This is a genomic window from Marinobacter shunpengi (assembly GCF_045449695.1).
GTDB lineage: Bacteria > Pseudomonadota > Gammaproteobacteria > Pseudomonadales > Oleiphilaceae > Marinobacter.
On sequence record NZ_JBJJKZ010000015.1, the window covers coordinates 228,247 to 343,589 of the forward strand.

Below are 115,343 nucleotides of genomic sequence, written 5' to 3' on the forward strand. Positions count from 1 at the left end.
TTGGGCTGGTCCTGGCGACCCTGGGGTTTCTTACCCTGGCTGTCATCCTTGCCCTTACCGCCTTTGGGGCCTTGTCCGCCGCGGCGATCATCCGGTTTGCCACCGTCTTTCTGGGGCGCGCCTTTCCGGCTGCTGTCCCGGGACTGGGTATCCCGACCACCCTGCTGGTCCTGGCGGTTGTCACCGGAGCGACGGTTGCGGTTACGGTTACGATTCCGGTTGCGGCCGCCCCGGCTATCGTCATCCCGGTTCTGGGGCCCCTGGCTGCGACGATCACCGCCCTGGCGCTTGTCGCCTTCGCTACGGTCATCCCGGGCGACACGGGATTTGCGACGGTCCTGACGGCCCTGCTGGTTGCGGTTTCCGCCAGTACCCTGGGATCGCTCCTGGTCCTGTTCGACGCTTTCACCGCCAAAGAAGTTGGCGATCTTGCGGGAGAGCTTGCGGAACATGCCCTCGTCACCGGCGTCTTCGGTCTGGGTTTCCTGGGCCGCGGCAGGTTTGGGTGCCGGGGCCGCCGGGCGGATGGACTTCACTGCGGCTTCCTCGCGGGGAGGTGCTTCGCGGGACACCTGGGCGTCCACCTGCTCTTCCTCGCGGGCGCTGTATTCATCAGCTACATGATAGCTGGAGACCTTTTCTCCGGTTTCATCGTCGCGCAACCGGATAATCTCGAAGTGGGGTGTTTCCATGTGGGGGGTGGGAACCACAAGGATTTCCACCTTCTGCCTGGCTTCGATATCCGCCAGCTGCTTGCGCTTCTCGTTGAGCAGGAAGGTGGCCACGGACACCGGTACCACGGCGCGAACCTCGCCGGTCTTGTCCTTGGAGGCCTCCTCGAAGATCAGGCGCATGATGCTCAGCGCCAGGGATTCGATACCCCGGATGGTGCCCTGGCCGCTACAGCGGGGGCAGACTTCGCTGCGGGTCTCGCCCAGGGAGGGACGCAGCCGCTGGCGTGACATTTCCAGCAGGCCAAAGCGGGATATCTTGCCCACCTGGACCCGGGCGCGGTCCAGCTCAAGGGCCTGGCGCACGCGCTGTTCCACTTCCCGCTGGTTACGGGCCGGGGTCATGTCGATGAAGTCGATGACAATCAGCCCGCCCATGTCCCGCAGCCGGAGCTGGCGGGCGATTTCGTCCGCCGCTTCCAGGTTGGTCTGCAGGGCGGTTTCCTCAATATCCTGGCCCTTGGTGGCCCGGGAAGAGTTAATGTCGATGGAGACCAGGGCCTCGGTGGGATCGATCACGATGGAGCCACCGGAGGGCAGTTTCACCTCTCGCTGGAAGGCGGTCTCGATCTGGGCCTCGATCTGGTAGCGGCTGAACAAGGGAATCTCGTCCTCGTACAGCTTGATCTTGTTCTCGAAGGACGGCATCACCTGGCGCACGAAGCCGAGCACGTTCTCGTAGACGCCTGGGGAGTCAATCAGCACCTCGCCGATGTCCTGGCGGAGGTAGTCGCGCACGGCGCGGATGATAACGTTGCTTTCCTGGTGCAGCAGGCGGGGGGCTTTCTGGTCCTTGGCGGCGCCGGTAATGGCGTCCCAGGTGGCGATCAGGTAGTTCAGGTCCCACTGCAGTTCCTCGGCGCTGCGGCCAATGCCGGCGGTACGCACGATGATGCCCATGGACTTAGGCACTTCCACTTCGTTCAGGGCGTCCTTGAGCTGGGCGCGCTCTTCCCCTTCGATACGACGGGAGATGCCGCCGGCGCGGGGGTTGTTGGGCATCAGCACCAGGTAGCGGCCGGCCAGGGATATGAAGGTGGTGAGGGCTGCACCCTTGTTGCCGCGCTCTTCCTTGTCCACCTGGACAATGATTTCCTGTCCCTCGGAGACCACATCCTTGATGTTGATTTTGCCTTCGATCTGGCCGGGGGGCTTGCGGAAGTAATCCCGGGAGATTTCCTTGAGGGGAAGGAAGCCGTGGCGTTCGGCGCCGAAGTCCACGAAGGCGGCTTCCAGGCTGGGTTCGACTCGGGTGATGCGACCCTTGTAGATGTTGGCTTTTTTCTGCTCGCGGGTGGAGGATTCGATGTCCAGGTCAAACAGCTTCTGGCCATCGACCAGTGCTACGCGCAACTCTTCGGGGTGAGTTGCATTAATGAGCATTCTTTTCATGGAAAAGATGATTCCTGTCAATTAGTTAGACAGGAAACCGCGGGTATTCACGAAGCGCAACCGCGTATGGACGGGCAAGCCCCGGCCATCAGAATGGTCAGGCGGGAACGGTGAGCCGTTCGCCCTGTTCCGGTCCGAACCATACGCCGCCCGTGCCTGCTGGCAGGGAAGGGGTGTATGGAGTCAGTTTCTGTCGACGCATGCTACGTATCTTTCGGTTCACGCTGGTGCCTGGGTCTCATGTCATATTCGTCATCTGGACGGCCCGGCCCGGCGTGCTGGTGTAAATCTTCGCGTTTCCCGCAGGGTTCCCTGCGTGGTTACTGTCATGCCCGGTCTTCCATTGGCACCGTCGCTTATGGTGCTGGAACGGGTGGTCCGCCGATTTCCGGCTGACGCTCCCGGGCCTGGTATTACCAAGTTGCCCGCCCGGCTGATCATACAGGGCCGGTCGGGTTGCGGGTGTTCATGGCAGGTCGCCTGGTTAGCGGGCCTGCTGGCACCCGGATTTCTCTGTCTGCTTCTGCCGTGTTGGTTGCCCTGGCGAGTACCCGGTTGTCAGGGTATCGGGCATTCAAACTCCCGGTCAGTCTCTGTATACTTCAACCGCTCCGGCGGTCGGCATGTTGGCCGGGCCGTAGACAAACGGAAAAGCATGCCGGAATATAGCAGCAAAGCCCCGACTCATCAATCCCGCACCCTTCAGGAATCCATTCCCGATATGGCATCTCCCCAGCGCAGTCAATCCGCGAGGCCCCGGCGGCGCACCGGGTATGCCAGCGAATCCCGTAACGACACGGGCAAGCAGCCCACCGGCGTCCAGTGGATTACCGTGGAGCCGGACATGGCCGGCCAGCGACTGGACAACTTCCTGATGGCCCGCCTAAGGGGCATTCCCAGGGGGAAGATCTACCGGATCGTGCGCAAGGGTGAAGTACGGGTCAACAAGGGCCGGGTGAAGCCGGATACCCGCCTGCAGGCCGGCGATCAGGTGCGGATCCCGCCGGTGGTGAAGCCGCAGCGGCCGACCAGTTCCATCCCCGGGGACCGGGTGCAGGCGGTCATGGAAAACGCGGTGGTCTTCGAGAACGACGAATTGCTGGTGGTGAACAAGCCGTCCGGCATCGCTGTCCATGGTGGTAGCGGCCTCAGCTTTGGCCTGATCGAGGTGCTGCGGGCGGCACGCCCCGAAGCGCACTTCCTGGAGCTGGTGCATCGGCTTGATCGGGATACTTCCGGTCTGGTGATGGTGGCAAAGAAGCGATCGTCCCTGAAGTTCCTGCAGGATGAGCTCCGCCGCCGTGAAGTGCGCAAGCATTATCATGCCCTGGTCAGCGGGCACTGGCCGGAGGGGGTTACGGAGGTATCCGAGCCCCTGCTGCGCTATGAAATGCCCAATGGGGAGCGGCGCGTGCGTGTGGACGTGGAGGGCAAGCCCTCCCTGACCCGCTACCGGACACTGGAGGTATGGCAGGGTTATAGCCTGGTGGAGGCATCGCCGGTGACCGGGCGGACCCACCAGATACGGGTCCACTGTGCCAGTGCGGGTCATCCGATTGCCGGTGACGACAAGTATATGGATGCGGCCAGCCAGCGTGCCTTCCGGCGTGTCGGCGGGAACCGGCTGATGCTCCATGCCCGCGCGCTGGAATTCCGGCTGCCGGGCAGCGAACAGTGGCATCGCCTGGAGGCACCTTACGACGAGTCATTCGCCGCGGTTCTCGGCGGGCTGGATCGATAATGCAGTAACCCTGGGACGGAACAGGTATGACGTATAAGGTAGTGATTTTTGACTGGGACGGCACCCTGGTGGATTCCGTGGAGCACATTGCGGGCAGCCTCCACCAGGCCGCCGTTGAGTTGGGCTTCCCGGCCCGGGAGCGGGAGGCCTACCGGGATATTATTGGCCTCGGCATGACGGAGGCCCTGGAAGCACTGTACCCCGGTATTTCCCGGGACGAGATGCTGTCCATCCGGGAAGGCTATGCCCGGTATTTCTTCGCCCGGAAGACCCTGCCGCAGAACGTCTTCGATGGCATGGCCGATGTGGTTGCGGACCTGAAGCTGGACGGGCGCCAGGTGGCGGTGGCCACGGGCAAAAGCCGGCGGGGGCTGGACTCGGCACTGGTTTCCAGTGGTCTGGGACCGCATTTCGATATCACCCGCTGTGCCGATGAGACCCGCTCCAAGCCGGATCCGAAAATGCTGGTGGAGATCCTGGAGTATTTCGATATTGAGCCCGACGACGCGGTGATGATCGGCGATACCCGATATGATCTGGATATGGCGCGCCGTATCAGCATGCCGTCGATTGGTGTGGAGTGGGGTGTTCACAAACGCGATGAACTGGGCCGGTATGATCCGGTGTTCGTGGCGGGCAATGTACGCGAACTGCGCGAGGCGCTGAAGCTGGTCTGAGTCTGGATGGCGCCGGTTTACCCGGTACCTCAACAAAAAACGGAGAGGTAGTGCATGTCAGAATGGAATTCATCCGAGGGCTGGGGTGACGATCCGGTCCGCAAGGCGCCACGGTCGTCTGGGGTGACGGATTCGCAGGCCCTGGAAAAGCTTGTGGGCGCGCTGACGGCTGAGCAGCGCAGGAGCCGCCGCTGGGGTATCTTCTTCAAGATCCTGACGTTCCTCTATCTCTTCGCGTTGCTCTTCATGTTCCGGGCGCCGCTGACGGGCGGACTGGATACTGCGGGGGTGGAGGCCCACACCGCGGTGGTAGAGGTGAATGGCACCATCGCCTCGGATACCCATGCCAGTGCCGACAACCTGGTGGGGGCGCTGCGGCGGGCGTTTGAGGCGGAAAATGCCCGGGCCGTGGTGCTGCGCATCAACAGCCCTGGCGGCAGCCCGGTACAGGCGGGCTATGTCTATGATGAGATCGTCCGTCTGCGGGAAGAGCATCCGGACAGGAAGGTATACGCGGTTATCAGCGACATGGGCGCCTCCGGTGCCTATTACATCGCGGCGGCGGCGGACGAGATCTACGCCAACCGGGCCAGCCTGGTGGGTTCCATTGGCGTGGTGTCCGGAGGCTTTGGTTTTACCGGCCTGATGGACAAGGCCGGGGTTGAGAGGCGGCTCTATACCGCCGGGGAGAACAAGGCGTTCCTGGACCCGTTCTCACCGGAGGAGCCTGGTGAAGTGGCCTTCTGGCAGGATGTGCTGAAGAATACCCACGAGCAGTTTATCGAGTATGTCCGCAAGGGGCGTGGTGAGCGCCTGGCGAATGACGAGCGGTTGTTCAGTGGCCTGGTCTGGACCGGGGAGCAGGCCCTGGAGCTGGGGCTGGTGGATGGGCTCGGCAGCACCTCCTGGGTGGCCCGTGAGCTTGTGGGCGAGGAAGAGCTGGTGGACTACACCGTCCAGCCGTCGCCTTTCAAGCAGTTCACCGATGCGCTGGGTGTCTCCATTGTCAGTGCATTGCGCACCGAGCTGGCGGGCTCCCGCTTCGACCTTCGCTAGGTTTTGCTCGCCAGTGAGGGTTCTATGCAGGGCTTGCGCTCCCCAGGATATCCACGCCCCGCCGTTGCAACATGTCCGTCAGGGCAATCAGCGGCAGTCCGATCAGGGTGTTGGGATCCCGGCCTTCCAGGCGGCTGAACAGGACAATACCCAGGCCCTCCATGCGGAAGCTGCCGGCACACTGATAGGGCTGCTCGATCCGCAGGTAGCGTTCGATGGTGTCCCCGGGCAGCGACCGGAAATGGACCCGGAAGGTTTCCTCCAGGGTATCGGTGATGCCGGTGGCTGAATCGTGAAGCGCCAGACCGGTATGGAAGGTGACGGTCCGGCCGCTGCACAGGGCCAGTTGCTGGCAGGCCTTTTCATGGCTGCCGGGTTTGCCGAGGATGGCGCCGTCCAGGGTGGCCACCTGGTCGGAACCGATGATCAGATGCCCCGGGTACCGGTCACGGAGGGCTTCCGCCTTGCCGCGGGCCAGGCGTTCAACCAGGGTCGGAGCGGACTCCCCCGGCGCGGGTGTTTCGTCGATATCCGGGGAGGCGCACTCAAACGGTAACCCCAGCCTTGCCAGCAGATCCCGGCGCCAGGGTGAGGATGAGGCCAGCACCAGTGGCGGAGTGGTCGGCATAGTCGGACTCCTCTATAGTCGAGGTAGGCAACCATAGCGGGTTGTGACCGACGTCGTCCATATATATACGAAGTTGCCGCGGTCAGGGGAGGAAGTCTTTGACAGGGCGGCATCTCGCCCCTAAAATTGCGCGCCTATGTCAAACGCCGAATTGCCAAGGTCTGTTGACCCACACCGCATGGCGGAAACAGGTGCCGAGCTGGAGGGAACTATCCCCCTGGTGGAGCTGACCCGTTTCCGGGGTGCGGTTCTGGCCATTCCCGAGGGCGGTCATTGCCGGGTTCGGCTGGTATTCAGCGCTGACAGTGAGCGCCGGCGAGTTGTCCGGGGGGAACTGGAAGCGGATGTTGAGCTGGAGTGCCAGCGTTGCATGACGGGGATAAGCGCCCCGTTGCGCTCATCCTTCGAGCTGGGCCTGGTGACCAGCGATGAACAGGCCCGGCAGTTGCCGACGGAGCTGGAGCCCTTTGTCACCGATGGTGATGCGGCCGATCTCTGGACAATGGTGGAGGACGAGCTGTTGCTGGCGCTGCCGGCCTTTCCCCTGCACGAACGGGGAGACTGTCCGGCAACCTCGGAACTGGAGGCCCTGGAGCCCGGTTCCGAAGGTGACGAGGCCACCTCGGACTCCGGTGAACAGCGTGACAACCCTTTCAGTGTGCTGAAAGGGTTGAAGACAACCAAGCATTAGCAATATTCACGTGCTTACGGGCACATAGTAAACAGGTCAGGAGTACAGTCATGGCTGTCCAAAAAAATCGTAAAACCCGCTCCAAGCGCGGCATGCGTCGTTCCCACGATGCCCTGAGCAAACCGACCCTGTCGACCGACGCAACCACCGGTGAGGTTCATCGTCGTCACCACGTGTCTCCGGACGGCTTCTACCGCGGCAAGCAGGTCGTGGAAGCGTACGACGAGTAATTCCGTCGCGCCGACCCCGTTATGCTTCCGGGGCCGGACCCATACGCAGGCACAGGTGAGATAGTACGGTGACCTCGGTAACCCTTGCCATTGATGCCATGAGCGGTGATCGTGGTCCGGAAGTTGCTGTGGCGGCAGCCCTGGAAGCGGTCGACGACAATGAGGCCTTGACGCTGATCCTGGTGGGTAACCAGGGGCAGCTCAAGGCCTTGTTGCATCCAGGGCACCCAAGAATCCGTATCGAGCCCGCCACGGACGTGGTGCGTATGAATGAACGCCCGTCCCATGCCCTGCGACACAAGCAGAACGCCTCCATGGCGGTGGCTCTCAGGCTGGTCCGTGACGGCGAGGCAGAAGGATGTGTCAGCGCCGGTAACACCGGTGCACTGATGGCCTTTGGCCGCTCCATCCTAAAGATGTATCCCGGTATTGAACGACCCGCCATCACCAAGCTGATTCCCTCTCTGCGGGGGCAGTGCCAGGTGCTGGACCTGGGTGCCAATGTCGATGTCTCGGCTGAAAACCTCTACCAGTTTGCCCTGATGGGGTCGCTGATGGCGTCGGCGGTCAGCGCCATTCCCGAGCCCAGGGTTGCCCTGCTGAATGTGGGGGAAGAGGAGATCAAGGGCAACGAACAGGTCCGGCTTGCCTCCCATATGCTGGCGCAGTGTGAAACCCTGAACTATATCGGCTACGTTGAAGGTAGTGACCTGTTTCGGGATGTCGCGGATGTGGTTGTCTGTGACGGTTTTGTCGGCAATGTCGCCCTGAAGACCGGTGAGGGGGTTGCCGGCCTGCTCATCGAGTTGCTTGAGCAGGCGTTCACCCGCAACCTCTATGGTCGGGTGGTGGGGTTTATGGCGCGACCGATCATGGGGCGCCTGCTTCGCGATATGGATCCGACGCGGCATAATGGTGCCAGCATGCTCGGTTTGCAGGGTGTGGTGATCAAGAGCCACGGCAATGCCAATGAGCGGGCGATGAAGGCGGCTATCCGTCAGGCCGTCCGGGAGGTGGAGCTGGAAGTTCCCCGGCGCATCAACGAACGTCTGGACGATCTTGTCCTGTGATCTGGCGGTCACCGAAACAGGACGGGCTGTCCTGTACGGGGAGCTCTTCGTGGTCCTCACAGCGGTTTGCTTGTACTATTGGCTAATCCTACTGAACCACCAACCACGGTAAAATTTTCGTCATGAAAACAGCCTTTATATTTCCGGGACAAGGGTCTCAGTCAGTTGGTATGCTCAAGGCCGCTTCCGAAGCCTGGCCTGTGGTCGAGCAGACATTCTCCGAAGCGTCCAATGTGCTGGGCTATGATCTGTGGGAACTCTGCCAGAACGGACCGGCAGAGGAACTCAACCAGACTATGGTGACACAGCCGGCGCTACTGACCGCCAGTATTGCCCTCTGGCGGCAGTGGTTTATTGCCGGGGGCACAGAACCGCAGTACCTGGCCGGGCACAGTCTTGGTGAATACAGCGCCCTGGTGGCGGCCGAGAGCCTGGACTTTGCGGACGCCGTCCGTCTGGTGCAACTGCGGGGTGAGCTCATGCAGAGTGCGGTGCCGGCGGGCGAAGGCAGCATGGCCGCCATCCTCGGCCTGGAGGATGATCAGGTCATCTCCGCCTGTGAGGAAGCCGCCGGCAAAGAGGTGGTTTCGGCCGTTAACTTCAACGCGCCGGGCCAGGTCGTCATCGCCGGCAACAGCGCGGCGGTTGAGCGGGCCATTGAAATCTGCAAGGACAAGGGGGCCCGCAAGGCCATGCCGTTGCCCGTCAGTGTGCCGTCCCATTGTGCCCTGATGAAGGGGGCCGCTGACGAGCTGGCCAAGGCCCTGAACAATGTCAGTTTCGGTAATGCGTTGACCCCGGTGATACAGAATGTTTCCGCGGAGCATGTCCAGGACGCCGATCAGCTCAAGGCCAACCTGGTCCAGCAGCTCTATTCACCGGTGCGGTGGACCGATTCCATGAAGCTGCTGGTGGAAGAGGGTGTCGGTGTGATGGCCGAATGCGGTGCCGGCAAGGTCCTGGCGGGTCTGGGCAAGCGCATTGATCGCAGCCTGAAGGTGTTCAGCATTGAAACGCCGGAAGGCCTGGACGGTGCCCTTGAGGCATTCCGCAACGATTAAACCATACACAGGCGCCGTCTCCCTGGCGGCGTTTTCTACATTGATGGAAGGGAGCATTCCTCATGTCTCTTGATGGCAAGATTGCACTGGTTACCGGTGCCACGCGGGGCATTGGCCGGGCCATTGCTGACAGCCTCGGTAAACAGGGTGCCACGGTGGTGGGCACCGCGACATCCCAGGGTGGTGCGGACACGATTTCCGCCAACCTGAAGGAAGCCGGCATTGAAGGCTTTGGCATGGTGATGGATGTGTCTGACCCCGAGAGCATCGACGCCGGTCTGAAGAAAATGACGGCAGAGGTTGGCGCCCCTGTGATACTGGTCAATAACGCTGGTATCACCCGTGATAACCTTTTGCTGCGTCTGAAGGATGACGACTGGTCGGCGGTGATCGAAACCAACCTGTCCAGCGTCTATCGCCTGAGCAAGGCGGTGCTGCGGGGAATGGCAAAAGCCCGCTGGGGGCGGATCATCAATATCAGTTCGGTGGTTGCCGGTATGGGTAACCCCGGCCAGGGTAACTATTGCGCTGCCAAGGCTGGTGTTGAAGGTTTCACCCGCAGCCTGGCCAAGGAAATGTCCAACCGGGGCATTACCGCCAACTGTGTGGCACCCGGGTTTATCGATACCGATATGACCAAGGCCCTGGACGAAGGGCAGCGCAGTGCCATGCTGGAGAATATTCCGGCCGGTCGCCTGGGGCAGCCGGAGGAAGTGGCCGCCGTGGTGGCGTTCCTGGCATCCGATGCGGCCGGCTACGTGACCGGCGACACCATTAATGTCAACGGCGGCATGTACATGGGGTAGGGTCCCGGCCGGGAAAGCCGCTTTGGTTCTGGCCAAGCCCTTTATCTGAATAGGTTTTATCTTCGTCCCTGCTTGTCTGCAGGTGGGGTTTACCATAAACTGGCAATCTTTCATTGCCTGGTTGACAAAAAGTGAGGAAATTATGAGTACAGTTGAAGAGCGCGTTAAGAAGATTGTTTGTGAACAGCTGGGCGTCAAGGAGTCCGAAGTTCAGAACAGTTCTTCTTTTGTAGAGGACCTGGGCGCTGACTCACTGGACACTGTGGAGCTGGTCATGGCTCTCGAAGAGGAATTCGAGACCGAGATTCCCGATGAGGAAGCTGAAAAGCTGACCAGCGTTCAGGATGCGATTGACTACATCAACGCACACAGCTGATCGTCTGTAAGCCAGGCAAAAGCCGTCCTGTTGTCGCAGACAGGGCGGCTTTTTTGTGTCTCCGGGGGCACCTATGGTCAATATTCTCGTTTCCGGGAGCGGTGAACACGGGCCGGCCACCGTACCTGGTGATGACCGAGGGCTGGCCTACGGAGATGGCCTGTTTGAAACCATCCTGGTCCGTCATGGTCGCCCGGAGCTGGTGCAGGCGCACTGCCAGCGGATGCTGGGCGGCGCCTGTCGTCTGGGCATTCCCCTGGTCCAGGCAGACCTGGATCTGGCGCTGCAACAAGGGCAGACACTGATTGAGCGGACCAGGAAAACGGACCGCCAGGTTCTCAAGTTGTTGCTGACCCGGGGCAGTGGTGGTCGTGGTTATCGCCCGCCGGAGGCCGCTGAGCCCCGGCTTCTGATTTCCCTCCATGTCGCGCCGCCAGAGCCTCCCGGCGAGGGTGTGGCGGCATCCATATCCGACGTGCCACTGACCGTTAACCCGTTGCTGGCCGGACTCAAGACCCTCAACCGCCTGGAGCAGGTCCTGGCCAGTCGCGCCATGCCGGAAGGCTGTTACGAGGCGCTGATGAGGGGAGACCGGGGTGACCTGCGGGAAGGTACGCGGACGTCGCTGCTTTATCGCTGGCGGGGCGAATGGTGCACACCGCCCCGTGACCAGGTGGCGGTCAACAGCGTCATGCTGGCGCATGTTGCACAGGGGCTGGCGGTAAGCGGGCAGGGCGTACGGGAAGGGTTCCTGCAACCGGAGCAGTGTCACCAGGACGATTTCGGCGGTCTGCTGCTGCTGAACAGTGTGATCGGCGCGGTGCCGGTGCACACTCTGGCGGGCCGGCAGTTGCCTCTCCCGGACCACCTTGCGACAATCGTCAGCCTTGCCAGAAAACGTTGAGGAGTTACGTTGATCAAGTCGTTTGTTATTGCGGTTGTTGCGTCGGTACTAGTGACCGTGGCCGGTGCTGCCCTGTGGAGCTGGCAGGGTCTCAAAACCCTTGAGGTGGAAGCCAACCTGCAGGAATCCATGCTGTACCTGGTGCCCCGGGGCACGTCCTACAATGCGGTGGCCCACGACCTGGAGCAGAAGGGACTGGTGGACAAGGCCATCTGGCTGAAGCTGCTGGCACGGGTCGAGCCGGAAATGACCGCCATCCGGGCTGGTGAGTACGAGTTCCACCCCGGTATGACCCCCAGGAACATGATCGCCCTGATGGTTCGCGGAGATACCAAGGTGCGCACGGTCCAGTTTATCGAGGGCAAGCGCTTCCGGGACGCGAGGGCGGCCCTGGCCCGGGCGGAGCACCTGGAGCAGCTCACCGCCGACTGGTCAGCGGACAGGATCATGGCGGAACTGGGGGACGAGGGTGCGCACCCGGAAGGCCGGCTGTTCCCTGATACCTATGCCTACAGTCGCGGTGACAGTGATCTGGAGATTCTCCGCCGTGCCTATGAAAAAATGAACAACGTACTGGCCGAGGAGTGGGCCGGTCGGGCGGATGACCTGCCCTACGAAACACCCTATGAGGCGCTGATCATGGCCTCCATCATCGAGCGGGAAACCGGTGTGCCAGGGGAGCGGCGAGACATTGCCGGTGTCTTTGTCCGGCGCCTGGAGAGGGGCATGCGCCTGCAGACTGATCCCACCGTTATCTATGGTATGGGCGATGCCTACGAAGGACGTATCACCCGTCGGGACCTGCGTACCCACACCCCCTATAACACCTACCGTATCTCCGGCCTGCCACCGACCCCCATCGCCTTGCCAGGCCGGGCGGCGATCCATGCCGCCGTCCACCCCGCCGAGGGGGATACCTACTATTTCGTGGCCCGGGGGGATGGCAGTCACAAGTTCTCCCGTACCCTGGAGGATCACCGCCGGGCGGTTCGGGAATACCAGCTCAACCGTCGCGAGGACTACCGTTCCTGGCCGGCCCCGGACAATGGGGACGAGGGCACTGAATGAGCCGCGGGCAGTTCATCACGTTTGAGGGCACCGAGGGCGTCGGCAAGTCGACCCAGCTCGCCACGGCCAGGGAAGCCCTGGAAGCCGCCGGGAAGCCGGTGCTGGTCACCCGTGAGCCCGGCGGTACTCCCATGGCCGAGGCCATCCGGGAACTGCTGCTGACGCCCCGGGACGAAGCGGTCAACGACCTGACCGAACTGCTGCTGATGTTTGCCGCCCGGGCCCAGCATCTCCACAGTCTGATCATGCCCGCCCTTGAGCGGGGAACCTGGGTGCTGTGTGATCGGTTTACCGACGCCACCTACGCCTACCAGGGTGGTGGCCGAGGCGTGCCCCGTGAACAGATTGCCATCCTGGAACAACTGGTCCAGGGGGAACTGAGGCCGGATCATGTCGTGTTGCTGGATGCGCCGGTGGAAGTGGGAATGGCCCGCGCCCGCAGCCGTAGTGCGCCTGATCGTTTTGAACAGGAGAAAGCGGCCTTTTTCCAGCGGATCCGGGATTGTTACCTGGATCGGGCGGAACAACAGCCCCTGCGGTATCATGTGGTGAATGCCGCACAGCCCCTGGAAGAGGTCAGTCGACAGGTATCGACCCTGATATCCCGCCTGGTTGACTGATCCGCGCGGCCAACAATAGGGAGTGACGATGCTGTCCGCCCGACTCCAGACCCTGCCCGAGTTCACTCACCAGCACCGCCACGATCATCATCAGGCCGTGATCGGCGTGTACGGCGGCGCCGAGGTGAGCGTGGACGGTCGCGAAGGGCGGCTGGACACCTGGCGGGCCTGCCTGGTGCCGGCGGGGGTGCGCCACGAATTTTCCGGCGGACGTGAAAACCAGGTGCTGGTTATTAATGTGGACGCCTGGCATCCGCAACCCGAGGAACCCCACTACCAGGACTTCCTGGTGATCAGTCGGCTGTTCCAGAGGCCGGTGGTGGTGGGGCTGGATGTCCACCTGCAACAACTGGTGCAACTCTCGGCGGGGGAGATCCGTCGCTCAGCCGTAGAGCATGGTATCCGCGACCACCTGGCAACGGCGATCCTGCTGGCGCTGTCGGACCGGCTGGGCGAGGAGCGCAACAGGGTACCGCTGAGGCGCGCCGGTCTCGATCCGGAAACCCTGCGCCGCTATGTCCTGGAAAACCTGGGGCAGCGTATCACCGTCGAAGAACTAGCGGCACAGGCCTGCCTCAGCCCCAGCCGGTTCCATGAACTGTTCCGGGAGGCCATGGCCACCAGCCCCTACCGTTTCCTGCTCAATACCCGCCTGGACCAGGCCTGCCAGATGCTGAGAACCACCTCGCTGTCGGTAGCCGATATCAGTGCCCGCACCGGTTTTTCCAGTCAGTCGGCCTTTACCACAGCCTTGCGAAAACATCGCGGGCTTACCCCAACACAATTTCGTGAACGGCTCTGACGTCCGCTCAAATCCCTAAAGATCGTAATAATTTATAAACAGTCCGCAGGAATTTGAAAGTGGTCGGTCCTTACACGAGCTAGATTACAGGCGTGTTAATTTCACCTGTATTCGGAATGGGCTGATATGTTCCCTGCTTCCAATGTTCTGGGTCCCGCTTTCCAGGAACAGCCCCGTGGCTGGTTCTGGCAATCCATTGTGGACAACTACGCAGTGGATGAGTCCGGGTACCTGCGTGAGCTGATGAAGCTGGCGCGCAGTGATGCCGCGGAGAAAAAGGCTGTCACTCACCTGGCGACCGACCTGATCCGGGACGTGCGGGAGCAGGATGACACAGTCCATATGGTGGACGCCCTGCTGCAGGAGTACAGCCTGGATACCGAGGAAGGCATATTGCTCATGTGCCTGGCCGAGGCCCTCATGCGTATCCCGGATAAGCACACCGCCGACACCCTGATCCATGACAAGATCTCCACCGCCGACTGGCAGAAGCATGTTGGTCGCAGTGAATCCACCCTGGTGAATGCGTCCACCTGGGGGTTGTTGCTCACCGGTCGCGTGGTGAAGATGGACAGGCGCATTGACGGCTCACCCTCGAATATCTGGAAGCGGCTGGTAAAACGCAGCGGCGAGCCGGTTATCCGTAGTGCCATGTACCGGGCCATGGCCATCATGGGCAGGCAGTTCGTCCTGGGGCGTGATATTGACGAGGCCATGAAGAACGCCCGGGAGTGCCGGGACAAAGGCTACACCTATTCCTTCGACATGCTGGGCGAAGCGGCCATGACCCGGGAGGACGCGGCCGGCTACCTGGCGTCCTATCGGAATGCCATCGAAAGCGTTGGCAGCGACACCTATACCACCAATGGGGTTCCCCGCCCGTCCATTTCCATCAAGTTGTCTGCCCTCCATCCCCGGTATGAGGAATCCCAGGAAGCGCGGGTCATGACGGAACTCCACGACACGCTGGTGGACCTGCTGTCGCTGGCCAGGGAGCGGGATGTCGCCATTACCATCGACGCGGAGGAAATGGACCGGCTGGAACTGTCCCTCAAGCTCTTCGAGAAGGTATTCAGTGATCCGGTTGTCCGGGGCTGGGGCGGCTTCGGTATGGTGGTGCAGGCGTATTCCAAGCGGGCCCTGCCAGTGCTGTGCTGGCTCAACCGGCTGGCCAGGGACCTGGGGGATGAAATTCCCATCCGCCTGGTGAAAGGGGCCTACTGGGATACCGAGATCAAGCTCAGCCAGCAGATGGGTGCCGCAGGTTATCCGGTGTTTACCCGCAAGGAGGCCACGGATACCTCCTACCTGGCCTGCCTGAGGTTCCTGCTCAGTGACTACACCGACGGCCGCCTGTATCCACAACTGGCGTCCCACAATGCCCATACCGTGGCCTCGGCGCTCGCGATGGCCCGGAGGAAGGGCCGACGTTTCGAATTCCAGCGCCTCCACGGTATGGGCGATGCGCTCTACGGCACCCTCCTGTCGAATGAGAAGATTCCGGTACGGATTTATGCGCCGGTGGGGCCCCACAAGGACCTGCTCCCTTACCTGGTGCGGCGGCTACTGGAGAATGGTGCCAACTCCTCCTTTGTCCATCGCCTGGTGGATGCCCGTACCCCTATTGAAGACCTGGTGACCAATCCGGTGGATGAACTGGAGCGATACCAAAGCCTGTCCAATGACCGCATCGACCTGCCTGAAAAGCTCTATGGTATGGAGCGCCGCAATTCCCGCGGTTTGAACATCCAGGTGGCAATGGACCGTGAGCCCTTGCTGGCCACGCTGGCGCGCTGGTCGGACCATGAATGGCAGGCCGGCCCCGTAATTGCCGGTCGCCGTCGGGACGACGGCGAGAAAAACCCGGTCCATGCCCCCCATGACCACGGCAAGATGGTTGGTGAGGTGGTCTGGGCCAGCGATACCCATGCCCGCGAGGCGCTGGAGGCTGCCTGTGGCGGTTTCCCGGCCTGGAACGAGCGCCCGGTGGGGGAGCGGGCTGCGTGCCTGGAGCGCTTTGCCGACCTGCTGGAAAGGCACATGGAAGAGTTGATCGCACTCTGCTGCCGGGAGGCCGGCAAGACCCTGCAGGATGGAATTGACGAAGTGCGGGAAGCAGTGGATTTCTGCCGCTATTACGCGGTTCAGGGGCGTTACCGTTTCGAGCGGCCGATCGCACTGCCTGGGCCCACCGGCGAAAGCAATGAGCTGTACCTGGAGGGGCGGGGCGTTTTCCTGTGTATCAGCCCCTGGAATTTTCCGCTGGCCATCTACACTGGTCAGATGATGGCTGCCCTGGTGGCCGGCAATGCGGTGATCTCCAAACCGGCGGAGCAGACCAGCCTGATCGCTGCCAGGGCGTTCGAATTGATGTTGGAGGCTGGTTTCCCGGAAGGCGTGGTTCAGTTCCTCCCTGGTGACGGCGCCGGACTGGGACGGGTACTGGTACCCGACGAACGCATTGCCGGCGTGGCCTTCACCGGCTCCACGGACGTGGCCCATCTCCTGAACCGGCAACTGGCGGAACGCCCGGGGGCGATTGTGCCGCTGATTGCCGAAACAGGCGGCCAGAACGCCATGATCGTGGACTCCAGCGCCCTGCCGGAGCAGGTGGTGGCGGATGTGATCCAGTCTGCTTTCGCCAGCGCCGGCCAGCGCTGTTCGGCGTTGCGGGTGCTCTACCTGCAACGGGATGTGGCGGACCGGATGGAAGAACTGCTGGCGGGGGCCATGCAGGAACTGTCAGTGGGAGATCCGGCGTTGTATCGCACAGATATTGGTCCGGTGATCGACGGGGAGGCCCGTTCCGCTCTGGAGTCGCACCTGGAGGCACTGCGGACGTCCGGCGCACGTCACATTGCGCAGACGCCCCTGCCGGATCAATGCGCCAACGGCAGTTTTGTCGCGCCTACCGTGGTCGGGATCCGGGGCATCCATGAGCTGGACCGGGAGCATTTTGGCCCGATCCTTCACGTGGTCCGCTATGAGGCCGAACAGCTCGATGAGGTGATCGACGGCATCAACGCTTCCGGTTACGGCCTGACACTCGGCATCCACAGTCGCAGCGAGGCAACCGCCGCCTATATCGAGCGTCGGGTGAAGGTGGGTAACACCTATATTAACCGCAACCAGATTGGTGCGGTGGTGGGTGTGCAGCCGTTTGGCGGGCGCGGGTTGTCCGGAACCGGACCCAAGGCCGGTGGACCGCATTATGTCCTGCGCTTTGCCACGGAGCGGGTCAGGACCATCAACACCACCGCCGTGGGCGGCAACGCGTCGTTGTTGTCCCTGGGGGTGGAGAGGGTTGAACACTGAAAGGCCCGGTTGGCCAATCAACGGATAAACAGGGAGGGAAAAACAATGCGATAGCAGGCGGGATAAAAATAGCACGCTATCATTGATATACGGGAAAGCAATAAAACCGCAACGGGGATACCCGACGAGATAAAAAAATAAAGGGTGTGACTGCCGGTCCGCAGGACGGACAGGTGGGCGCCAAACGGTCGGACACGGTTCCGGCCCAATAAACTGGAGGATTTTCATGGCCATTGGCGTTTGGATAAGTCTATTTCTCTATTTCGGGCTGATGATTGCCATCGGCTTGTATGCGATGCGTACGTCCACGTCTTCCTCGGAAGACTACATGCTGGGCGGGCGGGCTCTCAGTCCCAAGGTCGCGGCCCTGTCCGCGGGCGCTTCCGATATGAGTGGGTGGTTGCTGCTGGGGCTGCCGGGGGCGCTGTATGTGTCCGGTCTGGCCAGCGCCTGGATTGGTATCGGCCTCTTCGTGGGAGCGTTCGTCAACTGGGTGGTGGTTGCTCCCAGGCTGCGCGAACAGACCGTTCACTATGGCAACAGCCTGACCATTCCCGCCTTCCTTTCCAACCGTTTTCCGACTATGGCGCTGCCACTGCGTACCATATCGGCGATCGTCATCGTGCTCTTCTTCGCGGTGTATACCGCTTCCGGCCTGGTTGCTGGCGGCAAGCTGTTTGAAAGTGCGTTTGCCGAAATCCTTAACGTGCCCGGGATGAGCGACTATGCGGTGGGTATCCTGATCACACTCGGTGTGGTTCTGGTCTACACCGTGGTGGGTGGCTTCCTGGCGGTGAGCATGACGGACTTTGTCCAGGGCTGCATCATGATGCTGGCGCTGATCATCATGCCGGCGGTGGTGCTCTTCGGCGAGGGCGGCGGTGGTTTCGCCCAGGCATCCCAAACCCTGAATGAGGTGGACCCGTCCCTGTTGTCGTGGACCGAGGGGCTGACGATCATCGGCTTCCTGTCCGCGGTTACCTGGGGGCTGGGCTATTTCGGCCAGCCACACATCATTGTCCGCTTCATGGCGGTACGCAGTGTGGAAGAGGTTCCAGTGGCCCGGAACATCGGCATGACCTGGATGGGCATTTCCCTGATCGGTGCCATTTCCCTGGGTATCTTCGGTCGCGCCTATGCCGTCCGTAATGGCCTGGATGTGGCGGATCCGGAGACGATCTTCATCATCCTGTCCGAGCTGCTGTTCCATCCGCTGATCACCGGTTTCCTCTACGCTGCGCTGCTGGCAGCGGTGATGAGTACCATTTCCAGTCAGCTGCTGGTGTCTTCGTCCTCCCTGACAGAGGACTTTTATCGCCTGTTCCTGCGCAAGGACGCAACCGACCGCGAATGCGTCAACGTTGGCCGGGTCTGCGTGGTACTGGTGGGTATCGTGGCTGCCTTCATTGCTTCCGATCCGGACTCGCAGGTGCTGGGGCTGGTCAGTAACGCCTGGGCAGGCTTCGGTTCCGCCTTCGGTCCGCTAATCATTCTGTCGCTGATGTGGAACCGGATGAACGGTGCCGGCGCAGTCGCCGGTCTGGTGGTCGGTGCGGCCACGGTGATCATCTGGATTTCCCTGGGCTGGAACGCCAGCTTCATGGGTGGTCCGGGCGTCTACGAGATCATCCCCGGCTTCATCGCCTCCTGGATTGCCATCGTGGTGGTCAGCCTGGCGACAGGTGACAAGGGCGAATTCCAGGCCATCAACCGATAACGAATCGAGTCACGTCAGTCCTTGGGGCCCTGCGGGGCCCCTTTTTTGTGCGGCGCACAAAAAACGCCAGCCCGGAGGCTGGCGTTTTTTCTTGACCCCGCGAGGCGGGGATCAGGCTCAGGCCACGTCTGCGGACTTCGCCTTCTCGGAGTACTCTTCCATCTGATCGAAATTCATGTAGCGGTAGATCTCCGACGACATGCTGTTCAGATCCTTGGCATACTCCATGTACTCGGCCGGTGACGGCAGCTTGCCCAGTACTGCGCCAACCGCTGCCAGTTCCGCGGAGGTCAGGTACACGTTGGCACCATCGCCCAGGCGGTTGGGGAAGTTACGGGTGGAGGTGGACAGGACGGTGGACTTGGCTTCCACCCGTGCCTGGTTACCCATGCACAGGGAGCAACCCGGCATCTCGGTGCGTACACCGGCGGTGCCGTAGGTGTTGAAGTAGCCTTCGTCCATCAGCTGCTGCTGGTCCATCTTGGTGGGCGGAGACATCCACAGGCGGGTCTTCAGCGGCTCCTTGTTCTGCTCCAGCAGCTTGCCGGCGGCGCGGAAGTGACCGATGTTGGTCATGCAGGAACCGATGAACACCTCGTCCACCTTGTCGCCAGCCACTTCGGACAGCACCTTGGCATCGTCCGGGTCGTTCGGGCAGCAGACGATAGGCTCCTTGATGTCGGCCAGGTCGATCTCGACCACATGGGCGTACTCCGCGTCCTTGTCGGCACGCATCAGGCTCGGGTTGTCCAGCCACTCTTCCATCTGCTTGGCGCGACGCTCCAGGGTGCGCGGATCGCCATAGCCTTCGGCAATCATCCAGCGCAGCATGGTGATGTTGGAGCGCAGGTACTCGGCCACGGACTCCTCGGACAGGTTGATGGTACAACCTGCGGCAGAGCGCTCGGCGGAAGCGTCAGACAGTTCGAACGCCTGCTCAACGGTCAGGTGTTCCAGGCCTTCGATTTCCAGGATGCGACCGGAGAATTCGTTGATCTTGCCCTTCTTCTCAACGGTCAGCAGGCCTTCCTTGATGCCATACAGCGGAATGGCGTGTACCAGGTCACGCAGGGTGATACCCGGCTGCATCTCGCCCTTGAAGCGAACCAGAACGGATTCCGGCATGTCCAGGGGCATAACGCCGGTGGCGGCGGCGAAGGCTACCAGACCGGAACCGGCCGGGAAGGAAATGCCCATGGGGAAGCGGGTGTGAGAGTCACCACCGGTACCCACGGTGTCCGGCAGCAGCATGCGGTTCAGCCAGGAGTGGATGATACCGTCACCCGGACGCAGGGAAACACCGCCACGGTTGCGGATAAAGTCTGGCAGGGTGTGCTGCATTTCCACGTCAATCGGCTTCGGATAGGCGGCGGTGTGACAGAAGGACTGCATCACCAGGTCGGCCTGGAAGCCCAGACACGCCAGGTCTTTCAGTTCGTCCCGTGTCATCGGGCCGGTAGTATCCTGGGAGCCGACGGTAGTCATGTGGGGCTCGCAGTAGGTGCCCGGGCGAACGCCTTGGCCTTCTTCCAGACCACAGGCCTTGCCGACCATTTTCTGGCCAAGCGTGAAGCCCTTGGTGCCTTCTTCCGGATCACTGGGCAGACGGAAGATGTCGGTGGGGCCCAGGCCCAGGGCCGCGCGAGCCTTGGTGGTCAGGCCACGGCCAATGATCAGCGGAATACGGCCGCCGGCCTGAACTTCGTCCAGGATCACGTCGGACTTGAAACCGAACTCGGAGATGGTCTCGCCAGCTTCGTTCAGGATCTTGCCGTCATAGGGGCGGATCTCGATCACGTCGCCCATGTTCAGGTCGTCAACCGGTGCCTCGAATACCAGGGCACCAGCGTCTTCCATGGTGTTGAAGAAGATCGGGGCAACCTTGTTGCCAATACAGACACCACCGGCGCGCTTGTTGGGCACACCGGGAATGTCGTCACCGAAGAACCACAGCACGGAGTTGGTGGCGGACTTGCGGGAGGAACCGGTACCGACCACGTCCCCCACGAAGGCAACCGGCAGGCCCTTGCTCTTGATATCGTCGATCTGCTGCATGGGACCGGTGACACCGGGCTCGTCCGGCTTCAGGCCATCGCGCTCCATCTTGTAGGCGGCGCGGGCGTGCAGGGGGATGTCCGGGCGGGACCAGGCATCCGGGGCCGGGGACAGGTCATCGGTGTTGGTCTCACCGGTCACCTTGAAAACGACCATCTTGGTGCTCTCGGGCACCTTCTTCTTGCTGGTGAACCACTCGGCGTTGGCCCAGGATTCGATCACCTCTTTGGCGACGGCATTGCCGGCGTCCATCTTGTCCTTCACATCGTTGAAGGCATCGAACATCAGCAGGGTTTTCTTGAGCTTCTCGCCAGCCAGCTTGGCCAGCTCGTCGTTGTCCAGCAGCTCGACCAGGGTGGCGATGTTATAGCCGCCCTGCATCATGCCCAGCAGCTCCACGGCCTTTTCCTTGTTCAGCAGCGGGCTGGTGGCTTCACCCTTGGCAATGGCGGACAGGAAACCGGCCTTCACGTAGGCCGCTTCGTCAACGCCCGGCGGGATACGGTTTTCCAGCAGGTAAACCAGGAACTCTTCCTCGCCCTTGGGCGGGTTCTTCAGGAGTTCCACCAGTTCAGCGGTCTGTTCCGCGTTCAGCGGCTTGGGGGGAATGCCCAGAGCTTCGCGCTCTGCAACGTGTTCACGGTATGCTTCTAACACGATATCGACCCTCATCAGTTGGGGAACCCGCGCGGGCCTTGTGAGCTGGCGGGCGTTGTGTTGTGTGGAAAAGGCCACGAATCGGCGCTGCATTCTATAGGAATCGGGCGTCAAAGTTAAGGTGCCGTTGGTCGTAACTGCCTGTCGCGGTGTATACTCCGCCCGCTTAACCCACCTCGAATGACCGGTATCCATGACTGATCTGACCGCCGCCATTGAAGAGATCCATGGCTTTCTACCATGCGCCACGCCCCGCCAGTGGATCGATAACGCCCTGGCCAATCCGGACCTGATGCTGATTGATCATGCCCACTGTGAGAAGAAGGCGGCGTCTACGGCGCTGAGCCTGATGTATCGGTATGTGGATAACACCGATCTGCTCAACAAGATGTCCCGTCTGGCGCGGGAGGAGTTGCGGCATTTCGAGCAGGTGCTGGCGATCATGAAGAAGCGGGGCATCCATTATGGCCATTTGTCCCCGGCCCGCTATGCTGCCGGTCTGCGGGAGCTGGTGCGGTCCGAGGACCCCGGACGCCTGGTGGATGTGCTGATCGTCGGTGCCATTATCGAGGCCCGCTCCTGCGAGCGCTTTGCGGCCCTGGCGCCGCACCTGGACGATACCCTGGCGGATTTCTACAACGGTCTGCTGAAGTCGGAGGCCCGCCATTACCGGGATTACCTGAAACTGGCGGAACAGGCCAATGGCGGGTCGGTGGATGAGCGGGTAGGGGAGTTCCTGGCGATCGAGAAACGATTGATTGAGGAGCCGGACAGTGAGTTCCGGTTTCATAGTGGGCCGATTTTCTAGCAAGCGTCCTGCACAGGGCTCGAGCTCGCAGGGTGAGGTTATTTTCCGGGACCGTCGAGCGCCAGGGACGGCGCTCGTCGAGCCCTACAGGGATGTACTTGCCGGGCGTGTCCCGGAAAAAGTGGCATCGCCCTGCGGGCTTTGCACTTAGCTGTAAGTCCTGGGTGCATTTTTTACTCGGTAGCCTGCAGATCCGGTGCAAGCAGAGCCATGCCGGTGAAATTTTTCCAGACACGCCCCGCAAGTACGTCCATGTAGGGCTCCGTCGCGTCATCCCTGGCGCTCCAGGGTCTGGAAAAATCTCCCCAACCTGTCTCTGGTCTGGCAGGGGAATTAACGCCTGGAGTGCGGAACTTCTTATAACTCCCGACAAAGCTCCATCCACCGATCAATTCCCGCACTGCGATACTTCTGCCGGTGCAGGATGAAATAGAACTGCCGGTCAAAGCGCCGGTGCGCCGCCGCCCTTAAAGGCACCAGGGAACCCCGGTTAAATGCATCCTGCAGGCAGACCCGGGACAGGCAGCCGATCCCAAGGTTGGCCTCCACCGCCCGCTTGATGGCCTCCGTGTGCTCCAGCTCCAGCAGGATATTCAGATCCGGCAGCAGGCCATGCATGCCCCGCTCAAACGTCTGACGGGTACCGGAGCCGGGTTCCCGGGCAATCCAGGTGGCGGATTTCAGGTCCTCGTCGTTGAGCCCCTGCTTGCTGGCAAGCGGATGCTGCGGTGAACAGAAAATCACCAGCTCATCGTTGCGCCAGGGGATCACCTCCAGTTCCGGGGCCTGCAATTCCCCCTCAATCAGACCGATATCCAGTTCGAAATCCATGACCCGCCTGGCGATGGAGCTGGTATTGGCCACCTCCAGCGACACCCGGGGTTTAGTGGGTGTGTCCATGTAGCGGGCCATCACGCCGACCGCAAGATAGTTGCCGATGGTCAGGGTCGCCCCCACCTTGAGGGCGCCTACCTCCGTGTGCTTGCTGAAGGCCTGCTCCAGCTCGTTGGCCTGGGCCAGCAGGCTTTCCACCTTGGGACGGTACAGGCGGCCCAGTTCGTTGAGTTGCAGCCGCTTGCCGACCCGGTCGAACAGTTTGATGTCGAACTGGTTCTCCAGCTCCTTCAGTGCACTGCTGGCGGCGGACTGGGACATCGCCAGCGACTCCGCCGCCCGGGTGATGTTCTGGTAGTGGGAGGCGGCCAGGAAAACCTCAAGTTGACGGAACGTGTACTTCATAATCGGTTTTCTCGAATAACGTTATGAAAATATCCCATTTCATCGATAGGTTACCTTTGACGTAAGATACACTCAATCGCATTTACCCAGTTTCGCAAGAAACCCAGAGATTCAGGTGGACTATCCATTATGAGCAAGATGAACGTAGAGACCGTAACCAGTGTCCGGCACTGGAACGATACCCTGTTCAGCTTTACCACCAGCCGCGATCCGGGCTTCCGGTTCAAGAACGGCCACTTCACCATGATTGGCCTGGAAACCGATGGCAAGCCGCTGATGCGCGCCTACAGCATCGCCAGTGCCAATTATGAGGAAGAGCTGGAATTCTTCTCCATCAAGGTACAGGACGGCCCGTTGACCTCCCGCCTGCAGAAGATCCAGGTGGGCGACGAGATCCTGGTGAGCCGCAAGCCCACCGGCACTCTGATTCTGGACAACCTGCTGCCGGGCAAGAACCTGTGGCTGATCAGCACCGGCACCGGTCTGGCGCCGTTCATGAGCATCATCAAGGACCCGGAAGTCTATGAGGCGTTCGACAAGGTGATCCTCACCCACGGTGTTCGCTATGCGTCCGAACTGGCGTACCAGGAAGAGATCGAAGGCCTGCCCAATAACGAGTACTTTGGTGAGATGGTGGACGGTAAGCTGCTGTACTATCCCACTGTTACCCGTGAGGATTTCCGCAACCAGGGCCGCCTGACCGATGCCATGCAGACCGGCAAGCTCACCAGTGACCTTGGTCTGCAGGACTTTGACCTTGAGAACGACCGTTTCATGGTCTGTGGCAGCCCGAGCATGCTCAAGGATACCTGCCGCATTCTGGATGATATGGGCTTCAAGGAGGCCCGCCAGGGCGACCTGGGTCACTACGTCATCGAGCGTGCGTTTGTAGAGCAGTAGGACTTTCAAAACCCCTCGCCTTGGACCCCGGCCCTGCCGGGGTTTTTTGTGGGCGTTCGGTCCGGCCAGACCTGTACAGATATTACGCTCTTGTGATGACCGGTGGCTTTGCTTAGTTTTACGACTGAATGGAGACAGGAAGTGCCATACACCATTGTCCAGACAGGGAGTCAACCATGCCTGACGCCATCCCACCCGATCGTTACCTGCTGATTATCGGCGCCATGAAGTGTGGTACTTCCTCCCTGTATGACTACCTCGCCGGTCATCCCCAGTTATGCCCGGCGCTGACCAAGGAACCCGAGTATTTTTCGTCCGGTCAACGCCATGGACTGGATGTCGATGACTACGAAAGCCTGTGGGATTTCGACAGCCGTGTTCACCGGTATGCCATGGAAGCGTCGACCGGATACACCAAGTTTCCGCAGGAGAGTGGGGTGCCGCAACGCATCCATGAATACGGGATCAGGCCGAAATTTGTCTATATCGTCCGTAATCCCCTGGACCGGATTGTCTCCCACTACAACTACATGCTCCGGGATGCGGATTTTGACCAACGGATCGTGGATGATCACCTGGTCAATACCTCCAGTTACTTCCTCCAGCTCAGCCAGTATCAGCGATGGTTTCCCGACAGGGATCTCCTGGTACTGGATTTCGACCGGCTCAAATCCGATCCGGGGGCAGTGATCGCCCAGGTGTGCCGGTTCCTGGGTGTGGATGACCGCTATCGTCCTGCCTCCTACCAGGTGGCCAATCGAACCGAGGTCCAGAGCACCCTGGAACGCTGGGTGAAGCACTCTCCGCTGGGCAGCCTGTCACACCATATTCCTGCACCGGTGCGGCGTTGCGGGCAACGTATCCTGGGTTCCGTCTCTCCCCGTCGCCTGCGCACGCTGTCGTCGTCGGAGCGGGCCTATGTCATCGAGAGGCTGACTCCCGACATGCAACAGTTCCAGCGGGCGTTCGGGTTTGATATAACCCGGTGGGGATTCCCCTCAATGTCGGTCACCGGTTCGGCTGGGGCCGCACCAGGGGTTGACCAGGCCGGTTCGGTGCCGCCCTGACATCCCCCGCGGTTCACCAGTCACTGACAGGAGTTGGCTTTTGCGCGCATTACTTCCATTGGTTCTGACGGCGTTGGTGACCGGTCTGACTTCCGTCACTGTCAGGGCGCAGTCCGACCTCAACCTGTCGCTGTCCGACCAGGCGTTCGAGTGGATTGCCGGCCAGATCTTCCTTAACGAATGCAATGCCCGTGAGGACTGCCTGGTGCACTGGAACCGGGGGGAAGCCTTCCCGTCCCTTGGCATCGGACATTTCATCTGGTATCCGATGGGGGTGGAGGGGCCGTTCCAGGAAAGCTTCCCCTCGCTGGTCGCCTTTGGCGTGCAGCAGGGCGTTGACGTGCCCGCCTGGCTGGTTTCCCAGGCCCCGTTGGGGGCACCATGGCCTGATCGTGATACCTTCCTGAAGGCGGTGGATTACGATCCGCGTGTCCGGGAGCTGCGGGAGTGGTTGGCTGGCCACCAGTCTTTTCAGGCCGCCTTCCTGGTATCCCGGGCCCGGGAAGCTCTGGAACAGGTGATTTCCGCTTCCGGCGATCCGGCCAGTACCCGCCGTAAACTCGATACCCTGGTCACCACGCCGGGGGGCGTCTATGCCCTGGTGGACTATGTCAATTTCAAGGGTGAGGGCCTCTCCAAATCGGAGCGGTATCAGGGGGTTGGCTGGGGGCTGCTGCAGGTGCTGGAAGCCATGCCCGATAACCTGGCAGACCGGGAAACCATGCTGGCGGAATTCAGGCAGGCGGCGGCCCGTGTCCTGACCCGGCGGGCCGGGTTGTCTGAGCGGGCCATCGAACGACAGCAATGGTTGCCCGGCTGGCTGAACCGGGTGGATACCTACCGGGAGCCGGGCAGCTCCGACCCTTGATTGATCGCTGACGGCAGATGCTCTGTCACCGCAGCCAACTGCGCAGCTTGACCGCCAGGCGCTCGGCGTCGGACAGTTGTCTGCGTTCAGCCAGTAGCCGGGCCAGTACATCCGGCCGGTCGGTGATGATGGCGTCTACCCCCATGTCGATCAGTCTCGCCATTTCTGACGGCTGGTTGACGGTCCAGGCATGCAGTTCGTAGTCCAGTTGCCTGGCCCGGGCCACGGCCGCGGCGGATATCCGGTTGTGGCGCAGACCCAGGATATCGAACTGCTCCTCGTGCAGGGGGCCGATGACGAACTGGGCCAGCAGTGCGGTTTGCAGGGACGGCTCCATCGCCCTGGCGTCGTTCAGTATGTGGCGCTCAGCGGCGGCGATAACGGTACCCTCAAGGGCATCCTCCCGGCGAAGTACCTGCACCACCTGTCGGGCCAGGTCGCGGCTGTTGTGGTCTGGCTTCAGGTCGAGGAACAGGTTGGCCCGGCCACGGGCCAGTTCGATCAGCTCTGTCAGCGTCAGCACCCGCTCACCGGCGTAGTCGGGTGAGAACCAGGCCCCCGCGTCCAGCGCGCGTATATCCTCCCACTGCAGTTCCGAAATGCGTTCAGGCCGCCCGTACAGGCGCTCCAGGTCGGCGTCATGCCAGAGGATCAGTTTGCCATCCGCAGTCATGCGGACGTCCACTTCCAACAGGTCGGCGCCGTCGGCAATGGCCCGTTCCAGGGCGCTGGCGGTGTTCTCGGGGGCGACAAACGCGTTACCCCGGTGGGCGGTGATGGTAACGTCATCGTGCTCGCCAAAGGCCCCCACGACGAGTACCGCCTGAACAATGACGACAGCCACCAGTACCGCTTCCAGCAGCCAGGCCCTGGCGTTGGTGTTCCGTGGCGGGGTGGGCACGTGGTGCTGGTGGGAGTGACCACTGGTGGACAGGTAGACCCGGTAGATCAGCAGACTGTATCCGGCGTACAGGACAAAGGCCACCGTAATCATCAGTAGGAGGTACAGGGCAACATAAGCTGCAATGGCGGGAATCAGGGCCCGAGGACTGGCGGGCATGAGGGCCAGGTAGGGAGCCCCCATAACCTGGAACAGGTACGTAAACAGCAACGGCAGTACGAGTAGCACGCCGCCGCCCATGGCCAGCGGCACCATCAACTGGCGTTTGCTGCCGTGGATGCGTCGGCTGCTGCTCAACAGGGCGTCCAGGGCGGTGACCCGTTCCAGCGTGGCGATGGGAACCGCCAGACTCCAGCGCAGGAACAGCCAGCCATTGCCGCACACCATGCCTATCAGCGCGGCCACGGCAACACCAAGGAACCACCAGAGCTCCACCGGCCGGGTGATGTTGATGAAATAGGCCTCGTACCCGGACAGCAGGGTCCACCATGCGACGGCGGTGACCAGCAGGAACGGCAGGGCGACCACCAGGTGCCCCATGACCTGGAGCAGGGTCAGCCAGAGCAGGCGACCGGATCGTCGGGCTACCAGCCAGAGGGCGGCGAGGGTCAGGCGATACTCGCCGGCCCTGTCCACTGAGGAGGCAATCACGGTCATGCCCGCCTGTTCCAGGGCCAGGGTGGTCATAACGGCGGTCAGGGTGACCACTATCCACACCAGGCCTCCGGCAGATAACAGGAAAGCCGCAATGTCGCCGGTGCTGATGGCACCCTGGCCGGTCACCGGCTCCAGGACGGAGAGCAGGGTGCCGATCGCCGGTGCTAGCACGGCCAGGGTGAAGCCGGTGAAGAACAGATGGTTCATCAACAGGCTGCGCCGGTGCCGTCGCAGGATGCCGAGTGCGTCAGAGATCAGTCTCATGGCCGGGTATCGTCGGGCGGATCAGTGGGAAGTTTGGCGGCCTCGTCGAACAGCCGGAGCCGTTGTTCCAGGGTCAGGAAGGGGGGCTGGTCCGAGGGTGACAGGGAGCCGAACAGGCGCCCTGGCGTGAACCGCCAGGTTTCGCAGCGCACCAGGCTTTCGGTACAGGCAAGCAACTGGCCGGATTCCTGCAGGAAGAACTTCATGCCGGTATAGGTATCCGCCAGCATCAGCTCCCGTTCCTCCAGCTTGTCCTGGCTCAGCAGGCTGCGGCCGGTCATGGGGGTGGTCGGTTCACCGGTGCCGGTCGCGTCCAGGATGGTCAGGGGGATATCCAGTTGTGCCACGATACGATCACGGTCGGCATAGTCCTGCAGTCGGTCGGGGTGGGGTGGTCGGATTGCCAGTACCCCGGTATTGCCGTCCAGGGGGAAGGCGGTTCGGTCCTGACGCACGAATCCGCCGGATTCGTCAGAGGTGAGCACGACCAGGGTGTTGTCCAGCACCCCGGACTGTTCCATGTCGTCCAGGAATCCGATCAGTACCCGCTCCATCACCAACATGGCATTGCGGCGGGCTTCCTGGGGGGTGGTTGGCAGTGGTGTGCTGTCCCCGTTATCGGCTGCGATTTCACCACCGGTATCAAACGGGTGGTGTGTGCCCACGTTCAGCAGGGTGACCAGCCACCGGGATTCGTTCTCGTCAAGTTTCCGGAGACGCCTTGCGATATCGGCAAAATAGACCGGGTCCGGTGGTCCCCAGCCTTCCTGTTCCCCGTCCCCGGTGGCGAAGACATCGGCACCGGTGACCCGGCTAAAGCCAGCGCGGGGCATGAAACGGTCCTTGCTCATGTATTCCAGTGGGGCGGCCTGCCAATAGGCGGTGATGTATCCCCGGGAGCGCAACATCTCGGGCATACAGACGGGAAAGGCTTTGGCGTCGGCCACGTCTGCCATTTTCGTGGACAGACGCTGGAAATCCGGATACCGGCCGCACAGGATGGCGAAGGTGCCCCGGTCCGTCTGCCGTTCCATACTGAGTGCGTTGCGGTACAGGCGGAAGCCCTTGTTGTTGAGGGCGTGCTCCAGCTTTTCCAGTGAAATGGCCGGCGTCAGGCCGTGGTACTCGCTGATGGACGGGAAATAGCCGGCCGACAGGCCTTCCACCATGATCAGCAGGACATTGGGAGGGTTGTCGACGTCCGGTTGCGCCATGTCGGCCTGGAAGTAGTCGTCGTCCTCGTCGATCGTGGCTTCCTTCGCCACCTCCTTGCCCACCTGTGAGCCGGCCGGTGCCAGGATGGCGCCCGGGATCTGGGCCAGCAGGCTGGCGACCGGATTGTTCCTTGCCGTGGTCAGGCTGTGGGAAGCAGCCAGGTAGATCAGGGTAGTGATGACGACCAGTAAGGCGGCAGAAGTGGCCTGGGGTGGCGGACTCGGCACCAGCCACCGGTAGGTCCGGACCAGCAGCCAGGCAAGACCGATGTAGACCGGTAACAACAGTAGCTGCGGGTTGAGCACCGAGGACACCAGGAAGACCGGATCGGCGCTTTTGCTGATCATGGCGAGGCGAGGGTAAGTGCCATGGGCTGCCAGGTGCATGGCCGATGCCATCAGCAGACAGCCGAGGCCGACCACCAGAACACACCTGAGCAGGGCGGTGCGGGCGAGCATCAGCAGCCCCGTGAGTATGGCCGCCCCGGCCATATCGCTCAGCAGCATGCGGCCTGCCTCGGGCAGCACACCACTATGGAGAAGAAGGCAGGCCCGAACCAGCAGCAGCCAGGTGAATGCCATCAGCAGTGTCATACCCAGGCGCTGATCCTGAAGGGCCCGGTAAACCGACATATCATACTCCCGCACGGGACACTAGGGGAGCCGCGAGGTCAGAGCGGCTGCTTCCTCAGGGCCGGCTCGTGGTCAGGGCTTACGTCCAGCCACCAGACGTTCTCCGCCCAATCGCCGAGTACGATCCGGGTTGCAGGCGCACCGTTGGCTTCGAGCTGGTGACTGGCCGGGCGGTGGGTATGGCCATGGATCATCCGCTGGACGCCGTGTTCCTCCATCTCCCGGACCACCTCCTCGGGTGTCACATCCATGATGTGCTCTGCCTTGCCCTGGTTCTTGGCCATGCTGATCTCACGGAGCTGGCGGGCCACCATCTGGCGGTCGGCCAGCGGTCGCTGCAGGAACATCTGTTGCCACTGGTCGTTACGCATGCTGGTGCGGAACTTCTGGTATTCCTCGTCGGCGGTACACAAGCTGTCCCCGTGCATCAGCAGGGTTGGGGTGCCGTACAGGTCCACCACGGTGGGGTCCGGCAGCAAGGTGGCGCCGCAACGCCGGCTGTAGTCCTCGCCGATCAGGAAGTCCCGGTTACCATGCATCAGGTACAGGGCGGTGCCGCTATCGCTGACCTCATGCAGCGCTTGCGCTACCTGGTTCTGCAGGGGCGTCTTTTCGTCATCGCCAATCCAGGCTTCGAAGAAATCCCCGAGGATATAGAGCGCGTCGATGCCCATGGCCTTATCCTTCAGGAAGGCCAGGAAGGCATCCGTGATATCGGGGCGGGCTTCCTCCAGGTGCAGGTCCGAGATAAAGCGGGTGATCACGCCTCGCCCCCGTCTTCGATGACCTCCGCCTTTTCGATGACCACATTCTCGCTGGGGACATCGTCATGGAACCCCTGGCTTTCAGTGCGCACGGCACGGATCCGGTTAACCGTGTCCATGCCATCCACCACTTTGCCGAAGACACAGTAGCCCCAGCCGTCGGCATTCTTGGCGGTGTGATCAAGGAAACCGTTGTTCTCCACATTGATAAAGAACTGTGCGGTGGCAGAATGCGGGTCCATGGTGCGGGCCATGGCTACGGTGCCCTGCATGTTGCTCAGGCCGTTGTCGGCCTCGTTCTGGATGGGGTCGCGGGTCTTGCGGGGTTGCATGTCCGGGGTGAATCCGCCGCCCTGGATCATGAAGTTGCTGATCACACGGTGGAAAATCAGTCCGTCATAGAAACCGTCGCGCACATACTGCTCGAAGTTTTTCGCGGTTTCCGGGGCTTTGTCGTGGTTGAGTTCCAGCGTGATGTCGCCGTGTGAGGTTTTCAGCAGAATCATCGGGGGTTTCCTGTCGTGAATTTTCAGTGTTCAATTCACGATATTGTACGCAAGAGTTGGCGGCCATGCATGAGTCCGGCCCGGTTTTATGCGTATAATAGGCGGTTTCAGATCCACTTCTTTTATTCCAGGACACTATGAGCGCCGAGTCAAAGAAAGCCCATAACTTTATCCAGAGCCTGATCGAAGACGCCGTTGCCAGCGGTGAGCACGCCGGCAAGGTGGTGACCCGGTTCCCGCCGGAGCCCAACGGCTACCTGCATATTGGTCATGCCAAGTCCATCTGCCTGAATTTCGGTATCGCCGAGACGTTCGGTGGTGAGTGCAACCTGCGATTCGACGATACCAACCCGGAGAAAGAAGAGCAGGAGTATATTGACTCCATCAAGCGGGACGTCCACTGGCTGGGCTACGAGTGGGCCGGGGATGTGCACTTTGCCTCCGACTACTTCGATGCCCTCTACGACTTCGCGGTGGAGCTGATCGAGAAGGGCAAGGCCTATGTCTGCGCTCTGACCGCCGAGGAAATGACCGAGTACCGTGGCACCCTGAAAGAACCGGGGCGCAACAGTCCCTATCGCGACCGGTCCGTGGAGGAGAACCTCAAGCTGTTCCGTGACATGCGGGACGGCAAGTTCGCCAATGGCGAGGTGGTACTGCGGGCGAAGATCGATATGGCCTCCCCCAATATCAATATGCGGGACCCGATCCTCTATCGGGTGCGGTATGCCGAGCACCACCAGACTGGCAACAAGTGGTGCATCTACCCGATGTACGACTTTACCCATCCGATTTCCGATGCCATGGAAGGGGTCACCCACTCCCTGTGCACCCTGGAGTTCGAGGACCATCGCCCGCTGTACGACTGGGTGATCGAGAACATCACGGCGCCGTGCCAGCCCCGGCAGATCGAATTTGCCCGGCTGAACCTCAACTACACGGTGACCAGCAAGCGCAAGCTCAAGCGGCTGGTGGACGAGGGGCACGTGGACGGCTGGGACGATCCCCGTATGCCCACCATTTCCGGCATGCGCCGTCGGGGGTTCACGCCGGCTTCCATCCGCAACTTCTGCGACATGATCGGCGTGAACAAGGCCGGTGGCACCGTCGACGTGGGCATGCTGGAGCATGCCATACGAGAGGACCTGAACACCCATGCGCCCCGGGCCATGTGTGTGATGCGGCCACTGAAGGTTACCCTGACCAACTATCCGGAAGACCGGGCCGAAACCCTGGAGCTGCCGGTGCACCCGCAGAATCCGGATATGGGCACCCGCCAGGTGCCCTGGACCCGGGAGCTGTATATTGACCGGGAGGACTTCGCGGAGGAGCCTCCCCGCAAGTGGAAGCGCCTGGCACCGGATCAGGCGGTACGGCTTCGTGGCGGCTATGTGATGACCTGTCGCGAGATCATCCGTAACGACAGTGGCGAGATCGTCGAACTCAGGTGCGAGTATGACCCCGGTACCCTGGGCGTGAATCCGGAGGGCTACAAGCCCAACGGCGTGATCCACTGGGTCTCCGCCACTGACAGTGTGGAAGCGGATATCAATGTCTATGACCGATTGTTCAACCATGAGAACCCGGACAGTGACAAGGCAACGGATTTTACCGACCATCTGAACCCGGAGTCCCTGGTGCGCCTGGAGAAGGTGAGGGCGGAGAAGAGCCTGGGCCAGCCCCGGGGCGATCTGCCTTACCAGTTCGAGCGGGAGGGGTACTTTTTCTTCGATGAAGAGGCCTCGGAATCTGGTCGGCTGGTGTTTAACCGTACTGTTACTCTCCGGGATTCCTGGGGGAAGGGTAAGGCGTAAAGCACAGAGGCTGGAGGAAGCCGGCGGGAAGGACCTTCCCGCCGGCTTCCTTTCCCCCATGCCCGAATGGCATGAGCCGCTTTTTTGTTAGGTCCTGCAGCCCCTATTCATTAATTGCATGATTCGGATGCCCAAAGCGTGATTAGAATCTACAACACCCTCAGCCAGCAAAAGGAAGACTTCCAGCCCATCCAGCCAGGCAAGGTGCGCATGTATGTGTGCGGCATGACGGTGTACGACTACTGTCACCTGGGGCATGCCCGGGTGCTGGTGGCCTTCGACGTGATTACCCGGTACCTGCGTCACCGTGGTTACGATGTGCACTACGTGCGCAATATCACCGATATCGATGACAAGATCCTGCGCCGGGCCGATGAGAATGGCGAAGCCTTTACCGATCTCACCGAACGCATGATTGAAGCCATGCACCAGGATGAGCGTCGGCTGGGCGTGCTGGCACCGGACGAGGAGCCCAAGGCTACGGACTTTATCGACGAGATCATTGCCATGATCCACGTGCTGGTCCACAAGGGCCATGCCTACGCGGCGGATAACGGCGATGTCTATTTCTCCGTCGACAGCTTCGATGGCTACGGCAAGCTCAGCAAGAAGAAGCTGGAAGACCTGCTTGCGGGCGCCCGGGTGGACGTGGAGCAAGCCAAGAAGAGTCCGGCGGACTTTGCCCTGTGGAAAGCCTCCAAGCCGGGTGAGGTGAGCTGGCCGTCACCCTGGGGTGATGGTCGCCCGGGGTGGCATATCGAATGCTCCGCCATGTCCACCAAATGCCTGGGGGATACCTTCGATATCCACGGCGGCGGGCCGGACCTGCTGTTTCCGCACCATGAGAACGAGATTGCCCAGTCCGAGTGTGCCACCGGGCATCATTTCGTGAATACCTGGATGCATGCCGGTGCTATCCGCGTGAACAAGGAGAAGATGTCCAAGTCCCTGGGTAACTTCTTCACTATCCGCGAGATTCTGGACAGCTATCCACCGGAAGTAGTGCGTTATTTCCTGGTATCCAGTCATTACCGGAGCCAGGTGGATTACTCCGAGGATAATCTGATCGAGGCTGGCCAGACGCTGGAGCGGCTATACCACGCCCTGCGGGGCGTAATTCCGGGCAAGGATGTGCCGGAGAGCGACTTTGACCGCCAGTTCCATGAGGTGATGGACGACGACTTCAATACCGCAGGCGCTATCAGCGTGCTTCACGGTGTTGCGGGAGCACTGAATCAGGCGCGGCGGGATGGCGATGAAGACCGTATCCGTGAGCTGGCGGCGGTGCTGGTCCGTCTTGGCAGTGTCCTGGGGCTGCTCCAGCAGGACCCGGAAGCCTTCTTCCAGGCGGGAGTGCCCGACGACCTGTCGGCGGAGCAGATTGAGGCGATGATCGAAGCCCGGGCCAATGCCCGAAAGGAGAAGAACTTCGCCGAAGCGGACCGTATCCGCGACGAGCTGCAGGACAAGGGCATTATTCTCGACGACAGCCGGGAAGGAACCACCTGGCGCCGGGGCTAAGGTGTGAAAGTGTGCCGGATATGGCGTAAACTATCGCGCCCCGAGGTATGAGCAAGAGGCAATACGTGGATGACGCAATCCGATTGTCTCTTAGGGAATACAGACAACACTGAGGCAGACAACGATGACAGAACGCGTGCAAGTCGGCGGCCTGCAGGTCGCGAAGAACCTGTTCGATTTCGTGAATAACGAAGCGATCCCGGGAACCGGCGTCGACGCTGACAAATTCTGGGCCGAATTTGACAAGATCGTCCACGAGCTGGCGCCCCGTAACAGGGAGCTGCTTGCCAAGCGCGACGATATCCAGGAAAAAATGGATGGCTGGTACCGTAACCACAAGGGGCAGCCCTTCAACATGGACGAGTACAAGTCTTTCCTGAAGGACATCGGCTACCTGGCGGACGAACCGGGCGAGTTCAGGATCTCCACCTCCAACGTGGACCCGGAAATCGCCACCATGGCCGGCCCGCAGCTCGTGGTGCCGGTAATGAACGGCCGCTTCGCCCTGAACGCCGCCAACGCCCGCTGGGGTAGTCTGTACGACGCCCTGTACGGTACCGACGTGATCTCCGAGGAAGGCGGTGCCCAGAAGGGCCCCGGCTACAACTCGGTGCGTGGTGCCAAGGTTATCGAGTTTGCCCGCAACCTGCTGGACGAGTCCGCGCCGCTGGCTTCCGGCAGCCACAAGGATGCCGCGAAGTATCTGGTGGAAGGCGGCAAGCTGGTGGTCAAGCTGCAGAGCGGTGAGTCCACCGGCCTGAAAGATGAGTCCGCCTTCGTCGGCTACACCGGTGCCGAGGGCGAGCCCACCGGCATCCTGCTGGTGAAGAATGGCATGCATTTCGAAATCCAGATCGATGCCAGCCACCCCATCGGCCAGGACGATGGCGCTCACGTCAAGGACGTGCTGATGGAGTCCGCCCTGACCACCATCATGGACTGCGAAGACTCGGTTGCCGCCGTTGATGCCGACGACAAGACCCTGGCCTACCGCAACTGGCTGGGCCTGATGAAGGGTGACCTGGAGGAAAGCTTCCAGAAGGGCGGCGAGATGATGACCCGTCGCATGCACGCGGACCGCACCTACACCGGCGCCGATGGCAGCGAGCTGAGCCTGAAGGGGCGCAGCCTGATGTTCGTGCGTAATGTGGGTCACCTGATGACCAACCCGGCCATCCTTCTGAAGGACGGCAACGAGGTGCCGGAAGGCCTGATGGACGGCCTGATCACATCACTGGTCGCCATCCATGACCTGAAGGGCAATGGCCCGCACCAGAACAGCACTACCGGCTCTGTCTACATTGTTAAGCCGAAGATGCACGGTCCCGAGGAAGTGGCCTTCACCAACGAGTTCTTCGGCAAGGTGGAAGATGCACTGGGTCTAGCCCGCTTTACCCTGAAGGTGGGCATCATGGACGAGGAGCGCCGCACCACGGTGAACCTGAAGTCCTGTATCCACGCTGCGAAAGAGCGCGCCGTGTTCATCAACACCGGCTTCCTGGACCGTACCGGTGACGAGATTCACACTTCCATGGAGAAGGGGCCGTTTATCCGCAAGGGGCCGATGAAGCAGGCCACCTGGATCCAGGCCTACGAGCAGTGGAACGTGGACATCGGTCTGGAAACCGGCTTCCGTGGTGTTGCCCAGATCGGCAAGGGCATGTGGGCCATGCCGGATCTGATGGCGGGCATGCTGGAGGCCAAGATCGGCCATCCCAAGGCCGGTGCCAATACGGCGTGGGTTCCGTCCCCGACCGCGGCCACCCTGCATGCCATCCATTACCATCAGGTGAATGTGGCTGACGTGCAGAAGCAGCTTGAGAGCCGCCAGCGTGCAGCCCTGGAAGACATTCTCACCGTACCGGTGATGGATGATCCCAAGTCCCTGTCCGAGGCGGAAATCCAGGAGGAGCTGGACAACAACGCCCAAGGTATCCTCGGCTATGTGGTGCGCTGGATCGATCAGGGTGTGGGCTGTTCCAAGGTGCCGGACATCAACGATGTGGGGCTGATGGAAGACCGGGCCACCCTGCGGATCGCCTCCCAGTTGCTGTGTAACTGGCTTTACCACGGCATCTGCAGCGAAGAGCAGATCGTCAGGACGCTTGAGCGTATGGCGGCGGTGGTGGATCGCCAGAATGAGGGGGATCCGGCCTACCGCAACATGGCGCCGAACTTTGATGACAGCATTGCCTTCCAGGCCGCCAAGGACCTGATCCTCAAGGGTCGCGAGCAGCCGAACGGCTACACCGAGCCGCTTCTGCACGCTTACCGCCTGAAGGCCAAGGAGAAGTTCGGGCAATAATCGCCTGAACGGATTCGAAAACCCCGCCCGGTTATGCCGCGCGGGGTTTTTCTGTTTCTGGGGGGGGGGAGCGAATCTTGGTGGTAAGGGTGGGATGGTCCACCGTTTTTGCCGGCCCGGACTATTCACTCGTCCTTGTGAAGGACATCCGCTGCATAAAGCGTGTTCTGGAGCAGCGTGGCAATGGTCATGGGACCGACGCCACCCGGAACCGGGGTAATGTAAGCGGCGCGTTCTGACGCAGCCTCAAAGTCCACGTCGCCGCGAAGTTTGCCATCTTCCATCCGGTTGATGCCCACATCGATCACCGTGGCGCCCGGCTTGATCCAATCCCCCTTGATCAGCCCTGGTTTGCCAGCGGCGGCAATCAGGATGTCGGCTTCACCGACAAATTTTTCCAGGTCTTTGGTAAACCGGTGGGTCACCGTGGTGGTGGCGCCCTTGAGCAGCAGTTCCATGGACATGGGGCGACCGACGATATTGGAGGCGCCCACGATCACTGCGTGCTGGCCCTTGTACGGGGTGTTGATAGAATCCAGCAGGGTGATGATGCCCCGGGGGGTGCAGGGGCGCATCGCAGGTTGTCGCTGGACCAGGCGGCCGATGTTGTAGGGGTGGAAGCCGTCCACGTCCTTGTCCGGGCGGATTCGCACCAGGATCGGGTCATCGTCCAGGTGATCCGGCAGGGGCAGTTGTACCAGGATGCCGTCCACATCCGGGTTCTCGTTGAGTTCGTCAACCAGTGCTTCCAGCGCTTCCTGCGATGTGTCGGCGGGCAGGTCGTAGGACAGGGAGTGGATGCCGGCCGCTTCGCAGGCCTTGCGCTTGTTGCCGACATAAACCTGGGAGGCGGGGTCGCTGCCGACCAGTACCACGGCCAGGCCCGGTGCCCGCAGGCCTTTCTGGCGTCGCGCCTCCACGCCGGCGGCTACCTGCTGGCGGATGCCCGCGGCGATCTCTTTTCCGTTAATGAGTTCTGCGGTCATGAAGTCGTCTTTCTGGTGGAGATTGGAAGCTGTGCATTCTCGCACGTAAGGGGGCTATCGCCAATTCCTCTTGCGTCCCGCGGGTAAAGGGGGAAAAATTGACGGGATGCAGGTTGACGCCCCCGGGTTCCGCCGGTAATATGCGCGCCAACTTTGCTGAGGCATCTGTTGTTCAGGTTTCGGGGTATAGCGCAGTCTGGTAGCGCGCCTGCTTTGGGAGCAGGATGTCGGGAGTTCGAATCTCTCTACCCCGACCAACCCCATACTGGATGTTCAGGTGGGCAGACGGTCAAGCGCCCGTAGCTCAGCTGGATAGAGCATCGGCCTTCTAAGCCGGTGGTCGCAGGTTCGAGTCCTGCCGGGCGCGCCATTCGCCGTTCAGGCAGACTCAGGCGGCAGCCAGAAGCAAGGTTACCGTTTTCCGGCCGGGCCGGTAAGCGATGTAAGAAATGATATGGTGGACGTAGCTCAGTTGGTAGAGCTCAGGATTGTGACTCCTGCGGTCGAGGGTTCGAACCCCTTCGTCCACCCCATTTCCCTCTTTTCCGATCCATCCCCCGGTTCAGTTCCTGACGACTGGTTCGCATGATCCTTTTCGTGGGCCCCGAGGCTGTTATAGGATGGATTTCAAAATATGCGAGAGTGGCGGAACTGGTAGACGCGCTGGATTTAGGTTCCAGTGGGGCAACCCGTGAGAGTTCGAGTCTCTCCTCTCGCACCACTTCTGTGAGCGACCGGCGAAGGCGGTTTGTCGATTATCTTCGGAAATCGGGTCACAAAACGGCTTTTCTTCCCTTTCTATGCCTGTATTCCTGCTTTTCAGGTGATTCTCTCCCCCGTCGGTTCCGTGATAGACTAGTCGTTTAACCAAACCCAAATCCACTTAACTGATTCGGTAATTTGAGGAACGTCCATGCAAGTGTCTGTTGAAACGACGTCTAACATCGAGCGTCGGATGACGATCGGTGTGCCCGCCCAGGAAATCGACCAGGCGGTTCAGAAGCGTCTTCAGGAAACCGCGCGCACCGTGCGCATGAACGGCTTCCGTCCGGGCAAGGTGCCCTTCAAGGTGGTCAAACGTCGTTTCGGTGACAGTGTTCGCCAGGAAGTGGTTGGCGAAGTCATGCGCGACAGCTATGTGAAGGCACTGGAAGAGAAGGACGTATCCCCGGCAGGCTGGCCCCGTTTCGAGCCCAAGACCGTGGAAGAAGGCAAGGACCTGGAGTTCGTGGCCATCTTCGAGGTTCTGCCGGAAATCGAGCTGGGCGACCTGAGCAAGATCAGCGTTGAGAAGATGGTGGCAGAAGTCACCGACAAGGATATCGACAAGATGATCGATAACCTGCGTCGTCAGCAGGCCACCATGAAGGAAGTCAAGCGCAAGTCCAAGAACAAGGACACTGTGACCATTGATTTCAAGGGCTATGTCGACGGCGAGGCCTTCGAAGGCGGCGAAGCCCAGGATCACCGCCTGGAGCTGGGCTCCGGCCAGATGATCCCTGGTTTCGAGAAGGGCATTGTGGGGGCCAAGACAGGTGAGGACATCGAGATCGAGGTGACCTTCCCGGAGGACTACCACAACGAAGACCTGAAGGGAAAGCCCGCCAAGTTCGAGATCAGCGTCAAGAAAGTGGAAGAGGCGCAGCTTCCGGAGCTGAATGAGGAGTTCTTCAAGCGCTTTGGTATTGAGGCCGACAGCGAAGAAACCTTCCGCGAGGAAGTGAAAAAGAACATGGAGCGGGAACTCAAGCAGGCGATGTCTGCCAAAGTGAAGAACGACGTGGTTGATGGCCTCCTGGAAAACACCGAGGTTGAGATTCCCGAGGCGCTGATTGATCAGGAAATTGATCGCCTGCGTAATGACGCCGTACAGCGTTTCGGTGGCCAGATGGATCCACAGCAGCTGCCCAAGGAAATCTTCCAGGATCAGGCCAGTCGTCGGGTGAAGACCGGTCTGCTGTTCCAGGAGATCGTCAAGGCCAACGATCTGAAGGCTGATGATGAGAAGGTGGACGAAAAGATCCGTGAGATCGCCTCCACCTACGAGCAGCCGGAAGAGGTGATTACCCACTTCAGCAGCAACCCGGACCAGAAGGCCCAGATCGAATCCGTGGTGCTGGAAGAGGCGGTGGTTGACTTTGTGCTTGATCAGGCCAAAGTTAAGGAAAAGAAAGCGAAATACGACGACGTCATCCAGGCGGCGCAGCAACAACAGGGGTAAGTGCCTGGCTGACCGCCCTGAGAAACAGCCGGTTTTACCGGCTGTTTCCTTGTTAACCGTTATTCAGTCCGAATCCGATAAGGAGTGCAGGCACACATGACCCAGAAACCTTTTGACGGTTCTTCCGTGGACACCAATGCCGCCTTGATCCCCATGGTGATCGAGCAGACCTCTCGCGGTGAGCGGTCTTTCGACATTTATTCACGGCTCCTGAAGGAGCGGGTCATCTTCATGGTCGGGCCGGTGGAAGATCACATGGCCAACCTGATCGTGGCGCAGATGCTGTTCCTCGAATCGGAGAACCCGGACAAGGACATTCACCTGTACATCAACAGCCCGGGCGGGTCCGTCACGGCGGGCATGTCCATCTATGACACCATGCAGTTTGTCAAGCCGGATGTGGCTACCCTGTGTGTCGGCCAGGCCGCCAGTATGGGAGCGTTCCTGCTGGCCGGTGGTGCCGAGGGCAAGCGAGCCTGTCTGCCCAATTCCCGGGTCATGATCCATCAGCCACTGGGGGGCTATCAGGGCCAGGCTACCGATATTGAGATCCATACCAAGGAAATTCTCAAGATTCGGGATACCCTGAACCGTATCCTCGCTGAACATACCGGGCAGGACCTGGAAACCATCGCCAAGGATACGGACCGTGACAACTTCATGGATCCGCAGCAGGCGAAGGAGTACGGGCTTATCGATACCGTACTTGATAAGCGCGTATCGAATAAATAATACTGACGGTAATCGACAGGATGTGTGGCCGCGTACTCTTCATTGAGGTGTCAGGGCGGTAGCGGTGCATGCCAGGCCACACATTGGCACCGGAAACCAGACCAGAGGTAATTCAATGGCAGATGAAAGAAACGGCAGGGGCGACGACAACGGTAAGTTGCTGTACTGCTCGTTTTGCGGAAAAAGCCAGCATGAAGTCCGTAAGCTCATTGCAGGGCCGTCGGTGTTCATCTGCGACGAGTGTGTCGACCTGTGCAACGATATTATCCGGGAGGAAATCCAGGAAAATGCACAGGAAGAGGCCAGCGACCGCCTGCCGACACCAAACGAGATTCGCAATACCCTGAACGAGTATGTGATTGGGCAGGACCGCGCCAAGGTGGTACTGGCGGTTGCGGTTTACAATCACTACAAGCGTCTGCGCTACGGCGAAGGCAAGGGTGATGTGGAACTGGGCAAGAGCAACATCCTGCTCATCGGTCCCACTGGTAGCGGTAAGACCCTGCTGGCTGAGACCCTGGCGCGGATGTTGAACGTGCCGTTCACCATCGCCGACGCCACCACGCTGACCGAGGCGGGTTATGTCGGTGAGGATGTCGAGAACATCATCCAGAAGCTGCTGCAGAAGTGCGACTACGATGTGGACAAGGCCCAGCGGGGCATTGTCTATATCGACGAGATCGACAAGATTTCCCGTAAGTCCGATAACCCCTCCATCACCCGTGACGTGTCCGGTGAGGGTGTGCAGCAGGCACTGCTCAAGCTGATCGAGGGCACGGTTGCCTCGGTGCCGCCCCAGGGTGGTCGCAAGCATCCTCAGCAGGAGTTCCTGCAGGTGGATACCGGCAACATGCTGTTTATCTGCGGCGGCGCCTTTGCGGGGCTGGACAAGGTGATCCGTGAGCGTACCGAGAAGAACAGCATCGGCTTTGCCGCTTCGGTGGCCAGCCAGGATGACACCAAGAAGACCGGTGACATTATCCGCAACGTTGAGACCGAGGACCTGGTCAAGTATGGCCTGATCCCGGAATTCGTTGGTCGTCTGCCGGTGGTGGCGACACTGACCGAGCTGGACGAAGAAGCCCTGGTACAGATCCTCACCGAGCCCAAGAACGCGCTGACCAAGCAGTACCAGAAGCTGTTCGATATGGAAGGCGTGGAGCTGGACTTCCGTGAGGACGCTCTGCGTGCCGTGGCCCGCAGGGCCATGGAACGCAAGACCGGTGCCCGTGGCCTTCGTTCCATCATGGAAGCCACACTGCTGGATACCATGTACCAGATCCCGTCAGAGCCGGACGTGACCAAGGTGGTGATCGACGAGAGCGTGATTGACGGGGACTCCGAGCCCTTCAAGATCTACGCCAGCAGCGATCACGCCAAGGCGGTTCCGGAAGACTGAGGGAACGACCACCGGCGCCAGCCGGACAACCAGAAAAAGGGCGGCAACGCCCTTTTTTTGTGCCTGTTCCAGCGACAGTGTGATGTGACGCCCTGTTACAGCCGGTAGCGGCTGGAAAGCGTCTGTAAAAACATTGCAATTGGGCAAACAACCCCAATGTTCGGTGGTATGCTGAAAGAAACATCGTCAGAGGATGCTTTATGACCCCGACTCCCGAAACCCGTACCGAATACCCGATGCTTCCCCTTCGGGACGTGGTTGTCTTCCCCCACATGGTCGTGCCGCTGTTTGTGGGGCGTGAAAAGTCCATCCAGGCCCTGGAAGTGGCCATGGAGGGCAGCAAGGAGATTCTGCTGGTGTCACAGCGGGATGCGGGTACGGATGATCCGGGCCCGTCCGACGTCTTCAACGTCGGTACGCTGGCCACTGTCCTGCAGATGCTCCGTCTGCCGGACGGCACCGTCAAGGTACTGGTGGAAGGTAACGCCCGCGCCAGCCTGGATGCGGTTGCCGAAGGTGACTACCTGACCGCCACCGCCGAGCTGCTGGAGCCGGATTCCCTCCCGGAACGGGAAGAGGAGGTTCTGGTCCGCACTCTGACGGAAGAATTCGAGAAGTACGTCAAGATGTCCCGCAAGGTGCCTTCCGAGGTCTCCAGCGCCCTGCAGGGCATCAACGAGGTGGAGCGCCTGGCGGATACCATGGCGGCACACCTCGAACTCAAGGTGCCGGAGAAACAGGAGTTGCTGGAGGCCCTGGATATCCGCAACCGCGTTGAGCTGTTGCTCGGCCGCCTGGACAGCGAGATCGATCTGATCGAGGTGGAGAAGCGCATTCGTGGCCGTGTCAAGAAACAGATGGAGAAGAGCCAGCGGGAGTATTACCTCAACGAGCAGATGAAGGCCATCCAGAAGGAGATGGGCTCCCTGGGCGAAGGCGGCGGCGATTTCGAAGAGCTGGAACAGAAGCTTGAAGAAGCCGGTCTGCCGGAAGAGGCACGCAAGAAGACCGAGGCCGAACTGAACAAGCTCAAGATGATGTCGCCCATGTCAGCCGAGGCGACCGTGGTGCGCGGTTACATCGACTGGATGCTGGCGCTGCCCTGGAAGAAGCGCAGCCGTGTCCGCCACGACATCGACAAGGCCCGCAAGATCCTCGACGAGGACCATTATGGCCTCGACGAGGTCAAGACCCGCATCCTGGAGTACCTGGCGGTACAGAGCCGGGTGAAGAAGGTGAAAGGGCCGGTGCTGTGCCTGGTGGGGCCGCCCGGGGTGGGCAAGACGTCCCTGGGGCAGTCCATCGCCCGGGCCACCAATCGCAAGTACACCCGCATGGCGCTGGGTGGCGTTCGGGACGAAGCCGAGATCCGTGGCCACCGCAAAACCTATATCGGCGCACTGCCGGGCAAACTGGTCCAGAAGCTCTCCAAGGTGGGTGTGAAGAACCCGCTGTTCCTGTTCGACGAGATCGACAAGATGGGCATGGATCACCGGGGCGACCCTGCGTCGGCACTGCTGGAGGTGTTGGATCCGGAGCAGAATCACACCTTCAACGACCACTACCTCGAAGTGGATTACGACCTGTCGGATGTGATGTTCGTGTGCACTTCCAACTCCATGAACATCCCGCCGGCGCTGCTGGACCGCATGGAGATCATCCGCATCCCCGGTTATACCGAGGATGAGAAGGTCAACATCGCGCTCAAGTACCTGCTGCCCAAGCAGCTCAAGGCCAATGGTCTGCGCAAGCAGGAACTGGTCATGCCCGAGCAGACCCTGCGGGATGTTATCCGCTATTACACCCGCGAGGCGGGCGTGAGGGGCCTTGAGCGGGAGATCGCCAAAATCTGCCGCAAAGTGGTCCGCGAGCATGTGGAAAAGGGCGAGAAGGCGGCCCTGGAGCTGTCTCCGGAGCTGCTGGAAGACTACTCCGGCGTTCGCAAGTTCAAGTACGGCCTGGCGGAAGAGAAGAACCAGGTGGGCTCCGTAACCGGCCTGGCCTGGACATCGGTGGGTGGCGAACTGCTGACCATCGAGACCGCGGTGACCTCCGGCAAGGGCCGGGTGGTGAAAACCGGTTCCCTGGGTGACGTGATGCAGGAGTCCATCCAGGCGGCCCTGACCGTGGTCCGCAGCCGCGCCCCCGGGCTTGGAATTCGTGACGACTTTCACGAAAAACAGGACCTGCATGTGCACGTACCTGAGGGTGCCACACCAAAAGATGGTCCCAGCGCCGGCATTGGCATGTGCACCGCATTGGTCTCTTCCCTGACCGGAATTCCGGTTCGCGCCGATGTCGCCATGACCGGTGAGATTACCCTCAGGGGCCGTGTGCTGGCCATCGGCGGGCTCAAGGAAAAGCTCCTTGCGGCGCACCGCGGGGGTATCAAGACGGTTATTATCCCTGATGAAAATGTAAGGGATCTCAAGGAGATACCGGATAATATCAAGGAGTCCCTCGAGATTCGTCCGGTGAAATGGATCGATGAGGTTCTGGACGTTGCCCTGGAATATACCCCGGAGCCGCTGACCAGTACGTCAACCTCTCAGACACAGGGAGCCGGCAGCCGTGACGACGACGGCGACGCGGGCGAAAGAATCAACACACATTAAAAGCTGCGTGCTTTGTTGACATGCCTGAGAGCCCGTTGGTATAACTGTTTCGCCGTGAAGCAGCCAATACCAAGGGCTCCCGCGCGATCAAAACCTATTCCGTGGACCGGTTAACAGCCGCAGGGAATAAAAAAAGTGAAGAATGGCATTCTCCGACCGCTTATGCGATAGTCGGGAACGTCTCAGAAAAATAAACAGACCGAGAACTTCCAACCTGAAATCGAAGGGGTTTAGTGTGAACAAGTCCGAACTTATCGATGCAATTGCAGAGTCCGCCGATATCTCCAAGGCCGCCGCTGGCCGTGCTCTGGACGCCATGACCGGCTCCATCACCGGCGCGCTGCAAAAAGGCGACCAGGTGACCCTGATCGGCTTTGGTACTTTCTCTGTAAAAGAGCGTGCCGCTCGCACTGGTCGTAACCCGCAGACTGGCGCCGAGATCAAGATCCCGGCCTCCAAGGTGCCCGGGTTCAAGGCAGGCAAGGCTCTGAAGGACGCCGTCAAGTAACGGACTCCTTCGGCAGGCGGTACTGGCATTTCCTGACCAGTGCCGCCCTGCTCGGATTCAAGGCGCATTCCATCAAGGGTGCGCCTTTTTACGTTCAGTCGGCCAGCAAAGTACCAGCCCCGCAGTGCCGGGCGTCCCGCTGACTGTTTTTCCAGAAGAACACTGAAAAGAGGCCTGACGCTGAACCTGATACCAGCAGGATGGTAGGGAAAGGTGCGAGCGATCCGGGAGGAACATGCTTCAAGATATTCGGGAAAATGCCCAGGGCACCATTGCCAAGATCATCATCGCCGTATTGATTGTGTCCCTGTCTATCTGGGGGATGGATGCCATTGTCGGCGGTTTCCGGGGGGAACCGGAGGTGGCGACGGTGAACGGCGAGGACATCACCGAACGTGAATACCAGCGGATGGTGCAGATTGCCAGCCAGCAGCAACTCAGGCAGATGGAGAATCCGGATCCGACGCTGCTGGACGAAGACCAGATCCGCAGGGACACACTGGACAGCATGATCCGGGCTGAAGTGCTGGCACAGGACGCCAGCGAACAGGGGCTGGCACTGAACAACGTCAGTGTCGACCAGCTTATTGTCGGCATGTCCCAGTTCCAGGTGGATGGCGAATTCAGTCAGGAGCGTTTTACATCATTCGTCCGCAACCTGGGAATGACGCCTACCGAATTCCGTGAAGTGCTGAAGCGTGACTATATCAGCAACCAGATCCGCACCGCAGTCGTTCGTGGCGGTATCTCGCCCGACGAATCGGCTCGCCGGTTGCTGGCACTCCAGAACCAGAGCCGTGACTTCAGACTGCTGCGCCTGTCAGGTGATTCCGTGGCCGATCAGGTGGAGGTCACCGAGGAAGACGTGGCCCAGTGGTACCAGGATAACCAGTCCCGCTTCATGCAGCCGGAATCCGTCGATGTGGAGTACCTGGTGCTCTCCATTGACGATGTACGGGACGGTATTGAAGTGTCCGAGGAGGAAGTCCGTCAGCGCTATGATCAGATGGCCGACCAGCTTACCCAGGAAGAGCGCCGGAGTGCCCATATCCTGATCGAGGACGGGGAAGACGCCCAGAAAACGATCGACACCATCCAGCAGCGCCTGGAAGAGGGCGCGGACTTCGCCGAGCTGGCCAGGGAGTTCTCCGATGATCCGCTGTCGGCGGAGCAGGGCGGTGACCTGGGGTACCTGATGGAGGGTGACCTTGGCGGTGCCTACGACGAGGCCCTGTTTTCTCTGGATGAGGGCGAGATCGCCGGCCCGGTGGAAGGCGAATATGGCACTCATTTCATCAAATTGCTGGATATCCGAAAGGGTGACGCACCGAGTTTCGAGGAGCAGGCGCCAGAGATCCGCTTGCAACTGGCCCAGCGCCAGGCCGGGGAGGAATTCTCACGTCAGCGTACGGAGCTGGCTGATATGGCCTTTTCCGGCGACGGCCTGGATTACCCGGCGGAGCAGTTCGACCTGGAGGTGCAGACCCGCTCCGGTGTTACCCGGGAGAGCAACGAGCCGCCCTTTGATCACGCCGGTCTGGTACGGCAACTGTTCTCCGGTGATGTACTGGAAGACGGCTTCAACACCGAGCTGATTGATGTCAGCCAGACTTCCGCTGTGGTGGCCCGGGTCACTGAGCATCATCCGGAAGAACCCAGGCCGCTGGCCGAGGTGTCCGACCAGATCCGTGAACGCCTCGAGCGGGAGCGTACCCTGGAGCTGCTCCGTGAGAAGGCTGATGAGCTTCTTGCCCAGTTGCGTGAGGGAGAGGTTTCCCCGGAAGGTGACGAATGGACCCGTCATGAGGGCGTCACCCGGGGGCAGAGCGACCTTGCCGGGCCGGTACAGGCTACCGTCTTCTCCCTGACCGCACCGGATGAGGACAGTTTCAGCTTTGGTACCGCTGAAACCGGGTCCGACCTGGCGGTGATCGCCCTGTCCGGCGTCACCGATGGTGAGGTGGACGAAGGCAGCGAGGAAGTCAGGAACATGAGCCTGTTCCTGGCCCAGCTCAATGGCCAGAGCGAATACCGGGCCTACGTGCAGACCCTGCGAGATAGGGCGGAAATTGAACGTCCCTGACGTTACAGGCCCGGCCCGGGTCGCCTGAGAAAAACAGCCCGCCCCCGGCATTACCCGGCGGCGGGTTTTTTTCTGCCCTGGTGTCATGTACGGGACACTAAACAAACCTGGAAATCCGGCACGAGGGTTGTCATGATTTTTGTATGATAATGACAAAACCATCGCCAGGAGTCTGTGCGGTAGAAATCGCGCCAGGCGAGATTGTCCCACTTTGAGGCCATTTTTACGGTCATTTTGGGCGCATAGTGGCTCTATGTAGCGAAAATGAGCGCTCAAAAGGGGCCAAAGTGGGGCGGTCGCAACGGTGCGACTTTCTACCGCGCAGACTCCCAGGGACCTGAGGAGGCACCAATATGGTTAGCCCGGACACTGCCTGTGACCTGATTCTGTTCGGGGCCATGGGAGATCTTGCCTCGAAGAAATTGTTCCCGGCCCTGTACCATCTCCACCGGGCCGAGTTGCTGGCACCCGGCACCCGGATACTGGCGCTGGCACGCCGGGGCTATTCCACTGCCGAGGCAAGACAGGTGATCCGGGAAAGACTGTCCCGGACACTGGGGTCTGACGAGCTGTCCCCTCCGACGATGGAAGCCTTCCTGGAGCGGGTGGAGTACGAGGACCTGGATTTCTCCAGTCGTGAGGGCTACCTGACGCTGGAACAGTGGCACGGCAGGGGGCCATCGGAGAACACCCTGATCCTGTACTACGCCACACCACCGGACCTTTATGCGACCATTACCGGGCACCTGGCCAGTGTCGGCTGCTGCGACGAGACAACCCGGGTAGTGGTGGAAAAGCCCATCGGCCACGATCTGGTTTCCTCCCGGGAACTCAACGACCAGCTGGCCGGTGTGTTCCGGGAAGAGAACATCTACCGGATCGATCATTACCTGGGCAAAGAAACGGTACAGAACCTGATTGCCCTGCGGTTTGCCAATAACCTGTTTGCCTCCCAGTGGGACCAGAACCACATCTCCCATGTGGAGATCACGGTGGCGGAGAGTGTTGGCATTGAAGGTCGCTGGTCCTACTTCGACAGTGCCGGGCAATTGCGGGATATGGTGCAGAGTCACCTGCTGCAACTGCTTTGCCTGCTGGCCATGGACCCGCCGTCGGACCTATCGTCGGACAGCATCCGGGATGAGAAGGTGAAGGTGCTCAAGGCCCTGGCGCCCCTGACCCAGGAGCGCATTCCTACCCACCTGGTGCGGGGGCAGTACACGGCGGGAACGGCGGACGGCAAACCGGTGCCTGGTTACCTGGAAGAGAAGGGAGCCGTGGGGCACAGCCATACCGAGACCTTCGTTGCCCTCAAGGTGGAGATCGAGAACTGGCGCTGGGCGGGTGTGCCATTCTATATCCGGACCGGCAAGCGGCTGCCGGAGAAACGGTCCGAGGTGATCGTGCACTTCAAGCCGGCGCCCCATTACATCTTCGACCCGGACCAGAAACACCTGGCCAATAACAAGCTGATTATCCGGCTGCAGCCGGACGAGGGCATGTCGCTGCAAATCCTCACCAAGGACCAGGGGCTCAGTCGTGGCATGCGACTGCGTCAGGGCCCTCTGGAGCTGACCTTTGCCGAGGCTTTCAATACCGACCGTATCCCGGATGCCTACGAACGTCTGCTGCTGGAAGCCATGAAAGGCAACCAGTATCTGTTCGTACGCAGGGACGAGGTGGAGTATGCCTGGCACTGGGTTGACCAGTTACTGGCCAACTGCGAGGAATGCGGCGCCCATCCAAAGCGCTACGCCGCCGGCACCTGGGGGCCGGTGGCCTCCATCGCGATGATCACCCGCGATGGCAGGAGCTGGTATGAAGACGTCTGAACAGCCGTTGTTAGCCGGTGTCTCCCTCCGGCCCTTTGCTGATCCGGAGGCACTGGCCGGCGAACTGGCGGAACAGGCGGCCAGTCGCCTGCGAGAGTCCATCAGGGAGCGTGGTGATGCGTTACTGGTGGTGTCCGGCGGGCGCACGCCGGCAGGGTTCCTGCAGGCGCTCTCAGGGCTGTTACTGCCCTGGGAACAGGTGACCATCGTGCCCTCAGATGAACGCTGGGTGGCCGTGGATAGCGATCAGCGCAACAGCCGTATGATACGGCAACACCTGCTCCAGGGGGCCGCCGCCAGTGCCCGCCTGATGGAACTGGTGGAGGACGGCGACGAGACGCCCGGCCAGTCGGCCAGGCAGGCCTCCGAACGGCTTGCCGGACTACACTGGCCCGCCGATGTGGTGGTTCTGGGCATGGGGGAGGACGGCCACACCGCCTCGCTGTTTCCCGATGCCCCGGAACTGTCCGCGGCCATGGCGGCGGATGCGCCACCGGTAGTGGCAATCACACCAGACTCCCAGTCCACGGTACGCTTGACCCTCAGCGCCCGGACACTGTCAGGAGCACTGATGACAGTGCTGCTGCTCCGGGGGGATGGCAAGAGGGCCGCCCTGGATGAGGCCATCGCCGAACCGTTCGCCATCGGGCCCATGCCCGTCCGTTATTTTTTCCATCAGCCTTTGTCCATTTTCTGGAGTCCCTGACTCTGGCAAGGAGGACCGTCATGCCTGGACTTTCGAAGGATCAGCAACAGCGCATACAGGCGGTGCTGGCAGCGGGACCGCTGGTGCCCGTGATCACCCTGCACCGGGAGGAGGACGCCATGCCTCTGGCGGAGGCGCTGGTGGAAGGGGGCATCCGGGTGCTGGAGATCACCCTCCGCACCCCCCAGGCCCTGCCAGCGATCGAGACCCTGAGCAAACAGCTGCCCGGGGACGTCCTGGTGGGGGCGGGTACCGTCACCGATCCCGCTGCCTATCGCCAGGCGGAGAGTGCCGGTGCCCGTTTCGTAGTCAGCCCCGGCATTACGCCGCGGCTACTGGACTACGGGCTGACTGCCAATGCCCCCCTGTTACCGGGCGTGGCCACGGTGTCGGAACTGATGCTGGGGTATGAGCTGGGATACCGTGCCTTCAAGTTCTTCCCGGCGGCGGTCGCCGGCGGGCTGGAGGGCCTGAAAGCGATGGCCGGGCCGTTCCCCGATGTTGTGTTCTGTCCCACCGGGGGGATTCGCCGGGACACCGCCCGGGACTATCTGGCGCTGGGCAACGTGGTGGCGGTGGGGGGCACCTGGCTGACGCCGGAGAAGCGGGTCAGCCAGGGTGACTGGCCGGGAATCACCCGGCTGGCCCGGGAGAGTCTGGCAAGCTGCCAGGGTTAACGGATATCGTCGCCCACCCGCAGGATCTTCATGGTGTTGGTGCCGCCCTGGGCATTGACGTAGTCGCCCTTGGTGACCACCACCAGATCCCCCGGCTTGACGATGCCCCGGTTCTGCAGCTCCCCGACCGCCAGGGCATTGGTCTGCTCCGGCGGGATTTCGGCGGAATCGAAGGGCACGGTCTGCACCCCCCGGTACAGGGCTACCCGGTGCTGGGTGGTGAAATGCCGGGAAAAGGCGAAGATGGGCAGTCCCGACTTGATACGGGACATCAGCAGCGGCGTGGCGCCGGTTTCCGTCAGGCAGATGATCGCGGTAACGCCCTGCAGGTGGTTGGCCGCGTACATGGCGGACAGGGCAATGGCCTCGTCCACCCGCTCCATGCTTTCGTGCATGCGGTGGCCGGACTGGTGCATGGACGGGTGACGTTCCGCGCCCTTGCAGATGCGGTCCATGGCTTCCACCGCCTGCACCGGGTAGTCGCCCACGGCAGTCTCGGCGGATAGCATGACGGCATCGGTGTAGTCCATCACCGCATTGGCCACGTCGGAGACTTCGGCCCGGGTCGGCATGGGGTTGTCGATCATCGACTCCATCATCTGGGTGGCGGTGATCACCACCCGGTCCAGCGCGCGGGCACGGGCAATGATGTGCTTCTGCACGGCCACCAGTTCGGCGTCGCCGATTTCCACGGCCAGGTCGCCACGGGCCACCATGACCGCGTCCGAGGCCAGGATGACGTCGTCCAGGGCCTGTGTGTCGTGGGCCAGCTCGGCACGTTCGATCTTGGCCACCAGGGCCGCGGACGAGCCGGCGTCCCGCAACAGTTGCCGGGCCGTGTGCATGTCATCGGCGGTGCGGACGAAGGACACCGCCACATAGTCCGCACCCAGTTCGGCGGCAGTGGTGATGTCCTCCCGGTCCTTGGTGGTCAGTGCGTCTGCGGACAGGCCGCCGCCGCGCTTGTTGAGGCCCTTGTTGTTGGACAGCGGGCCGCCGATCAGCACGGTGGAAGTGATACTGTGGTCGTCCACGGCGGTCACTTCCATCTCGATACGGCCATCGTCCAGCACCAGGATATCGCCGGGGCTGACATCCTGGATCAGTTGCTCGTAGTCGATGCCGACGCGCTGGCCGTCGCCGGCTTCCTTGTCCATGGCGGCGTCCAGGACGAAGGTCTCGCCGGCCCGCAGCGTCACCTTGTTGTCCCGGAACCGGGCGATCCGAAGCTTGGGTCCCTGCAGGTCTGCCAGGATGGCCACGAAGCGGCCGCAGTTGGCGGCGGCGTCCCGCACCCGGCGGGCACGCTCGCAGTGCTCACTGGCGCTGCCGTGGGAAAAGTTGAGCCGGGTGACATCCAGCCCGGCGCGGATAATGCGTTCAAGGGTTTCGGGGGCGTCGGTGGCGGGGCCGAGGGTGGCGACGATTTTGGTGCGCCTTAGCTGCTCTGGCATAGCGTATCGATTCCTTGTCTGGAGGCCTGCCTGACGGGGCGACCTGATGGCCCCGTCATGGTAGTGTCAAATTGTAACAGAATGGTGAAGGAGGGCGGCGATGCACCCCACCGTAAAGCAGGTAACGGACCGTATTGTCCGGCGTAGCCGTGACAGCCGGCAAGACTACCTTGGGCGTATGCAGGAACTGGGTCGGCAGTCGCCCCACCGGGCCACCCTGTCCTGCGGTAACCTGGCCCACGGTTTTGCCGCCTGCCAGCCCGGCGACAAGCAGACCCTGAAACTGATGAATCAGGCCAATGTGGCCATGGTGTCGGCCTACAACGACATGCTCTCGGCCCACCAGCCTTACGCCGGCTTCCCGGACGTGATCCGCGAGGCGGCCCATGGCATGGGCTCGGTGGCCCAGTTCGCCGGTGGCACCCCGGCCATGTGCGACGGCGTTACCCAGGGCCAGCCGGGCATGGAGCTGAGCCTGGTGTCCCGGGACGTGATCGCCATGAGTACCGCCGTGGCCCTCAGCCACAACATGTTCGACGCCACCCTGCTGCTGGGGATCTGCGACAAGATCGTGCCGGGGCTACTGATCGGGGCGCTGAGCTTTGGTTACCTGCCCACGGTGCTGGTGCCGGCCGGTCCCATGCCGTCCGGCCTGCCCAACAAGGAAAAGCAACGGGTCAGGCAACTGTACGCCGAGGGCAAGGTGGGGAAGGACGAGCTGCTGGAAGCCGAAAGCGAGTCCTACCACAGCCCCGGTACCTGCACCTTCTACGGCACCGCCAACAGCAACCAGCTGCTGGTGGAGGTGATGGGGCTGCACCTGCCCGGGGCAGCCTTCATCAACCCGGGCACGCCCTTGCGGGAGGCCCTCACCCGGGCCGCCACAGAGCAGGTGATCCGGCTGTCCCGACCCCATGGCGGTGAACTCGGCCTGGCCCATATGGTGTCCGAGAAGACCATCGTTAACGCCCTGGTCGCGCTGTTGGCCACTGGTGGCTCCACCAACCATACCCTGCACTGGGTGGCTATTGCCCGGGCCGCGGGCATCATTATCGACTGGGACGACTATGCCGAGCTGTCGGCGGTGACGCCCCTGCTCACACGCATCTACCCCAATGGCCAGGCGGACGTGAACCATTTCCACCAGGCCGGGGGCACGGCATTCCTGATCCGGGAGCTGCTGGACGCCGGTCTTCTGCACGAAGAGGTGGACACGGTGATGGGGCATGGCCTGAGGGCCTATACCGATATACCCACCCTGGAGGGCGGAAAACTGGTCTGGCACCCCGCGCCGGCGGCAACCCGCGACGCGGGCGTGCTGCGGCCGGTGTCGGAGCCCTTTGACGGGGAGGGCGGTCTCAAGGTCATGCAGGGCAACCTGGGCCGGGGGATTCTCAAGACCTCGGCGGTGGCCATCGAGCATCGGGTGGTGGAAGCCCCGGCCCTCGTGTTTGATGACCAGTCCGACGTGGCCGCCGCCTTTGACCGGGGGGAACTGGACCGGGATTTCGTGGCGGTGGTTCGCTGGCAGGGACCGGCCGCCAACGGCATGCCGGAGCTGCATAAACTGACACCCTACCTGGGCAGCCTGCAGGACCGGGGATTCAAGGTCGCCCTGGTGACCGACGGGCGCATGTCGGGTGCCAGTGGCAAGGTGCCGGCGGCCATTCACGTCTATCCGGAGGCAGCCAGGGGAGGCGCCCTGGCGAAGGTGCGGGATGGTGATATGATTCGTGTAGACGCCGTCCGGGGGGAATTGTCGGTGCAGGTATCCGGTGGCAATCTGGAAGACCGGGAACCGGCCAGTGCGGACCTTTCCGGCAATCAGTACGGGCTGGGCCGGGAACTGTTTGCCTGGTTCCGCCAGGGGGCGTCGGAGCCGGAGCAGGGGGCTACACTGTTCTTCCAGTCCCACGATTGATTCGAACAATAAAAAGGAGCACAACGGCCTATGAGCCAGTATCTGTTGGCGATCGACCAGGGAACCACCAGTTCCCGGGCCATCCTCTTCACCCGGGAAGGCCGGATCCACGCCGTGGAGCAGCAGGAATTTGAACAGATCTATCCCGACAGTGGCTGGGTAGAGCATGATCCCGAAGCCATCTGGGACACAGTCAGGTCCACCTGCCAGGCGGTACTGGACAATAACGGTGTGGAGGCCAGCCAGATCCTGGGGGTGGGCATCACCAACCAGCGGGAAACCACCATCATCTGGGATCGGCAGACCGGCAAGCCGGTGTACAACGCCATAGTCTGGCAGGACCGGCGCACCGCCGGGCTGTGCCAGCAACTCAAGGATGATGGCCATGAGCCGGGGGTGACCGAGCGTTCCGGGCTGCTCATCGATCCCTATTTCTCCGCCACCAAGATCCGCTGGATACTGGACAATGTGGAGGGGACCCGGGAGCGGGCGGAGAAGGGGGAACTGGCCTTTGGCACCATCGACACCTTCCTGCTGTGGCGGCTCACCGAAGGGCGCTCCTTCCTGACCGATGCTACCAATGCCTCCCGCACCATGCTGTTCAATATCCACGAACAGCGTTGGGACCCGGACCTGCTGGAGCTGTTTGGTATCCCGGAATCCCTGCTGCCGGAAGTGCGTGACTGTGCTTCGGATTTCGGGACCATCGCCAACGGTCTGCCGGCAGCGGGTGTCACTGTCGGTGGTGTGGCCGGGGACCAGCAGGCGGCTCTGTTCGGCCAGACCTGCTTCGCCGAGGGCACGGCCAAGAGTACCTATGGCACCGGATGTTTCCTGATTCTCAACACCGGGGAGCAGGCCCTGAAATCCGAACACCAGTTATTGACCACGGTGGGGTACCGTCTCAACGGCAAGACCACCTACGCCCTGGAGGGCAGTATCTTTATCGCCGGTGCCGCCATCCAGTGGCTGCGGGACGGTCTGAGCCTGATTCGCATGGCGGACGAGTGCGAGATGCTGGCGGAGCAGACACCAGTGGACCATGGCGTGTACCTGGTGCCCGCGTTTACCGGCCTGGGCGCGCCTCATTGGGATCCCAAGGCACGGGGAGCCATGTTTGGCCTGACCCGGGACACCGGTATCAAGGAGATTGTCACTGCTGGCCTGCAGTCCGTGTGTTATCAGACCAAGGATTTGCAGAAGGCCATGGAAGATGACGGCGTACGTCCGGTGGCCCTGAGGGTGGATGGTGGCATGGTGGTGAACAACTGGGTGCTGCAGTTTCTGGCGGACATCCTGGGGGCAACTGTGGACCGGCCGGAGGTGATAGAAACAACGGCTCTTGGCGCGGCCTTCCTGGCGGGGCTCCAGGTCGGGGTCTACGAGAGCCTGGAGGAGATCGAGAAGCTCTGGCGCTGTGAACGCCGGTTTGAACCGGCCATGTCCAAGGCGGACCGTGACCGGCTCTATGACGGATGGCTGGGAGCTGTGCGGCGGTTGCAGGCTGGCTGACAACCGCCGGTCTCGCTCCGTCAGCGGCTACTGCAGGGTCAGCGGAACGCCGGCTTCCCGGCGAACCGCCTGCCATTCCTCCAGGGTCCGGGCCGCCTCGGGGCCGGGCACCGTACCGAGGATTTCGTAGAAACCACTGTTGTATTCATCCGCAAGCACTTTCTCCCGGGACTGCATTCGCACCAGGTAGACGGACTGCACGTTCTGATGGTCGAAGGCCCGCCATTCCTGTTCATCCTTGAGCAGCGAGTACTTGTGCCCCTCCAGGGCCCGGATCACATCGGCGGTATTGGTGGTACCGGCCCGCTCCACTGCATCCTTGTACTGGTACACGATGCTGTAGGCGGAGGCCGCCGCGGACGATGGCCGCATGTTGTGCTGGCTGGAGAACGCCTCGACAAACTCGATGCCCCGCTCGTAACCCTTCTCATAAGGCAGGTTCCAGAACCAGGGGGCGGCACCGATAATACCTTCCATCAGCGAGGGTCCCAGTTGCAGTGCCGTACCCAGGCTGGTGTTGGGCCACACGATCTGCATTTTCTCTTTCAGGCCCATATCGTGGGAGATGTTCACCGCACGGACCATGTCGCCACCGCCGAGGATCAGCACCAGGACATCGGCACCACTGGCTTCCGCCTGTTCCAGGGCGGACTGGAAATCCCGTGAGGTGGCGTTGGGGAAGGGGGTACGGGTGACCGGATGACGTTCGGTATCCTCGGTGCCGGATGCCGCGCGCACTGAGTCCTCAACCGAGTAGCCCCAGGAATAGTCAGCGGTAATGAAGAAGTATTTCTTGTCCCGGAACTCTTCGGCCAGATACTTACCTATCGCGCTCGCTGTCATCCAGGCGTTGTAGGATTCGCGGAACATGTGGGTGTGGCCAGCAGTCCCGGTGGTGGCATTGGCGTAGGTCAGGGTGCCGAAGTAGATCCGGTCCTTTTCCTTGGCGGCACGGCCCGAGGCGATGGCAACCGCCGAGGACACCCCGCCGAACAGCATCTGGACATTCTCCTCGTCCACCATTTCACGGACGTTGGCGGCGCCCCGCTTGGGGTCCAGTTGGGTATTGCGGACCACCAGCTCCACCGGGCGACCAAGGATGCCGCCGGCCTCATTGATTTCGTCCACAGCCAGGAAGGCCCCCATCCGCTGCTGGAGGCCGAGATACTCATAGCGGCCACTGGCGGGGTAGTTGAGTCCGATTTTCAGTACCTCCTGTGCGCTGGTCAACGGACTGGTGAGCAGCAGCGCGAGTGCCATTACTACGTTTTTCTTCATGAACGATTCCATTTTCTGGGTTTATTGTAGGGTCAGGGGCATTCCCGCCTTGCGACGGTCTGCCTCCCACTCTTCCCGGGTGCGGACCGCCTCATTCCCCGGCAGGGTATGGACGATCTCGAAATAGTCACTGGAGTGCTCATCGGCCAGTACCTCCTCCCGGGGGCGAATCCGGACGACGTAGACGGACTGGACGTTCTGGTGATCAAAGGCCCGCCACTCCTGTTCATCCTTCAGGAAGGTGTAGCGGTGCCCCTCCAGCGCGCGGATGACATCGGCGGTATTGGTGGTACCGGCCCGCTCCACCGCATCCCTGTACTGGTAGACGATGCTGTAGGCAGAGGCAGCGGCGGAGGACGGACGCATCTCGTAGCGTTCGGAAAAGTCCTGTACGAACTTCTGGCCGCGCTCATAGCCGGCTTCCCTGGGCAGGTTCCATATCCAGGGTGCGGCGCCGATGACACCTTCCATGATGCTGGGGCCGACCTGGTTGGCCATGCTTAGGGTAATGTTGGGAACCACGATCTGCATCTTGTCGTGCAGGCCCATGGAATAGGCAATATTCACCGCCCTCACCATGTCATCACCGAACAGTACCATGGCGAGCACATCCGCATCGCTGGCGGCTGCCTGTTCCAGCGCCGCCTGGAAATCGCTGGTCAGGGCGTTGGGAAACGGTGTCCTGGTGCCGGGGTGTTCGCTGGTATCGCCGGTGTCGGTGAACTGCCGCAGGGATTCCTCCACCGACCAGCCCCAGGTGTAGTCAGCGGTGATATAGAAGAATTTTTTGTCCGAGTAGTTCTCGCTCAGGAAGCTGCCCAGGGCCTTGGCGGACATCCAGGCATTGAAGGGTTCCCGGAACATGTGGGTATGTCCAGCACTGCCGGTGGTGGCGTTGGAATAGGTGAGGGTGCCGAAGTAGATCCGGTCCCGTTCCTTTGCCGCCTTGCCGGAGGCTATGGCAACGGCGGAGGAGGAGCCGCCGAACAGCATCTCCACACCGTGATTATCGATCAGGTCGGCGGTGTTGGCGGCGCCACGCTCCGGATCCCCCCGGGTGTTACGGATTACCAGCTCCACCGGGCGACCAAGGATGCCGCCGGCCTCATTGATTTCCTCCACTGCCAGGAAGGCCCCCATACGCTGTTGCAGGCCCTGGTCCTGATAACGACCGGTCTGCGGGTAGTTGAATCCCAGTTTCAGGGGCTCCGCCAGTATGGGCGCGGACAGGACAATGAGCGATGAAAGGATGGCGAGGGAACAAATCCACCTGGGCATTCAAACATCTCCTGCGGGTAACCGCCGGGGCACCCTTATCTATCTGTTGTATTTGTGAAATATTGAAAAATGCATTGGCAAGGCCAAGTGTTGTCGCTGTTGCCTGAATTCGCAATGTGACCTTGGTGGAAAAATGTGGCAACCGGTAACAGGGTGTGACGATGCGTAACTGAGGGGCCGGCGCGTCGAACCGTGATCCGCCGATGGCCACCGCCGTAGTATAACGCACTGATTGTTTTTGGCTTCCCGGTTCTGAGCACGTCTAATTTTGACGGCTATCAATTGCTCAGCCATTCTTTGGGATACCCTGGCAGGATTCAATGTTCGAGCAGGAGGTGGCAAGCTGATGGCCAAGACCCGTAAAGAAGAACTCGAACGGCTCAAGCAGGAATTGACCCGTCGGCTGGAGCGGTACGAGGCTCACCAGCACCGCGACGAAGGCAAGCTGGAAGCGGATTTTTCCGAGCAGGCGGTACAGCGCCAGAACGATGAGGTGGTGGATCACCTGGAGCTGGAGGTACGGGAAGAACTCCGTCAGGTCATTCATGCCCTTGGCCGGCTGGAAGAGGGCGAAGGTGAACGGTGCGAACGTTGCGGTGACACGATCAACCCGGAACGCCTGAAAATCCTGCCGTGGGCGTCACTGTGTATCCGTTGCGCCGAAGACGAGGAGGAGTAGCGTCAGTCCTCCGGCCGCTCCAGGTCCACCCACTGTTGGGACAGCCAGTAGAAGCGCCCCTCGCCCGCCGGATAGGTACAGTTGTAGCGGAAGCGCCGGCTGTTGAAGGCCTCCGCCGCCTGTACCGTGACCTCCTGTCCCCGGGGCTCCAGTGCTAGCCGCCCGCGTCCTGAAGCGAAGCACGTAAGGGCCTCCGGATTCAACCGGTCCGGCAAGCGGAGGGTCAGGCGGGGCGGGTTGTCCGACACGATACCGTCCGGCAGCTCGGAGGCGTCCACCGGCAACGCCCGGCTGCGCAGCTTGTCATCGAGGCTGTCCATCTGCCCGTAAGCGGTTGCCATGGGAAACCGGGGCAGGCGGCTCGGGTCCGACGTGGGGCCGATGGCACCGGATTGCTGGCCGTAGCCGTACCAATCCCGTTCGTCCAGGAGTTGTTCCAGGCCAGCGTCGTATTCGCCGTAGGGGTAGGCGAACAGCGGCTCGTCCATACCCAGTCGCTCGTCCAGTAGCGTCTGGGCGTGGTCCAGGCTGGCGGTTACCTGCTGGTGCCAGGCATTGCGGGGCTCGTCGGGCTTTCGTGGCAGATGGGCATGGTCATGGCTGTGGTTGGCGATGGTTACATGGGAGAGTCCGGCGGCCTGTTCCAACTGTTGCCAGGTCATATGACCCGGGCTGCCCACGGCCTGGGTATTGACGAAAATGGTATACGGATAGCCGTACTCGTCCAGGATGGGGGCCGCCGTGGTCCAGACCGATTCGTAGGCGTCATCGAAGGTGATGGCCGCCTGCTGTTGTCCTTCCAGCCTGCCTGCGAGGGCCTCTTCGGTGCCGGACTTGAGGGGGACCACCTCAAGCCCCAGCTCCTGGATACGATGCAGTTGTTCACGGAAAAGGTCTACCTCGGTGCTGGTGCTGGCGGGCGTCCGGTCACTGATATGGTGGTACTGGAGCACCACCAGGTCCGCCCTCGCGGGCACGGCCGCAGTGGTGATCAACACAGCCAGGGTCAGGTATCGGTTCAGCATGGGGTGTCTCCGTGTCGGAAGTAGTGGCGCAGGATGGCGAAGGCCTCGTTGAGCTTCTGGACCTGTTCGGTCTCGCCACCCCGGTCCGGGTGGGCCTGCATCACGGCGCGGCGGAAGCGTTGCTTGACGGCGGTGAAATCCGCTGGCAGTGCCTCGAAGCCCAGTACCTCGGCGGCCCTGGCGGCGTCTCCCCGGCCCGGCGTGCCGTGGGATCGCCCTGCCCAGAAATCGTCCACCAGGCGCAGGATATCGTCCTCCGACATCTCGTACTGGTCCAGGTCCAGGTAGAAGGCCCTCAATGGGTCTGCCTGATCCGGCAGGCCGGTTCCGGCCACCACGTCGGCCTGCGTCAGGGAGATGGACAGGGGAGAGATGGTCACGGTTTCGCCCCGGGTCGCCAGTTCATCCCGCAGGCGGTAGAGCACATGGAATACCAGGAAGTGGACAGGATAGAGCGCCGCCGGGTTGGCGTAATCCACCGGCCCGATCAGTTCCCAGGGCGGCGACTGGAGCTGGCGGATGAGTTCCAGCTCCGACAGCCCGCCACGGGCCTGGCGCAGGCAGGCCTCCACCGCCGCGCCAAGCATCCGGACATGGCGTTCCAGCGCCTGTCGGGCCTGGGTGTGGGAGTCTGTGGGAACAGAGTGTAATTGGCTTTCCTGTGACTGGTTCATGGCATTATGGTAGGTCAGTAGCAACGCAATCCCAAGGGAACCGGACTATCGTGGCATTTACGGGGGGTGGATACCTGACGGGAGCAGCCCGCCTCCGGTATAATCGCCGCCTGTTTATTCACCATCTTTCCACCATGGCCACAGGTTGATTATGTCTGATGTGATGACGCCGGAAGCGGTATCCGATACACCGGCCAGCGAAGCCGAACGCAAGCGCAAGCTGGAGACGAACAAGCTCCAGAAGCGGTTGCGGCGGGAAACCGGGCAGGCCATCCAGGATTTCCGGATGATCGAATCCGGTGACCGGGTCATGGTGTGCCTGTCCGGGGGCAAGGATTCCTACACCATGCTGGATATCCTGATGAACCTGCAGAAGAGTGCCCCGGTGCCCTTCGAGCTGATTGCCGTCAACCTGGACCAGAAGCAGCCGGGCTTTCCCGAGCACGTGTTGCCTGAGTACCTGTCCGCCCTGGGGATCGAGTACCACATCATTGAGAAGGACACCTACAGCATCGTCAAGGAGAAGGTGCCTGAGGGTAAGACCACCTGCGGCCTGTGCTCGCGCCTGCGACGGGGTATCCTCTATAACTTCGCCGAGGAACAGGGCATCACCAAGATTGCCCTGGGCCACCACCGGGACGACCTGCTGGAAACCCTGTTCCTGAACATGTTCTACGGTGGCAAGATGAAGTCCATGCCGCCCAAGCTGTTCAGCGATGATGGCCGCAACACGGTGATTCGCCCTCTGGCCTACAGCCGGGAGAAGGACATCGCCCGCTATGCGGCATTGCGGGAATACCCGATCATTCCCTGCAACCTGTGCGGCTCCCAGGAGAACCTCCAGCGCCAGGTGGTCAAGGACATGCTCCAGCAGTGGGACAAACAGCATCCCGGTCGCATTGAGACCATGTTCCGCGCCATGTGCAATGTGGAGCCGTCGCACCTGGCGGACAACACCCTGTACGACTTCGAGAACGGACGCTCAATCGTCGGCGGGAAAGCCGAGCCGGTGCAGCAGGCCGCCGAGCCGGAGCGTGACTACGGTCGTCTGGATGTGCTGAACCTCTGACGTCGGGCCGGTCCTGCAGACCAGAAAGGGCGATCATCTGATCGCCCTTTTCGTATCCGGATGGTGGCCGGCGGCCCCGGGTCAGTTATTACCCCCGCCCCCGATCAGTTCCATCAGCCCGCCAATCATCTGGCTGATCAGGCCCAACTGGGTATTCAGCCCGTCCACGGTTTCCGACACGCTGTTGATCTGCAGGCCCAGGAACAGGGCCACCAGCACGAATACCACGGTGGTGAGCATCCACAACCGGCGGACCTTGCCCACCCGGTTCTCCAGTTCCTCCTGGAACTGGGCGTCCACCCGGGCCATGTGCTGCTTCATCGCGCGGATGTCCTCGTTGGCCTCCTCGTAGGCAATTTCAAGGGTGGACAGGCGCCCGGTCAGGCGGCGAAGGTAGGACTGGTCGGCTACGGTCTGGTAGGGGCTCAGCACCGGTGCCGCGAACTCGGGTTCATCGTCACTTTCCGCCAGGATGGTATCGATCATCTGGACCAGCTGTTCCCGCTCCACCTGCTTGCCGATGACACCGGCCGCGCCGTGGGCCTTGGCGTCCTGTATGTAGCGGTCGGCATTCTGGGAAGTGTACATGAACACCGGAATGTCCTTGCTCTCCGGGCGGCTCTTGAACTTCTCCAGGGCCTCGAAGCCGTTCATGCCCGGTAGCAGGTGATCCAGGAAGATCAGATCAAACTGCTCATGCTGAACCATGCTCAGGGCCTCTTCGGCCGAGCTGGCGCCCTTGCTGGTGAGGTCGGCTTTTTCCAGCAGCCGGGCGAGGATGATCCTGGCGGTGGAGGAATCATCAACAATGAGTGCGTTGCCACGGGGCATGGTGTTCTCCCTGTCTGTACGAGGGCCCTCGTATTGCCGCAGTGGGCGGCCTTGGCGGATCCTTGAGGGCTTGCCACACGTTAATTCCCGGTGACGGGCAATTCAAGTAGCCCGTCGCCAAATTGTGGCACAGGTCGGTGAATATGGCCCCGGTCCGATGGAGTCTCTTAAGACAGACGACGGGGCTCAGGGCAGCCAGATCTCGAATATCCCGCCGCCGAGCTCGCCGCCGTTGCGGAGTCTGATCTCGCCCCGCCGGTCACCGTTCTGGTGCAGGTGGGCGATGGCCGAGGCGAAATAGAGGCCCAGGCTGGTGGAGCCGGTGCTGAAGTCCGGCGCACGCCGCAGCGCGTCCGTGGCCCCCCGCATGTGGTCCGGGTAGCCGTTGCCGTCGTCCTCCACGCTGATTACCAACCAGCCGTCCTGCTCCCGGGCCGCCAGGCGGAGGCGGGAACGTGTGTAGCGAATGGCGTTGTTGAGTGTGCTGGTGATAATTCCGGCAACCAGTTCATCGTCGAAGAAGCCCACCGTATCGTCGTCTGCCAGGATCTCATGGCCGATGCCGTATCCGTCCAGCAGGGTTTCGTGGCGGGCGATCTGTTCGTGCAGGAAATCGGCTACATGCTGTTCGTCGCTGTGAGCGGACAGTTTGTGTTCGCCCAGGCGGTAGATGCCCAGCAACTGCACCAGGTCACTGTGGACCCGCTCGGCTTCGTACTGGAGGGTGTTCAGCCTGGGGTTCTCACCCTGAACCGCCTGCTGCTCCCCGCGGAGGTCTTCCAGGGTGCTGAGCAGCATGCCCAGGGAGTTCTTCATGTCATGCACCGCCGAGGCGATGACCATGGAGAAATCCGGCACCTTGATCTGACGCCGGTTGTCGTCGGTGGCTGAACGTGACGGGTCAGTCATTCAGGGTCTCCAGTTTCTTGCGCATCGCCTGGTAGCGGCGGTACTGACGATGTTGCGGGGGCAGGTTGTCCAGGGCATCCAGACATCTCCGGCACTGGGCCAGGGCATGATCACGGACAACCGTCGGGTCGCCGCTTTCCACCTGTTTCATTCGGATCTGGGTCAGGTTCAGGTTGAGGGCGGCGTGGCTGGGAACCACGTCCAGTGCCTGTTCGAAATGGCGTGCGGCGGCACCGAGCTCGCCCTTTTCATAGGCCTGTATGCCGTCCCGGTTGAGGGTGCGGGCCTGGAGACGCTGCTGCAGGCCCACCGGTTCGTCCATCAGGTTCTCGATCTGTTCGATAATGTCGCCCTGGCCCTCGAACCGCTGGGCCAGGGCGGCCAGTAGCTGTTCCGCCTCGCGATTCTGGCCGATGCGGTACATGGTCTTGGCCAGGTCGAGACCGGCGTCGGCGGACAGGGTGTCCTCCGGCAGGACGCTTCGGGCTTGCTCAAGGAATGACCGCGCCTTGTCGAGGTTGCCCCGTGCCGCCACGATACGGGCACGGACCAGCATGGTGCGGGGGCCGATGTCCGGCGCCTCCGGGAATTTGCGTTCCAGGTGCTTGAGAACCCGTATTGCTTCTTCCGCATACTCCTTGCCTTCGCCTGTGGGGTCGCCTTCACTCAGGTCGGTCAGTGATCGCCCCAGGGCCAGGTGATGGTCCGGGTGATCATGCACCGACCAGGTGCCGAGGCCAACGGTGCGGCGCCAGGCGTCGGTGGCCGTGTCCAGGTCCTGGTTCCGGGTGGCAAGCGCCGCCAGGTCCCGCTGCCGCAACAGGGCATTGGGGGACATTTCCGCAGCCCGCTGCAGGATTTTCTGGGCCTGGCCGGGCTTGCCGGTGCGTTTCAGGCTTTCCGCGAGCAGGTCATAGGCTTCCAGGTGATCCGGGTGATCGTCGATCAGCGATTTCAGGGCGGCTCCCGCCTCGTCGTGGAACCCCTCCGCCAGCAGTACGCGGGCCTTGCCCAGACGTGCCCAGGACAGGGCCCGTTGTCCCAGGATCTCGTCGTAGATCCTGCGGGCCTGGCCATAATCCCCCACCCGCACGTAGAGCTCCGCCAGGGTTTTGTAGATCCAGGAGCGGTGGCGCTGGTGGTGGGGCAGCAGTGCCAGGCATTGCTGGATGGCTTCCGGGTAGTCCTCCAGGTCCATCGCCCGGGTGATAGGCAGCAGGGCCTGTCGCCGTTCCACCAGGGCGCCCAGACGTTTGGCAAGCATGGCCTGGTTGATGGGCTTGGTCAGGTAGGCGTCGGGGTGGTACTCCCGGGCGCCCATGACCATCTCCCGGGACGTTTCCGCGGTGACCATCAGGAACAGCGAGGAGTGTTTCAGCAACCCGCGGTGCCGCAGTTCCTCCAGCACATGCTGGCCACTCTTGCCCTCGCCAAGGTTGTAGTTGCACAGGAGTACGTCGAACTGCTCGTAGGCACAGCGCTGGATGGCAACAGAGCCGTTATGCACTGGCTCGATCTTGTCCGCCCCCAGGGAACGCAACATCTGCCGCATGGAATTGCGGAAGTTCTCGAAGTCGTCGACGACCAGGAAGCGGAGTTTGCCGAAGTTGACTGGAGCGCCTGTTTCGCCGGATGAATTCATCATGAACGTTTCTTGATCAGTTTGTTGACCAGTGCCCGGAGTGCCGCCGGCTTCACTGGCTTATAGAGTACATGGTAGCCGCGATGGGCCGCATCTTCCCGGGCTTCCTCTCCAAGATAGCCGGTAATCAGTATGCCCGGAACCGGCTGGTCGAAGTCCTCCCTCAGGCTGTCCATGGCATCCAGGCCATTGCGGTCATCGTCAAGCTGGTAGTCCCCCAGCATGATGTCCGGGATTTCACCATTCAATGCCGTGCGAGCCTCTTCCAGGCTCAGGGCGGTGGTGGTACGGCAGTGCCAGTTGTCCAGCAGCGCCTGCATGCCTTCCAGGATGTGGGCATCGTTGTCGATACACAGTACGTGGAGCCCCTTGAGGGCCGACAGCCCCCGGCTGCCACTGCGGGGCGCCGCGGGTCTGGCCTGGCGCTTTTCCGGAGGCGCCAGGGGTACGGTGATGGTGAAGGTGCTGCCGCGACCCACCTGGGAATGCACGTTCACCGGGTGCCCCAGCATGCCGCTGATCCGGTCGACAATGGCCAGCCCCAGCCCGAGGCCTTTCTTGTCCCGGCCCTGGCGCAGGCGGCGGAACTCCTCGAAGATATGGGCCAGCTGGTCGTCGGGAATGCCGGGGCCGGTATCCCACACCTCAATTCGGATGTAGCCCTTGAGCCGCCGGCAGCCCAGCAGGATACGCCCGCCGTTTTCCGAGTACCGGATGGCGTTGGACAGGAAGTTCTGCACTACCCGGCGCAGCAGCTTGGCGTCGGAGGTAACCCAGGTGGAGCTGGGAACCACGGTCAGTGTCAGCTCCTGGTCGGCGGCAATGGCGCTGAACTCGGTGGCCAGGTGCCGCAGCATGTCGTTGACCGGGAAGCTGGTGATGTCCGGCTCCAGGGCGCCAGCATCCAGTTTGGATATATCCAGCAGGGTGCTGATGATTTCCTCGGCGGCGCCCAGGGAGCTGTCCAGGTGACTGGCCAGTTCCCGGGTCTCGTCGGTGATCACCTTGTTCTGCAGGGCCGAAGCGAACAGGCGGGCGGCGTTGAGCGGTTGCAACAGGTCGTGGCTGGCGGAGGCCAGGAAACGGGTTTTGCTCTGGTTGGCCTGTTCCGCCACCGACTTGGCCTTGAGCATCTGTTCGTTGATCACCTGCAGCTCCTGGGTACGCTCCTTGACCCGCTGCTCCAGGTAGATATTGGTCTCCTTGAGGGCCTGTTCGGTGCGGCGTATGGAGGTGATGTCCTGGAAGGTGGTGACATAGCCCCCGCCGGGAATCGGGCTGCCCTCGATCTTCAGCACCGTGCCGTCCGGGCGGTGTCGCTCGTAGGACATGGGCCGACCCTGTTTCATGGCGCTGCAGCGGTCGTCGATAATCTCGTCGATGCGACGGGCCGGCAGGTTGGCGCTGGTCAGGTTATAGCGCATCAGGTCCTGTATGGGGCGTCCGGTGCGGACGTAGCCCTTGGGGTAGGAGAACAGTTCCAGGTAGCGGCGGTTCCAGACCACCAGCTGTTGCTGGTGATTGACCACGGACACCCCCAGACTGAGGTTCTCGATGGCGGATTGCAACAGCTCCCGGCTGAAGGTCATGGCCTGGGAAGCCTCATCGACAATGCTGACCACATCCTCGATCTGCATGTCGCGGCCGGTGAGGGTGGACTCCAGCACCACCCGGGCCGTAGAAGCGCCGATCACCGACGCCAGCTGGCGCTCGATATAGCGCATCAGATGACTGCTGGCGGGGCGCTGGGGTGCCAGGCGCATGGCGTTGCGCCGTTCGTAGTTGGTGAACAGGGCCTCCGCCCGTTCTTCCCCCATGAACCGTTCCGCCAGGGCCTGCAGGTCGGCGGTGAGCACCTCACCCTGCCAGACCTGTTGCTGGGAGGTTTCCGCCCGGGGGTGGGGTTCGTGGAAGAAGGAGGCGATCTGGATCTTTTCCCGCACCCTCTGGCGGGTGGTCATGGACAACAGTACATAGACCAGGGTGTTGAGTCCCAGGGACCAGATGATGCCATGGCTGATCATGTCCAGTTCCAGGCCCAGCAGGGCGGTGGGGCGGGTCCAGCCCAGCCCCCACAGACCCTGGTCGATCAGGGTGTCGCCGACCCAGCCGGTGGACGCGAGGGCGGGAATCAGCAGGGTATAGCACCAGGTGGCAAACCCCAGGGCGAGGCCCCAGATGGCGCCGTTGTAGTTACCCCGACGCCAGATGATGCCACCGATCAGTGACGGCCCGAACTGGGCTGCAGCGGCGAATGACAGCAGACCGAAGGCCGTGAGGCTGTAGTCCGCCCCCGCCAGTCGGTAGAAGCCGTAGGCGGTCATCAGTACCAGGAAGATGGTGACCCGGCGGATGCTCAGCAGCAGTCGACTGAGGTCGGTCTGGCGGTTCATCCGCGGGCGGAAGAACTTGAGCAGCCCCGGCATCACGATCTCGTTACTGACCATGGTGGCAATGGCCACTGAACACACGATCACCATGGCGGCCGCCGCCGACCCGCCGCCCAGGAAGGCCAGGATGGCGAGCCAGGTCTGTTCCTCCAGGATGGGCAGGCTGAGGATCAGCATGTCCGGATTCACGTTGGCGGTGTCGCTGTGCAACAGGCCGGCAGCGGCAATCGGCAGTACAAAGGCACTGGCAATCAGCAGGTAGGCGGGCATCGCCCAGCGGGCGGTATTGAAATCCCGGTAGTCGGCGTTTTCCACCACCATCACATGAAACTGTCGTGGCAGGCACAGGATGGCCAGCATGGCGACAATGGTCTGGGTAATGAAGGCCGGCGCTTCCACGCCTTCCCAGGTAAGCTGGCCCACCAGATCCGCCTCCCGGACGTTGGCCAGCAGGTCACCAAAGCCTCCATACAGGCCGAAGCCGACGAACAGCCCCACCGCCACGAAGGCCACCAGTTTGATCACCGACTCGAAGGCCACGGCCTGGATCATGCCCCGGTGATGTTCGGTGGATTCCAGATGACGGGTACCAAACAGAACCGTGAACACCGCCAGCACCAGGGTGATATACCAGGCGGAATCACTCCAGGCCGCCTGATTGACGGCCTCACTGGCGCCATTCTCCGACAGCACGCTGAAGCCCAGGGAGATGGCCTTAAGCTGCAACGCGATGTAGGGCACACTGCCAATCAGCGCGAAGACGGCGATCAGTGCCGCCAGGGACTGGGACTTGCCATAGCGGGAGGCGATAAAGTCGGCAATGGAAGTGCTGTTACTGCGCTTGCTGATGTAGATGATCCGGCGCAACAGCGGGGTGCCGAACAGGAAGACCAGCAGCGGTCCCAGGTAGATGGGCAGGAATGCCAGCCCCTCCTGGGTGGCCCGGCCCACCGCGCCATAGAAGGTCCACGACGTGAAGTACACCGCCAGTGACAGGGCATAGACGTGTTGGCGGGCCAGTCTGTTGCGGTACAGGCCCGGGTGACGGTCGCCGGCCCAGGCAATGGCAAACAGCAGGGAGATGTAGGCAATGGAAATGACTACCAGTAGCCAGACACTGATCATCTCCGGTTACTCCCTGTTCAGCGGATTCAGTCGCATACTTCCTGCAGCAGGGTGTTGTCCGTGGCCAGCTTGCGCATCTGGTCGGTATCCGGGGAGCCGTCTTCGGCCAGGGCGACCAGTTCGCGGCTGGGGCAGTTCAGCAGCCAGGTGCCCTTGGAGACCCGCCCGCCGTAGGTCTGGCGGAAATGGTAAAGCTGGAAACGGGCCGTGTCGGTGTTGGCCGGATTGCGGCTGACGCTGCTTTCGTCCAGCACGGTAATGCGGTTGATCTGGGGAAAGAAAAAGCTCCACGGGCGCCAGAACTCCGCCTGTGATTCGGTGGCGACCACTATGGATTCCGCCGGCATACGGGCGGTCATCTGGTCGTACCAGTGGTATTCCATGTAGATCTGATAGCCCATCATGCCCAGGCCCGCAAACACCGGTATCAGCCAACGGGGTGCTTTCCTGGCGGTGGCGGTGCGGATGCCCATGGCGATGCCCGCGGCGGCAAAGCCACAGACGATGGTTGCAACTAGATTCCAGAACATAGTGTTTCCTCTGGGAGGCATCGACGCCCCCGGACCCGGGGTCCTGTGTTGGGGGATTGTCGGGGCCTGAAAAAAACGGGCCTCCTGAAAAGGAGGCCCGTCCTGGATCAACCCGTTCAGATTCGAGTCTGAATGCGGGACGTATTATGTCTTAGTGATCCAGTGCCTTGCCAGCACCGCGCGGATAGCGAACGCTTTCCACCAGTTCCTGGATTTCCACCGGCGGCTCCTCGGTGGCGTTGGACACCACGAAGGCCACGATGAAGTTCACCAGGGCACCCACGGCGCCGATGGACAGCGGGGAAATACCCAGTACCCAGGCGTCGGCGGTATCCGGCAGGTTATTGGTGCCGGGGATGAACAGCCAGCCCTTGTACACGAAGATGTACACCAGGGTGAAGCCCAGGCCGCACAGCATGCCGGCAACGGCCCCCTTGTTGTTCACCCGCTTGGAGAAGATACCCATCATCAGGGCGGGGAACAGGGATGCGGCGGCGATACCGAAGGCCAGTGCCACCACCTGTGCCGCGAACCCGGGTGGGTTGGCGCCAAGATAGGTGGCCACCACGATGGCTACCGCCATGGCGATACGGGCCGCCAGCAGTTCGCCTTTCTCCGTGATGTTGGGGTTAATGGCCCCCTTGATCAGGTCATGACTGATGGCGGACGAGATCGCCAGCAACAGACCCGCCGCCGTCGACAGGGCCGCTGCCAGACCGCCGGCGGCGATCAGGCCGATCACCCAGCCGGGCAGGTTGGCAATCTCCGGGTTCGCCAGTACCAGGATATCCCGGTTGTAGGAGAACTCGTTGCCTTCCCAGCCACGGGCCTGGGCCTCGTCGGCAAAGTCTGCGTTGGCGTCGTTGTAGTACTGGATGCGTCCGTCGCCGTTCTTGTCCTCATAGGTGATCAGACCGGTGACTTCCCACTCCTGGATCCACTGCGGACGCTCATCGTATTCGATGGGCTGTGCCGCCGGACCTTCCGGATAGATGGTGGTCATCAGGTTCAGGCGCGCCATGGAGGCAACCGCCGGGGCGGTCAGGTACAGCAGCGCGATGAACACCAGGGCCCAGCCGGCGGACCAGCGGGCGTCAGCCACCTTGGGTACGGTGAAGAAGCGGATGATAACGTGGGGTAGACCGGCGGTACCGATCATCAGCGACAGGGTGAACAGCACCATGTTGAGCTTGTTGTCCACGTCGGCGGTATAGGACGCAAAACCAAGGTCGGTGACGACCTGGTTCAGTTTGTCCAGGACCGGCATGCCGGACTGGGTGTGCTCGGAGAACATGGCCAGTGCCGGAATCGGGTTACCGGTCAGTTCAATGGCAATGAAGATCGCCGGAATGGTGTAGGCGATGATCAGCACACAGTACTGGGCCACCTGGGTGTAGGTGATGCCCTTCATACCACCGAGTACGGCGTAGATGAAGACCACCACGGCGGCAATCATCAGACCGGTGGTGGCGTCCACCTCCAGGAACCGGGAGAAGGCCACACCGGCACCGGCCATCTGACCGATAACGTAGGTGACCGAGGCCACGATCAGGCATACCACCGCCACCAGGCGGGCGTTACGGCTGTAGAACCGGTCGCCGATAAACTCCGGCACCGTGAACTTGCCGAACTTCCGCAGGTACGGAGCCAGCAGCATGGCCAGCAGCACGTAACCGCCGGTCCACCCCATGAGGAAGGTGGAGTTGGCGTAACCACCGGCGGCAATCAGGCCCGCCATGGAGATAAAGGATGCCGCTGACATCCAGTCCGCACCGATCGCGGCGCCGTTGGTGATCGGGTGAACACCGCCACCGGCCACGTAGAAATCGCTGGTGCTGCCAGCCTTGGCCCACACTGCGATGAGGATATACAGGAGGAACGAGCCCCCGACGAAAATGAGGTTAATCGCAAATTGACTCATCGGGTTAGTCCTCCTCGGCCAGACCGAATTGCTGATCCAGCTTGTTCATACGCCAGGCGTAGAAGAAGATCAGGGCAATAAAGGTCAGGATGGAGCCCTGCTGGGCAAACCAGAACCCGAGGTCGGTGCCGCCAACCGGAATGCCGGCGAGCACGGGGCGTAGCAGGATGGCGAAGCCGTAGGATACGAGGGCCCACACGATCAGGCATCCCAGTATCAGACGCAGGTTCGCCTTCCAGTACTGAACAGCATTGCTGCTTGCGTCAGACATAACAGGTCTCCTGTTTTGTTTTTGTAGGATTTAGACGCTTGTAGATTGGAGAAGAGAAAAAGCCAGTACGGCCAACGTCCCACCCTTTGCCGGTGGGGCCCTGACCGGACCTTTCCTTGTGATGCAACCAAGAGAGATTGTTGTTCACGGGTTATTCTCCTGCTGGTTACCATCACTGACTTTACCTGTCGGGAAGTTAATGGATATTGGCAAAAGGTCTAAGTAGGTCGCTATCGCACACAAGTCGTTGGTTGAAGGGGATTTACGGGGCTTCGGAAGAGGCCGCCGGGGGCGGTTTTCAGGCGTCTGTGAGAGGCGTGTCACATCCTGTGCAGGGTCTTCAGGTGCTGGTAGTAACGCAGTCTCTGGTGGAGATCGTCCAGGGTGACCACGCCCTGGCGGCGTGCCTCGCGGAAAGCGATCAGTGACAGCTCGGCGGTGGCCAGGGCATCGGCGGCGGCGTGGTGCCGGGCGGCGATATCCAGGTTGAAGTGCTCGACCCAGTGATCCAGTCGCTTGCAGCTCTCCCGGGCCTCAGGGAAGAAGGCTGGCATGAGTTCGGCCACGTCCACCCAGGTGTGTTGCTGGGTGTACCCCAGTTGTCGGCGCAGGGCCTTTTCCAGGAACTTGCGGTCGAAAGCCGAATGGAAGGCCAGGATCGGGTTGCCATTCATCCATTCCAGCAGGTGCAGCAATGCGTCCCGGGTTTCGTGACCTTTGGTCAGTGCCTCCGGACCGATGCCATGGATCAGCACCGTCTCGCGGATATCCAGTTCCGGGCGTCGGAGGATCAGGTCAAACTGGTCGGCAAGGGGGATGGCCAGCCGGTCGATGGTCACGGCACCAACAGCGATCACCCTGTCCTTCGCCGGGTTCAGGCCGGTCGTCTCCAGGTCCAGCACGATAAGCCGGAGATTCTCCAGGCGCTGGTCTCCGGCGGCCCGGGGCGCCGGCAGATGGCCCAGGTCGTGGTATTCCGCCGGCCCGGTGAGTTTGTCGTTGAGCCAGGTTTTCAGCTTGTCCAGCATGGTGACGGCGATCCTACAACTGATAGGTGACTTCCAGCTTCTGCTGGAGCCGCTGGGCCTGGCGGAAGGATTCCCGCAGGATACGCCGATCCAGGGGGTTGAGGTTGTCCGGGTTGATGTAGTTGGACAGCCCCTCCCCGTTCTTCAGCTGTTCCTGGTGGGCCCGCATGCGGATGGCCTGGATCAGGCTGTAAGCCTCCTGCCAGGCGTTGGCGTCCTTGTCGTCGAAGATCCCCTTTTTCACCAGTTCCGCCATGCGCTCCAGGGTGTTGGCGGCGGCCACACCATGGGCCAGGGCAAACACCCGCACCGCTTCCACGAACGGGGCCAGGCCCTGGCGTTTCAGGTCCAGGCTGCGGCGGTCGCCATCCGGAGCATAACGGAAGCCCCGGAAGATGTTCAGTGGCGGCTTCCGTTGCAGGGCGTTACCCGCCAGCATTTTCTGGAACAGGGCGTTCTTGCGGATACGGGTAAGCACCAGGTCCAGCAGGTCGTTCAGGGGCTCCATGGGGCCGAACACCGCCCGCATGTCCAGGAAAATGGAGGAATACACCAGGTTCTGGGGCGTGGAGGCGTCGATAAACCTCAGAAACCAGTCATCCCACTCCTCGATACTCAGGCACAGCCTGGGATTACTGGCCATGATATTGCCCTTGCACCAGGTGAATCCGCATTGTGCCAGTTCCCTGTTGACGGTCTCGGCAAAGGGCAGCAGTTTCTCCCGCACCTGGTCCGGGGTCATGCCTTCCGGTGTGGTGAAGAGAATGCCGTTGTCCTGGTCGGTCAGCAGGGTCTGTTCCTGGCGGCCCTCGCTGCCGAAGGTCAGCCAGGTGAAGGGAATGCCCGGGTCACGGGTTTTCAGGTTCAGCTCCAGTACCCGGCGCACGGTGATGTCGTTAAGGGTGGTGATGATCTTCACCACCTGCCCGGAATCGGCGCCATGGGCCAGCATGGCATCCACCAGCCTGGACACATCGTTCCTCAGGGTTATCAGGGTCTGGAGATGGGTGGCCGTGCCGATGGCCCGGGCCAGGTGGACCAGGTCGACCCGCTGCAGGGCGAACAGGTCCCGCTCCGACACCACGCCAATCAGGCAATCCTCGTCGTCCACCACGCAGATGTGGGCAAAGTGATGCTCCGCCATGAGCATGGCCGCCTCAAAGGCATCGGCACTGGCCGGCAGCCGGTGGGGGTTGGCAGTCATTACCTGGCCGATGGGTGTCTCCAGGGAGCAACGTTCGTCCGCCACCAGTGAGCGCAAGTCTCGTAACGTAAAGATACCCGTGGGATGGCGCTGGTTATCGGTGATGATAATGCTGCCCACGCTGTTGTCATGCATGCGGGCTACGGCCTTGCGCACCGGCAGGTCCGGCGAGCAGACAATCGGGTTGCGCAGTGCATAGCGCTCCAGGGGCGTGTCCAGGGAGTTGGAGGAGCCCAGCGATGCCATGGCGCCGGACTGGATGCGCTGGTTGACCTGGTCAAGCAGGCTGCTGACGCCCCGCAGGCAGAAGTCCCGGAAGCTGTCGCTCTCGGAGAACAGGGTGACAAAGTGCTGGTGATCCAGGGACAGGCAGAAGGTATCGCCGGAGGCACGGTGCAGGGTCTGGGTGGGGCGCTCCCCGATCAGCGCCGCCAGTGGGAAGCATTCACCCCGGCTGATCTCGAAGGTGGTTTCCGGTTCGCCGGTCTTGGTGTTGATCCGCTCGCCCCGGATACGCCCCTGCTTGACCACGTTGAAGGTCCTGACCGGTCCGTCCTCCGGCGACAGGACCGTATCGCCATCGGCAAAGAACTGAAGGCTGGCGTGTTCGGCGAACAGGGCCAGGTGACCGTCGTCCATGCCGGAGAAAGGGGCGTGTTCCCGGAGGAAGGCCATGATTGACCGGGTGTTCTGGGGTAATGTGGCTTCCTGGTCCTGGGTCATGAACTCTGCACTCTTGTTATTGTCTATAGGAACTGGTCCAGTGGCGGCTTTGGGCAGTGTAACCCAATATGTGACGTTTCAGCGTCGGCCTTTGGTCGTATTATAACCAGCCAGGGTGCTGAACCGCTTATCATCGTCCGTTGTCGCTTTATGCCCCGGAGGGCCGGTGGTAAAGTGCCGGTTGAATCGAGCTCACCCTGAACCAGTACCATGACGTCAAAAGATGAGCGACTGCTGTTCCTGGAACAGATGAAAGATGTCCGCCGTATCCGGCGGCCGAACCGGGCGGAGGTGTCCACCCCGAAGGAACTGACGCCGGGTCACCTGGAACGTCAGCGGGCCGCCGTTGATGCCCGGGTCCGGGATGCCAATCCGCTGACGGCCTCGGATGTGGACCCCCTGACCGCCCACGACATCCTGAGCTGGCAACGGCCCGGTATCCAGCATGGTGTGTTTCGCAAGCTCAGGCTGGGGCAGTACCCCATCGAGGCCCGCCTGGACCTGCACCGGATGACGGTGGAGGAGGCCCGGCGGGAGGTGTTCGGTTTCGTGAAGGATTGCGTGCGCTATGGGTTGCGTTCGGTGATCATCCTGCACGGCAAGGGCGAGCGTAATCCCGACGGCATCGCCCAGCTCAAGAGTTACCTGGCCCGATGGCTGCCGGAGCTGGACGAGGTCCTGGCCTTTCATTCGGCCCAGAAGCATCATGGTGGCACCGGTGCGGTCTACGTCATGGTGCGCAAGAGTGATCAGCAGAAACAGCGCAACCGGGAAATACACGGGGCGCGATAGTCATTGACCAATGAGGTGAGAGTGGCATGAGAAAGCTGTTTGTAGTGGTTTTGGCGGCGATTGCACTGGCCGGCTGTCAGGGCCGTGCCATCTGGAATGACAACGGCAAGGTCGAGGAGGCCACGTCCGACCGCGAGGTGTGGGATGATAACGGCGAACTGGAGGATGCCACCACCAATCGCGAGGTCTGGGACTCCAACGGCAAGATGGATACCGATGGCCGCAAGATCTGGAACGATTCCGAAGGCAATCCGGTAGTCCAGTGACCAGCGCCTTTGACCTTGCCCGCTACAGTCGGGCAGCCCGGGAAATCTGCGAGGCGGGTGCTTTCCTGTACCAGCAGGGATGGTCCCCGGCCACCAGCAGCAATTATTCCAGTCGTATCGGCGATGGCCATGTGGCCATTACGGTGTCCGGTCGCCACAAGGGCCAGTTGACCGAGGCCGATGTCATGGTGGTGGACCTGGCCGGTGCACCGGTCCAGAGCGACAGCCGGCCATCGGCGGAAACCCTGCTGCATACCGTGATCTATCGGGACCGGCCGGACATCGGCGCAGTACTGCATACTCATTCGGTGAAGGCCACGGTGCTGAGCCGGCTGGTCAGTGAGGGCGATGCCCTTATACTGAAAGACTACGAGTTGCAGAAGGCCTTCGCTGGCGTCGATACCCACGAGGGCCAGGTGGTGGTGCCGGTGTTTGCCAATACCCAGGACATTCCGGCCCTGGCGGCAGAGGCCGGGCAGTGGCTGGCGGAGAATCCCGGCCAGCCGGGTTACCTGATCCGGGGCCATGGCCTCTATACCTGGGGCCGGGACATGAACGAATGCCTGCGCCATGTGGAGGCGTTTGAATTCCTGTTTGAATGTGAACTTGAAACCATGAGGGTCCGCGGATGACGACGCTGAGCATCTTTCACCAGAACCAGCCGGACACCCCCGAGCAGGTGGTGGAGAATCCCGCTGAGATTGCCCGGCTGCTGGGCGAGCAGGGCATACGCTTCGAGCGCTGGCCGACCCGAGCATTGCCCGCCGATGCCAGCCAGGACGATATCCTCGAGGCCTATACCGACGAGGTGGAACACCTTAAGCGGGAAGGTGGGTTTGCCACCGCCGATGTGGTCAGCCTGACGGCGGACAACCCCCAGAAGGAAGCCTTCCGCCAGAAGTTCCTGGATGAACACACCCACAGCGAGGACGAGGTGCGTTTCTTCGTGCGGGGGCAGGGGCTTTTCTACCTTCACCTGGGCGACCGGGTCTATGCCGTGCTTTGCCGCAGGAACGACCTGATCAGCGTGCCCCATGGCACCCGCCACTGGTTTGATATGGGCCCCGAACCGGAATTCACCTGCATCCGGCTGTTTACCAACCCGGAAGGATGGGTGGCGGAATTTACCGGGGAAGACATTGCCAATCGTCTGCCCCGTTATGAGCGTCTTGCCGGAGCCGCATGATGATTCGCGTGATCCTGACCGACATCGAGGGCACCACCAGCTCCATTGCCTTTGTGCATGAGGTGCTGTTTCCCTACGCCCGTGAACATATGGGTGAGTTCGTCCGCGACTGGCGGCACGAGGATCCAGCCGTGGGGGAGCAGCTTGACGAGGTGGCCCGGGTGTCCGGTTGCGAGCGTGATGATATCGACGGCCTGGTCCGCACCCTGGAGCAGTGGATTGACGGGGATCGCAAGGAAACCAGCCTGAAGACCCTGCAGGGCATGCTGTGGGAGCAGGGCTACCAGCATGGCGATTTTGATGGCCATGTCTATCCGGATGCCGCCGAATACCTCCGCTTCTGGCATGACCGGGGCCTCCGCCTGTATGTGTATTCGTCCGGGTCGGTCAAGGCGCAGAAGCTGATTTTCGGGTTTTCCAACGAGGGTGACCTGACCCCCTTCTTCAGCGGCTACTTCGATACCAACGTTGGTGGCAAGAAGGAAGCGACCTCCTACCACAACATTGTTGACCAGCTGGGCGTTGAGCCGGCAACTGTGCTGTTCCTGTCTGATGTGGAGGCGGAGCTGGAAGCCGCCGAGGCCGCCGGGCTTCAGACCTGCTGGCTGGTCCGGGACGGGGACCTGCCGGAGACAGTGGCGCGCCCCGTGGCCCGGGATTTCTGTGAGGTTGATGGATTGCTGCTACCCCATCACTAGGAACCAGCAACGGTTTATCCGGAGTCTGGTTCTGCTCCTGGCCCTCCTGACACTGGCGGGCTGCAACCCGTTCGGTGCCCCGGAATCCATGATGGACGAGTACGTGGAGAGGACCGCCCGCGTACTGGACCAATCTTACGAACTCTCCCCCATTCCCGCTACCGACCCATTGCCCAGGCGCCGTGACCGGATCCTGGACATGCCTGGGGTAGAGCTGGGCATGCTGGATTTCCTGTCCCTGTTCGGCTGTGAGCTGCAGGTGGTGGCCGGGGAGCGGGCCTCAGTGCTGGGGCGGGTCATGCAGCCCGCCAACCGCCTGCGCTATGAGGTCCGGTTCATCGAAACCGCCGGCGACTGCCTGCCGGAGATTGCCGACGACACCCTGCGGGACGAGGTGGCGCAGGCGGTGGAGAGCAAGCGGGGGTCACTGCCCATCGCGGTATGGAACGCCACCTGGGGCGTGGAGGAGGTGGAGGGCCTGTTCACCCGCACCGAAGGGCCTTATCCCCTGGCACCGGAAACCGGGATCACCAACCTGGCGACGGACCTGAAAACCCTGAACACCATGCTGATGCCCCTGCTGCAAGGTAATACCGACGTTGACCTGGAGCCGTTGGGGGCCATCCACCAGCAATGGCAGGCCCACCAGGCCGCCGGCCAGTTGATCCTCAGCGCCCGCCTGCTGACCACCCGCCTGGACGACGCCAGCGACGTCATCGAGTCCCGTCTTCAGGGGCGCCCCCTGTGCCTGGACGGCAAGCCCAACAACCAGTCGGACATTGTCCAGGGGATGTTCTTCAGCGTGTTTATCGAGCGGGTACAGCCCTATCTTGCGCAGGTGCGCCGGGGCCGCGATGACATCATCCGCCCCCTGGCGAAGTTGGCGGAACGGCAGCAGTCGGTCATGCCGGACAGCTTCCGGCCATGGTATGAACGTTACCTGAGGCTGGACGGTGATTCGCTATGGGCCGAGCTGGATGCCAGCCAGCAGCGGCATATCGAGCTGTGGCAGCGGCAGTTGGAGCAGTGTGGATTGCGGCCCGGGGCCTGAACGCTCGGAGGTCATACCCGCCTGACTATTTACCGCTGACTCTCCGGCGTCACCCGCAACACTTCCTCGATGGTGGTTTGCCCAGCGGCCACCTTCTGGGCGCCACTCAGTCGCAGTGACTTCATGCCATCCTTGTAGGCGTCCAGGCGCAGTTGCTCCAGCTCGCAGCGGTCATTGATCTGCCCGGCGATGGTGCGGGACAGGCCCAGGATCTCGTAGACGCCGGCGCGGCCCAGGTAGCCGGTGTCCCGGCATTCCAGGCAACCGACGGGCTGGTAGACCTGCTTTGGCATGGGGGCCTTCCACGGCCGGGTCAGGGTGGTCCAGGCTTCGTCTTCCAGCGGTGCCGGCTTCTTGCAGTGGGGGCACAGCAGCCGGACCAGGCGCTGGGCCATGGCGCCGATGACCGTGGCGCGGATCAGGTAGGGCGGTATGCCCAGTTCCAGCAGGCGCGTAAAGGCGCTGGGAGCGTCGTTGGTGTGCAGGGTGGAAAGCACCAGGTGGCCGGTAAGGGCCGCCTGCACCGCCATTTCGGCGGTTTCCAGGTCGCGGATCTCACCGATCATGATGATGTCCGGGTCCTGGCGCAGCAGGGCCCGGACGCCGGAGGCGAAGGTCAGTTCGATATTGTGCTGTACCTGCATCTGGTTGAAGGCCGGCTCCACCATCTCGATGGGGTCTTCGATAGTGCAGATGTTCTGGTCCGGGGACGCCAGTGTCTTCAGGGTGGAGTAGAGCGTGGTGGTCTTGCCGGAGCCGGTGGGGCCGGTCACCAGTACGATGCCGTGGGGGCGGCTGGTCATCTCGTGCCAGCGTTCCCGGTCTTCGCCGGAGAAGCCCAGTTGTTCGAAGGTCTTGAGCAGCACTTCCGGGTCGAAGATCCGCAGCACCATCTTCTCGCCAAAGGCGGTGGGCATGGTGGCCAGGCGCAGTTCCACCTCGCTGTTGTCGGGCTTGCGGGTCTTGATGCGACCGTCCTGGGGCCGGCGTTTCTCTGCCACGTTCAGGCGCCCCAGGATCTTCAGGCGGCTGGTGACCGCCACGCCCACCTGTTCCGGAAACTCGTAGACATTATGCAGCACCCCGTCAATGCGGAAGCGCACCCGGGTCAGCTCCCGCCGGGGTTCGATGTGAATGTCGCTGGCCCGCTGGTCGAAGGCGTATTGCAGCAACCAGTCGACGATCTTCACCACGTGCTGGTCATTGGCGTCGTGACTGGTTCCCTGGCCAATGTCCAGCAGTTGCTCGAAGTTGTGCAGGTTGCCGGCGGCGCTACCCTGCTGGCCACCGGCCTTGCTGACGGAATTGGCCAATTGGTAGAACTCCACCGTGTAGCGGCGGATGGATTCCGGGTTGGCCACTACCCGCTTCAGGGGGCGCTGCAAGACATGGCGGAGGTTGGCTTCCCAGTCGCTCTTGAAGGGTTCGGCGCTGGCAATGACCGCTTCCTGGTCGGTGACTTCCACCGCCAGGATATGGTGGCGCTGGGCAAAGGCATAAGACATCGCCCGGGCAATGGCCGGGGTGTCAATCTTCAGGGGATCGATATGGTAGTAAGGCTGTTGTGACCACTCCGCCAGCCAGCGGGTAAGGCGTTCCAGGTCCAGGGCCCGATGATCCTTCTGGCTGGTGAGCCGGGCAATGGCGATGACCTCCAGCGGATGCCGGGCCTCGGCACTCGCGCCCAGGTTGGCTGCCAGCACCCGTTCGGCATCCTCGCGGCTGACTTCACCGGTGTCCGCCAGGGCGTTGCACAGTTCCCTCAGGGTGAGGGTGTGCTCCGGGCGGGTCTCGCGGGCCAGGGTCTCGGACATTGACTACCTCGTGTGTGCGATCAGGGCCGATTCACCTTAAGGTGAACCATGGCAACAGTAAACAGCGAAACACTGAGCACCGCCATCAGAACCGGCATTGGCTTTCCCTCGCTCAGCCAGGCGGTGACCACGGCCTGGGTGAAGTAGAAGATCAGCACGAAGCTCATCCAGATATAGCCCCGGTTGTGCCCCCGGAACACCACCAGCGCAAAAGGTAGCAATGGCAGGAGTTTGACCGACAGCATCAGTGCCACCGATACGTCCTCCACCTGGTCAGGCCAGAAGGTGGTGACCACCAGCAGGGCGAGGAACAGGGTATACAGTGTGGCGGCGATGCCACGAGTTTTCTTCGCGTTTTCAGAATACAGCATGGTGTTTCCTGACAGGGTAGCAGGTGGTTGGTTCCAGCGGCTTAATCCGCGAGTTTCAGGGCCAGTCGGGCCAGGCGCTCGCCGAAGGTCTGGCAGATGGTCTTCTCATGGTCACTGACCGCATGCCGGGTGTCGGTGCCCGCCCAGTGTGACGGGCCGTAGGGCGTGCCGCCGGAGGTGGTAGCCGACAGGGCCTGTTCGCTGTAGGGCACCCCGCACAGCACCATGCCGTGGTGCAGCAGGGGCATCATCATGGTCAGCAGGGTGGACTCCTGGCCGCCGTGAAGACTGCCGGTAGACGTGAAGGCCCCGGCGGGCCGGCCGGCGAGGGTGCCACTCACCCACAGGTCACCGGTGCCATCCAGGAAATACTTGAGCGGCGCCGCCATATTGCCAAAGCGGGTGGGGCTGCCGATGGCCAGGCCCGCACAGTTGGCCAGGTCGTCGCGGGTGGCCCAGGGGGCGCCCTCGTCCGGCACTGCCGGCTGGGAGGCCTCGGTATCCGGGGACACCGGTGGCACCGCACGGATCCTTGCCTCGATACCCCAGACCCGTGCAATGCCCCGGGCGATCTGTTGGGCCAGGGTCGCGGTCTGGCCGGTGCGGCTGTAGTAGAGGACCAGCACGTAGGGCTGCTCCGGTTGTGCATTGGACATGGGAGGCTCCGGTTCCTGGCCGTCTGGTAACTGGGAAAAGGTCAGATCAGTGCCAACACGTTCTCGGGCGGCCGCCCCATGGTGGCCCTGCCATCATGGGTCACAATAGGACGCTCGATCAGTCTGGGGTTGGCGCTCAGGGCCGCCAGCAACTGGTCGTCGGAGAGGTCGGGGTTATCCAGGCCCAGTTCCTTGTATTCCTTTTCCTTTACCCGGATGATGTCCCGCACCGAGCAGCCCAGGGCCTTCACCAGGGCGGCCAGTTCCTCAGGCGAGGGCGGCGTATCCAGGTATTTCACCACCTCCGGTGCGAGGCCGTTTTCCTCCATCAGAGCCAGGGTCTGCCGGGACTTGGAGCAACGGGGGTTGTGATAGATGCGGGTATGGTCAAGTAATGTGTTATCAGCCATATCGGGTTCTGGTTCTCTGCCAATGATTACCTGGGAAGTGTACGATCAGGGCTGCCAAGTCTATCAGGAGGTGTGATGGGGAAGTACCCTGTTCTCTGTATCCTTTTGTCCGCCATGGTCCTGCTGACTGCCTGCAGTGACCCATCGACATCCGCAGACGCCGGAGATGCCAGTCCAACCCTGGCGATGGCAAGCGGGGAGTCCCTGGGCTGGGCGTCGCTGCGGGGCGACTGGGTATTGGTCAACTACTGGGCGGAGTGGTGTAAGCCCTGCCTGGAGGAAATTCCCGAACTTAACGCCGTGGACGCCCGTGAAGGCGTGACCGTGCTGGCGGTGAACTTTGATGGTGTCACCGGGGCGGAGTTGCTGGAGCTGGGCCAGCGCATGGGGATCGACTTCACCATGCTGGCCGACAACCCGGCCCCCGCCCTGGGCTGGGACATGCCCCAGGGGCTGCCTGCCACCTTCCTGGTGGACCCTGACGGTGAGCTGCGTGACACCCTGCTCGGGGCACAGACTGAGGACGGGCTGCTGGCCCGTATCGGGCGGGACTGATACCTCCCTTTGCGTTAGAATCCGATAACCAGATTGCACACCGGGAACACGAGATCTTATGAGTCAGAATTTTGTCCACCTCCGCGTCCACTCCGAGTATTCCATGGTGGACGGCCTGATCCGGGTCAAGCCACTGATCAACCGGGTGAAGGAGCTGGGCATGCCCGCGGTGGGGCTCACCGAGCAGTCCAATATGTGCTCCCTGGTGCGTTTCTACAAGGCGGCCATGGGGGCGGGGGTCAAGCCCCTTCCGGGAGCCGATCTGTGGCTGGAAAACCCGGATGAACCGGATAACCCGTTCCGTATTACGTTGCTGGCCCGTAACCAGGACGGTTACCTGAACCTGACGGAAATCATCTCCCTCGGCTACACCGAAGGTCAGCGCTACGGCAAGCCCATTATTACCCGGGCGTGGCTGGAATCGCGCCGCGAGGGGTTGATCGCCCTGTCCGGCGCCAAACTGGGTGACGTGGGCAGGGCCCTGCTGGCCGGCAAGACCGACCTGGCCCGGGATCGCCTGCGCTACTGGCTGGAACTCTATCCCGACAGTTATTACCTGGAGTTGCAGCGCACCGGTCGTGCCGGTGACGAGGACTGCCTCCACGCCAGTGTGGAACTGGCGGCGGAACTCGGTTGCCCGGTGGTGGCCACCAACGATGTCCACTTCCTGGAAGCGGAGGACTTCGAGGCCCATGAGGCCCGGGTCTGCATCGGCGAGAGTCGCACCCTGGCGGACCCGCGCCGGGAGCGCCGTTTCAGCGACCAGCAGTACCTGCGCAGTGCGGAGGAGATGGTCGAGCTGTTCGAGGACATTCCCGAAGCCATTGAGAACACCGTGGAAATCGCCCGCCGCTGCAGCGTGCCGGTGCGAATGGGTGAGTACTTCCTGCCCAACTATCCCATCCCCGATGGCATGACCATGGATGACTTCTTCCGCAAGGTGTCCGAGGAGGGCCTGGAAGAACGACTGAAAACCATCCTCAACCCGGACGACCCGGACTACGAAGAGCGGCGGGCGGCGTACTTCAAACGCCTGAACTTTGAGCTGGATATCATCATCCAGATGGGGTTCCCCGGCTACTTCCTGATCGTGATGGACTTCATCAAGTGGGCCAAGAACAACGGTGTGCCGGTAGGCCCGGGCCGGGGTTCCGGTGCCGGCTCCCTGGTGGCCTACGCCCAGCTCATCACCGACCTGGACCCGCTGCAGTACGACCTGCTGTTCGAGCGCTTCCTCAACCCGGAACGGGTCTCCATGCCCGACTTCGACGTGGACTTCTGCATGGAGGGCCGTGACCGGGTCATTGACTATGTGGCGGAGAAGTACGGTCGCGAGGCGGTATCCCAGATCATCACCTTCGGTACCATGGCCGCCAAGGCGGTGGTGCGTGACGTGGCCCGGGTGCAGGGCAAATCCTACGGTCTGGCGGACCGGCTCTCCAAGATGATTCCCTTTGAGCCGGGCATGACCCTGGAGAAGGCGCTGGAGCAGGAAGAGCAGTTACGGGACTTCCTGGAGCAGGACGAGGAAGCCCAGGAAATCTGGGAGATGGCCCTGAAGCTCGAAGGGGTGTGCCGGAATGCCGGCAAGCACGCCGGGGGTGTGGTGATCGCGCCCACCAAGATCACCGATTTCTCGCCGCTGTATTGTGATGACGAGGGCGGCAGCCTGGTTACCCAGTTCGACAAGGGGGACGTGGAAGATGCCGGCCTGGTGAAGTTCGACTTCCTGGGGCTGCGGACCCTGACCATCATCGACTGGGCCCTGAAGATGATCAATCCCCGCCGGCAGAAGCGGGGCGAGGCGGAGCTGGATATCAACGACATCCCGCTGGATGACGTACCCTCCTTCGACATGCTCAAGAAGGCGGAAACCACCGCCGTGTTCCAGCTGGAATCCCGGGGCATGAAGGACCTGATCCGCCGCCTGCAGCCGGACTCCCTGGAGGATATGATCGCCCTGGTGGCCCTGTTCCGTCCGGGCCCGTTGCAATCCGGCATGGTGGACGACTTCATCGACCGGAAGCACGGTCGCCAGCCCATGTCCTTCCCGCACCCCGATTACCAGTACGAGGGCCTGAAACCGGTACTCGAGCCCACCTACGGGGTCATCCTGTACCAGGAGCAGGTCATGCAGATCGCTCAGGTGATGGCCGGCTACACCCTGGGTGGCGCGGACATGCTGCGCCGGGCCATGGGCAAGAAGAAACCGGAGGAGATGGCCAAGCAGAAGGCCATCTTCCTGGAGGGCTGTGCCAATAATGGCATCGACAAGACCCTGGCGGAGAACATCTTCGACCTGGTGGAAAAGTTCGCCGGCTATGGCTTCAACAAGTCCCACTCGGCGGCCTACGCCCTGGTGTCCTACCAGACCCTGTGGCTGAAGGCCCATTACCCGGCGGAGTTCATGGCGGCGGTGCTCACCGCCGATATGCAGAACACCGACAAGGTAGTGACCCTGGTGGAGGAATGCCGGGCCATGGGGCTGGACCTGGTGCTGCCGGATGTCAGCACCTCCGAGTACACCTTCACGGTGAACGACGAGGGTCAGATCGTCTACGGTCTCGGCGCCATCAAGGGGCTGGGCGAAGGCCCCATCCAGAGCATCGTGGAGGCCCGACAGGACGGTGGCGCCTACGAGGACCTGTTCGATTTCTGCTGCCGGGTGGACCTGAAGAAGGTCAACAAGCGGGCCCTGGAAGCGCTGATCCGGGCCGGGGCCGTGGACAAGCTGGGGCCGGGCCGGGCGCAACTGATGGCCAGTATCGACAAGGCCATCCAGCAGGCAGGCCAGCAGTCGCGCAATGAATCCGTGGGTATGACTGACATGTTCGGCGATATCCTGGGCGGTGACGAGGGCGTTGACCCCTTCGCGGACGTGGCCCATGTACGGGAGTGGCCGGAGAAGGAGCGCCTGAAAGGCGAGAAGGACACCCTGGGTCTGTACCTGACCGGGCATCCGTTCGATGAATACGAGAAGGAGGTGCGTCGTTTCGTGCGCTCGTCCATCTCTGACCTGCAGCCGTCGCGGTCGCCCCAGCGGGTGGCGGGACTGATTGTCGCCCAGCGCACCATGAAGACCCGTACCGGCTCCACTATGTGCTTTGTCACCCTCGACGATCGCAGCGGTCGTATCGAGGCGACGCTGTTCTCCGAGGCCTTCAATGCCAACCGGGAGCTGCTGCAGTCGGACCAGGTGATCGTACTGGAAGGGCAGGTGAGTCACGACGACTACTCCGGCCAGATGAAGATGCGGGTCAGTTCGGTGATGGATGTGGCCACCGCCCGGCAGTCCTTCAGCCGGGGGTTGCAGCTGAAGCTGGAAGCGAAGCAGTTGCACAACGGTCTGCTCGACAAGCTGGACAATACCCTGCGGCCGTTCCGCAGCCAGGGCAGTCCGGTGTGGATCGAGTACGTGGGAGACGGCGCCAGTACCCGTATCGAGCTGGGGGAAACCTGGCGGGTACAGCCGGACGACAAGCTGCTCTACGAGCTGAAATACCTGGTGGGCGATAACCAGGTGGAACTGGTCTATGATTGATGGTGTTGATTCACATTAAGAACAATCAGACTAAGGTCCGCTTTTTTACATGGCCTTGCATTGGTATCTTTAGGCAAATCCTGAATCTCCAGCGCCTCTGATTGTTGCGCTGAACAAAGACAAGTTGATGGAACACCATGAACCCTAACTACCTGGACTTCGAACAGCCCATTGCCGACCTGGAAGCCAAGATCGAAGAATTGCGACTGGTTGGCAACGATACAGAAATCAACATTACCGACGAGATCAGCCGGCTCCGGAACAAGAGTATAAGCCTCACCGAGAGCATCTTTTCCGATCTGAAAGCCTGGGACGTTGCCCGCCTGGCCCGGCACCCCCGTCGGCCGTACACCCTCGACTACGTTGACATGGTGTTCGAGGACTTCGATGAGTTGCACGGCGACCGGGCCTATGCCGATGACCAGGCCATTGTTGGTGGTACCGCCCGGCTGGATGGCAAACCGGTAATGGTGATCGGCCACCAGAAGGGGCGTGAAGTGCGTGACAAGGTGCGTCGAAACTTCGGTATGCCGCGCCCCGAGGGCTACCGCAAGGCCCTGCGCCTGATGGAAATGGCCGAGCGCTTCCGCATGCCGGTGCTCACCTTTATCGACACGCCGGGTGCCTATCCGGGCATTGGCGCCGAGGAGCGGGGCCAGAGCGAAGCCATTGCCCGCAATCTTGCGGTGATGTCCCGGCTGAAGACCCCGATCCTCTCCACCGTGGTGGGCGAGGGCGGCTCCGGTGGCGCCCTGGCCATCGGTGTCTGCGATCACCTGTACATGCTGCAGTACTCCACCTATGCGGTTATCTCTCCCGAGGGGTGCGCCTCCATCCTCTGGAAGAGTGCGGATCACGCTTCCCAGGCCGCCGAGGCCATGGGAGTGACCGCCAATCGTCTCAAGGAACTCGGTGTGGCGGATACCGTGATCAGGGAACCCCTGGGTGGCGCTCACCGCAACCCCCAGGAAATGGCTGACAACCTCAAGGAAGAACTGCTCAAGGGGATGCATGAAATGGGCAACCTCAGCCAGGACGAGCTGGTGGCCCGGCGCTACGAGCGCCTGACCCGCTATGACACGGGGCGGTAACCCGCCCCCCGACACCTTCCTTCCGGAGTTGCTGGTACCCCTGGAGGCGCTGGCCGTCACCGGCCACGTCCGGGTCGCCCTGTCCGGCGGCCTGGACTCCGTGGTCCTGCTCCACCTCGCCCACCGGGTGTTTGAACACCACCCCGCCGGCTTTTCCGCCATCCACGTCAACCACCAGCTACAGCCGGACGCGGTTGCCTTCGAGGCCCTGTGCCAGCGGACCTGTGAGCAACTGGCCGTACCCCTGGAGGTGGTTCCTGTCCAGGTGGACGCAGGCGGGGGCAGTATCGAAACCGCTGCGCGCAACGCCCGTTACCAGGTCTTCTCGGAACGGCTGGACGCCGGTGATGTCCTGCTGATGGCCCACCATGCTGACGATCAGGTGGAGACCCTGCTGTTCCGGTTCCTGCGGGGCACCGGTGTGCACGGGCTTGCGGGTATGCCGATGAAGCGGCCCCTCGGCCAGGGAATGCTGGTGCGGCCGTGGCTTCAGATGCCCCGGTCGTGGCTCAGGCAGCAGGCCCAACGGGCGGGGTGGTCCTGGGTGGAGGACCCCACCAATACCGATGAGGGGTTTGATCGCAACTTCCTGCGCCAGCGGGTGCTGCCGGACCTTCTACAGCGCTGGCCCAGTCTGGAGCGACGGCTACTGGCCACCGCCCGGGCCTGCGGGGAATCCGCCGAACTGGCGACCATGCTCGCGGAAACCCACTTCCACCAGTTGCAGGCCGGACCAGGCCGCCTCCACCTGCCGGGGTTTCGCGCCTTGCCCATGGCAGCCCGGCGCAACCTGCTGCAATGGTGGCTGGGTGAGGATCTGGACCGGTCCCTGGGCGATCATGAGATCCGCGACCTGACGGAAGCCCGGGACCATGCCCGTCCCGAGATACTGGCCGGTGAATTTGCCCTGAGACGGTTTCAGGACCATATTTACCGGGTGTCCCGGTCACCGGCGCCGCTTGCGGCAGAGCAGTCACTGGCGGCCGGTCGGGCCCTGCAGGACGGGGTGTTCCGGCTCTACCTGCACCCGGCGGAGGGCAGTGGGTCGATGCCGGAACTGCATCTTCGTCACCGCCGGGGCGGTGAACGCTTCAGGCCGAGGCCGGACGGGCCGACCCGGTCACTAAAGAAATGGCTCCAGGAGCAGCAGGTTCCCCCCTGGGAGCGGGACCAGCTGCCTCTGGTGTTCCGGGGAAACGACGAGTTGGTGGCTGTCGCGGACCTGTGGTGCGAGCCGGGACTGGCGGGACCGCACCCCGGGAATGGCGGGTGGCTGGAGATACGGCGGGAGTAGCGGCGCGGCCCAGGCTGTCAGGAGCAACTTTTACGGCGGGTTCGGATTGAGCGCCGGGGGGCTTTCTGGTAATCTGGCGTCCCATCTTGAGATGACAATCTCCCTCCTTTACTGAACCTGACAATCACGGAATCTGCATGACGCGTTATATTTTCGTCACCGGCGGTGTTGTGTCCTCATTGGGGAAAGGGATCGCGTCTGCCTCCCTGGCGGCCATCCTGGAAGCACGGGGCCTTAAGGTCACCATTCTCAAGCTGGACCCCTATATCAATGTGGACCCGGGCACCATGAGCCCGTTCCAGCACGGTGAGGTCTTCGTGACCGAAGACGGTGCAGAAACCGACCTGGACCTCGGCCACTACGAGCGGTTTATCCGCACTCCCATGACCCGTCGCAATAACTTCACCACCGGCCGGGTCTACGAAGAAGTGATTCGCAAGGAACGCCGGGGTGATTACCTGGGTGGTACCGTGCAGGTAATCCCGCACATTACCGACGAGATCAAGCGTCGTGTGGTGGAAGGCGCCGCCGGGGTGGATGTGGCCCTGGTGGAAATCGGCGGCACCGTGGGTGATATCGAGTCGCTGCCGTTCCTGGAGGCCTGCCGCCAGCTCAAGGTGGAAGTGGGTCCGCAGCGGGCGCTGTTCATGCACCTGACCCTGGTGCCGTACATTGCCACCGCCGGCGAGATCAAGACCAAGCCCACCCAGCACTCCGTGAAGGAAATGCGCTCCATTGGCCTGCAACCGGATATCCTGCTGTGCCGTTCCGAGCACGAGGTGGATGCTGGTTCCCGCCGCAAGATTGCCCTGTTCACCAACGTCGAGGAGCGTGCGGTTATCCCGCTGGAGGACGCCCGTTCCATCTACTCCATTCCCCGCATGCTCCACGGGTTTGGTCTGGACCAACTGATCATCGAGCGCTTCAACCTCAAGGCCGGTGACGTGGACCTCAGCGAGTGGGACGCGGTGGTGGACGCCCTGACCAATCCGCAGCAGGAAGTCACCATTGCCATGGTGGGCAAGTACATGGAGCTGCTGGACGCCTACAAGTCGCTGATCGAATCGCTGCTCCACGCCGGCATCAAGACCCGCACCAAGGTCAACATCGAGTACATCGACTCCGAGGACATTGAGCGCAATGGTACCGGCGTCCTGGAGAAGGTGGACGCGATCCTGGTACCGGGCGGATTTGGCGAGCGTGGTGTGGAAGGCAAGATTACCACCGTAAAGTATGCGCGCGAGAACAAGGTGCCCTACCTGGGCATCTGTCTGGGCATGCAGGTGGCGGTGATCGAATACGCCCGTAACGTGGCCGGCCTGGAAGGCGCCCATTCCAGCGAGTTCCGCGAGAATTCCCCGGCTCCGGTGGTGGGCCTGATCACCGAATGGCTGGATGCCAGTGGCAACCGCGAGGAGCGTACCGAGGAATCCGACATTGGCGGCACCATGCGCCTGGGCGCCCAGGACTGTGTGGTCACCGAGGACTCCACCATCGGCCAGTGCTACGGCAGAAAGATCATCCGCGAGCGCCACCGGCATCGCTACGAGGTCAACAACCATTTCGTGCCGCAACTGGAACAGGCCGGCCTTCGGGTCTCGGGCCGGTCCACCGACGGCAAACTGGTGGAAGTGGTGGAAGTGCCGGACCATCCCTGGTTCGTCGCCTGTCAGTTCCACCCGGAGTTCACCTCCACCCCCCGTGACGGACACCCGCTGTTCACCGGATTCGTGGAAGCGGCTCTCAATAACACCGGACGATAACGGCCCGGGCGCACTCAAGGACACACAGCCATGGCACAGAACACCGTCTCGGTCGCCGATCTCACCATCGCCAATGACCAGCCGTTCGTACTGTTCGGCGGTATGAATGTGCTGGAGTCCCGGGACCTGGCCTTCGAGGTGGCGGAGGCCTACGTGGACATTACCCGTCGCCTCGGCATCCCTTACGTCTTCAAGGCCTCCTTCGACAAGGCCAACCGGTCCTCCATCAACTCCTTCCGTGGCCCCGGGCTTGAGCAGGGCCTGCAATGGCTGGCGGACATCAAGGCGAAATATCAGGTCCCCATTATTTCCGATGTCCATGAGCCCTGGCAGGCCGAACCCGCCGCCGAGGTGTGCGACATCATCCAGCTACCGGCCTTCCTGAGTCGCCAGACCGACCTGGTGGTGGCCATGGCGAAGACCGGCGCGGTCATCAATATCAAGAAGGGGCAGTTCCTCGCGCCCCGTGAGATGGCCCACATCATCAACAAGTGCGGGGAGGCCGGCAACGACCGGGTCATCCTCTGCGAGCGGGGCACCAGCTTCGGCTACAACAACCTGGTGGTGGACATGCTGGGGTTCGGGCAGATGAAGGAGCTGGGTGTGCCGGTATTCTTCGATGTCACCCACGCCCTGCAGATGCCCGGTGGCCGGGCGGATTCCGCTGGCGGGCGCCGCGCCCAGGTGGTGGACCTGGCCATGGCCGGTATGTCCCAGGGCCTGGCCGGCCTGTTCCTGGAAGCCCACCCGGACCCGGACAAGGCCCTGTGCGACGGCCCCTGTGCCCTGCGGCTGAGCCAGCTGGAGCCGTTCCTGAAACGTGTGAAGGCCATGGACGAGCTGGTAAAAGGTTTTGAACCCCTCAATACGGCCTGAGGTTGCCTGCGGGCAAGGCCATGATTTTCGATTTTGATACGTTGATCTGAACATTATCCGGAGAGTGAAAAGCATGACCAAAATCGCTGATATCAAGGGCCGGGAGGTCCTGGATTCCCGCGGCAATCCGACGGTGGAAGCCGACGTGATCCTTGAGGATGGAACCCTCGGACGGGCCTGTGCGCCGTCAGGGGCCTCCACCGGCTCCCGGGAAGCGCTGGAACTCCGCGATCAGGATAAGGGTCGTTATCTGGGCAAGGGTGTTACCAAGGCGGTCGCCGCGGTCAAGGGTGAAATCCGTAATGCCCTGGTCGGCAAGGACGCGGCGGATCAGCGGGCGCTGGACCAGATCATGATCGACCTGGACGGTACCGACAACAAGGCCAACCTGGGCGCCAACGCTATCCTGGCGGTGTCCCTGGCGGCGGCCAAGGCGGCGGCAGCGTCCCTGGGCAAGCCCCTGTACGAGCACATTGCCGATGTGAACGGCACTGCCGGTCAGTACTCCATGCCGGTACCGATGATGAATATCCTCAATGGCGGTGAGCATGCCGACAACAACGTGGATATCCAGGAATTCATGGTGCAGCCGGTTGCCGCCAAGAGCTTTGCCGAGGCCCTGCGCGTGGGCGCCGAGATCTTCCACAGCCTGAAGAAAGTGCTGAAGAACCAGGGCCTGAACACTGCGGTTGGTGACGAGGGTGGTTTCGCCCCCAACCTGCCGTCCAACGAAGCGGCCCTGGCCGCCATCCAGGAGGCCGTCGAGGCCGCCGGTTACAAGCTGGGCACCGACGTGACCCTGGCTCTGGACTGCGCTTCCTCCGAGTTCTACCGGGATGGCCAGTACCAGCTCTCCGGCGAAGGCAAGAGTTTCGACTCCGCCGGTTTCGCGGATTACCTGGCGGGCCTGTGCGAGCGTTTCCCCATTGTCTCCATTGAAGACGGCATGGATGAGAGTGACTGGGATGGCTGGAAGGTCCTCACCGACAAGCTGGGCAGCAAGGTGCAACTGGTGGGTGATGACCTGTTCGTGACCAACACCCGCATCCTGAAGGAAGGCATCGAGAAGGGCGTTGGCAACTCCATCCTGATCAAGTTCAACCAGATCGGCAGCCTGTCCGAGACACTGGATGCCATCAAGATGGCCCAGGCCGCCGGTTATACGGCGGTGATTTCCCACCGTTCCGGTGAAACCGAGGACACCACCATCGCCGACCTGGCGGTGGCCACCTGTGCCGGCCAGATCAAGACCGGCTCCCTGTGCCGTTCTGACCGGGTTGCCAAGTACAACCAGTTGCTCCGTATTGAGGAAGCGCTGGATGGCAAGGCACCTTACCGTGGCCTGTCCGAGATCAAGGGCCAGGGCTAGTCGATCAGCCACCGGAGGCCCCGGTTAGTGCATAGCGGCGTTAATTAGGCTAGACTCTTGCTGCCGCCGGTTGTTCGCTCAGCCGGCGGTTTTGTGACTCAGGGCAGGGAGGTATCGGCAGGGAAGCCCATGTTGCTTTTCCCGCACGAAAGCCCGATGTCACACTGGCAAAGGCGTCGAGTTACGCTCCGGGCAAATGGAATAACGGAATTGTGCGATGAAGGTGCTCTGGTCCATCATGGTCATACTGATTGTCCTGCTGCAGGTGCGCCTGTGGGTGGGGGAAGGCAGTTATGCCCAGGTCTGGGGCCTGAGCGAAACCATTGCCGAGCAGCGTCAGGAAAACGCCAAGCTCGCCGCCCGTAACGAACGCCTCTACGCCGAGGTTCGCAACCTGGGCTCCGGCCAGGGCGCCGTCGAGGAACGGGCCCGCAAGGACCTGGGACTGATCCGCAATGATGAAACCTTCTTCCTGGTTGTGGAGCCCTGAATCCAGAGCTTCCCGTTGTCTATGAATACCCATCGTTTCTGGCTTGTGGTGCCGGCCGCCGGTATCGGCCAGCGCATGCAATCCTCCGTTCCCAAGCAATATCTGACACTCTCCGGCCGGTTCGTGCTGGATGTGACCCTGTCCCGCCTGCTGGAAGCCGGCCCCTGGGCGGGGTGCGTGGTGCCGCTTCACGGAGAGGATCAGTGGTGGTCCGACAGTGGGAGCGCCTCGGACCGTCGCATTGAGACCTGTTCCGGCGGCGACGAGCGGGTCGACTCGGTGATCAGTGCATTGCATCACCTCTCCGGTCGGGCGGGCGATCGTGACTGGGTGCTGGTTCATGATGTGGCGCGACCGTGCATCCACCGGGAGGACCTGGCGCGACTCAGGACGGAACTGGCGGACGACCCCGTCGGCGGTCTGCTGGCGTCGCCGGTTTCCGATACCATCAAACAGGTGGAAACGGATGCTGACCGCATCGGGAAAACCGTGGATCGGCGCCGCCTGTGGCGGGCCTTCACCCCGCAGATGTTCCGCTATGGCGACCTGTTGTCGGCACTGCAAACCGGGGTACGTGAGCATCCCGGTACTATTACCGACGAGGCGTCGGCAATGGAGCTCGCCGGCTGGCAGCCGCGGGTGGTCACCGGGCGCACCGACAATATCAAGATTACCGTTCCGGAGGACCTGGCGCTGGCGGAGTTCATACTCGCCCGCCAGGACGCCGGGTAACTCCTTTATCAGGTACAGGCAGGTGTCATGAGGATAGGTCAGGGCTTCGATGTCCACGGGTTCTGCGAAGGATCACAGGTGATCATTGGCGGTGTTCCCATCCCCCACGAGAAGGGGCTCAAGGCCCACTCCGATGGTGATGTGCTGCTCCACGCCATCGCGGATGCACTGCTTGGCGCAGCGGCCCTGGGCGACATTGGCCACCTGTTCCCGGATACCAGTGCCGAATGGGCCGGTGCCGACAGTCGCGTGCTGCTGCGGGAAGTGAGTCGCCAGGTGGCGGACCGGGGGCTGCGGGTGATCAACGTGGACAGCACCATTATCGCCCAGGCCCCGAAGATGGCTCCCCATGTGGACGCCATGCGGCAGCATATCGCCGAGGACCTGGGGGTAGCCATGGACCGTGTCAGTGTCAAGGCCACCACCACGGAGAAACTGGGCTTCACTGGTCGCGGGGAAGGTATCGCCTGTCAGGCGGTCTGCCTGCTGGACGACGAGAATTCATGAGTCGCTGGCGGCTGGACTGGCCCTGGCCTGAAGGTGCGCCGTTGGGAAGCGCCCGGCTGAAAGTCCATCCGGAGGATTTCCGGGTGACCGAACGGTTGGAGGTGGGCGGCCCGGTCCATGAACTGGACGGGCAGGATGATATTGACGTGCCGGGGCAGGGGGAGCACCTGCTGCTCTACCTGGAGAAGACCGGCGACAATACTCCCTGGGTGGCGCACCGGCTGGGAGAGCTGGCCGGATGTGGCGATCGCGGCGTTGGCTACAGTGGCCTCAAGGACCGCCACGCGGTGACCCGCCAGTGGTTCAGCGTGCAACGGCCCGGCCTTGAGGGCGGTGACCCGGCGTTTATCCGGGCACTACAGCAACACTGGCCGGTGCTGGCGGTTGCCCGCCGGGACCGCAAGCTACGGCGGGGCGAGCATCAGGCCAACCACTTCCGGATCCGCCTGCGGGAGGTGACCGGAGATCCGGCGCAACTGGCACCAAGGCTCAATACACTGGCCCGCCAGGGTTGCCCCAACTATGTCGGGTTACAGCGTTTCGGCCATGACGGCGGCAACCTGGAGCGGGCGGTGGCCCTGTCACAAAAGCCGGCCCGTCGACGGCGTCGGGGCCGCAAGGCATCCGGCAATCGCGAAGGTCTGTATTTCTCCGCCGCCCGTTCCTGGCTGTTCAACGAGGTGCTGGCGGAACGGGTGTTGCAGGGCAACTGGCGGGACTTGCTGGGCGGGGAGCCGGACCCTGCCCCCACCGGTCCGCTATGGGGCGATGGCGGCACCGTGGCGCAGGGGGCTCAGGGCGCCCTGGAACGGGAAGTCGTCGCCCGCTACCCGGAGATGGAAGCGGTGTTTGCCGATACCCGCATGGCCCCCGAGCGCCGTGCGCTGGCGTTACGGCCATCCGGGCTGGACTGGGCCTTGTCTGACGCGGAGGAGGGCCCCTGCCTGGACCTGTCGTTTACCCTGTCACCCGGACAATACGCTACAACCCTGCTGTCGTCGGTGGTGACCCTGGTGTCGTCGTCCGACGGGCAGGAACCTGCGGAATTTTCGTAACCGATTTGTCAGAATGACCCTCCCATGACACAAATGTCATCGTTTATCCGTTAGAATTCTGAGCGGCTTATTCTATTCAGGGGTGCCTTGCCGGGCATCACCGGAACATTTTCGGAGAAACTGGAAATCGTGCGTATCTTGCTGTCGAACGATGATGGGGTGCACTCCCCGGGGCTGGTGGCCCTCCATGCCGGCCTGGAAGGGCTGGCGGAACTGGAGGTCGTGGCGCCTGACCGTGATCACAGCGGGGCCAGCAATTCGCTGACCCTCAACCGTCCATTGACCGTGGAACAGCATCCCGGCGGCTTCCGCTCGGTGGACGGTACCCCCACCGACTGTGTGCACCTGGCGGTGAATGGCCTGTTCGACAGACCGTTTGACCGGGTGGTTTCCGGCATTAATACCCATGCCAACCTGGGCGACGACATCATCTATTCCGGCACCGTGGCGGCCGCCACCGAGGGCCGTCACCTGGGCCTGCCGGCCATTGCCGTGTCCCTGGTGAATGAGGGCCACTTCCACTACGAGACCGCTGCCCGGGTGGTGCGCACACTGCTGGAGCGTGAGGACTGGCCGGATCTGGGCAGCCGCTGCATCCTCAATGTGAACGTACCGGATGTCCCCTGGGACGCTATTGCCGGTTTCCGGGTGACCCGGTTGGGGCGCCGTGGCCGGGCCGAAGGGGCCGTCCCCATGACCTGCCCCAGGGGCAAGGCACGTTACTGGATCGGCGCCGCCGGCGAGGGGGCCGATGCCGGGCCCGGCACCGATTTCCACGCCATACGTGAGAACTATGTGTCCATCACTCCGGTCCATATCGACATGACCAGGCATGATGCGTTGTCATCCCTGAGGCACTGGGTGGAGGCCGGACACTGATGGTGGCTATTGACGGAATCGGAATGACCTCCCGCCGCACCCGGCTGCGGTTGATCCAGCGGCTGCGGGAAGCCGGCATCGGCGATGAACGGGTCCTGGGGGCGATGGAAGAGGTGCCCCGGCATATCTTTGTGGACGAGGCATTGTCACACCGGGCCTACGAGGACACGGCACTCCCCATCGGCAATAACCAGACCCTGTCCCAGCCCTACATTGTTGCCCGTATGACCGAGGTGCTGATGAGCGCGAGCCCGAAGAAGGTGCTGGAGCTGGGCACCGGCTCCGGCTACCAGACCGCCATCCTGGCCAGGCTGTGTGACGAGGTGTATAGCGTGGAGCGGATCAAGGCACTGCAGGACCGGGCCCGGGAGAGGATGCATCTGCTCAGACACCGCAATGTGATGCTACGGCTGGCGGATGGCCCCATGGGCTGGCCCGACCGGGGACCCTACGACGGCATTATGGTGACCGCGGCTCCCCGGGTGCTGCCGGAGGAGTTGCTGGATCAGCTTGCGGATGGCGGTGTCATGGTGGCACCGGTAGGAGAGGAACAGCAGGTGCTGGTGAAGGTGACCCGGGACGGTGACAGCTTCCATACCGAGGAAATGGAACCGGTGCGGTTCGTGCCGCTGCTGGGCGGGGTGGTTCGTTGAGTGGCATCCGGCAGACCGCGGGGATCTTTATCAGGGGTATTGCCATGGGGGCGGCGGACGTGGTTCCGGGAGTGTCCGGCGGCACCGTAGCCTTTATCACCGGCATCTACTTCCGACTGCTGGGGGCCATTGGCGCCGTGCCATCGGCCTTCCTGCACTCCCTGGTCCGGGGGCACTGGCGCCGTTTCTGGCATGAAATCGATGGTGGTTTCCTGGTCTCGCTGCTGGCCGGCATCCTCACCAGTATCGCCACGCTGGCCAACCTGATCACTTGGGGACTGGAAACCTATCCCATTGCCCTCTGGAGCTTTTTCTTCGGGCTGATTGTGGCCTCGGTCTGGCATGTTCTCGGGCAGATGAATGAGCGCCGGTGGTGGCAGGTACTTCCCATTGCGGTGGGGGCCGCGTTTGCATGGTGGGTGACGACCCTCTCCGCTGGCCAGGTCAATCCGGGGGCGACCGCCTTCTTCCTGTCCGGCGCCCTGGCCATCTGCGCCATGATCCTGCCGGGACTGTCGGGCAGTTTTATCCTTCTGATCCTGGGCATGTACGGCCCGGTGCTGACGGCGGTCCGGGAGCTGGACCTGGCGCTGGTCGGCCTGTTCATGGCCGGCTGTGTCCTGGGACTGCTGAGCTTTGCGCGATTGCTGGGCCTGGCCCTGCGCAAGGCCCACGACCTGGTGCTGGCGATACTGACCGGTTTCATGGTGGGTGCCCTGAACCGGGTATGGCCCTGGCAGGAAGTGGTGAGCTGGCGTGCTGACAGTAGTGGAAATCAGGTACCCCTGGAGCAGGTGAGCGTCTCGCCGATGCGTTATGCTGAGGTGACAGGCGAGCCGGCACAGATTACGGTAGCGGTAGTGGCCCTCCTGATGGGCCTGGCCCTGGTGTTGTTTGGCGAATGGGTCGCTGGTCGGAGATCGCAGGCGCCGTCTCCGGCCTAAGTCCCGTGATGAACTGCCGCATTTGGCGGCATCAGATTTCCAGGACTGTGCCATGGGTCACGGTATGGGTGCGAAGGGTGTTACCTTTTCGGCGGGTCACTTGTTTCCTCAGGTAACACTTGGTGGTTCCCGGTAACCCCGACATGTTTACAAAAGATGCAAGAAATTAGTGGTTTAGGGGATCATTCGCCAAAACGTGCTAAGCTGAAAAGATAATTTCGAGATAAAAACGACATCAATATATCCGTGAATTATAGTCGCAGTCAGCGTCAGCCGGGCCCGGGTATGGGGCCGCGTTCCCGCTCCGGATGGAGACATGGCCTCCTTCTGCTGATGCTTGCGATCCTGTCATCGACGGCCCTGGTGGGGTGTAATACCTCCGCCATCTATGGTGACAGGGACTACAATCCCCCCGTTTACTGGGGGCGTCATGTGGTTGAAAAAGGTGAGACCCTATACAGCATTGCCTGGCGGTATGGCCGCGATTACCGGGAACTGGGCAATGCCAATGGCATGGAGCCGCCCTATACCATCCACCCCGGTCAGGTCATCCGTCTGGACCTCCGCGGAAGGGCTCCCGCCGACGCGCCCAGGACCGCTTCCCGTCCCACAGGGTCCACTCGAACCCCCGCTTCCTCCCCGAGCCCGGCGCCAAAACCCGAGCCGGCTCCAACGGTTACCCGCAAGCCCGACCGCAACGAGAACCTGTCGGAACAGAGCCAGACGGTCTCCGACATAAACTGGCGCTGGCCGCACGTTGGCACTGTAATTGCAAAATTTTCAACATCCGGAAAAGTCAACAAAGGCATTGATATTGCCGGCAATTCCGGAGACCCGGTCAGGGCAGCCGCCGACGGAAGTGTGGTTTACGCCGGTAACGGCCTGCTCGGGTACGGGAACCTGATTATCATCAACCACAATGAGCACTACCTGAGTGCATATGCCCACAACAGGCGCATACTGGTAGCGGAAGGGGAAAGTGTGAAGCAGGGCCAGACCATCGCCGAACTGGGAAGTAGCGGCACGGATGGCAACAAACTCCACTTCGAGATACGGCGAAACGGTAACCCGGTGGACCCGTTACCTTATCTTCCGACGCGCTAGGGCGGATTCCGGTTGTCAATAACCCCGGATCCGTGAAGAATGACCAAGAGAAGGCAGGGAGGCATCAAAACGTCATACACGCTATCTAGTCTGTCCGTTGATGGACGCATAAAACCAATAAGAACAGGAAACTGTCACTCGTTTCATACCAGAAATGTCCTGAACCAAGAATAAGCGGAATCAACAAAAACGGGGCTCGCAACAAGAAAAAACAGCGGGCAGTCATCCGGCAGGACCCGGGGATGCATCAATTCCGGAGTAGGGCACTTGCCGACAGGATCATTTGAAAGGCGGGGCTAGAGTTATGTCTGCAGAACATGAAGAGATGATCATCGATCGTGTTGCTGATGTAGAAGACACCGAAGACGAAGCGGAGGCCCAGGAGGTCGTCGCGGAAGTTACCTCCAGTACGGATACTGCATCCGCCCCTGCGGATGAGCCGGATTTTACTCCCCACGGCCGATACTTCGGCTCCCAGAAGCAGTTGGATGCTACCCAGCTCTATCTCAATGAAATCGGTTTCTCACCATTGCTGACGCCGGAAGAGGAAGTCTATTTCGCGCGTCTGGCCCGCAAGGGCGAAGAAGCGGGGCGAAAGCGGATGATCGAGAGCAACCTTCGCCTCGTGGTGAAGATTGCCCGCCGGTACGTGAACCGCGGCCTGACCCTGCTGGACCTGATTGAGGAAGGCAACCTGGGGCTGATTCGCGCCGTCGAAAAGTTTGATCCGGAGCGCGGCTTCCGTTTCTCCACCTACGCCACCTGGTGGATTCGCCAGACCATCGAGCGGGCGATCATGAACCAGACCCGCACTATTCGTCTGCCGATCCATGTAGTGAAGGAACTGAACCTCTACCTCCGCGCTGCCCGGGAACTCACCCAGAAGCTGGACCACGAGCCCTCCGCGGAAGAGATCGCCAACATGGTGGACAAGCCGGTGAGCGATGTGGAGCGCATGCTGGGGCTTAATGAGCGTGTGGCTTCCATGGACACCCCCATTGGCACCGGCGGAGAGAAGTCGCTGCTGGATACGGTCGCTGATGAGGGGGCTCATGACCCGGCGGACATGCTGCAGGACAATAACCTGTGCACCTGTCTTGAAAACTGGATTGACCAGCTCAGCGACAAGCAGCAGGAAGTGCTGTCACGCCGCTTTGGCCTGCGGGGTTATCCCACCAGCACGCTGGAGGAAGTTGGCCGGGAGATTGGCCTGACCCGCGAACGTGTTCGGCAGATCCAGGTGGAGGCCCTGCGTCGGTTGCGGGAAATTCTCGAGAAGGAGGGCTTGTCCAGCACCCTGCTGTTCAAGTAATTCCCATACCTGTGAGCGAAAAAACCGGCCATGGTCATGGCCGGTTTTTTTGTGGTGATATTTTGTGATGTGCATTACGCCCGACAGGCTCCGAACGTTTGAATTCTCGGTTACCATACACCGGCTATCCCGACAGGTGGGATACCCCCGGCTTTCGAGGCCGGGAGTCTTTTACGGCATGGTTTTTCGCCGTGGGGGCGCCCGGGCCGTCAGCCTTCCAATAACGAATAACAGGAGTTAACTATGGTTTCACGCTTGATGGCGGTTCTCTGCGGATTGTGTCTGAGCGCCCTGGCGGCATCCGGTGCCGCCGCCGTGGAAGTGGAAGGTGTCAACGTTGCGGAGTCAAAGACCGTGGACGGTACCAGTCTTGTGCTGAATGGCGTTGGTGTCCGCTCCAAGTTCTTTATCGACCTGTATGTCGCGGCCCTGTACCTTCCGTCGAAAACCTCCGATGACGCCGCCATTCTCAAGGCGGATGAAACCCAGGCCATGGTCCTGCATGTGGTCTCCGGCCGCATCAACAGCGATAACATGACCGAGGCCACCCTGGAAGGGTTCGAAAACTCCACCGGGGGCAATATGGTGCCGATCGAGCAGGAGGTGGACGAACTACTGACAGTCTTCGCCGACGAGATCAGTGAGGGGGACACCTTCGAGCTTGTGTATGTACCGGGTGACGGCGTTCGTGTGATCAAGAATGGCCAGGTGGGCAAGACCATCGGTGATCGTGCCTTTAAGGAAGCCCTGTTCGGCATCTGGCTGGGTAACGAGCCGGCCCAGGGCAGTCTGAAGGACGATATGCTGGGCGAGTGACATATCCCAGGGCGGCTTTGGCCGCCCGAGCCATACAGGTCCGGAGCGTTTCCCTGAGGTTGTGAGTTGCCTGCGTCTGACGTGCCTGATTGTTTGGGTGCGTGGCCCGGAGCCTGAGGCTTGGGGGGAGGCCGAGGGGTGGGGGTACTTTTCTTCCGGAAAACGTCAAACTCGCTTCGCTCAGACAACGTTTCCCTGCAGAAAAGCACCCCCACCCCTCGACCCCGGGCAATAAGCAAGTCTCCATGTTGATTGTAGAGGGTTGCACAGGTTTCGGAGGCATAGGGCTCATGTCCTTGACGGGGTGGCACTCCCGACAGACCCACTACACGCCAGATCGGATGGCTACTCCATATAATCCCGCTTGTACCGGAACTCACAAAGATCCTCGATAATGCAGGCGCCGCACCTGGGCTTGCGGGCGGTGCAGGTGTAGCGGCCGTGGAGGATCAGCCAGTGGTGGGCATCCAGCAGGAATTCCTTCGGCACCAGGCGCATCAGCCGTTTTTCCACCTCCAGCACGTTCTTGCCGGGGGCGATACCGGTGCGATTGGAAACCCGGAAGATATGGGTATCCACGGCCATGGCCGGCTGGCCGAAGGCGGTATTGAGCACCACATTGGCGGTCTTCCGACCGACTCCCGGCAGGGCTTCCAGTTCCTCGCGGGTGCTGGGGACTTCGCTGTTGTGCTTTTCGATCAGTGCACGGCAGGTTTTGATGACGTTCTCCGCCTTGCTGTTGAACAGGCCAATGGTCTTGATGTACTCCTTCAGCCCGTCCACGCCCAGGGCCAGGATGGCTTCGGGGGTGTTGGCCACCGGATAGAGTTTGGCCGTCGCCTTGTTCACACCCACATCCGTGGCCTGGGCGGAGAGGATCACCGCAATCAGCAGTTCAAACGGCGTGCTGTAGTTCAGCTCCGTGGTGGGGCTGGGGTTGGCGTCCCGCAGCCGGGTGAAAATCTCGATGCGTTTCTGTTTGTTCATAGGGCCTGATCGGTACGTCGGTGGTCAGGAAATATGGCCGGTTACCCGGACCCGTTTGCTGCCGGCGGCCACGGTATCGGTGGCGCGGGCCTTGCGCCGCTGCTCCAGTTTCGTGTCGATGCCGTTCTTGAGGGCAATCAGCAGGCCCAGGCCGACGAACGCCCCGGGGGGCAGGACCATGAACAGCATGTCCGGGTAATCCCGGAATACATGGACGGTCCAGTCTGCGGCTATTGGCCCCAGCAGCAGGTGCATATCGGTAAACAGGGTGCCCTGGCCAATCAACTCCCGCAGCCCCCCCAGGACGATCAGCACCGCCAGGAAGCCCAGCCCCATCATGGCGCCGTCGAGCAGGGCGGGCGCCGGGGAGACCTTGGAGGCAAAGGCATCGGCCCGGCCCAGGATCGCGCAGTTGGTGACAATCAGCGGAATAAAGATACCGAGGATCTGGTAGAGCTCGTAGGTATAGGCCTGCATCAGCAGCTCCGCGCAGGTCACGAAGGATGCAATAATCATCACGAAGGCCGGCAGGCGGACCGAGTCGCTGATGAAATTGCGGATCAGCGATACCGCCAGGTTGGAGCCCATCAGCACCAGCAGGGTGGCGATGCCCAGGCCGATGGCGTTCACCACCGTGCTGGTGACGGCCAGCAGGGGGCACAGCCCCAGCACCTGCACCAGGGCCGGATTGTTGGTCCAGAGGCCGTCGCGGATGATCTCGGCGCTGGTCTTGTTGCTCATGTCAGCCGTCCTCCCTGTCCGGTTGTGGCTGGCCATCGGCGGGGGTGTCGGCGCCCATGGCGACAAGGATGGCATCCCGGTGCTCCCGGAAGTACATCAGTGTGTGCTGGACCGCCTTGACCACCGCCCTCGGCGTGATAGTGGCGCCGGTAAACTGATCGAACACGCCACCGTTCTTCTTGACGTTCCAGTTCCGGGGTTCCGGATTGTCCAGGGAGCGTCCCTCGAAGGACAGCACCCAGTTGGATTTCCTGAGTTCCACACGGTCCCCCAGGCCCGGCGTTTCCCGGTGACTGGTGACCCGCACCCCAAGCACCTCACCCTTAAGGTTGATGCCTACCAGCAGGTGGATATCGCCGGAATAGCCATCCGGGGCCACCGCCGGCAGGATCAGCCCCACCGGTTCGCCGTCCCGTCTGGCCACCCAGCCGTTGAGGGCTCCGTCAATGGCCAGACGGTCTCCCGGCGGCAGGGTGACAGTGTCCTGCAGCAGGTCGTTGTCATGCTCCGACTCCGGAATGATCTCGTAGAGGGCGGCGGCTTCCCCCCTCGCCACCTGCTCCTGTATCCGATCCCTGGTGAGCTGCTGGGTGAGGGCAATGGTCCCACCGGTGATGATGGCGAACAGGCCCAGACCGATAGCGCTGCGACGGATGGATTGCGCGAGAGCTGCCATACCGTTACCCCGTCTTGCCCGGAATGCCCCGGCGCGGCTTGTGATGGCCGTAGGTGCGCGGTGGCGTGTAGTGGTCGATGAAGGGCACCGCGAAGTTCATCAGCAGCACGCTGAAAGCCACGGCATCCGGGTAGTTCCCCCAGGCGCGGATGATGTAGATCAGCATCCCGATACAGGCGCCATAGATGAGCTTGCCCTGGTGGCTGGTGGCGGCGGAGACCGGGTCGGTGGCGATAAAGAACGCGCCCAGCATGGTGCCTCCCGCCAGCAGGTGCATGGACAGTGGGGCATACTGGTCCTCGTTGGCGCCAAAGGCCAGGCTCATCAGCGCCAGGACGGCCAGCAGGCTGACCGGGATATGCCAGGTGATAATGCGCAGCGCCACCAGGGCCAGGCCTCCCAGCAGGAAGGCGCCATTGACCCACTCCCAGCCCCGGGCCACGCCGGCACCAAAGGTGGGGTGTTGCAACACCTCCACGGCGGTATGGGTGGCAATCTTGTGCTTGTACTCATCCAGGGGCGTGGCCATGGTGTAGGCGTCCACCGTGGTCTGTTGCCCGGTGAAGATAATGTTCAGGGTCTCGCCGAACCCGGGGGCGTTGGTCAGCATGCCTGCCTCGGCCCAGTTGGTGGTCATGGCCACCGGGAAGGACACCAGCACCAGAGCGTAACCCACCATGGCGGGGTTGAAAGGGTTGGTGCCCAGGCCACCGTAGAGCTGCTTGGCCAGCACAATGGCGGAGACAACAGCCACCGCCGATACCCACCAGGGGGCAAACTGGGGCAGGGAGAGGCCCAGCAGCAGGCCGGTGACGGCGGCGGTATTGTCTCGCAGGAAGAAGCTCACCGGCTTGCCCCGCAGCATCAGCATGGCGGCTTCCGCCCCCAGGGCCAGCAGCACGCACCAGACCACGTTGATCAGGTTGCCCCAGCCGAAGAACAGGGTCTGGGCCAGCAATCCCGGCAATGTTGCCAGGATAACGATCAGCATCACCTGGGAGGTGGGCCGTGCCCGGCGGGCATGGGGGGAGGACTGCTGCACCAGGCTCATTCGCCGGTCTCCGTTTCCAGTTGCCGGCGGGCGTCGGCCAGGGCGTCTTTGGCCCGCTGCACCCGGTCCACGTTCTTGGCCACCGCCCGTTCCAGTTTTTCCACGTTGTCGGCGCCACCGGCCTTGGCTTCTTCCAGCATGCCCTCCATGGTTTCCAGCTTGCCACGGGCCTGCTCAAGCTGCTTTTCCAGGGCGCCGATATCCGGTTTTTCGGCGGTGGGTTCGGGCGTACCGGATACCGTGGCAGCAGCGGCCGGCGCGGCCTTCTTGCGTGCCAGGGCCTGCTGGACCATGGCGGCCCTGGCGGAGCGTTCGTCGGTGGCGTCGCCCTCGGCTACGGCCTGCTCGGCCTCGGCTTTTTTCTTCTCCTGGGCTTCGGCGGCGGCACGGGCCCGTTCCCTGCGGCGCTGTTCCTTTTCTTCCTGCTCCCGTTCCAGTCGCGCCTGGCGGGCCTCGAACCGTTCCCGGGCGCGGTCGGCCTTGATCTGTTCCGCCTGCTGGGTGCGAATCTCGCCCTTGGCGTAGCGGTAGTACTGCACCAGGGGAATGGAACTGGGGCAGACGTAGGAGCAGGCGCCGCACTCAATGCAGTCGAACAGGTTCAGGTGCTCGGCGCGGTCGAAATCCTGGGCCTTGGCGTGCCAGAACAGTTGCTGGGGCAGCAGGTCCATGGGGCACACCTCGGCGCACATGCCGCAACGGATACAGGGCTGTTCCGGCGGCGGTGCGGGCAACTCGGCCTCAGTGGCGGCGATCACGCAGTTGGTGGTCTTGACCACGGGGACGGTGGTGTCCTCCAGGGTATAACCCATCATGGGGCCGCCGAGGATCAGCCGGTTGATCCGCCCCGGGTCAAGGCCCGCCCCGTCCAGCAGGTGCTGGATCGGGGTACCGATCAGGGCGTCTACATTACCCGGGTCCGAGACGCCGTCACCGGTGATGGTGGTAATGCGGGATATCAGCGGTTCGCCCCGGAATACCGCCCGGTACACGGCAATGGCGGTGCCCACGTTCTGGCACATGACGCCGATATCCGCGGGAATGCCGCCACTGGGCACCTCCATGCCGGTGAGGATCTGGATAAGCTGCTTCTCGCCACCGGAGGGGTACTTGGTGGGAATCACCACCACCTCGGTCTGGGTGCCTTCGGCGGCCTTGCGCACGGCGTTAATGGCTTCGGGCTTGTTGTCCTCGATGGCGATGACCACGCGTTCCGGGCGCAATATCCAGGCCATCACCTTCAGGCCCTGCTGGATCTCGTGGGCCCGTTCCCGCATGGCCATGTCGTCGGCGGTGATATAGGGCTCGCATTCCGCACCGTTGAGGATCAGGGTGCCCACCTTGCGATCCCGGGGCGGGCGCAGCTTGATGTTGGTGGGGAAGCCGGCGCCTCCCATGCCGCTGATACCGGAATCCCGGATTCGCTCCAGCACCGCTTCCCGGTCCATCTGGTGGTAGTCGTCGATGGGGGTGAGTTCGCACCAGGTGTCGTGGCCGTCCGGCTCCAGCACGATGCACCAGTCCGCCATACCGGAGGGGTGGGGCACCGGTAGCCGCTCGATAGCGGCAATGACGCCCGAGGTGGGGGCGTGTACAGGCACACCAATACCGGCGGTGACGTCGGCAATCTTCTGCCCCTTGAGGACCTGGTCACCCGGTTGCACCACCGGCTCCGCCGGTTCGCCGATATGCTGCTGCAGGGGCAGCACGAGCCGTGATGGCAGGCCTGCGGGCCGGATGGGGCTGGCGGTGGATTGGTGCTTGTTCTCCGCCGGGTGAATGCCCCCGGGGAAACTCCACAACTGCGTCATCAGGCGCTCACTCCCTGGCGATCAGTGGCGATGATTGCCGGTTTGGGTGGTTGCCAGGTCCAGGTCCGGATGTCCTCGTCCACGGTGACCATGTCGATACAGTCCACGGGGCAGGGTTCCACGCACAGGTCGCAGCCGGTGCATTCACTCTCGATCACCGTGTGCATGTGTTTGGCGGCCCCCAGGATGGCGTCCACCGGACAGGCCTGGATACACTTGGTGCAGCCGATGCATTCGTCCTCGCGGATGACCGCCACCCGCTTTTCCTGCTCCACGCCATGCTCCGCATCCAGTGGCTGGGGTTCCACGTCCAGCAGGTCCGCCAGGGCCTTGATGGTGGCTTCGCCGCCGGGGGGGCACTTGTTGATGTCGTCACCGTCGGCAATGGATTCGGCGTAGGGTCGGCAGCCCGGGAAACCACACTGGCCGCACTGGGTCTGGGGCAGCAGGGCGTCGATCTGCTCGACGATGGGGTTGCCCTCCACCCGGAAGCGTTCGGCGGCGTAGCCCAGCAAAGCGCCGAAGACCACGGCCAGGGCCAGCAATACCGCAACGGCTATCAGGATACCGGTCCACATGACATTGACTCCGTCAGACGCTCACCAGGCCGGTAAAGCCCAGGAAAGCCAGGGACATGAGCCCGGCGGTGACCATGCCGATGGCGGCGCCCCGAAAGGCCACCGGCACATCGGCCACGGCGATCCGCTCTCGCATGGCGGCGAACAGCACCAGGACCAGGGAGAATCCGGCGGCGGCGCCAAAACCGTAGAGCACGGACTCGACAAAGTTGTTCTGCCGGTTGATGTTGAGCAGCGCCACGCCCAGCACCGCGCAGTTGGTGGTGATCAGCGGCAGGAAGATACCCAGCACCCGGTACAGCAGGGGGCTGGTCTTGCGCACCACCATCTCGGTGAACTGCACCACTACTGCGATCACCAGGATAAAGGTGATGGTGCGCAGGAACATCAGGTCCAGCGGGGCCAGCAGGTAGGTGTAGGCCAGGTAGCTGCACACCGAGGCCAGGGTCAGCACGAAGGTGGTGGCCAGGGACATGCCCATGGCGGTCTCCAGCTTCCCGGACACCCCCATGAAGGGGCACAGCCCCAGGAACTGTACCAGCACGAAGTTGTTCACCAGTATGGTGCTGACCAGGATCAGCAGGTATTCGCTCATCCGCCCGGTGCTCCGATGGTTACATGACCCGCATGCCGGGGGTAGCGCCGGAATCGGGTGACAGAATGAAAATGTCCTTGCCTCCCGGCCCCGCCGCCAGGACCATGCCTTCCGACAGGCCGAACTTCATCTTGCGGGGCTTGAGGTTGGCTACCATGACCGTCATCCGGCCTTCCAGTTCCTCCGGCTGGTAGGCGGATTTGATGCCGGCGAACACGTTACGCTCGCCATGGCCGATATCCAGGGTCAGGCGCAGCAGCTTGTCGGCGCCTTCCACATGCTCGGCCTTGACGATTTTCGCCACCCTCAGGTCCACCTTGGCGAAATCCGGGAACTCGATCTCGTCCGCCACCGGCTCCAGGTTGCTGTCGGTGGCCTGTTTGTCGGGCTGACCGGTGGCGGCGGCCAGTTCCTCTTTGGAAGCCTCGATCATTTTCTCGATCTGCGCCATATCCACCCGATTCATCAGCGGCTTGAACTTGTCGATGGGGTGATCTTCCAGCAGGTCGCCCCGGTTGTTCCAGTCCAGCCGGGCGTTGAGGAAGCTCTCGGCGCCATCGGCGGTCTTCGGCAGGACCGGTGCCAGATAGGTCATCAGCAGGCGGAACATGTTGATGGCGTTGGTGCAGATGGCCTGCAGATTGTCGTCCTGCCCCTCCTGCTTGGCAATCACCCAGGGCTGCTCGTCGTTGACGTACTGGTTGGCAATGTCCGCCAGTTCCATGATACGACGCATGGCGCGGCCGAATTCCCGGGCCTCGTAGAAATCGGCGATTTCCTCGCCAGCCTGGATGAAGGTGTCCAGTTTCGCGCCCTCGGTGATCCTGCCCAGGCGGCCATCAAAGCGCTTGGTGATGAAGCCGGCACTGCGGCTGGCGATATTCACCACCTTGCCCACCAGGTCCGAGTTCACCCGCGCCGCGAAGTCCTCCAGGTTCAGGTCCATATCGTCGACGCCGGAGGTCAGCTTGGCGGCGAAATAGTAGCGCAGGTACTCCGGATTCAGGTGGTCCAGGTAGGTGCGGGCCATGATGAAGGTGCCCCGGGATTTGGACATCTTCTTGCCGTTAACGGTCACGAAGCCGTGGGCCCAGACCGCGGTGGGCGTGCGCAGACCGGCGTCGTGAAGCATGGCGGGCCAGAACAGGGCGTGGAAGTTGATGATGTCCTTGCCGATGAAGTGGTAGACCTCGGCTTCGGAGTCCGCCTTCCAGAAGTGTTCGAAATCGATATCTTCACGGTTGCACAGGTTCTTGAAACTGGCCAGGTAGCCGATGGGGGCGTCCAGCCAGACATAGAAGAACTTGCCCGGGGCATCCGGGATCTCGAAGCCGAAGTAAGGCTTGTCACGGCTGATGTCCCATTCCTGCAGGCCGGCGTCCAGCCATTCGGCCAGCTTGTTGGCCACCTGTTCCTGCAGGGTGCCGCTGCGGGTCCACTTGCGCAGGAAATCCTCGAAGTCCGGCAGCTTGAAGAAATAGTGCTCGGACTGCTTCTCCACCGGGGTGGCGCCGGAGACGGCAGAGCGCGGGTTTATCAGTTCCGCCGGCGTGTAGGTGGCGCCACAGGCTTCGCAGTTATCGCCATACTGGTCATCGGTCTTGCACTTGGGGCAGGTGCCCTTGATGAACCGGTCCGCCAGGAACATTTCCTTCTCCGGATCGAAGAACTGGGTGATCTGGCGGGTGGCGATATGGTCGTTTTCCTTGAGTTTGTGGTAGATGTACTCGGAAAACTGACGGTTCTCGTCCGAATGGGTGGAGTAATAGTTGTCGAAGCGGATGTTGAAACCCGAAAAATCCTCCTGATGCTCCTCCCGGATACGGTCGATCAGCTGTTCGGGGCTGATGCCCTCACGCTCGGCCCGCAGCATGATGGCGGTGCCGTGGGCATCGTCGGCGCAAACGTAGTAGCAGTTGTGGCCACGCATCTTCTGGTAGCGCACCCAGATATCGGTCTGAATGTATTCCAGCAGGTGACCCAGGTGGATCGGCCCGTTGGCATAGGGCAGGGCACTGGTAACCAGGATATCGCGCTGTTTGGCACTCGCTTGCGTCATGGTGATGTCCGAACCTTGGTGATCTTTGTGAGAAAGCCGCCGGAAGCCCCTGGGGCGTCTCCGGAAAGCTCCGTATGGTCAGAAACGGGCACAAATGATACCTTCCATGCCATCACTTTTCATCTTCCCGGGCACGGTTTTCCCCGTTGTGCCCGGAACCCTGATCCACGGAGCACACCATGGCCGAGATTTCCCGCACAGCCCTCGAGGCCGCGGTTCGTGAATACCGCGACCCGTACCTGGACAAGGACCTCTACGAACTCGACGCCGTCAGGGCCCTGGAGGTGGAGGACTCGGGTCAGGTCACGCTCAGGGTGCAGTTGCCCTATGCCAGCGAAGGCATTGCCGGCGGTTTGCGGCAGATCGTCACCAACAGCCTGGAAAACGTGACCGGGGTCACCGGTGCCGAGGTGCAGGTCAGCCAGAAGATCCATGCCCACAAGGCCCAGCGGGACTTGGAATCCATCGGCGGCGTGAAGAACATTATTGCTGTGGCCTCCGGCAAGGGCGGTGTTGGCAAGTCCACCACGGCGGTCAACCTGGCCCTGGCCCTGGCGGCGGAGGGCGCCGCCGTGGGCATTCTGGATGCGGATATCTACGGCCCCAGTGTGGGCATGATGATGGGCATTCCGGAAGGTCGCCGCCCGAAAACCGAGGGCAACAAGTATTTCCTGCCGGTGGAGGCCCATGGCGTCCAGACCATGTCCATGGCGTTCCTGGTGACCGACAAGACTCCCATGGTCTGGCGTGGGCCCATGGTCAGCGGGGCCGTACAGCAACTGCTGACCCAGACCCTGTGGAAGGAACTGGACTACCTGGTGGTGGACATGCCGCCGGGCACCGGTGATATCCAACTGACCCTGGCCCAGAAGGTGCCGGTAACCGGCGCCGTGGTGGTGACCACGCCCCAGGATATTGCTTTGCTGGACTGCAAAAAGGGTATCGAGATGTTCCGTAAGGTGGATATCCCGGTGCTGGGCGTGGTGGAGAACATGAGCATCCACATCTGCAGCAACTGCGGTCATGAGGAGCCCCTGTTCGGTGAAGGTGGTGGCGAGCGGGTTGCCAACGATTACCAGACGGAACTGCTGGGCCAGTTACCCCTGCACCTGACCATCCGCGAGCAGACCGACGGCGGTAATCCGAGTGTGGTGGCGGAGCCGGATTCGGAAGTGTCCCGCCGTTACCGGGACATTGCCCGTCGACTGTCAGCCAACCTGTCGACCCGTGCCCGGAACCAGAGCGGCCCCATTCCCAGTATCTCCATCAGCGACGATTGAGGCGGGGAGGACTTTTTGCCGCCGGGCATTCATACGGGTAAACTATGCCGCCCCGTTTACAGGGCTGACCACGTACCAGCGCAGCGACAGGAAAGAGACCGCATCAATGAGCATCAAAGCCGACAAGTGGATTCGCCGCATGGCGGAAGAAGAGGGTATGATCGAGCCCTTCGAGCCTGGCCAGGTACGGGAAACCTCCCGCGGACGGGTGATCTCCTACGGTACTTCCAGCTATGGCTACGACGTACGCTGCAGCAATGAATTCAAGATCTTCACCAATGTGCACTCCGCCACGGTGGACCCGAAGAATTTCGACGACAACAGCTTCGTCAACTACACCGGTGATGTGTGTGTTATCCCGCCCAACTCCTTCGCACTGGCGCGTACGGTGGAGTACTTCCGCATTCCCCGCCGGGTGCTCACCATCTGCCTGGGCAAGTCCACCTACGCCCGTTGCGGTATCATCGTCAACGTGACACCGCTGGAGCCGGAGTGGGAAGGACAGGTGACCCTGGAATTCTCCAACACCACCAACCTGCCGGCGAAGATCTACGCCAATGAGGGTGTCGCCCAGATGCTGTTCTTCGAGTCCGACGAGGAGTGCGAGACCAGCTATAAGGACCGGGGCGGCAAGTATCTGGGGCAGACTGGCGTTACCCTGCCCAAGACCTGACCGGGACACTGGTCCGGCCATGGCGGGTCTCTGGAGGCCCGCTTTTTCGTTGTGGAGCGGCGTGATTCGCCGTTTCCCGGGGTCATGGTCTTAAATGATAGTAGTAACGGGAGCCATACGTGAACGCAAACCAGTTTCTGAAGGCGGTGGAGCAGCTCCAGGGCTGGCGCCAGACGGCGTTCCTGCTGGCCCTGGCGGAGCGGGCCTTCCCTAACTATGCGCTGTTCAGCGAGGCCATCGGGACCAAGGCCGGGGGCAAAATGCGTCAATTGCTGGATGCCGGCTGGGATCTATTCGACAACAAGGCCGCCGAGAACCTGATTCCCCAGTTACTGGCCAAGCTGGAGAGCCTGAGCCCCGAGGTGGAAGCCTACGACGCTTATGGCGTCTACCCGGCCTTCGATTTCTGCCGGTTGCTTGAAGAGGCGCTGCTGAGCCGGCTGAACCCGTCGAAACACCGGGCCACCGAGGCCTCCCAGGTGGCCACCGGCACGGTGATGAACTTTATCACCTTCTCGGAAGGGGAAGACCTGGACGAGAGTGAGCTGGTGCGTCTGCTGGATGATCACCCGCTGATGAAGGAAGACAAGATGTTCCAGCGGGACCTGATCCTCAGTCTGAAACGTCAGCGGGTGCCGAAGGAACGCTATATTGAGGAACTGAAGGAACTGGCGGCCAATGAGGGCGTCAGTAACCTCGGTATTACCCTGGCGGATGACGAGCCGGAGCGCTGAGGCCTCAGGTAAACCGGGATACTAGCCCCCTGAAGAACCAAGTGATGTTGTGATGAAACTCTCTGCTTTTGGTCGCAAGTTTACCGCCGACTCGGGTATCACCTCCCTGATGGACGATCTGGGCAATGCCCTGGCGTCCGGTGACGACATGATCATGATGGGCGGTGGCAACCCGGGCCAGGTGCCGGAGATACAGCAGCGTCTGACGGACATCCTCTCGAACATGACTCGGGATCCGGAGGCCATGAAGCGCCTGGTGGGCATCTACGATCCGCCCCAGGGGGAAAAGCGGTTTATCGCCTCGCTGGTGGAGCTGCTGAACCGGGAGTACGGTTGGGGTCTGACGGAAGACAACATCGCCCTGACCAACGGCAGCCAGGCGGCCTTCTTCATGCTGTTCAACATGTTTGGCGGCGACTTTGGCGACGGTGACCACAGGCATATCCTGCTGCCCCTGGCACCGGAATACATCGGCTATGCCGATGCCGGTATCGCCCCGGAGCTGTTCCGGGCCGTGGAGCCGGAGATCAGCTTTACCGGCGCTCATGAGTTCAAGTACCGGGTGGATTTCGACGCCGTGGAGGTCACTGCGGAGACCGGCGCCATCTGCGTCTCCCGGCCCACCAACCCCACCGGCAACGTGGTCACCGACGAGGAGCTGGAGCGCCTGGAAGTTCTGGCCCGCAGCCACGACATACCATTGATCGTGGACGGTGCCTATGGAACGCCATTCCCGAACCTGCTGTATGTGGAGGCGCAGCCGCGCTGGAACGAGCAGGTGATCCTTTGCCTGAGCCTGTCCAAGCTGGGGCTGCCGGCGGCCCGTACCGGGATCGTGATCGCGGCGCCCGGGATCATCAAGGCCCTGTCCGGGATCAATGCCATCATGAACCTCGCCACGGGCAGTTTTGGTGCCATGCTGGCGGAGCCGTTGGTGAGCAGTGGTGAGATCCTGTCACTGAGTCGTGAGGTGGTGTGTCCGTTCTATCACGCCAAGATGGAGCGGGCGGTGCGGGCGTTCACCGAGGCCATGGGGGATGACTGCCGCTGGTATGTGCACAAGCCCGAGGGGGCCATGTTCCTCTGGTTCTGGTTCCCGGACCTTCCGGTATCCAGCCTTGAGCTGTACCAGCGGCTCAAGGCCCGTGGTGTGCTGGTGGTGTCGGGCCACTATTTCTTCCCCGGCCTGCCGGAGAACGACTGGCGTCACCGGCACGAATGCATCCGGGTGACCTATTCCCAGGATGATGAACAGGTGGCCGAAGGACTGCGGCGGATCGCGGATGAGGTAAAGTCAATCTGGTCGGAGCTGGGGTAATCACCTGCCGTGGCCGCTGCTAGGGTGCGGCGAGATCGGCGTCTTTCAGGTTCACTTCATAGCGGCTGCCGTCCGGTTCCACCTGCACCAGCCTCACCAGGAGGTAGTCCAGTTCCGGGGCGAACCACATCAGGGTCGATCGCTTGCTGTCCGCGTCACGGACCTTCTCGACCTTGACGGTTCTCTGTTCCCCGAAGGGCGTGTCCTGGGTTTCCTCCCCGATAACGGCAAACCGGTCCTCGTCAAAATCGCCGTCGTCGGCCACGGCGTAGGTGACGTCCTTTTTGCCCGCTTTCAGGTCCTGCTGCAACTGTAGCTGGAATCCCAGGGGGTCGAGGGCGCCCTCCATCAGGGGCATGTTGAAACTCTCGCCCTCATAGCTGCCGCTGACCGTATTGGCGGTGTGGTTGAAGTTCAGGGCCCGGCTGCGGTTCCGTATCATCAGTCCCTTCAGGGCATAGCGATACTTCAAGGGCTGGATGTGGCCGTTTTTCCAGTTGAAGGTCACCGATTCGGTAATATCGGCGATGAAGGAATTTACATCGAAACGGTAGAGCCAGCTACCGTCCGGCTGCTGTTCCAGGGTGCGGGTGGCAGAGCCGTTAATGGATAGCCCCTTGTCCATGGTGGCGCCATAGGTGGCGGAGATGGGTGTCAGGGCAGGGAGGTGGTCGGAGGCTTCCGGAGGCTCATCCATTGCCAGGATCGGGGCGCTTGCGACAAGCAGTAACACCAGGGCAATGGTGGTACGAACAACCGGGCGGGATTGACGATGGTGTCCTGTCACAGGGTGCTCCCTCATACAGCGTGAACTACCCCAGTGTAGCGGGCGCGCCGGGGCCTGCGAGTGACGATTTTGTTATACGCGGCGCGCCCGTCAGCCGGCTGATAGTGTCAGCACCTGATCCAGCGGTTCCCCGTCAAACCGGATCTGGTCATTGCCGGCCAGTTGCAGGCGGCCCTCGCAGAACCAGCGGATGACGATGGGGTAGAGTATATGCTCCCGGGCCTGTACCCGTTCAGCCAGGGTTTCGGCGGTATCGTCCGGCTCCACGGGGAGTTCGGCCCGGGCGATGACCGGCCCGCCATCCAGGTCCTCGGTGACGAAGTGGATGGACACGCCATGCACCTGGTCACCGGCGTCGATGGCCCGTTGGTGGGTGTTAAGGCCACGGTACTTGGGCAGCAGCGAGGGGTGCACGTTGAGCATGCGTCCCTGGAACGCCCGTACCAGCTCGGGCGTCAGGATGCGCATGAAGCCTGCCAGCACCACCAGGTCCGGCTGGCGACGCTCCATCTCAAGGCGCAGGGCGGCATCAAACGCTTCACGGGAATCGTAATGGGTGTGGTCGACGGTAAAGGTTTCAATGCCTGCCTGGGCCGCCCGCTCCAGGGCAAACGCCTGGGGGCGGTTGCTGCCCACCGCCACGATGTCCCCCGGGAAGTCACGTTCCCGTGAGGCGTCGATCAGGGCCTGGAGATTGGTGCCGCTGCCCGACGCCAGTACCAGGATACGAGGTCTGTCCACCGGATCTGCCTGCATACCGCTCATCCCCGGACCAGTCCCGGCGCGTAGCGCACCTGGGCGGGCTGGGATAGGTCGTCCTGGCTTTCAATGGTGCCGATCTGCCAGGCGTTTTCGCCCAGGGCGGTCAGGGTATCCAGGGCCAGGGCCTTCTGCTCCTCCGGTACGCAGACGATCATGCCCACGCCGCAGTTGAAGGTGCGGTACATCTCGGTATCTTCCACGCCGCCCTGGTCCTGCAGCCACTGGAACACCGCAGGCAACTGCCAGCTTTCGGTATCGATGGCGGCAGTGGTGCCGTCGGGCAGCACCCGGGGGATGTTCTCCGGAAGCCCGCCGCCGGTGATATGGGACATGGCACGAACATCAACGGTTTTAATCAGTTGCAGAAGATTCTTGACGTAGATTCTGGTCGGGGCCATCAGGCTTGAGGCCAGGGTGCCGTCGGCCATGGGCTGTTCCAGGTCGGCCTCTGTAACTTCCAGGATTTTGCGGATCAGGGAGTAGCCGTTGGAGTGAGGGCCCGATGACGCCAGGGCGATCAGGGCATCCCCCGGCTGTACCCGGGTGCCGTCGATGACGCCGTCACGTTCCACCACGCCCACGCAAAAGCCCGCCAGGTCGTAGTCATCACCTTCGTACATGCCGGGCATCTCTGCGGTTTCGCCGCCCACCAGGGCGCAGCCAGCCAGTTCACATCCCTTGCCGATACCCTCCACCACAGTGGCGGCCACGTCCACGTTCAGTTTGCCGGTGGCGTAGTAGTCGAGGAAGAACAGGGGTTCGGCGCCCCCCACCACCAGATCATT

At 62.0% G+C, this 115,343-nt stretch carries 100 protein-coding genes and 4 tRNA genes (2 of these 104 only partly in view); 66 read left to right on the top strand and 38 right to left on the bottom strand.

The window, feature by feature from the left end:
* Positions 1–2,123: the 5' portion of a ribonuclease E gene (gene rne, locus ACJO2E_RS13330; protein ID WP_406964448.1), read on the bottom strand. Its footprint begins 1,168 nt before the window's first position; the window shows 2,123 of its 3,291 coding nt (coding positions 1–2,123); its start codon is at positions 2,121–2,123; its stop codon lies beyond the left edge, outside the window.
* A 721-nt stretch (positions 2,124–2,844) separates the two neighbouring features.
* On the opposite strand from rne, the gene rluC reads away from it, so the two are divergent.
* Genes rluC through ACJO2E_RS13345 form a run of 3 tightly spaced genes read left to right on the top strand, consistent with a single transcriptional unit; the run spans position 2,845 to position 5,597 of the window.
* Positions 2,845–3,864 (top strand): 23S rRNA pseudouridine(955/2504/2580) synthase RluC, encoded by a 1,020-nt coding sequence (gene rluC / locus ACJO2E_RS13335; protein WP_406964449.1) that lies wholly within the window; start codon positions 2,845–2,847, stop codon positions 3,862–3,864.
* Between the two features lie 26 nt (positions 3,865–3,890).
* Positions 3,891–4,541 (top strand): HAD family hydrolase, encoded by a 651-nt coding sequence (locus ACJO2E_RS13340; RefSeq protein ID WP_406964451.1) that lies wholly within the window; start codon positions 3,891–3,893, stop codon positions 4,539–4,541.
* Positions 4,542–4,595: 54 nt separating this feature from the next.
* Positions 4,596–5,597, top strand: a complete 1,002-nt coding sequence (locus tag ACJO2E_RS13345; RefSeq protein WP_406964452.1) for a S49 family peptidase — start codon at positions 4,596–4,598, stop codon at positions 5,595–5,597.
* Positions 5,598–5,619: 22 nt separating this feature from the next.
* Here the strand turns inward: ACJO2E_RS13345 and ACJO2E_RS13350 are convergent, their stop codons facing one another.
* On the bottom strand, positions 5,620–6,225 hold the full coding sequence (locus ACJO2E_RS13350; protein ID WP_406964453.1) for a Maf family protein: 606 nt from the start codon (positions 6,223–6,225) through the stop codon (positions 5,620–5,622).
* A gap of 178 nt (positions 6,226–6,403) precedes the next feature.
* Between ACJO2E_RS13350 and ACJO2E_RS13355 the strand changes: the two genes are divergently transcribed.
* The 12 genes from ACJO2E_RS13355 to putP all read left to right on the top strand — a co-directional run bounded on the left by ACJO2E_RS13355 (position 6,404) and on the right by putP (position 18,885).
* The gene (locus tag ACJO2E_RS13355) at positions 6,404–6,916 is read left to right on the top strand and encodes a YceD family protein (RefSeq protein WP_406964455.1); all 513 of its coding nucleotides are present in this window, start codon (positions 6,404–6,406) and stop codon (positions 6,914–6,916) included.
* Between the two features lie 50 nt (positions 6,917–6,966).
* The gene (gene rpmF / locus ACJO2E_RS13360; protein WP_406964457.1) at positions 6,967–7,146 is read left to right on the top strand and encodes a 50S ribosomal protein L32; all 180 of its coding nucleotides are present in this window, start codon (positions 6,967–6,969) and stop codon (positions 7,144–7,146) included.
* A gap of 68 nt (positions 7,147–7,214) precedes the next feature.
* Positions 7,215–8,216 carry a phosphate acyltransferase PlsX gene (gene plsX, locus ACJO2E_RS13365; RefSeq protein ID WP_406964458.1) on the top strand — a complete coding sequence of 334 codons (1,002 nt, stop codon included), beginning with the start codon at positions 7,215–7,217 and terminating at the stop codon, positions 8,214–8,216.
* A gap of 122 nt (positions 8,217–8,338) precedes the next feature.
* Positions 8,339–9,277 carry an ACP S-malonyltransferase gene (gene fabD / locus ACJO2E_RS13370; RefSeq protein ID WP_406964459.1) on the top strand — a complete coding sequence of 313 codons (939 nt, stop codon included), beginning with the start codon at positions 8,339–8,341 and terminating at the stop codon, positions 9,275–9,277.
* Positions 9,278–9,339: 62 nt separating this feature from the next.
* On the top strand, positions 9,340–10,083 hold the full coding sequence (gene fabG / locus ACJO2E_RS13375; protein ID WP_406964461.1) for a 3-oxoacyl-ACP reductase FabG: 744 nt from the start codon (positions 9,340–9,342) through the stop codon (positions 10,081–10,083).
* Positions 10,084–10,225: 142 nt separating this feature from the next.
* Positions 10,226–10,459, top strand: a complete 234-nt coding sequence (gene acpP, locus ACJO2E_RS13380) for an acyl carrier protein (protein ID WP_091848505.1) — start codon at positions 10,226–10,228, stop codon at positions 10,457–10,459.
* A gap of 73 nt (positions 10,460–10,532) precedes the next feature.
* The gene (locus ACJO2E_RS13385; RefSeq protein ID WP_406964462.1) at positions 10,533–11,363 is read left to right on the top strand and encodes an aminotransferase class IV; all 831 of its coding nucleotides are present in this window, start codon (positions 10,533–10,535) and stop codon (positions 11,361–11,363) included.
* Positions 11,364–11,372: 9 nt separating this feature from the next.
* A complete protein-coding gene (gene mltG, locus ACJO2E_RS13390) occupies positions 11,373–12,431 on the top strand; it encodes an endolytic transglycosylase MltG (protein WP_406964463.1) in 1,059 nt (352 codons plus the stop codon).
* A complete protein-coding gene (tmk, locus tag ACJO2E_RS13395) occupies positions 12,428–13,051 on the top strand; it encodes a dTMP kinase (RefSeq protein ID WP_406964464.1) in 624 nt (207 codons plus the stop codon). Before mltG ends, tmk begins: the two co-directional genes overlap by 4 nt.
* A gap of 28 nt (positions 13,052–13,079) precedes the next feature.
* A complete protein-coding gene (locus tag ACJO2E_RS13400) occupies positions 13,080–13,853 on the top strand; it encodes a helix-turn-helix domain-containing protein (RefSeq protein ID WP_406964465.1) in 774 nt (257 codons plus the stop codon).
* A gap of 126 nt (positions 13,854–13,979) precedes the next feature.
* Entirely contained in the window at positions 13,980–17,168 is a 3,189-nt protein-coding gene (gene putA, locus ACJO2E_RS13405; protein WP_406964467.1) for a bifunctional proline dehydrogenase/L-glutamate gamma-semialdehyde dehydrogenase PutA, read from the top strand.
* Between the two features lie 226 nt (positions 17,169–17,394).
* Positions 17,395–18,885 carry a sodium/proline symporter PutP gene (putP, locus tag ACJO2E_RS13410; protein WP_406964468.1) on the top strand — a complete coding sequence of 497 codons (1,491 nt, stop codon included), beginning with the start codon at positions 17,395–17,397 and terminating at the stop codon, positions 18,883–18,885.
* Between the two features lie 117 nt (positions 18,886–19,002).
* Here the strand turns inward: putP and acnB are convergent, their stop codons facing one another.
* A complete protein-coding gene (gene acnB / locus ACJO2E_RS13415) occupies positions 19,003–21,597 on the bottom strand; it encodes a bifunctional aconitate hydratase 2/2-methylisocitrate dehydratase (RefSeq protein WP_406964470.1) in 2,595 nt (864 codons plus the stop codon).
* A 193-nt stretch (positions 21,598–21,790) separates the two neighbouring features.
* On the opposite strand from acnB, the gene ACJO2E_RS13420 reads away from it, so the two are divergent.
* Positions 21,791–22,405 (top strand): MiaE family protein, encoded by a 615-nt coding sequence (locus ACJO2E_RS13420; RefSeq protein ID WP_406964471.1) that lies wholly within the window; start codon positions 21,791–21,793, stop codon positions 22,403–22,405.
* Between the two features lie 357 nt (positions 22,406–22,762).
* Here ACJO2E_RS13420 and ACJO2E_RS13425 read toward each other — a convergent pair whose 3' ends face one another.
* On the bottom strand, positions 22,763–23,644 hold the full coding sequence (locus ACJO2E_RS13425; RefSeq protein WP_406964473.1) for a LysR family transcriptional regulator: 882 nt from the start codon (positions 23,642–23,644) through the stop codon (positions 22,763–22,765).
* 129 nt (positions 23,645–23,773) lie between these two features.
* On the opposite strand from ACJO2E_RS13425, the gene ACJO2E_RS13430 reads away from it, so the two are divergent.
* From ACJO2E_RS13430 to ACJO2E_RS13440, 3 genes are all read left to right on the top strand, one after another.
* On the top strand, positions 23,774–24,544 hold the full coding sequence (locus tag ACJO2E_RS13430; RefSeq protein ID WP_406964475.1) for a ferredoxin--NADP reductase: 771 nt from the start codon (positions 23,774–23,776) through the stop codon (positions 24,542–24,544).
* 176 nt (positions 24,545–24,720) lie between these two features.
* A complete protein-coding gene (locus ACJO2E_RS13435; protein WP_406964477.1) occupies positions 24,721–25,611 on the top strand; it encodes a sulfotransferase domain-containing protein in 891 nt (296 codons plus the stop codon).
* A 40-nt stretch (positions 25,612–25,651) separates the two neighbouring features.
* Positions 25,652–26,479 (top strand): hypothetical protein, encoded by an 828-nt coding sequence (locus ACJO2E_RS13440; protein ID WP_406964478.1) that lies wholly within the window; start codon positions 25,652–25,654, stop codon positions 26,477–26,479.
* Between the two features lie 25 nt (positions 26,480–26,504).
* On the opposite strand, the gene ACJO2E_RS13445 is transcribed toward ACJO2E_RS13440, so the two are convergent.
* The 4 genes from ACJO2E_RS13445 to ACJO2E_RS13460 are packed head-to-tail and all read right to left on the bottom strand — an operon-like array spanning position 26,505 to position 31,418.
* The gene (locus ACJO2E_RS13445; RefSeq protein WP_406964480.1) at positions 26,505–28,301 is read right to left on the bottom strand and encodes a glycerophosphodiester phosphodiesterase family protein; all 1,797 of its coding nucleotides are present in this window, start codon (positions 28,299–28,301) and stop codon (positions 26,505–26,507) included.
* Positions 28,298–30,148, bottom strand: coding sequence for an LTA synthase family protein (locus tag ACJO2E_RS13450; RefSeq protein WP_406964481.1), 1,851 nt, complete (start codon positions 30,146–30,148; stop codon positions 28,298–28,300). Before ACJO2E_RS13450 ends, ACJO2E_RS13445 begins: the two co-directional genes overlap by 4 nt.
* Positions 30,149–30,186: 38 nt before the next feature.
* Positions 30,187–30,912, bottom strand: a complete 726-nt coding sequence (lpxH, locus tag ACJO2E_RS13455) for a UDP-2,3-diacylglucosamine diphosphatase (protein ID WP_406964482.1) — start codon at positions 30,910–30,912, stop codon at positions 30,187–30,189.
* Positions 30,909–31,418, bottom strand: a complete 510-nt coding sequence (locus ACJO2E_RS13460; protein WP_406964484.1) for a peptidylprolyl isomerase — start codon at positions 31,416–31,418, stop codon at positions 30,909–30,911. Before ACJO2E_RS13460 ends, lpxH begins: the two co-directional genes overlap by 4 nt.
* Positions 31,419–31,555: 137 nt before the next feature.
* Here ACJO2E_RS13460 and ACJO2E_RS13465 point away from each other — a divergent pair, with 137 nt between their 5' ends.
* From ACJO2E_RS13465 to ACJO2E_RS13475, 3 genes are all read left to right on the top strand, one after another.
* Positions 31,556–33,232 (top strand): glutamine--tRNA ligase/YqeY domain fusion protein, encoded by a 1,677-nt coding sequence (locus tag ACJO2E_RS13465; RefSeq protein WP_406964486.1) that lies wholly within the window; start codon positions 31,556–31,558, stop codon positions 33,230–33,232.
* A 138-nt stretch (positions 33,233–33,370) separates the two neighbouring features.
* Entirely contained in the window at positions 33,371–34,753 is a 1,383-nt protein-coding gene (cysS, locus tag ACJO2E_RS13470; protein ID WP_406964488.1) for a cysteine--tRNA ligase, read from the top strand.
* 124 nt (positions 34,754–34,877) lie between these two features.
* A complete protein-coding gene (locus tag ACJO2E_RS13475) occupies positions 34,878–37,058 on the top strand; it encodes a malate synthase G (RefSeq protein ID WP_406964489.1) in 2,181 nt (726 codons plus the stop codon).
* A 125-nt stretch (positions 37,059–37,183) separates the two neighbouring features.
* Here ACJO2E_RS13475 and folD read toward each other — a convergent pair whose 3' ends face one another.
* Positions 37,184–38,044, bottom strand: coding sequence for a bifunctional methylenetetrahydrofolate dehydrogenase/methenyltetrahydrofolate cyclohydrolase FolD (gene folD, locus ACJO2E_RS13480; RefSeq protein ID WP_406964490.1), 861 nt, complete (start codon positions 38,042–38,044; stop codon positions 37,184–37,186).
* Between the two features lie 180 nt (positions 38,045–38,224).
* On the opposite strand from folD, the gene ACJO2E_RS13485 reads away from it, so the two are divergent.
* The 13 genes from ACJO2E_RS13485 (at position 38,225) to ACJO2E_RS13545 (ending at position 50,817) form a co-directional block, all read left to right on the top strand.
* Positions 38,225–38,301 (top strand) — tRNA-Pro (locus tag ACJO2E_RS13485).
* A 36-nt stretch (positions 38,302–38,337) separates the two neighbouring features.
* A tRNA-Arg gene (locus ACJO2E_RS13490) sits at positions 38,338–38,414 on the top strand.
* An 87-nt stretch (positions 38,415–38,501) separates the two neighbouring features.
* Positions 38,502–38,577, top strand: a tRNA-His gene (locus ACJO2E_RS13495).
* Between the two features lie 103 nt (positions 38,578–38,680).
* A tRNA-Leu gene (locus tag ACJO2E_RS13500) sits at positions 38,681–38,765 on the top strand.
* A gap of 192 nt (positions 38,766–38,957) precedes the next feature.
* On the top strand, positions 38,958–40,265 hold the full coding sequence (gene tig / locus ACJO2E_RS13505) for a trigger factor (RefSeq protein WP_406964492.1): 1,308 nt from the start codon (positions 38,958–38,960) through the stop codon (positions 40,263–40,265).
* 96 nt (positions 40,266–40,361) lie between these two features.
* Positions 40,362–40,997, top strand: coding sequence for an ATP-dependent Clp endopeptidase proteolytic subunit ClpP (gene clpP, locus ACJO2E_RS13510; protein ID WP_406964494.1), 636 nt, complete (start codon positions 40,362–40,364; stop codon positions 40,995–40,997).
* A gap of 115 nt (positions 40,998–41,112) precedes the next feature.
* Positions 41,113–42,396: an ATP-dependent Clp protease ATP-binding subunit ClpX gene (gene clpX / locus ACJO2E_RS13515; protein WP_328185674.1), complete on the top strand. Its 1,284-nt coding sequence runs from the start codon at positions 41,113–41,115 to the stop codon at positions 42,394–42,396.
* A gap of 200 nt (positions 42,397–42,596) precedes the next feature.
* Complete coding sequence (gene lon / locus ACJO2E_RS13520) at positions 42,597–45,011, top strand: endopeptidase La (RefSeq protein ID WP_406964495.1); 2,415 nt, start codon at positions 42,597–42,599, stop codon at positions 45,009–45,011.
* A gap of 235 nt (positions 45,012–45,246) precedes the next feature.
* Entirely contained in the window at positions 45,247–45,519 is a 273-nt protein-coding gene (hbs, locus tag ACJO2E_RS13525; RefSeq protein WP_189573490.1) for a non-specific DNA-binding protein Hbs, read from the top strand.
* Between the two features lie 235 nt (positions 45,520–45,754).
* Positions 45,755–47,602 carry a SurA N-terminal domain-containing protein gene (locus ACJO2E_RS13530; protein ID WP_406964497.1) on the top strand — a complete coding sequence of 616 codons (1,848 nt, stop codon included), beginning with the start codon at positions 45,755–45,757 and terminating at the stop codon, positions 47,600–47,602.
* A 353-nt stretch (positions 47,603–47,955) separates the two neighbouring features.
* A complete protein-coding gene (zwf, locus tag ACJO2E_RS13535) occupies positions 47,956–49,434 on the top strand; it encodes a glucose-6-phosphate dehydrogenase (protein WP_406964499.1) in 1,479 nt (492 codons plus the stop codon).
* Positions 49,421–50,140, top strand: coding sequence for a 6-phosphogluconolactonase (gene pgl / locus ACJO2E_RS13540; RefSeq protein ID WP_406964501.1), 720 nt, complete (start codon positions 49,421–49,423; stop codon positions 50,138–50,140). The genes zwf and pgl overlap by 14 nt, the downstream gene beginning before the upstream one ends.
* Before the next feature lie 20 nt (positions 50,141–50,160).
* Positions 50,161–50,817 (top strand): bifunctional 4-hydroxy-2-oxoglutarate aldolase/2-dehydro-3-deoxy-phosphogluconate aldolase, encoded by a 657-nt coding sequence (locus ACJO2E_RS13545; RefSeq protein WP_406964503.1) that lies wholly within the window; start codon positions 50,161–50,163, stop codon positions 50,815–50,817.
* Here the strand turns inward: ACJO2E_RS13545 and pyk are convergent.
* Positions 50,814–52,271 (bottom strand): pyruvate kinase, encoded by a 1,458-nt coding sequence (pyk, locus tag ACJO2E_RS13550; RefSeq protein ID WP_406964505.1) that lies wholly within the window; start codon positions 52,269–52,271, stop codon positions 50,814–50,816. The two genes, ACJO2E_RS13545 and pyk, sit on opposite strands and share 4 nt — an antisense overlap.
* Before the next feature lie 100 nt (positions 52,272–52,371).
* On the opposite strand from pyk, the gene edd reads away from it, so the two are divergent.
* Both edd and glpK read left to right on the top strand, forming a co-directional pair.
* A complete protein-coding gene (edd, locus tag ACJO2E_RS13555; protein ID WP_406964506.1) occupies positions 52,372–54,192 on the top strand; it encodes a phosphogluconate dehydratase in 1,821 nt (606 codons plus the stop codon).
* A 30-nt stretch (positions 54,193–54,222) separates the two neighbouring features.
* Complete coding sequence (gene glpK, locus ACJO2E_RS13560; protein ID WP_406964508.1) at positions 54,223–55,704, top strand: glycerol kinase GlpK; 1,482 nt, start codon at positions 54,223–54,225, stop codon at positions 55,702–55,704.
* Positions 55,705–55,731: 27 nt separating this feature from the next.
* On the opposite strand, the gene ACJO2E_RS13565 is transcribed toward glpK, so the two are convergent.
* Complete coding sequence (locus ACJO2E_RS13565) at positions 55,732–56,982, bottom strand: ABC transporter substrate-binding protein (RefSeq protein ID WP_406964510.1); 1,251 nt, start codon at positions 56,980–56,982, stop codon at positions 55,732–55,734.
* Positions 56,983–57,003: 21 nt separating this feature from the next.
* Positions 57,004–58,260 (bottom strand): ABC transporter substrate-binding protein, encoded by a 1,257-nt coding sequence (locus ACJO2E_RS13570; RefSeq protein ID WP_406964511.1) that lies wholly within the window; start codon positions 58,258–58,260, stop codon positions 57,004–57,006.
* A 346-nt stretch (positions 58,261–58,606) separates the two neighbouring features.
* On the opposite strand from ACJO2E_RS13570, the gene ACJO2E_RS13575 reads away from it, so the two are divergent.
* Positions 58,607–58,939, top strand: coding sequence for a TraR/DksA C4-type zinc finger protein (locus tag ACJO2E_RS13575; protein WP_406964513.1), 333 nt, complete (start codon positions 58,607–58,609; stop codon positions 58,937–58,939).
* Positions 58,940–58,941: 2 nt separating this feature from the next.
* Here the strand turns inward: ACJO2E_RS13575 and ACJO2E_RS13580 are convergent, their stop codons facing one another.
* Positions 58,942–59,964: a polysaccharide deacetylase family protein gene (locus ACJO2E_RS13580; protein WP_406964515.1), complete on the bottom strand. Its 1,023-nt coding sequence runs from the start codon at positions 59,962–59,964 to the stop codon at positions 58,942–58,944.
* On the bottom strand, positions 59,958–60,662 hold the full coding sequence (locus tag ACJO2E_RS13585; RefSeq protein ID WP_406964516.1) for a DNA-J related domain-containing protein: 705 nt from the start codon (positions 60,660–60,662) through the stop codon (positions 59,958–59,960). Before ACJO2E_RS13585 ends, ACJO2E_RS13580 begins: the two co-directional genes overlap by 7 nt.
* A gap of 139 nt (positions 60,663–60,801) precedes the next feature.
* Here ACJO2E_RS13585 and ttcA point away from each other — a divergent pair, with 139 nt between their 5' ends.
* Entirely contained in the window at positions 60,802–61,707 is a 906-nt protein-coding gene (ttcA, locus tag ACJO2E_RS13590; RefSeq protein ID WP_406964781.1) for a tRNA 2-thiocytidine(32) synthetase TtcA, read from the top strand.
* 81 nt (positions 61,708–61,788) lie between these two features.
* On the opposite strand, the gene ACJO2E_RS13595 is transcribed toward ttcA, so the two are convergent.
* The 9 genes from ACJO2E_RS13595 to ACJO2E_RS13635 form a co-directional block, all read right to left on the bottom strand.
* On the bottom strand, positions 61,789–62,538 hold the full coding sequence (locus ACJO2E_RS13595) for a response regulator (RefSeq protein ID WP_406964517.1): 750 nt from the start codon (positions 62,536–62,538) through the stop codon (positions 61,789–61,791).
* A 186-nt stretch (positions 62,539–62,724) separates the two neighbouring features.
* Positions 62,725–63,447, bottom strand: coding sequence for a sensor histidine kinase (locus tag ACJO2E_RS13600; RefSeq protein WP_406964519.1), 723 nt, complete (start codon positions 63,445–63,447; stop codon positions 62,725–62,727).
* The gene (locus tag ACJO2E_RS13605) at positions 63,440–65,092 is read right to left on the bottom strand and encodes a tetratricopeptide repeat protein (protein WP_406964520.1); all 1,653 of its coding nucleotides are present in this window, start codon (positions 65,090–65,092) and stop codon (positions 63,440–63,442) included. Before ACJO2E_RS13605 ends, ACJO2E_RS13600 begins: the two co-directional genes overlap by 8 nt.
* Positions 65,089–68,604, bottom strand: a complete 3,516-nt coding sequence (locus ACJO2E_RS13610; RefSeq protein WP_406964521.1) for a PAS domain-containing hybrid sensor histidine kinase/response regulator — start codon at positions 68,602–68,604, stop codon at positions 65,089–65,091. The genes ACJO2E_RS13605 and ACJO2E_RS13610 overlap by 4 nt, the downstream gene beginning before the upstream one ends.
* 26 nt (positions 68,605–68,630) lie before the next feature.
* On the bottom strand, positions 68,631–69,134 hold the full coding sequence (locus tag ACJO2E_RS13615; RefSeq protein WP_406964522.1) for a hypothetical protein: 504 nt from the start codon (positions 69,132–69,134) through the stop codon (positions 68,631–68,633).
* 151 nt (positions 69,135–69,285) lie between these two features.
* A complete protein-coding gene (locus ACJO2E_RS13620; protein ID WP_406964524.1) occupies positions 69,286–71,055 on the bottom strand; it encodes a sodium:solute symporter family protein in 1,770 nt (589 codons plus the stop codon).
* Positions 71,056–71,059: 4 nt separating this feature from the next.
* A complete protein-coding gene (locus ACJO2E_RS13625) occupies positions 71,060–71,326 on the bottom strand; it encodes a DUF4212 domain-containing protein (protein WP_406964525.1) in 267 nt (88 codons plus the stop codon).
* A gap of 320 nt (positions 71,327–71,646) precedes the next feature.
* Complete coding sequence (locus ACJO2E_RS13630; RefSeq protein ID WP_406964527.1) at positions 71,647–72,354, bottom strand: 3'-5' exonuclease; 708 nt, start codon at positions 72,352–72,354, stop codon at positions 71,647–71,649.
* 13 nt (positions 72,355–72,367) lie between these two features.
* Positions 72,368–74,281, bottom strand: a complete 1,914-nt coding sequence (locus tag ACJO2E_RS13635) for a putative nucleotidyltransferase substrate binding domain-containing protein (protein WP_406964529.1) — start codon at positions 74,279–74,281, stop codon at positions 72,368–72,370.
* 210 nt (positions 74,282–74,491) lie between these two features.
* Between ACJO2E_RS13635 and smrA the strand changes: the two genes are divergently transcribed.
* Genes smrA through ACJO2E_RS13665 form a run of 6 tightly spaced genes read left to right on the top strand, consistent with a single transcriptional unit; the run spans position 74,492 to position 78,274 of the window.
* Positions 74,492–75,073, top strand: coding sequence for a DNA endonuclease SmrA (gene smrA / locus ACJO2E_RS13640; RefSeq protein WP_406964531.1), 582 nt, complete (start codon positions 74,492–74,494; stop codon positions 75,071–75,073).
* 26 nt (positions 75,074–75,099) lie between these two features.
* Positions 75,100–75,339 (top strand): lipoprotein, encoded by a 240-nt coding sequence (locus tag ACJO2E_RS13645; RefSeq protein ID WP_406964532.1) that lies wholly within the window; start codon positions 75,100–75,102, stop codon positions 75,337–75,339.
* Positions 75,336–75,971: a methylthioribulose 1-phosphate dehydratase gene (locus ACJO2E_RS13650; RefSeq protein ID WP_406964533.1), complete on the top strand. Its 636-nt coding sequence runs from the start codon at positions 75,336–75,338 to the stop codon at positions 75,969–75,971. The genes ACJO2E_RS13645 and ACJO2E_RS13650 overlap by 4 nt, the downstream gene beginning before the upstream one ends.
* Positions 75,968–76,525 carry a 1,2-dihydroxy-3-keto-5-methylthiopentene dioxygenase gene (locus ACJO2E_RS13655; RefSeq protein WP_406964535.1) on the top strand — a complete coding sequence of 186 codons (558 nt, stop codon included), beginning with the start codon at positions 75,968–75,970 and terminating at the stop codon, positions 76,523–76,525. Before ACJO2E_RS13650 ends, ACJO2E_RS13655 begins: the two co-directional genes overlap by 4 nt.
* The gene (gene mtnC, locus ACJO2E_RS13660) at positions 76,525–77,223 is read left to right on the top strand and encodes an acireductone synthase (protein ID WP_406964782.1); all 699 of its coding nucleotides are present in this window, start codon (positions 76,525–76,527) and stop codon (positions 77,221–77,223) included. Before ACJO2E_RS13655 ends, mtnC begins: the two co-directional genes overlap by 1 nt.
* Positions 77,198–78,274 carry a DUF3080 domain-containing protein gene (locus ACJO2E_RS13665; RefSeq protein WP_406964536.1) on the top strand — a complete coding sequence of 359 codons (1,077 nt, stop codon included), beginning with the start codon at positions 77,198–77,200 and terminating at the stop codon, positions 78,272–78,274. The genes mtnC and ACJO2E_RS13665 overlap by 26 nt, the downstream gene beginning before the upstream one ends.
* A 29-nt stretch (positions 78,275–78,303) precedes the next feature.
* Here the strand turns inward: ACJO2E_RS13665 and tfpB are convergent, their stop codons facing one another.
* Genes tfpB through arsC form a run of 4 tightly spaced genes read right to left on the bottom strand, consistent with a single transcriptional unit; the run spans position 78,304 to position 81,525 of the window.
* Positions 78,304–80,088, bottom strand: a complete 1,785-nt coding sequence (gene tfpB / locus ACJO2E_RS13670) for a type IV pilus assembly ATPase TfpB (RefSeq protein WP_406964538.1) — start codon at positions 80,086–80,088, stop codon at positions 78,304–78,306.
* 20 nt (positions 80,089–80,108) lie between these two features.
* Positions 80,109–80,459, bottom strand: coding sequence for a DUF2069 domain-containing protein (locus ACJO2E_RS13675; protein ID WP_406964539.1), 351 nt, complete (start codon positions 80,457–80,459; stop codon positions 80,109–80,111).
* A gap of 41 nt (positions 80,460–80,500) precedes the next feature.
* Entirely contained in the window at positions 80,501–81,115 is a 615-nt protein-coding gene (gene wrbA, locus ACJO2E_RS13680) for an NAD(P)H:quinone oxidoreductase (protein WP_406964540.1), read from the bottom strand.
* A 41-nt stretch (positions 81,116–81,156) separates the two neighbouring features.
* Positions 81,157–81,525, bottom strand: a complete 369-nt coding sequence (arsC, locus tag ACJO2E_RS13685; RefSeq protein WP_406964541.1) for an arsenate reductase (glutaredoxin) — start codon at positions 81,523–81,525, stop codon at positions 81,157–81,159.
* A 75-nt stretch (positions 81,526–81,600) separates the two neighbouring features.
* Between arsC and ACJO2E_RS13690 the strand changes: the two genes are divergently transcribed.
* From ACJO2E_RS13690 to ACJO2E_RS13770, 17 genes are all read left to right on the top strand, one after another.
* On the top strand, positions 81,601–82,080 hold the full coding sequence (locus ACJO2E_RS13690) for a TlpA disulfide reductase family protein (protein WP_406964542.1): 480 nt from the start codon (positions 81,601–81,603) through the stop codon (positions 82,078–82,080).
* Between the two features lie 58 nt (positions 82,081–82,138).
* Entirely contained in the window at positions 82,139–85,621 is a 3,483-nt protein-coding gene (gene dnaE, locus ACJO2E_RS13695) for a DNA polymerase III subunit alpha (protein WP_406964544.1), read from the top strand.
* 137 nt (positions 85,622–85,758) lie between these two features.
* Positions 85,759–86,712 (top strand): acetyl-CoA carboxylase carboxyl transferase subunit alpha, encoded by a 954-nt coding sequence (gene accA / locus ACJO2E_RS13700; protein ID WP_406964546.1) that lies wholly within the window; start codon positions 85,759–85,761, stop codon positions 86,710–86,712.
* Positions 86,696–88,006 carry a tRNA lysidine(34) synthetase TilS gene (tilS, locus tag ACJO2E_RS13705; protein ID WP_406964548.1) on the top strand — a complete coding sequence of 437 codons (1,311 nt, stop codon included), beginning with the start codon at positions 86,696–86,698 and terminating at the stop codon, positions 88,004–88,006. Before accA ends, tilS begins: the two co-directional genes overlap by 17 nt.
* Positions 88,007–88,143: 137 nt before the next feature.
* The gene (gene pyrG / locus ACJO2E_RS13710) at positions 88,144–89,769 is read left to right on the top strand and encodes a CTP synthase (protein WP_406964550.1); all 1,626 of its coding nucleotides are present in this window, start codon (positions 88,144–88,146) and stop codon (positions 89,767–89,769) included.
* Between the two features lie 30 nt (positions 89,770–89,799).
* Complete coding sequence (kdsA, locus tag ACJO2E_RS13715; protein WP_406964551.1) at positions 89,800–90,645, top strand: 3-deoxy-8-phosphooctulonate synthase; 846 nt, start codon at positions 89,800–89,802, stop codon at positions 90,643–90,645.
* 73 nt (positions 90,646–90,718) lie between these two features.
* A complete protein-coding gene (eno, locus tag ACJO2E_RS13720; protein ID WP_406964553.1) occupies positions 90,719–92,014 on the top strand; it encodes a phosphopyruvate hydratase in 1,296 nt (431 codons plus the stop codon).
* Between the two features lie 217 nt (positions 92,015–92,231).
* Positions 92,232–92,504, top strand: a complete 273-nt coding sequence (ftsB, locus tag ACJO2E_RS13725) for a cell division protein FtsB (protein WP_406964554.1) — start codon at positions 92,232–92,234, stop codon at positions 92,502–92,504.
* Positions 92,505–92,525: 21 nt separating this feature from the next.
* Complete coding sequence (gene ispD / locus ACJO2E_RS13730; RefSeq protein WP_406964555.1) at positions 92,526–93,236, top strand: 2-C-methyl-D-erythritol 4-phosphate cytidylyltransferase; 711 nt, start codon at positions 92,526–92,528, stop codon at positions 93,234–93,236.
* A 27-nt stretch (positions 93,237–93,263) separates the two neighbouring features.
* Entirely contained in the window at positions 93,264–93,743 is a 480-nt protein-coding gene (ispF, locus tag ACJO2E_RS13735) for a 2-C-methyl-D-erythritol 2,4-cyclodiphosphate synthase (RefSeq protein ID WP_406964557.1), read from the top strand.
* The gene (gene truD, locus ACJO2E_RS13740) at positions 93,740–94,798 is read left to right on the top strand and encodes a tRNA pseudouridine(13) synthase TruD (protein ID WP_406964558.1); all 1,059 of its coding nucleotides are present in this window, start codon (positions 93,740–93,742) and stop codon (positions 94,796–94,798) included. Before ispF ends, truD begins: the two co-directional genes overlap by 4 nt.
* A 129-nt stretch (positions 94,799–94,927) precedes the next feature.
* Entirely contained in the window at positions 94,928–95,677 is a 750-nt protein-coding gene (gene surE, locus ACJO2E_RS13745; protein WP_406964559.1) for a 5'/3'-nucleotidase SurE, read from the top strand.
* On the top strand, positions 95,674–96,330 hold the full coding sequence (locus tag ACJO2E_RS13750; protein WP_406964784.1) for a protein-L-isoaspartate(D-aspartate) O-methyltransferase: 657 nt from the start codon (positions 95,674–95,676) through the stop codon (positions 96,328–96,330). The genes surE and ACJO2E_RS13750 overlap by 4 nt, the downstream gene beginning before the upstream one ends.
* Positions 96,331–96,335: 5 nt before the next feature.
* A complete protein-coding gene (locus ACJO2E_RS13755; protein WP_406964785.1) occupies positions 96,336–97,274 on the top strand; it encodes a DUF368 domain-containing protein in 939 nt (312 codons plus the stop codon).
* Positions 97,275–97,607: 333 nt separating this feature from the next.
* Entirely contained in the window at positions 97,608–98,378 is a 771-nt protein-coding gene (locus tag ACJO2E_RS13760) for a peptidoglycan DD-metalloendopeptidase family protein (RefSeq protein WP_406964560.1), read from the top strand.
* A gap of 304 nt (positions 98,379–98,682) precedes the next feature.
* Positions 98,683–99,690, top strand: coding sequence for an RNA polymerase sigma factor RpoS (gene rpoS, locus ACJO2E_RS13765; protein ID WP_406964562.1), 1,008 nt, complete (start codon positions 98,683–98,685; stop codon positions 99,688–99,690).
* A 243-nt stretch (positions 99,691–99,933) separates the two neighbouring features.
* Entirely contained in the window at positions 99,934–100,506 is a 573-nt protein-coding gene (locus ACJO2E_RS13770) for a chalcone isomerase family protein (protein ID WP_406964564.1), read from the top strand.
* Between the two features lie 345 nt (positions 100,507–100,851).
* On the opposite strand, the gene nth is transcribed toward ACJO2E_RS13770, so the two are convergent.
* Genes nth through metG form a run of 8 tightly spaced genes read right to left on the bottom strand, consistent with a single transcriptional unit; the run spans position 100,852 to position 109,004 of the window.
* Positions 100,852–101,493: an endonuclease III gene (gene nth, locus ACJO2E_RS13775; RefSeq protein ID WP_406964565.1), complete on the bottom strand. Its 642-nt coding sequence runs from the start codon at positions 101,491–101,493 to the stop codon at positions 100,852–100,854.
* Between the two features lie 24 nt (positions 101,494–101,517).
* Entirely contained in the window at positions 101,518–102,234 is a 717-nt protein-coding gene (locus ACJO2E_RS13780) for an electron transport complex subunit E (protein ID WP_406964566.1), read from the bottom strand.
* A 1-nt stretch (position 102,235) separates the two neighbouring features.
* Positions 102,236–102,910, bottom strand: coding sequence for an electron transport complex subunit RsxG (gene rsxG / locus ACJO2E_RS13785; protein ID WP_406964567.1), 675 nt, complete (start codon positions 102,908–102,910; stop codon positions 102,236–102,238).
* A 4-nt stretch (positions 102,911–102,914) separates the two neighbouring features.
* Positions 102,915–103,961 (bottom strand): electron transport complex subunit RsxD, encoded by a 1,047-nt coding sequence (gene rsxD / locus ACJO2E_RS13790; protein WP_406964569.1) that lies wholly within the window; start codon positions 103,959–103,961, stop codon positions 102,915–102,917.
* Positions 103,958–105,772, bottom strand: coding sequence for an electron transport complex subunit RsxC (rsxC, locus tag ACJO2E_RS13795; RefSeq protein WP_406964571.1), 1,815 nt, complete (start codon positions 105,770–105,772; stop codon positions 103,958–103,960). Before rsxC ends, rsxD begins: the two co-directional genes overlap by 4 nt.
* Positions 105,772–106,350 (bottom strand): electron transport complex subunit RsxB, encoded by a 579-nt coding sequence (gene rsxB, locus ACJO2E_RS13800; protein WP_406964573.1) that lies wholly within the window; start codon positions 106,348–106,350, stop codon positions 105,772–105,774. Before rsxB ends, rsxC begins: the two co-directional genes overlap by 1 nt.
* A 13-nt stretch (positions 106,351–106,363) precedes the next feature.
* A complete protein-coding gene (gene rsxA / locus ACJO2E_RS13805; protein WP_406964574.1) occupies positions 106,364–106,945 on the bottom strand; it encodes an electron transport complex subunit RsxA in 582 nt (193 codons plus the stop codon).
* 19 nt (positions 106,946–106,964) lie between these two features.
* On the bottom strand, positions 106,965–109,004 hold the full coding sequence (gene metG / locus ACJO2E_RS13810) for a methionine--tRNA ligase (protein WP_406964576.1): 2,040 nt from the start codon (positions 109,002–109,004) through the stop codon (positions 106,965–106,967).
* A 179-nt stretch (positions 109,005–109,183) separates the two neighbouring features.
* On the opposite strand from metG, the gene apbC reads away from it, so the two are divergent.
* The 4 genes from apbC (at position 109,184) to ACJO2E_RS13830 (ending at position 113,009) form a co-directional block, all read left to right on the top strand.
* The gene (gene apbC / locus ACJO2E_RS13815; protein WP_406964578.1) at positions 109,184–110,284 is read left to right on the top strand and encodes an iron-sulfur cluster carrier protein ApbC; all 1,101 of its coding nucleotides are present in this window, start codon (positions 109,184–109,186) and stop codon (positions 110,282–110,284) included.
* A 106-nt stretch (positions 110,285–110,390) separates the two neighbouring features.
* Positions 110,391–110,957, top strand: coding sequence for a dCTP deaminase (gene dcd / locus ACJO2E_RS13820; RefSeq protein WP_328185485.1), 567 nt, complete (start codon positions 110,391–110,393; stop codon positions 110,955–110,957).
* Between the two features lie 119 nt (positions 110,958–111,076).
* The gene (locus tag ACJO2E_RS13825) at positions 111,077–111,691 is read left to right on the top strand and encodes a YjaG family protein (RefSeq protein WP_406964580.1); all 615 of its coding nucleotides are present in this window, start codon (positions 111,077–111,079) and stop codon (positions 111,689–111,691) included.
* Positions 111,692–111,743: 52 nt separating this feature from the next.
* Positions 111,744–113,009: a valine--pyruvate transaminase gene (locus ACJO2E_RS13830; RefSeq protein WP_406964582.1), complete on the top strand. Its 1,266-nt coding sequence runs from the start codon at positions 111,744–111,746 to the stop codon at positions 113,007–113,009.
* Positions 113,010–113,028: 19 nt separating this feature from the next.
* On the opposite strand, the gene ACJO2E_RS13835 is transcribed toward ACJO2E_RS13830, so the two are convergent.
* The 3 genes from ACJO2E_RS13835 to purM all read right to left on the bottom strand — a co-directional run.
* Entirely contained in the window at positions 113,029–113,796 is a 768-nt protein-coding gene (locus ACJO2E_RS13835) for a DUF3108 domain-containing protein (protein ID WP_406964584.1), read from the bottom strand.
* A 90-nt stretch (positions 113,797–113,886) separates the two neighbouring features.
* On the bottom strand, positions 113,887–114,552 hold the full coding sequence (purN, locus tag ACJO2E_RS13840) for a phosphoribosylglycinamide formyltransferase (protein ID WP_406964585.1): 666 nt from the start codon (positions 114,550–114,552) through the stop codon (positions 113,887–113,889).
* 5 nt (positions 114,553–114,557) lie between these two features.
* Positions 114,558–115,343, bottom strand: the 3' portion of a protein-coding gene (purM, locus tag ACJO2E_RS13845; protein WP_406964587.1) for a phosphoribosylformylglycinamidine cyclo-ligase. The gene runs 279 nt beyond the window's last position; 786 of the gene's 1,065 nt are visible here — the last part of the coding sequence; its start codon lies off the right edge, out of view; it ends in the stop codon at positions 114,558–114,560.

What these genes read in the sequence shown, in the direction of transcription:
- rluC (WP_406964449.1), top strand. Translation starts at nt 2,845, where the DNA reads ATGGCATCTCCCCAGCGCAGTCAATCCGCGAGGCCCCGGCGGCGCACC.
- ACJO2E_RS13340 (WP_406964451.1), top strand. Translation starts at nt 3,891, where the DNA reads ATGACGTATAAGGTAGTGATTTTTGACTGGGACGGCACCCTGGTGGAT.
- ACJO2E_RS13345 (WP_406964452.1), top strand. Translation starts at nt 4,596, where the DNA reads ATGTCAGAATGGAATTCATCCGAGGGCTGGGGTGACGATCCGGTCCGC.
- ACJO2E_RS13350 (WP_406964453.1), bottom strand. Translation starts at nt 6,225, where the DNA reads ATGCCGACCACTCCGCCACTGGTGCTGGCCTCATCCTCACCCTGGCGC.
- ACJO2E_RS13355 (WP_406964455.1), top strand. Translation starts at nt 6,404, where the DNA reads ATGGCGGAAACAGGTGCCGAGCTGGAGGGAACTATCCCCCTGGTGGAG.
- rpmF (WP_406964457.1), top strand. Translation starts at nt 6,967, where the DNA reads ATGGCTGTCCAAAAAAATCGTAAAACCCGCTCCAAGCGCGGCATGCGT.
- fabD (WP_406964459.1), top strand. Translation starts at nt 8,339, where the DNA reads ATGAAAACAGCCTTTATATTTCCGGGACAAGGGTCTCAGTCAGTTGGT.
- fabG (WP_406964461.1), top strand. Translation starts at nt 9,340, where the DNA reads ATGTCTCTTGATGGCAAGATTGCACTGGTTACCGGTGCCACGCGGGGC.
- acpP (WP_091848505.1), top strand. Translation starts at nt 10,226, where the DNA reads ATGAGTACAGTTGAAGAGCGCGTTAAGAAGATTGTTTGTGAACAGCTG.
- ACJO2E_RS13385 (WP_406964462.1), top strand. Translation starts at nt 10,533, where the DNA reads ATGGTCAATATTCTCGTTTCCGGGAGCGGTGAACACGGGCCGGCCACC.
- tmk (WP_406964464.1), top strand. Translation starts at nt 12,428, where the DNA reads ATGAGCCGCGGGCAGTTCATCACGTTTGAGGGCACCGAGGGCGTCGGC.
- ACJO2E_RS13400 (WP_406964465.1), top strand. Translation starts at nt 13,080, where the DNA reads ATGCTGTCCGCCCGACTCCAGACCCTGCCCGAGTTCACTCACCAGCAC.
- putA (WP_406964467.1), top strand. Translation starts at nt 13,980, where the DNA reads ATGTTCCCTGCTTCCAATGTTCTGGGTCCCGCTTTCCAGGAACAGCCC.
- putP (WP_406964468.1), top strand. Translation starts at nt 17,395, where the DNA reads ATGGCCATTGGCGTTTGGATAAGTCTATTTCTCTATTTCGGGCTGATG.
- ACJO2E_RS13420 (WP_406964471.1), top strand. Translation starts at nt 21,791, where the DNA reads ATGACTGATCTGACCGCCGCCATTGAAGAGATCCATGGCTTTCTACCA.
- ACJO2E_RS13425 (WP_406964473.1), bottom strand. Translation starts at nt 23,644, where the DNA reads ATGAAGTACACGTTCCGTCAACTTGAGGTTTTCCTGGCCGCCTCCCAC.
- ACJO2E_RS13430 (WP_406964475.1), top strand. Translation starts at nt 23,774, where the DNA reads ATGAGCAAGATGAACGTAGAGACCGTAACCAGTGTCCGGCACTGGAAC.
- ACJO2E_RS13435 (WP_406964477.1), top strand. Translation starts at nt 24,721, where the DNA reads ATGCCTGACGCCATCCCACCCGATCGTTACCTGCTGATTATCGGCGCC.
- ACJO2E_RS13445 (WP_406964480.1), bottom strand. Translation starts at nt 28,301, where the DNA reads ATGAGACTGATCTCTGACGCACTCGGCATCCTGCGACGGCACCGGCGC.
- ACJO2E_RS13450 (WP_406964481.1), bottom strand. Translation starts at nt 30,148, where the DNA reads ATGTCGGTTTACCGGGCCCTTCAGGATCAGCGCCTGGGTATGACACTG.
- ACJO2E_RS13460 (WP_406964484.1), bottom strand. Translation starts at nt 31,418, where the DNA reads ATGATTCTGCTGAAAACCTCACACGGCGACATCACGCTGGAACTCAAC.
- ACJO2E_RS13465 (WP_406964486.1), top strand. Translation starts at nt 31,556, where the DNA reads ATGAGCGCCGAGTCAAAGAAAGCCCATAACTTTATCCAGAGCCTGATC.
- ACJO2E_RS13475 (WP_406964489.1), top strand. Translation starts at nt 34,878, where the DNA reads ATGACAGAACGCGTGCAAGTCGGCGGCCTGCAGGTCGCGAAGAACCTG.
- folD (WP_406964490.1), bottom strand. Translation starts at nt 38,044, where the DNA reads ATGACCGCAGAACTCATTAACGGAAAAGAGATCGCCGCGGGCATCCGC.
- tig (WP_406964492.1), top strand. Translation starts at nt 38,958, where the DNA reads ATGCAAGTGTCTGTTGAAACGACGTCTAACATCGAGCGTCGGATGACG.
- clpP (WP_406964494.1), top strand. Translation starts at nt 40,362, where the DNA reads ATGACCCAGAAACCTTTTGACGGTTCTTCCGTGGACACCAATGCCGCC.
- clpX (WP_328185674.1), top strand. Translation starts at nt 41,113, where the DNA reads ATGGCAGATGAAAGAAACGGCAGGGGCGACGACAACGGTAAGTTGCTG.
- lon (WP_406964495.1), top strand. Translation starts at nt 42,597, where the DNA reads ATGACCCCGACTCCCGAAACCCGTACCGAATACCCGATGCTTCCCCTT.
- ACJO2E_RS13530 (WP_406964497.1), top strand. Translation starts at nt 45,755, where the DNA reads ATGCTTCAAGATATTCGGGAAAATGCCCAGGGCACCATTGCCAAGATC.
- zwf (WP_406964499.1), top strand. Translation starts at nt 47,956, where the DNA reads ATGGTTAGCCCGGACACTGCCTGTGACCTGATTCTGTTCGGGGCCATG.
- pgl (WP_406964501.1), top strand. Translation starts at nt 49,421, where the DNA reads ATGAAGACGTCTGAACAGCCGTTGTTAGCCGGTGTCTCCCTCCGGCCC.
- ACJO2E_RS13545 (WP_406964503.1), top strand. Translation starts at nt 50,161, where the DNA reads ATGCCTGGACTTTCGAAGGATCAGCAACAGCGCATACAGGCGGTGCTG.
- pyk (WP_406964505.1), bottom strand. Translation starts at nt 52,271, where the DNA reads ATGCCAGAGCAGCTAAGGCGCACCAAAATCGTCGCCACCCTCGGCCCC.
- edd (WP_406964506.1), top strand. Translation starts at nt 52,372, where the DNA reads ATGCACCCCACCGTAAAGCAGGTAACGGACCGTATTGTCCGGCGTAGC.
- glpK (WP_406964508.1), top strand. Translation starts at nt 54,223, where the DNA reads ATGAGCCAGTATCTGTTGGCGATCGACCAGGGAACCACCAGTTCCCGG.
- ACJO2E_RS13565 (WP_406964510.1), bottom strand. Translation starts at nt 56,982, where the DNA reads ATGAAGAAAAACGTAGTAATGGCACTCGCGCTGCTGCTCACCAGTCCG.
- ACJO2E_RS13570 (WP_406964511.1), bottom strand. Translation starts at nt 58,260, where the DNA reads ATGCCCAGGTGGATTTGTTCCCTCGCCATCCTTTCATCGCTCATTGTC.
- ACJO2E_RS13575 (WP_406964513.1), top strand. Translation starts at nt 58,607, where the DNA reads ATGGCCAAGACCCGTAAAGAAGAACTCGAACGGCTCAAGCAGGAATTG.
- ACJO2E_RS13580 (WP_406964515.1), bottom strand. Translation starts at nt 59,964, where the DNA reads ATGCTGAACCGATACCTGACCCTGGCTGTGTTGATCACCACTGCGGCC.
- ttcA (WP_406964781.1), top strand. Translation starts at nt 60,802, where the DNA reads ATGACGCCGGAAGCGGTATCCGATACACCGGCCAGCGAAGCCGAACGC.
- ACJO2E_RS13595 (WP_406964517.1), bottom strand. Translation starts at nt 62,538, where the DNA reads ATGCCCCGTGGCAACGCACTCATTGTTGATGATTCCTCCACCGCCAGG.
- ACJO2E_RS13600 (WP_406964519.1), bottom strand. Translation starts at nt 63,447, where the DNA reads ATGACTGACCCGTCACGTTCAGCCACCGACGACAACCGGCGTCAGATC.
- ACJO2E_RS13605 (WP_406964520.1), bottom strand. Translation starts at nt 65,092, where the DNA reads ATGATGAATTCATCCGGCGAAACAGGCGCTCCAGTCAACTTCGGCAAA.
- ACJO2E_RS13610 (WP_406964521.1), bottom strand. Translation starts at nt 68,604, where the DNA reads ATGATCAGTGTCTGGCTACTGGTAGTCATTTCCATTGCCTACATCTCC.
- ACJO2E_RS13615 (WP_406964522.1), bottom strand. Translation starts at nt 69,134, where the DNA reads ATGTTCTGGAATCTAGTTGCAACCATCGTCTGTGGCTTTGCCGCCGCG.
- ACJO2E_RS13620 (WP_406964524.1), bottom strand. Translation starts at nt 71,055, where the DNA reads ATGAGTCAATTTGCGATTAACCTCATTTTCGTCGGGGGCTCGTTCCTC.
- ACJO2E_RS13625 (WP_406964525.1), bottom strand. Translation starts at nt 71,326, where the DNA reads ATGTCTGACGCAAGCAGCAATGCTGTTCAGTACTGGAAGGCGAACCTG.
- ACJO2E_RS13630 (WP_406964527.1), bottom strand. Translation starts at nt 72,354, where the DNA reads ATGCTGGACAAGCTGAAAACCTGGCTCAACGACAAACTCACCGGGCCG.
- ACJO2E_RS13635 (WP_406964529.1), bottom strand. Translation starts at nt 74,281, where the DNA reads ATGACCCAGGACCAGGAAGCCACATTACCCCAGAACACCCGGTCAATC.
- smrA (WP_406964531.1), top strand. Translation starts at nt 74,492, where the DNA reads ATGACGTCAAAAGATGAGCGACTGCTGTTCCTGGAACAGATGAAAGAT.
- ACJO2E_RS13645 (WP_406964532.1), top strand. Translation starts at nt 75,100, where the DNA reads ATGAGAAAGCTGTTTGTAGTGGTTTTGGCGGCGATTGCACTGGCCGGC.
- ACJO2E_RS13655 (WP_406964535.1), top strand. Translation starts at nt 75,968, where the DNA reads ATGACGACGCTGAGCATCTTTCACCAGAACCAGCCGGACACCCCCGAG.
- mtnC (WP_406964782.1), top strand. Translation starts at nt 76,525, where the DNA reads ATGATTCGCGTGATCCTGACCGACATCGAGGGCACCACCAGCTCCATT.
- ACJO2E_RS13665 (WP_406964536.1), top strand. Translation starts at nt 77,198, where the DNA reads ATGGATTGCTGCTACCCCATCACTAGGAACCAGCAACGGTTTATCCGG.
- tfpB (WP_406964538.1), bottom strand. Translation starts at nt 80,088, where the DNA reads ATGTCCGAGACCCTGGCCCGCGAGACCCGCCCGGAGCACACCCTCACC.
- ACJO2E_RS13675 (WP_406964539.1), bottom strand. Translation starts at nt 80,459, where the DNA reads ATGCTGTATTCTGAAAACGCGAAGAAAACTCGTGGCATCGCCGCCACA.
- wrbA (WP_406964540.1), bottom strand. Translation starts at nt 81,115, where the DNA reads ATGTCCAATGCACAACCGGAGCAGCCCTACGTGCTGGTCCTCTACTAC.
- arsC (WP_406964541.1), bottom strand. Translation starts at nt 81,525, where the DNA reads ATGGCTGATAACACATTACTTGACCATACCCGCATCTATCACAACCCC.
- ACJO2E_RS13690 (WP_406964542.1), top strand. Translation starts at nt 81,601, where the DNA reads ATGGGGAAGTACCCTGTTCTCTGTATCCTTTTGTCCGCCATGGTCCTG.
- dnaE (WP_406964544.1), top strand. Translation starts at nt 82,139, where the DNA reads ATGAGTCAGAATTTTGTCCACCTCCGCGTCCACTCCGAGTATTCCATG.
- accA (WP_406964546.1), top strand. Translation starts at nt 85,759, where the DNA reads ATGAACCCTAACTACCTGGACTTCGAACAGCCCATTGCCGACCTGGAA.
- tilS (WP_406964548.1), top strand. Translation starts at nt 86,696, where the DNA reads ATGACACGGGGCGGTAACCCGCCCCCCGACACCTTCCTTCCGGAGTTG.
- pyrG (WP_406964550.1), top strand. Translation starts at nt 88,144, where the DNA reads ATGACGCGTTATATTTTCGTCACCGGCGGTGTTGTGTCCTCATTGGGG.
- kdsA (WP_406964551.1), top strand. Translation starts at nt 89,800, where the DNA reads ATGGCACAGAACACCGTCTCGGTCGCCGATCTCACCATCGCCAATGAC.
- eno (WP_406964553.1), top strand. Translation starts at nt 90,719, where the DNA reads ATGACCAAAATCGCTGATATCAAGGGCCGGGAGGTCCTGGATTCCCGC.
- ftsB (WP_406964554.1), top strand. Translation starts at nt 92,232, where the DNA reads ATGAAGGTGCTCTGGTCCATCATGGTCATACTGATTGTCCTGCTGCAG.
- ispD (WP_406964555.1), top strand. Translation starts at nt 92,526, where the DNA reads ATGAATACCCATCGTTTCTGGCTTGTGGTGCCGGCCGCCGGTATCGGC.
- ispF (WP_406964557.1), top strand. Translation starts at nt 93,264, where the DNA reads ATGAGGATAGGTCAGGGCTTCGATGTCCACGGGTTCTGCGAAGGATCA.
- truD (WP_406964558.1), top strand. Translation starts at nt 93,740, where the DNA reads ATGAGTCGCTGGCGGCTGGACTGGCCCTGGCCTGAAGGTGCGCCGTTG.
- ACJO2E_RS13760 (WP_406964560.1), top strand. Translation starts at nt 97,608, where the DNA reads ATGCTTGCGATCCTGTCATCGACGGCCCTGGTGGGGTGTAATACCTCC.
- rpoS (WP_406964562.1), top strand. Translation starts at nt 98,683, where the DNA reads ATGTCTGCAGAACATGAAGAGATGATCATCGATCGTGTTGCTGATGTA.
- ACJO2E_RS13770 (WP_406964564.1), top strand. Translation starts at nt 99,934, where the DNA reads ATGGTTTCACGCTTGATGGCGGTTCTCTGCGGATTGTGTCTGAGCGCC.
- nth (WP_406964565.1), bottom strand. Translation starts at nt 101,493, where the DNA reads ATGAACAAACAGAAACGCATCGAGATTTTCACCCGGCTGCGGGACGCC.
- ACJO2E_RS13780 (WP_406964566.1), bottom strand. Translation starts at nt 102,234, where the DNA reads ATGAGCAACAAGACCAGCGCCGAGATCATCCGCGACGGCCTCTGGACC.
- rsxG (WP_406964567.1), bottom strand. Translation starts at nt 102,910, where the DNA reads ATGGCAGCTCTCGCGCAATCCATCCGTCGCAGCGCTATCGGTCTGGGC.
- rsxD (WP_406964569.1), bottom strand. Translation starts at nt 103,961, where the DNA reads ATGAGCCTGGTGCAGCAGTCCTCCCCCCATGCCCGCCGGGCACGGCCC.
- rsxC (WP_406964571.1), bottom strand. Translation starts at nt 105,772, where the DNA reads ATGACGCAGTTGTGGAGTTTCCCCGGGGGCATTCACCCGGCGGAGAAC.
- rsxB (WP_406964573.1), bottom strand. Translation starts at nt 106,350, where the DNA reads ATGTGGACCGGTATCCTGATAGCCGTTGCGGTATTGCTGGCCCTGGCC.
- rsxA (WP_406964574.1), bottom strand. Translation starts at nt 106,945, where the DNA reads ATGAGCGAATACCTGCTGATCCTGGTCAGCACCATACTGGTGAACAAC.
- metG (WP_406964576.1), bottom strand. Translation starts at nt 109,004, where the DNA reads ATGACGCAAGCGAGTGCCAAACAGCGCGATATCCTGGTTACCAGTGCC.
- apbC (WP_406964578.1), top strand. Translation starts at nt 109,184, where the DNA reads ATGGCCGAGATTTCCCGCACAGCCCTCGAGGCCGCGGTTCGTGAATAC.
- dcd (WP_328185485.1), top strand. Translation starts at nt 110,391, where the DNA reads ATGAGCATCAAAGCCGACAAGTGGATTCGCCGCATGGCGGAAGAAGAG.
- ACJO2E_RS13830 (WP_406964582.1), top strand. Translation starts at nt 111,744, where the DNA reads ATGAAACTCTCTGCTTTTGGTCGCAAGTTTACCGCCGACTCGGGTATC.
- purN (WP_406964585.1), bottom strand. Translation starts at nt 114,552, where the DNA reads ATGCAGGCAGATCCGGTGGACAGACCTCGTATCCTGGTACTGGCGTCG.